The organism is Pararhizobium gei, from assembly GCF_029223885.1.
Lineage (GTDB): Bacteria > Pseudomonadota > Alphaproteobacteria > Rhizobiales > Rhizobiaceae > Pararhizobium > Pararhizobium gei.
Window position 1 is genome coordinate 2,199,142 of record NZ_CP119409.1, and the last position, 112,378, is coordinate 2,311,519.

Annotated in this window: 116 protein-coding genes and 9 tRNA genes (2 of these 125 running past the window's edge); 57 read left to right on the forward strand and 68 right to left on the reverse strand. The window is 58.4% G+C overall.

Annotated elements, in window-relative coordinates; genetic code table 11:
• The 3 genes from PY308_RS10820 to exoR all read left to right on the forward strand — a co-directional run.
• Positions 1–203, forward strand: partial view of a valine--tRNA ligase gene (locus PY308_RS10820; protein WP_275782324.1) — the final stretch only. It extends 2,638 nt beyond the left edge of the window; the window shows 203 of its 2,841 coding nt (coding positions 2,639–2,841); the start codon falls outside the window, past its left edge; it ends in the stop codon at positions 201–203.
• Between the two features lie 404 nt (positions 204–607).
• Entirely contained in the window at positions 608–1,885 is a 1,278-nt protein-coding gene (locus PY308_RS10825; RefSeq protein ID WP_275782325.1) for an OmpP1/FadL family transporter, read from the forward strand.
• Between the two features lie 519 nt (positions 1,886–2,404).
• Positions 2,405–3,205 carry an exopolysaccharide production regulator ExoR gene (gene exoR / locus PY308_RS10830; RefSeq protein WP_275782327.1) on the forward strand — a complete coding sequence of 267 codons (801 nt, stop codon included), beginning with the start codon at positions 2,405–2,407 and terminating at the stop codon, positions 3,203–3,205.
• A gap of 24 nt (positions 3,206–3,229) precedes the next feature.
• On the opposite strand, the gene xth is transcribed toward exoR, so the two are convergent.
• On the reverse strand, positions 3,230–4,018 hold the full coding sequence (gene xth / locus PY308_RS10835) for an exodeoxyribonuclease III (protein WP_275782328.1): 789 nt from the start codon (positions 4,016–4,018) through the stop codon (positions 3,230–3,232).
• Positions 4,019–4,143: 125 nt separating this feature from the next.
• Here xth and PY308_RS10840 point away from each other — a divergent pair, with 125 nt between their 5' ends.
• Positions 4,144–5,613 carry a phospholipase D-like domain-containing protein gene (locus PY308_RS10840; RefSeq protein WP_275782329.1) on the forward strand — a complete coding sequence of 490 codons (1,470 nt, stop codon included), beginning with the start codon at positions 4,144–4,146 and terminating at the stop codon, positions 5,611–5,613.
• Between the two features lie 17 nt (positions 5,614–5,630).
• On the opposite strand, the gene erpA is transcribed toward PY308_RS10840, so the two are convergent.
• Entirely contained in the window at positions 5,631–5,963 is a 333-nt protein-coding gene (gene erpA, locus PY308_RS10845) for an iron-sulfur cluster insertion protein ErpA (RefSeq protein ID WP_275782330.1), read from the reverse strand.
• Between the two features lie 208 nt (positions 5,964–6,171).
• Between erpA and PY308_RS10850 the strand changes: the two genes are divergently transcribed.
• The 14 genes from PY308_RS10850 to PY308_RS10915 all read left to right on the forward strand — a co-directional run bounded on the left by PY308_RS10850 (position 6,172) and on the right by PY308_RS10915 (position 22,246).
• Positions 6,172–7,389 (forward strand): deoxyguanosinetriphosphate triphosphohydrolase, encoded by a 1,218-nt coding sequence (locus PY308_RS10850; protein ID WP_275782331.1) that lies wholly within the window; start codon positions 6,172–6,174, stop codon positions 7,387–7,389.
• Positions 7,390–7,476: 87 nt separating this feature from the next.
• A complete protein-coding gene (gene argS / locus PY308_RS10855) occupies positions 7,477–9,237 on the forward strand; it encodes an arginine--tRNA ligase (RefSeq protein WP_275782332.1) in 1,761 nt (586 codons plus the stop codon).
• A gap of 60 nt (positions 9,238–9,297) precedes the next feature.
• Positions 9,298–12,159: an SPOR domain-containing protein gene (locus PY308_RS10860; RefSeq protein ID WP_275782333.1), complete on the forward strand. Its 2,862-nt coding sequence runs from the start codon at positions 9,298–9,300 to the stop codon at positions 12,157–12,159.
• 131 nt (positions 12,160–12,290) lie between these two features.
• Positions 12,291–13,307 (forward strand): beta-N-acetylhexosaminidase, encoded by a 1,017-nt coding sequence (gene nagZ / locus PY308_RS10865; protein ID WP_275782334.1) that lies wholly within the window; start codon positions 12,291–12,293, stop codon positions 13,305–13,307.
• 40 nt (positions 13,308–13,347) lie between these two features.
• Positions 13,348–14,196 (forward strand): segregation and condensation protein A, encoded by an 849-nt coding sequence (locus PY308_RS10870; RefSeq protein WP_434064252.1) that lies wholly within the window; start codon positions 13,348–13,350, stop codon positions 14,194–14,196.
• 13 nt (positions 14,197–14,209) lie between these two features.
• Entirely contained in the window at positions 14,210–14,917 is a 708-nt protein-coding gene (gene scpB, locus PY308_RS10875) for an SMC-Scp complex subunit ScpB (protein ID WP_434064253.1), read from the forward strand.
• Between the two features lie 137 nt (positions 14,918–15,054).
• Positions 15,055–15,258, forward strand: coding sequence for a twin-arginine translocase TatA/TatE family subunit (locus PY308_RS10880; RefSeq protein WP_275782337.1), 204 nt, complete (start codon positions 15,055–15,057; stop codon positions 15,256–15,258).
• A gap of 72 nt (positions 15,259–15,330) precedes the next feature.
• The gene (gene tatB / locus PY308_RS10885; protein WP_275782339.1) at positions 15,331–15,975 is read left to right on the forward strand and encodes a Sec-independent protein translocase protein TatB; all 645 of its coding nucleotides are present in this window, start codon (positions 15,331–15,333) and stop codon (positions 15,973–15,975) included.
• The gene (tatC, locus tag PY308_RS10890; protein ID WP_275782341.1) at positions 15,972–16,790 is read left to right on the forward strand and encodes a twin-arginine translocase subunit TatC; all 819 of its coding nucleotides are present in this window, start codon (positions 15,972–15,974) and stop codon (positions 16,788–16,790) included. Before tatB ends, tatC begins: the two co-directional genes overlap by 4 nt.
• Positions 16,791–16,857: 67 nt before the next feature.
• Positions 16,858–18,138 (forward strand): serine--tRNA ligase, encoded by a 1,281-nt coding sequence (gene serS / locus PY308_RS10895; RefSeq protein ID WP_275782343.1) that lies wholly within the window; start codon positions 16,858–16,860, stop codon positions 18,136–18,138.
• Positions 18,139–18,167: 29 nt separating this feature from the next.
• Positions 18,168–18,938: a 5'/3'-nucleotidase SurE gene (gene surE / locus PY308_RS10900; protein WP_275782345.1), complete on the forward strand. Its 771-nt coding sequence runs from the start codon at positions 18,168–18,170 to the stop codon at positions 18,936–18,938.
• Positions 18,935–19,588 (forward strand): protein-L-isoaspartate(D-aspartate) O-methyltransferase, encoded by a 654-nt coding sequence (locus PY308_RS10905; protein ID WP_275782347.1) that lies wholly within the window; start codon positions 18,935–18,937, stop codon positions 19,586–19,588. Before surE ends, PY308_RS10905 begins: the two co-directional genes overlap by 4 nt.
• Before the next feature lie 246 nt (positions 19,589–19,834).
• Positions 19,835–20,491, forward strand: a complete 657-nt coding sequence (locus PY308_RS10910; RefSeq protein WP_275782348.1) for a biotin biosynthesis protein BioC — start codon at positions 19,835–19,837, stop codon at positions 20,489–20,491.
• A gap of 216 nt (positions 20,492–20,707) precedes the next feature.
• Entirely contained in the window at positions 20,708–22,246 is a 1,539-nt protein-coding gene (locus tag PY308_RS10915; protein WP_275782349.1) for a LysM peptidoglycan-binding domain-containing M23 family metallopeptidase, read from the forward strand.
• 58 nt (positions 22,247–22,304) lie between these two features.
• Here the strand turns inward: PY308_RS10915 and PY308_RS10920 are convergent, their stop codons facing one another.
• Positions 22,305–23,177, reverse strand: coding sequence for an ATP-binding protein (locus PY308_RS10920; protein ID WP_275782351.1), 873 nt, complete (start codon positions 23,175–23,177; stop codon positions 22,305–22,307).
• Between the two features lie 254 nt (positions 23,178–23,431).
• Between PY308_RS10920 and yajC the strand changes: the two genes are divergently transcribed.
• The 5 genes from yajC to PY308_RS10945 all read left to right on the forward strand — a co-directional run bounded on the left by yajC (position 23,432) and on the right by PY308_RS10945 (position 28,186).
• Positions 23,432–23,767, forward strand: coding sequence for a preprotein translocase subunit YajC (gene yajC, locus PY308_RS10925; protein ID WP_275782353.1), 336 nt, complete (start codon positions 23,432–23,434; stop codon positions 23,765–23,767).
• 61 nt (positions 23,768–23,828) lie between these two features.
• Positions 23,829–26,387 carry a protein translocase subunit SecDF gene (gene secDF / locus PY308_RS10930; protein ID WP_275782355.1) on the forward strand — a complete coding sequence of 853 codons (2,559 nt, stop codon included), beginning with the start codon at positions 23,829–23,831 and terminating at the stop codon, positions 26,385–26,387.
• Between the two features lie 2 nt (positions 26,388–26,389).
• Positions 26,390–26,776: an Mth938-like domain-containing protein gene (locus PY308_RS10935; RefSeq protein ID WP_275782357.1), complete on the forward strand. Its 387-nt coding sequence runs from the start codon at positions 26,390–26,392 to the stop codon at positions 26,774–26,776.
• Position 26,777: 1 nt separating this feature from the next.
• Positions 26,778–27,650, forward strand: a complete 873-nt coding sequence (locus PY308_RS10940; RefSeq protein WP_275782359.1) for a phytoene/squalene synthase family protein — start codon at positions 26,778–26,780, stop codon at positions 27,648–27,650.
• Positions 27,651–27,745: 95 nt separating this feature from the next.
• Entirely contained in the window at positions 27,746–28,186 is a 441-nt protein-coding gene (locus tag PY308_RS10945; protein WP_275782362.1) for a hypothetical protein, read from the forward strand.
• Here PY308_RS10945 and trmFO read toward each other — a convergent pair.
• The 3 genes from trmFO to PY308_RS10960 form a co-directional block, all read right to left on the reverse strand.
• Positions 28,147–29,592: a methylenetetrahydrofolate--tRNA-(uracil(54)-C(5))-methyltransferase (FADH(2)-oxidizing) TrmFO gene (gene trmFO, locus PY308_RS10950; protein ID WP_275782364.1), complete on the reverse strand. Its 1,446-nt coding sequence runs from the start codon at positions 29,590–29,592 to the stop codon at positions 28,147–28,149. The two genes, PY308_RS10945 and trmFO, sit on opposite strands and share 40 nt — an antisense overlap.
• Before the next feature lie 123 nt (positions 29,593–29,715).
• Entirely contained in the window at positions 29,716–29,859 is a 144-nt protein-coding gene (locus tag PY308_RS10955; RefSeq protein WP_350339832.1) for a DUF1127 domain-containing protein, read from the reverse strand.
• Between the two features lie 403 nt (positions 29,860–30,262).
• Positions 30,263–30,406: a DUF1127 domain-containing protein gene (locus PY308_RS10960; RefSeq protein ID WP_275782365.1), complete on the reverse strand. Its 144-nt coding sequence runs from the start codon at positions 30,404–30,406 to the stop codon at positions 30,263–30,265.
• A 659-nt stretch (positions 30,407–31,065) separates the two neighbouring features.
• Here PY308_RS10960 and PY308_RS10965 point away from each other — a divergent pair.
• The 4 genes from PY308_RS10965 (at position 31,066) to tig (ending at position 34,673) form a co-directional block, all read left to right on the forward strand.
• On the forward strand, positions 31,066–32,175 hold the full coding sequence (locus PY308_RS10965) for a DUF2157 domain-containing protein (RefSeq protein ID WP_275782367.1): 1,110 nt from the start codon (positions 31,066–31,068) through the stop codon (positions 32,173–32,175).
• Entirely contained in the window at positions 32,172–32,753 is a 582-nt protein-coding gene (locus PY308_RS10970; protein WP_275782369.1) for a GDYXXLXY domain-containing protein, read from the forward strand. The genes PY308_RS10965 and PY308_RS10970 overlap by 4 nt, the downstream gene beginning before the upstream one ends.
• A 189-nt stretch (positions 32,754–32,942) precedes the next feature.
• Positions 32,943–33,027, forward strand: a tRNA-Leu gene (locus tag PY308_RS10975).
• Between the two features lie 164 nt (positions 33,028–33,191).
• Positions 33,192–34,673 (forward strand): trigger factor, encoded by a 1,482-nt coding sequence (tig, locus tag PY308_RS10980; protein ID WP_275782371.1) that lies wholly within the window; start codon positions 33,192–33,194, stop codon positions 34,671–34,673.
• Positions 34,674–34,834: 161 nt separating this feature from the next.
• On the opposite strand, the gene sthA is transcribed toward tig, so the two are convergent.
• Positions 34,835–36,241: a Si-specific NAD(P)(+) transhydrogenase gene (gene sthA / locus PY308_RS10985; RefSeq protein ID WP_275782372.1), complete on the reverse strand. Its 1,407-nt coding sequence runs from the start codon at positions 36,239–36,241 to the stop codon at positions 34,835–34,837.
• Positions 36,242–36,468: 227 nt separating this feature from the next.
• Here sthA and PY308_RS10990 point away from each other — a divergent pair, with 227 nt between their 5' ends.
• A complete protein-coding gene (locus PY308_RS10990; RefSeq protein ID WP_275791092.1) occupies positions 36,469–37,506 on the forward strand; it encodes a magnesium and cobalt transport protein CorA in 1,038 nt (345 codons plus the stop codon).
• Between the two features lie 10 nt (positions 37,507–37,516).
• Here PY308_RS10990 and radC read toward each other — a convergent pair whose 3' ends face one another.
• The 4 genes from radC to phaC are packed head-to-tail and all read right to left on the reverse strand — an operon-like array spanning position 37,517 to position 41,762.
• A complete protein-coding gene (gene radC / locus PY308_RS10995; RefSeq protein WP_275782374.1) occupies positions 37,517–38,305 on the reverse strand; it encodes a RadC family protein in 789 nt (262 codons plus the stop codon).
• 8 nt (positions 38,306–38,313) lie between these two features.
• Positions 38,314–39,141 (reverse strand): type I methionyl aminopeptidase, encoded by an 828-nt coding sequence (gene map / locus PY308_RS11000; protein WP_275782376.1) that lies wholly within the window; start codon positions 39,139–39,141, stop codon positions 38,314–38,316.
• A gap of 28 nt (positions 39,142–39,169) precedes the next feature.
• Positions 39,170–39,889, reverse strand: a complete 720-nt coding sequence (gene sfsA / locus PY308_RS11005; RefSeq protein ID WP_275782378.1) for a DNA/RNA nuclease SfsA — start codon at positions 39,887–39,889, stop codon at positions 39,170–39,172.
• Positions 39,890–39,908: 19 nt separating this feature from the next.
• Entirely contained in the window at positions 39,909–41,762 is a 1,854-nt protein-coding gene (gene phaC, locus PY308_RS11010) for a poly(3-hydroxyalkanoate) polymerase subunit PhaC (RefSeq protein WP_275782379.1), read from the reverse strand.
• A gap of 151 nt (positions 41,763–41,913) precedes the next feature.
• Between phaC and PY308_RS11015 the strand changes: the two genes are divergently transcribed.
• The 4 genes from PY308_RS11015 (at position 41,914) to recJ (ending at position 46,917) form a co-directional block, all read left to right on the forward strand.
• On the forward strand, positions 41,914–42,258 hold the full coding sequence (locus tag PY308_RS11015) for an SHOCT domain-containing protein (RefSeq protein WP_434064254.1): 345 nt from the start codon (positions 41,914–41,916) through the stop codon (positions 42,256–42,258).
• A 122-nt stretch (positions 42,259–42,380) separates the two neighbouring features.
• The gene (locus PY308_RS11020; RefSeq protein ID WP_275782383.1) at positions 42,381–43,598 is read left to right on the forward strand and encodes an LL-diaminopimelate aminotransferase; all 1,218 of its coding nucleotides are present in this window, start codon (positions 42,381–42,383) and stop codon (positions 43,596–43,598) included.
• 78 nt (positions 43,599–43,676) lie between these two features.
• Positions 43,677–44,999, forward strand: a complete 1,323-nt coding sequence (locus tag PY308_RS11025; RefSeq protein ID WP_275782385.1) for a homoserine dehydrogenase — start codon at positions 43,677–43,679, stop codon at positions 44,997–44,999.
• A gap of 115 nt (positions 45,000–45,114) precedes the next feature.
• The gene (gene recJ, locus PY308_RS11030; RefSeq protein WP_275782387.1) at positions 45,115–46,917 is read left to right on the forward strand and encodes a single-stranded-DNA-specific exonuclease RecJ; all 1,803 of its coding nucleotides are present in this window, start codon (positions 45,115–45,117) and stop codon (positions 46,915–46,917) included.
• Between the two features lie 44 nt (positions 46,918–46,961).
• Here the strand turns inward: recJ and PY308_RS11035 are convergent.
• From PY308_RS11035 to PY308_RS11050, 4 genes are all read right to left on the reverse strand, one after another.
• A tRNA-Glu gene (locus tag PY308_RS11035) sits at positions 46,962–47,036 on the reverse strand.
• A 183-nt stretch (positions 47,037–47,219) separates the two neighbouring features.
• Positions 47,220–47,294 (reverse strand) — tRNA-Glu (locus tag PY308_RS11040).
• 131 nt (positions 47,295–47,425) lie between these two features.
• On the reverse strand, positions 47,426–48,751 hold the full coding sequence (locus PY308_RS11045; protein WP_275782389.1) for a D-Ala-D-Ala carboxypeptidase family metallohydrolase: 1,326 nt from the start codon (positions 48,749–48,751) through the stop codon (positions 47,426–47,428).
• Between the two features lie 348 nt (positions 48,752–49,099).
• A complete protein-coding gene (locus PY308_RS11050) occupies positions 49,100–49,540 on the reverse strand; it encodes a VOC family protein (RefSeq protein ID WP_275782391.1) in 441 nt (146 codons plus the stop codon).
• 196 nt (positions 49,541–49,736) lie between these two features.
• Here PY308_RS11050 and PY308_RS11055 point away from each other — a divergent pair, with 196 nt between their 5' ends.
• From PY308_RS11055 to PY308_RS11075, 5 genes are all read left to right on the forward strand, one after another.
• Positions 49,737–50,315, forward strand: coding sequence for a cold-shock protein (locus tag PY308_RS11055; protein ID WP_275782393.1), 579 nt, complete (start codon positions 49,737–49,739; stop codon positions 50,313–50,315).
• Positions 50,315–50,806, forward strand: coding sequence for a DUF192 domain-containing protein (locus PY308_RS11060; RefSeq protein ID WP_275782395.1), 492 nt, complete (start codon positions 50,315–50,317; stop codon positions 50,804–50,806). Before PY308_RS11055 ends, PY308_RS11060 begins: the two co-directional genes overlap by 1 nt.
• Before the next feature lie 82 nt (positions 50,807–50,888).
• Positions 50,889–50,965, forward strand: a tRNA-Pro gene (locus PY308_RS11065).
• A gap of 193 nt (positions 50,966–51,158) precedes the next feature.
• Positions 51,159–51,464: an ETC complex I subunit gene (locus tag PY308_RS11070; protein ID WP_275782397.1), complete on the forward strand. Its 306-nt coding sequence runs from the start codon at positions 51,159–51,161 to the stop codon at positions 51,462–51,464.
• A gap of 34 nt (positions 51,465–51,498) precedes the next feature.
• Positions 51,499–51,575 (forward strand) — tRNA-Arg (locus PY308_RS11075).
• Between the two features lie 244 nt (positions 51,576–51,819).
• Here the strand turns inward: PY308_RS11075 and PY308_RS11080 are convergent.
• Positions 51,820–51,969 carry a hypothetical protein gene (locus PY308_RS11080; RefSeq protein WP_275782399.1) on the reverse strand — a complete coding sequence of 50 codons (150 nt, stop codon included), beginning with the start codon at positions 51,967–51,969 and terminating at the stop codon, positions 51,820–51,822.
• 478 nt (positions 51,970–52,447) lie between these two features.
• Between PY308_RS11080 and PY308_RS11085 the strand changes: the two genes are divergently transcribed.
• Positions 52,448–53,392: a phosphoribosylaminoimidazolesuccinocarboxamide synthase gene (locus PY308_RS11085; RefSeq protein WP_275791093.1), complete on the forward strand. Its 945-nt coding sequence runs from the start codon at positions 52,448–52,450 to the stop codon at positions 53,390–53,392.
• Here the strand turns inward: PY308_RS11085 and PY308_RS11090 are convergent.
• From PY308_RS11090 to PY308_RS11140, 11 genes are all read right to left on the reverse strand, one after another.
• Positions 53,385–54,218, reverse strand: a complete 834-nt coding sequence (locus tag PY308_RS11090; protein ID WP_275782401.1) for an MBL fold metallo-hydrolase — start codon at positions 54,216–54,218, stop codon at positions 53,385–53,387. The genes PY308_RS11085 and PY308_RS11090 overlap by 8 nt on opposite strands.
• 1 nt (position 54,219) lies before the next feature.
• Complete coding sequence (locus PY308_RS11095) at positions 54,220–54,999, reverse strand: TatD family hydrolase (protein WP_275782402.1); 780 nt, start codon at positions 54,997–54,999, stop codon at positions 54,220–54,222.
• A 10-nt stretch (positions 55,000–55,009) separates the two neighbouring features.
• A complete protein-coding gene (metG, locus tag PY308_RS11100; protein ID WP_275782403.1) occupies positions 55,010–56,560 on the reverse strand; it encodes a methionine--tRNA ligase in 1,551 nt (516 codons plus the stop codon).
• Between the two features lie 143 nt (positions 56,561–56,703).
• Complete coding sequence (locus tag PY308_RS11105) at positions 56,704–57,747, reverse strand: DNA polymerase III subunit delta' (protein ID WP_275782404.1); 1,044 nt, start codon at positions 57,745–57,747, stop codon at positions 56,704–56,706.
• The gene (gene tmk / locus PY308_RS11110; protein ID WP_275782406.1) at positions 57,744–58,439 is read right to left on the reverse strand and encodes a dTMP kinase; all 696 of its coding nucleotides are present in this window, start codon (positions 58,437–58,439) and stop codon (positions 57,744–57,746) included. Before tmk ends, PY308_RS11105 begins: the two co-directional genes overlap by 4 nt.
• 226 nt (positions 58,440–58,665) lie before the next feature.
• Complete coding sequence (locus PY308_RS11115; protein WP_275782407.1) at positions 58,666–59,817, reverse strand: D-alanyl-D-alanine carboxypeptidase family protein; 1,152 nt, start codon at positions 59,815–59,817, stop codon at positions 58,666–58,668.
• A 65-nt stretch (positions 59,818–59,882) separates the two neighbouring features.
• Positions 59,883–60,920, reverse strand: coding sequence for a septal ring lytic transglycosylase RlpA family protein (locus tag PY308_RS11120; RefSeq protein ID WP_275782409.1), 1,038 nt, complete (start codon positions 60,918–60,920; stop codon positions 59,883–59,885).
• Between the two features lie 293 nt (positions 60,921–61,213).
• On the reverse strand, positions 61,214–61,555 hold the full coding sequence (locus PY308_RS11125; RefSeq protein ID WP_275782411.1) for a hypothetical protein: 342 nt from the start codon (positions 61,553–61,555) through the stop codon (positions 61,214–61,216).
• A 562-nt stretch (positions 61,556–62,117) separates the two neighbouring features.
• Positions 62,118–62,191 (reverse strand) — tRNA-Cys (locus PY308_RS11130).
• 191 nt (positions 62,192–62,382) lie between these two features.
• Positions 62,383–63,102, reverse strand: a complete 720-nt coding sequence (gene lexA / locus PY308_RS11135; RefSeq protein WP_275782413.1) for a transcriptional repressor LexA — start codon at positions 63,100–63,102, stop codon at positions 62,383–62,385.
• Between the two features lie 130 nt (positions 63,103–63,232).
• Positions 63,233–63,508, reverse strand: a complete 276-nt coding sequence (locus PY308_RS11140) for a hypothetical protein (protein ID WP_275782415.1) — start codon at positions 63,506–63,508, stop codon at positions 63,233–63,235.
• A gap of 180 nt (positions 63,509–63,688) precedes the next feature.
• Here PY308_RS11140 and PY308_RS11145 point away from each other — a divergent pair.
• Together PY308_RS11145 and PY308_RS11150 are read left to right on the forward strand one after the other, a co-directional pair.
• A tRNA-Asn gene (locus PY308_RS11145) sits at positions 63,689–63,763 on the forward strand.
• 164 nt (positions 63,764–63,927) lie between these two features.
• A complete protein-coding gene (locus PY308_RS11150) occupies positions 63,928–65,250 on the forward strand; it encodes a site-specific integrase (protein WP_275782417.1) in 1,323 nt (440 codons plus the stop codon).
• A gap of 93 nt (positions 65,251–65,343) precedes the next feature.
• On the opposite strand, the gene PY308_RS11155 is transcribed toward PY308_RS11150, so the two are convergent.
• Positions 65,344–65,532 (reverse strand): hypothetical protein, encoded by a 189-nt coding sequence (locus PY308_RS11155; protein WP_275782419.1) that lies wholly within the window; start codon positions 65,530–65,532, stop codon positions 65,344–65,346.
• 107 nt (positions 65,533–65,639) lie between these two features.
• On the opposite strand from PY308_RS11155, the gene PY308_RS11160 reads away from it, so the two are divergent.
• Positions 65,640–65,876 carry a helix-turn-helix domain-containing protein gene (locus PY308_RS11160; RefSeq protein ID WP_275782421.1) on the forward strand — a complete coding sequence of 79 codons (237 nt, stop codon included), beginning with the start codon at positions 65,640–65,642 and terminating at the stop codon, positions 65,874–65,876.
• Positions 65,877–65,884: 8 nt separating this feature from the next.
• Here the strand turns inward: PY308_RS11160 and PY308_RS11165 are convergent, their stop codons facing one another.
• The 20 genes from PY308_RS11165 to PY308_RS22960 form a co-directional block, all read right to left on the reverse strand.
• Positions 65,885–66,088 carry a hypothetical protein gene (locus tag PY308_RS11165; protein ID WP_275782423.1) on the reverse strand — a complete coding sequence of 68 codons (204 nt, stop codon included), beginning with the start codon at positions 66,086–66,088 and terminating at the stop codon, positions 65,885–65,887.
• Positions 66,085–66,288, reverse strand: coding sequence for a hypothetical protein (locus tag PY308_RS11170; protein ID WP_275782425.1), 204 nt, complete (start codon positions 66,286–66,288; stop codon positions 66,085–66,087). The genes PY308_RS11165 and PY308_RS11170 overlap by 4 nt, the downstream gene beginning before the upstream one ends.
• A 252-nt stretch (positions 66,289–66,540) precedes the next feature.
• A complete protein-coding gene (locus PY308_RS11175) occupies positions 66,541–67,359 on the reverse strand; it encodes a hypothetical protein (RefSeq protein WP_275782427.1) in 819 nt (272 codons plus the stop codon).
• 957 nt (positions 67,360–68,316) lie between these two features.
• The gene (locus tag PY308_RS11180; protein WP_275782430.1) at positions 68,317–68,637 is read right to left on the reverse strand and encodes a phage head closure protein; all 321 of its coding nucleotides are present in this window, start codon (positions 68,635–68,637) and stop codon (positions 68,317–68,319) included.
• A gap of 1 nt (position 68,638) precedes the next feature.
• Entirely contained in the window at positions 68,639–69,016 is a 378-nt protein-coding gene (locus PY308_RS11185) for a hypothetical protein (RefSeq protein ID WP_275782432.1), read from the reverse strand.
• Positions 69,013–69,456: an HK97-gp10 family putative phage morphogenesis protein gene (locus PY308_RS11190; protein ID WP_275782433.1), complete on the reverse strand. Its 444-nt coding sequence runs from the start codon at positions 69,454–69,456 to the stop codon at positions 69,013–69,015. The genes PY308_RS11185 and PY308_RS11190 overlap by 4 nt, the downstream gene beginning before the upstream one ends.
• A gap of 14 nt (positions 69,457–69,470) precedes the next feature.
• Positions 69,471–70,076 carry a head-tail connector protein gene (locus PY308_RS11195; RefSeq protein ID WP_275782435.1) on the reverse strand — a complete coding sequence of 202 codons (606 nt, stop codon included), beginning with the start codon at positions 70,074–70,076 and terminating at the stop codon, positions 69,471–69,473.
• Between the two features lie 53 nt (positions 70,077–70,129).
• Positions 70,130–71,353 carry a phage major capsid protein gene (locus PY308_RS11200; protein ID WP_275782437.1) on the reverse strand — a complete coding sequence of 408 codons (1,224 nt, stop codon included), beginning with the start codon at positions 71,351–71,353 and terminating at the stop codon, positions 70,130–70,132.
• A 12-nt stretch (positions 71,354–71,365) separates the two neighbouring features.
• Positions 71,366–72,010 carry an HK97 family phage prohead protease gene (locus tag PY308_RS11205; RefSeq protein WP_275782439.1) on the reverse strand — a complete coding sequence of 215 codons (645 nt, stop codon included), beginning with the start codon at positions 72,008–72,010 and terminating at the stop codon, positions 71,366–71,368.
• Entirely contained in the window at positions 71,994–73,208 is a 1,215-nt protein-coding gene (locus PY308_RS11210; RefSeq protein ID WP_275782441.1) for a phage portal protein, read from the reverse strand. Before PY308_RS11210 ends, PY308_RS11205 begins: the two co-directional genes overlap by 17 nt.
• A 9-nt stretch (positions 73,209–73,217) precedes the next feature.
• Complete coding sequence (locus PY308_RS11215; RefSeq protein ID WP_338051065.1) at positions 73,218–74,894, reverse strand: terminase TerL endonuclease subunit; 1,677 nt, start codon at positions 74,892–74,894, stop codon at positions 73,218–73,220.
• Positions 74,895–75,135: 241 nt separating this feature from the next.
• Entirely contained in the window at positions 75,136–75,447 is a 312-nt protein-coding gene (locus PY308_RS11220) for an HNH endonuclease (protein WP_275782443.1), read from the reverse strand.
• Between the two features lie 160 nt (positions 75,448–75,607).
• Positions 75,608–75,970, reverse strand: a complete 363-nt coding sequence (locus tag PY308_RS11225; protein WP_275782445.1) for a hypothetical protein — start codon at positions 75,968–75,970, stop codon at positions 75,608–75,610.
• Positions 75,971–78,583 (reverse strand): hypothetical protein, encoded by a 2,613-nt coding sequence (locus PY308_RS11230; protein WP_275782447.1) that lies wholly within the window; start codon positions 78,581–78,583, stop codon positions 75,971–75,973.
• A gap of 330 nt (positions 78,584–78,913) precedes the next feature.
• Complete coding sequence (locus PY308_RS11235; protein ID WP_275782449.1) at positions 78,914–79,120, reverse strand: hypothetical protein; 207 nt, start codon at positions 79,118–79,120, stop codon at positions 78,914–78,916.
• 793 nt (positions 79,121–79,913) lie between these two features.
• On the reverse strand, positions 79,914–80,252 hold the full coding sequence (locus PY308_RS11240) for a DUF6074 family protein (RefSeq protein ID WP_275782451.1): 339 nt from the start codon (positions 80,250–80,252) through the stop codon (positions 79,914–79,916).
• The gene (locus tag PY308_RS11245) at positions 80,249–80,845 is read right to left on the reverse strand and encodes a helix-turn-helix domain-containing protein (RefSeq protein ID WP_275782454.1); all 597 of its coding nucleotides are present in this window, start codon (positions 80,843–80,845) and stop codon (positions 80,249–80,251) included. Before PY308_RS11245 ends, PY308_RS11240 begins: the two co-directional genes overlap by 4 nt.
• Before the next feature lie 49 nt (positions 80,846–80,894).
• Positions 80,895–81,128 carry a hypothetical protein gene (locus tag PY308_RS11250; RefSeq protein ID WP_275782456.1) on the reverse strand — a complete coding sequence of 78 codons (234 nt, stop codon included), beginning with the start codon at positions 81,126–81,128 and terminating at the stop codon, positions 80,895–80,897.
• Entirely contained in the window at positions 81,125–81,472 is a 348-nt protein-coding gene (locus PY308_RS11255; protein WP_275782458.1) for a hypothetical protein, read from the reverse strand. Before PY308_RS11255 ends, PY308_RS11250 begins: the two co-directional genes overlap by 4 nt.
• Positions 81,469–81,645, reverse strand: coding sequence for a helix-turn-helix transcriptional regulator (locus PY308_RS22960; protein ID WP_350339833.1), 177 nt, complete (start codon positions 81,643–81,645; stop codon positions 81,469–81,471). Before PY308_RS22960 ends, PY308_RS11255 begins: the two co-directional genes overlap by 4 nt.
• Positions 81,646–82,298: 653 nt before the next feature.
• Between PY308_RS22960 and PY308_RS11260 the strand changes: the two genes are divergently transcribed.
• The 7 genes from PY308_RS11260 to PY308_RS11290 all read left to right on the forward strand — a co-directional run bounded on the left by PY308_RS11260 (position 82,299) and on the right by PY308_RS11290 (position 89,330).
• A complete protein-coding gene (locus tag PY308_RS11260; RefSeq protein ID WP_275782460.1) occupies positions 82,299–83,753 on the forward strand; it encodes a cryptochrome/photolyase family protein in 1,455 nt (484 codons plus the stop codon).
• The gene (locus PY308_RS11265; protein WP_275782461.1) at positions 83,750–85,093 is read left to right on the forward strand and encodes an NAD(P)/FAD-dependent oxidoreductase; all 1,344 of its coding nucleotides are present in this window, start codon (positions 83,750–83,752) and stop codon (positions 85,091–85,093) included. Before PY308_RS11260 ends, PY308_RS11265 begins: the two co-directional genes overlap by 4 nt.
• Positions 85,093–85,971 (forward strand): DUF1365 domain-containing protein, encoded by an 879-nt coding sequence (locus tag PY308_RS11270; RefSeq protein ID WP_275782463.1) that lies wholly within the window; start codon positions 85,093–85,095, stop codon positions 85,969–85,971. Before PY308_RS11265 ends, PY308_RS11270 begins: the two co-directional genes overlap by 1 nt.
• Before the next feature lie 42 nt (positions 85,972–86,013).
• Complete coding sequence (locus tag PY308_RS11275) at positions 86,014–87,261, forward strand: SAM-dependent methyltransferase (protein ID WP_275782464.1); 1,248 nt, start codon at positions 86,014–86,016, stop codon at positions 87,259–87,261.
• Positions 87,254–88,591 carry an MFS transporter gene (locus PY308_RS11280; protein WP_275782466.1) on the forward strand — a complete coding sequence of 446 codons (1,338 nt, stop codon included), beginning with the start codon at positions 87,254–87,256 and terminating at the stop codon, positions 88,589–88,591. Before PY308_RS11275 ends, PY308_RS11280 begins: the two co-directional genes overlap by 8 nt.
• A gap of 72 nt (positions 88,592–88,663) precedes the next feature.
• Positions 88,664–89,017: an SMR family transporter gene (locus PY308_RS11285; protein ID WP_275782467.1), complete on the forward strand. Its 354-nt coding sequence runs from the start codon at positions 88,664–88,666 to the stop codon at positions 89,015–89,017.
• Positions 89,004–89,330, forward strand: coding sequence for an SMR family transporter (locus tag PY308_RS11290; RefSeq protein ID WP_275782468.1), 327 nt, complete (start codon positions 89,004–89,006; stop codon positions 89,328–89,330). Before PY308_RS11285 ends, PY308_RS11290 begins: the two co-directional genes overlap by 14 nt.
• Here the strand turns inward: PY308_RS11290 and PY308_RS11295 are convergent.
• On the reverse strand, positions 89,318–90,166 hold the full coding sequence (locus tag PY308_RS11295) for an SDR family NAD(P)-dependent oxidoreductase (protein ID WP_275782469.1): 849 nt from the start codon (positions 90,164–90,166) through the stop codon (positions 89,318–89,320). The genes PY308_RS11290 and PY308_RS11295 overlap by 13 nt on opposite strands.
• A 374-nt stretch (positions 90,167–90,540) precedes the next feature.
• Between PY308_RS11295 and PY308_RS11300 the strand changes: the two genes are divergently transcribed.
• The 3 genes from PY308_RS11300 (at position 90,541) to PY308_RS11310 (ending at position 92,994) form a co-directional block, all read left to right on the forward strand.
• Entirely contained in the window at positions 90,541–91,581 is a 1,041-nt protein-coding gene (locus PY308_RS11300) for a cysteine synthase A (protein WP_275782470.1), read from the forward strand.
• Between the two features lie 7 nt (positions 91,582–91,588).
• Positions 91,589–92,329, forward strand: a complete 741-nt coding sequence (locus PY308_RS11305; protein ID WP_275782471.1) for an alanyl-tRNA editing protein — start codon at positions 91,589–91,591, stop codon at positions 92,327–92,329.
• A 110-nt stretch (positions 92,330–92,439) separates the two neighbouring features.
• On the forward strand, positions 92,440–92,994 hold the full coding sequence (locus tag PY308_RS11310) for a GNAT family N-acetyltransferase (protein ID WP_275782473.1): 555 nt from the start codon (positions 92,440–92,442) through the stop codon (positions 92,992–92,994).
• Positions 92,995–93,169: 175 nt separating this feature from the next.
• Here PY308_RS11310 and PY308_RS11315 read toward each other — a convergent pair whose 3' ends face one another.
• From PY308_RS11315 to ilvA, 3 genes are all read right to left on the reverse strand, one after another.
• On the reverse strand, positions 93,170–94,414 hold the full coding sequence (locus PY308_RS11315; RefSeq protein WP_275782474.1) for a GGDEF domain-containing protein: 1,245 nt from the start codon (positions 94,412–94,414) through the stop codon (positions 93,170–93,172).
• Between the two features lie 116 nt (positions 94,415–94,530).
• Complete coding sequence (locus PY308_RS11320; RefSeq protein WP_275782476.1) at positions 94,531–94,848, reverse strand: HlyU family transcriptional regulator; 318 nt, start codon at positions 94,846–94,848, stop codon at positions 94,531–94,533.
• A gap of 144 nt (positions 94,849–94,992) precedes the next feature.
• Positions 94,993–96,240: a threonine ammonia-lyase gene (ilvA, locus tag PY308_RS11325; protein ID WP_275791095.1), complete on the reverse strand. Its 1,248-nt coding sequence runs from the start codon at positions 96,238–96,240 to the stop codon at positions 94,993–94,995.
• 176 nt (positions 96,241–96,416) lie between these two features.
• Between ilvA and PY308_RS11330 the strand changes: the two genes are divergently transcribed.
• Positions 96,417–97,013 (forward strand): hypothetical protein, encoded by a 597-nt coding sequence (locus PY308_RS11330; RefSeq protein ID WP_275791096.1) that lies wholly within the window; start codon positions 96,417–96,419, stop codon positions 97,011–97,013.
• Positions 97,014–97,022: 9 nt separating this feature from the next.
• Here the strand turns inward: PY308_RS11330 and PY308_RS11335 are convergent, their stop codons facing one another.
• Entirely contained in the window at positions 97,023–97,778 is a 756-nt protein-coding gene (locus tag PY308_RS11335) for a competence/damage-inducible protein A (protein ID WP_275791097.1), read from the reverse strand.
• Positions 97,779–97,935: 157 nt separating this feature from the next.
• On the opposite strand from PY308_RS11335, the gene wrbA reads away from it, so the two are divergent.
• Positions 97,936–98,535, forward strand: a complete 600-nt coding sequence (gene wrbA, locus PY308_RS11340) for an NAD(P)H:quinone oxidoreductase (RefSeq protein ID WP_275782478.1) — start codon at positions 97,936–97,938, stop codon at positions 98,533–98,535.
• Positions 98,536–98,743: 208 nt separating this feature from the next.
• Entirely contained in the window at positions 98,744–98,986 is a 243-nt protein-coding gene (locus PY308_RS11345) for a DUF2188 domain-containing protein (RefSeq protein ID WP_275782480.1), read from the forward strand.
• 257 nt (positions 98,987–99,243) lie between these two features.
• Here the strand turns inward: PY308_RS11345 and PY308_RS11350 are convergent, their stop codons facing one another.
• Positions 99,244–100,473, reverse strand: a complete 1,230-nt coding sequence (locus tag PY308_RS11350; protein WP_275782481.1) for a BNR repeat-containing protein — start codon at positions 100,471–100,473, stop codon at positions 99,244–99,246.
• Positions 100,474–100,810: 337 nt separating this feature from the next.
• On the opposite strand from PY308_RS11350, the gene PY308_RS11355 reads away from it, so the two are divergent.
• The 3 genes from PY308_RS11355 to PY308_RS11365 all read left to right on the forward strand — a co-directional run bounded on the left by PY308_RS11355 (position 100,811) and on the right by PY308_RS11365 (position 101,232).
• Positions 100,811–100,896 (forward strand) — tRNA-Leu (locus PY308_RS11355).
• Positions 100,897–100,964: 68 nt separating this feature from the next.
• On the forward strand, positions 100,965–101,087 hold the full coding sequence (locus tag PY308_RS11360; protein WP_275782483.1) for a hypothetical protein: 123 nt from the start codon (positions 100,965–100,967) through the stop codon (positions 101,085–101,087).
• A gap of 55 nt (positions 101,088–101,142) precedes the next feature.
• Positions 101,143–101,232, forward strand: a tRNA-Ser gene (locus tag PY308_RS11365).
• Between the two features lie 177 nt (positions 101,233–101,409).
• On the opposite strand, the gene PY308_RS11370 is transcribed toward PY308_RS11365, so the two are convergent.
• The 14 genes from PY308_RS11370 to PY308_RS11435 all read right to left on the reverse strand — a co-directional run.
• Complete coding sequence (locus PY308_RS11370; RefSeq protein ID WP_275782485.1) at positions 101,410–101,784, reverse strand: hypothetical protein; 375 nt, start codon at positions 101,782–101,784, stop codon at positions 101,410–101,412.
• The gene (locus tag PY308_RS11375; RefSeq protein WP_275782487.1) at positions 101,784–102,293 is read right to left on the reverse strand and encodes a hypothetical protein; all 510 of its coding nucleotides are present in this window, start codon (positions 102,291–102,293) and stop codon (positions 101,784–101,786) included. Before PY308_RS11375 ends, PY308_RS11370 begins: the two co-directional genes overlap by 1 nt.
• A 215-nt stretch (positions 102,294–102,508) precedes the next feature.
• Positions 102,509–103,327: a hypothetical protein gene (locus PY308_RS11380; protein WP_275782427.1), complete on the reverse strand. Its 819-nt coding sequence runs from the start codon at positions 103,325–103,327 to the stop codon at positions 102,509–102,511.
• Between the two features lie 957 nt (positions 103,328–104,284).
• A complete protein-coding gene (locus tag PY308_RS11385) occupies positions 104,285–104,605 on the reverse strand; it encodes a phage head closure protein (RefSeq protein WP_275782430.1) in 321 nt (106 codons plus the stop codon).
• Between the two features lies 1 nt (position 104,606).
• Entirely contained in the window at positions 104,607–104,984 is a 378-nt protein-coding gene (locus tag PY308_RS11390; RefSeq protein WP_275782432.1) for a hypothetical protein, read from the reverse strand.
• Complete coding sequence (locus PY308_RS11395; RefSeq protein ID WP_275782433.1) at positions 104,981–105,424, reverse strand: HK97-gp10 family putative phage morphogenesis protein; 444 nt, start codon at positions 105,422–105,424, stop codon at positions 104,981–104,983. The genes PY308_RS11390 and PY308_RS11395 overlap by 4 nt, the downstream gene beginning before the upstream one ends.
• A gap of 14 nt (positions 105,425–105,438) precedes the next feature.
• On the reverse strand, positions 105,439–106,044 hold the full coding sequence (locus tag PY308_RS11400; RefSeq protein WP_275782435.1) for a head-tail connector protein: 606 nt from the start codon (positions 106,042–106,044) through the stop codon (positions 105,439–105,441).
• A 53-nt stretch (positions 106,045–106,097) separates the two neighbouring features.
• Positions 106,098–107,321, reverse strand: coding sequence for a phage major capsid protein (locus PY308_RS11405; protein WP_275782437.1), 1,224 nt, complete (start codon positions 107,319–107,321; stop codon positions 106,098–106,100).
• 12 nt (positions 107,322–107,333) lie between these two features.
• The gene (locus PY308_RS11410; RefSeq protein WP_275782439.1) at positions 107,334–107,978 is read right to left on the reverse strand and encodes an HK97 family phage prohead protease; all 645 of its coding nucleotides are present in this window, start codon (positions 107,976–107,978) and stop codon (positions 107,334–107,336) included.
• Positions 107,962–109,176 carry a phage portal protein gene (locus PY308_RS11415; RefSeq protein ID WP_275782441.1) on the reverse strand — a complete coding sequence of 405 codons (1,215 nt, stop codon included), beginning with the start codon at positions 109,174–109,176 and terminating at the stop codon, positions 107,962–107,964. Before PY308_RS11415 ends, PY308_RS11410 begins: the two co-directional genes overlap by 17 nt.
• Positions 109,177–109,185: 9 nt before the next feature.
• Positions 109,186–110,862, reverse strand: coding sequence for a terminase TerL endonuclease subunit (locus tag PY308_RS11420; protein WP_338051065.1), 1,677 nt, complete (start codon positions 110,860–110,862; stop codon positions 109,186–109,188).
• Between the two features lie 241 nt (positions 110,863–111,103).
• Complete coding sequence (locus tag PY308_RS11425) at positions 111,104–111,415, reverse strand: HNH endonuclease (RefSeq protein ID WP_275782443.1); 312 nt, start codon at positions 111,413–111,415, stop codon at positions 111,104–111,106.
• A gap of 160 nt (positions 111,416–111,575) precedes the next feature.
• Positions 111,576–111,938, reverse strand: a complete 363-nt coding sequence (locus tag PY308_RS11430) for a hypothetical protein (protein ID WP_275782445.1) — start codon at positions 111,936–111,938, stop codon at positions 111,576–111,578.
• On the reverse strand, positions 111,939–112,378 hold the end of the coding sequence (locus PY308_RS11435) for a hypothetical protein (RefSeq protein ID WP_275782489.1). 2,173 nt of this gene lie beyond the right edge of the window; the window shows 440 of its 2,613 coding nt (coding positions 2,174–2,613); the start codon falls outside the window, past its right edge; its stop codon occupies positions 111,939–111,941.

The window sequence follows — 112,378 nt, forward strand, 5'->3', positions numbered from 1 at the left end:
CGGCAGAGAAAATGCGTGTTGAAAAGGCGCTGGCCAAGACCGATCAGGCGCGCGAGCGCATCCTCGGCAAGCTCTCCAACGAGAAATTCGTCGCTAACGCCCGGCCTGATATTGTCGAGGCGGAGCGGGAACGGCTTGCAGAACTCGACGGCCAGAAAGCCTCTCTCATCGTGGCGCTTGCGCGTGTGTCGGAAGCCGGCTGAGAGAAAATAGTCCCTTGGTTCCGAATCGAAACGCGGCCTCCAGCCGCTTTTCGATTGCCATGACGTCGCCGGAAAAAATCGTTTGCGTTGCGTTGCCAGCAGAAATGCGACTTACGGCACGCTTCTGCAAATGGTTGAGTAAAAACTGGCATTGTTGTGGCGAAGATACAGGTTCTCGTTTCGAAGCTAATTTTTTCTAAAAAAGACGGAAATATGTTTAAACTTAAGAAAAAATTACCAGAATTGTCGAAAAATTAGACGAATATGATATTCTTACGTAAATTTTTTGTGATCCCAGGTTTGGCATCGCTGGACTTGGCTATTTGCCATTAACCCTTCGCTATCGATAATCGCCAAGGATGTTGGTGCTTGCGCCAACGCCACTGCATTTTGGGGAGGACTGAATGGCTCACAAGAAAATCAAAACTGCGCTAACGGCGGCGCTGGCCGCTTTGCTCGGCACGACAACGGCGCATGCAGGCGGTCTCGAGCGCGGCGGTTATAATATCGATCTGCTTTTTGATCCGTCTGACTATGCTGCGGAAGCGGCAGCGACTTACGTCAATCCCCAGCGCGAACTCAAGAATGTTCGCGATACGGATACGACAACCCTCTATCCGCCGCCGGGTACGCCTGGCTATGTGCCGGGTGCCGGTGGGGGGGATTTGAACAATCGCGCCAGCAACGCTGATGATTCCGAGGGCTACTGGGTGCCACGCGTCGGTATCAAGGCCGGTATCGGCGATAGCGTCGATTGTATGGCTGACTATTCACAGCCTTGGGGTGCTCATCTGAAGCCTGGCTTAAACTGGGCCGGCGCCAACAGCAATATCGAGACCAAGGTCGAAAGCGACAATTACGCTGCCACCTGTTCCTATAAATGGGATGCAGGTCGGGGGCAGTTGCGGTTGATCGGCGGTGCATTCTACCAGGAAGTCAGCGGGTTCAAGGAAAGACTGGTTCAGGACTTTACCCAGCCGGTTCCATTTCCGCTCTCTGGTATCGGGCGGCTCGATCTGGAAGGCACGGGTTGGGGCTGGCGGACAGGCGTCGCCTACGAGATCCCGGAATATGCCCTGCGAGCAAGCCTCGTCTACAATAGCGCGGTCGATCTTGACGATCTTGCGGGTACTATCGACCTGCGCGATGTGCGTGGTCCGGCACCGGTCAACTACTACGATGTGACAGGCTTTGCTTCGATGCCGGATTCGCTCGAGTTGAAAGTGCAGAGCGGTATCGCGCCGGACTGGCTTGCTTTCGGCTCCGTCAAATGGACGGACTGGAGCCAGCTCCAGGTCTTGAACTTCTGCCCATCGGGTGGCGGTACTATGGCCCAGCCCTGCACCAGTCTTGATCTGGTCTACCGAGATGGTTGGACGGTTTCGGGTGGTATTGGTCATAAATTCAATGATCAGTGGAGTGGCGCGGTGAGCGTGACATGGGATCGCGGCACCAGCCAGGGATACGGTACCCAGACGGACACATGGACCGTCGGCACCGGCGTATCCTATACGCCGACGGAAAGTGTCGAGTTTCGGCTGGCCGGTGCCATCGGCCTGCTGACCGGCGGCAGTTCCGGTGAAGTGACTTACGATGGCGAAACGGTCGGAGACGATGTTTCCTACGATTTCGGAGACGATCTGGTCACGGCGATCTCTACATCCGTGCGGGTCAAGTTCTGATCTGTTCGCATAAACCACATGACGGCCCGGTGCATGCATCGGGCCGTTTTCCATTCGAAATGACCGCATCGGATCTCTTTTCAGCAATGAAATTTGTGACGATTCAGCAACAGATATTTTCTATGCTTTGGTGGAGAGGGATGAGGGGCAATCATGTCTATTTCCCGCCACAAACTGGGAGCACCGATCTTCTTGACAAACCTGCAAAGAAGTTCTGACCGTGCGGCGTTTGAGGTGAAATGAGTTCTCGCGTTTTCGAAAAAATCAGGGTTTCCGGCACTTTACAACGGTTTTACAGCAGCGGCTCGCTGCTTGAGGCTTCATGTCATGCAGGTATCCTGAGGTCGGCCGGGGCGGGCCGTACTCTTGCCGGAAACGCGCTTTACGCTTGGTCTGGAAGTCGATGAGAGACAACCTTGGGGCATTTGCCTTACCCTGTTGTTCTTCGGCGATGACGGCTCGATCGTTATGGACTGGTTTCGACCGGCTTTTGGGGTTGAACGGAAGATATAGACTATCATGCTGATACGTGGTTACCGGTCGTCGATATTCGTTGCGTTGAGTGTTGTGCTTGCACTGGCGGCGCAGGGGCAAGATGCCCGTGCTTTCGACCCCAATGCCGGCGTCAACAAGGAATCGGGGCCTTTTGCCCTCTTCAAATTCGGGTTCTCCGCATACAAGGACGGCCGCAAGGATGAGGCTGTCGAGGCCTATCGCTATGCTGCCGAAAAGGGTCATACCGGTTCCCGCTGGGCGCTCGCCAATATGTACGCCTATGGCGATGGCGTGGCTGAGAATGATCTGGAAGCCTTCAAGATCTATAGCGACATTGCCGAGAAGGGTGTCGAGCCCGGCTCGGAAGATACCGGCTATTTCGTCAATGCCTTGATTTCGCTTGCCGGCTACTATCGCCGGGGCATTCCGGGAAGCCCGGTGAAAAGCGATTTGAGCCAGGCACGCCAGCTCTATTTTCAGGCTGCTTCGACCTTTGGTGTCGCCGAGGCGCAGTTCCAGCTAGCGAAGATGCTGCTGTCAGGCGATGGCGGTAGCGTCAACGTCCAGCAGGCCAAGAAATGGCTCAACCGGGCCCGCAAGAACGGTCACGCCGGCGCTATGGGCGTCTTCGGCAATGTCATCTTTCAGGAGGGGCAAAGCGCCCGTGGCCTTGCCTATATGACCGCCGCTCTGGACCAGTGTTCGCCAAAAGATCGTCCCTGGTTGCAATCACTGCAGGAGCAGGCCTTCTCGATAGCGAATGAGGAGGATCGCCGCACGGCTGTCGCCATGGCGAGCAATATCCACCTCGACAGCGACGACTGAACCTTACCAGGACACTCTCTGCAATCAGACCGGAAAGGCGAACTCTGCCGCCACCGGCACGTGATCCGACGGCTTTTCCCATGCCCGGACGTGTTTTTCGATTGATGTCGAGACAAGCCGGTCCGATGCCTCTGGCGACAGCATCAGATGGTCGATGCGAATGCCGAAATTTTTAGGCCAGCACCCTCCCTGATAGTCCCAGAACGTATAGAGCGGTGCCGCATCCGAGCTTGCCCGAACGGCATCCGTGAAGCCGAGGTTTTCAAGACGCCGGAACGCCTGTCGCGATTGCGGCTGATACAGCGCATCGTTCTGCCAGACTTTTACATCCCAGCAGTCGTACGGCTCGGAAATGATATTATAGTCTCCGGCAAGGATCAGCGGCTCCTCAAGGGCAAGGCGGCTTTGGGCGAAGGCGTTGAGGCGCTCCATCCAGGAAAGCTTGTAGGGAAATTTGCCGGTTTCGACCGGGTTTCCATTCGGGAGATAGATCGAGCAGACGCGGATTGCTCCGCCCTTGATCGAGAAAACGGCTTCCATGAAGCGCGACTGCTCGTCCGTATCGTCGCCGGGCAGGCCGCGATTGACCTCGTCCGGTTTGATCTTCGACAGGATGGCGACGCCGTTGAAGCCTTTTTGGCCATGCGTCTCCACCGTATAGCCAAGCGATTCGATCTCCGCGCGGGGAAAGCCTTCGTCCACGGTCTTGATTTCCTGCAGGCAGACGATGTCGGGTTGGGACTCGCGAAGCCAGGCGGTCAGGACATCGATGCGAGCTCTGACGCCATTAATGTTCCAGGTGACGATTTTCATGGAGCATGCGCCTTTCTGCCCATCTCATTGCGGTTCAATCGGTTTGTACCTCGCATGGATTTTTTTGACAAACCCGACATGTTCAACGAATTGCTTCGGACCGGTTGCCCGCTATAGTCCGGCTCATGTTCGAAATTTTCAGCAACTACTGGCCCCATGTTCTCGCTGTCCTTTCGGTGGTGCTCGGCGTTCCCGCTGCCGTTCATGCCGCCATGACAAAACAGGAGGTCCGCTCCGCTCTTGGCTGGGTCGGTATCATCCTGTTGTCGCCGGTGCTTGGCGCGATGCTGTATGCCGTGGCTGGCATCAACCGCATCAGGCGGTCTTCGATCGAGCAGCAGCGCTCGCAGTTCCGGGATCGGCGACCGGATGATCTTGCCAAATACGACGTTTCCGCTGCCTCGGTCGCGGGCCAGTTCGGCCAGCGTTTTGCCGGAATGAAATTGCTGGGCGACCGGGTCAGCCGGCACCGGATCTGCAGCGGCAACACGGCGGCAATGCTCACAGGCGGCGATAGGGCCTATGCCGCCATGCTGCAGGAGATCGCGGACGCCCGTCGCTCCATTCTTCTCGAGAGCTATATTTTCGATCGTGATCCGATCGGCCTGCGCTTCGCCGATGCCCTGATCGCTGCCGTCAAACGCGGCGTGCAGGTCAGGGTCCTGATTGACGCCGTCGGCGCCCGCTATTCCGTGCCGAGCATTGTCGGCTATCTGACGGAGGGCGGCGTCACCGTCAGGGTGTTCAACGGCAACATCATCATGGGCCTGCGGCTGCCTTACGCCAATCTGCGCACGCACCGAAAGATTCTGGTCATCGACGGTGCGGTTGGCTTTACAGGCGGGATGAACATCAGAGCGGGCTTCACCTTCGAATTTGCAGGCGAAACCCAGGCGCATGACACGCATTTCCGTGTCACCGGACCGGTGGTCGCCGATCTGTTTCAGGTGGCCGCGGAGGATTGGCGGTTCACGACACGAGAAATGCTTGATGGAGACGCGTGGCGCATCACACCCGCCTTAACGGATTCCAAACCACGACAACCACTCATGCTCATGCGCGCCGTGCCGTCCGGTCCTGACCGGGCCAACGAATCCAATCATAAAATGCTGATGGGCGCATTCTCGGTCGCAAGACGCAGCATTCGCATCATGTCTCCCTATTTCCTGCCGGACCGGGAGTTGATCAGCGCGCTGGTGACCGCTTCCCTGCGGGGAGTCGAGGTTGATATCATTGTGCCGGCGGTCAACAATCTTCTGCTGGTCGATCGCGCCATGACCTCACAGTTCGACCAGGTCTTGAAAGGCGGCTGCCGCATCTGGCGTGCCGACGGTCCTTTCAATCACTCAAAGCTGATGACCATCGACAACAGATGGTCTTATGTCGGCTCGTCCAATCTGGATCCACGGTCGCTCAGGCTTAATTTCGAGATTGATCTCGAGATTCTCGATACTTCTTTTGCCGCCGCCATTGGCGAGACGATTAAGGAGGTGGTCAGAGGCGCATCGCCGGTAACGCTTGAGGAACTCCAGTCGAAGCCCTTTCTGAAACGGCTGGTGAACCGGATTTTCTGGCTCGGCTCACCCTATCTGTAAACCGCGCCAAACGTCGATCAGATGGAAAAACTCGTGCCACATCCGCAACTTGCGACGGCATTCGGATTCTTTATCTGAAAAGACTGGCCAAGCAGGTTATCGACGAAGTCGATCTCCGAACCGCTCATATAGACGAGAGAAAGGCTGTCGATCAGCACTTTCGCCTCGCCCTTTTCCAGAACCAGATCATCCGCTTCGGAATTGTCGACAAGGTCGAACTTGTATGAAAAACCGGAACATCCGCCGCCTTCGACGGAGACCCTCATTGCCGTCTTTTCGAGATCCGACTTTAAAATTGCGCCGATGCGTTTCGCCGCGGAGTCCGAGAGCGTCACGGTGTCTGTCGTCATTTCTACCTCCTGCCGGGGTCAAGAACCGGAGAGATTCGCGATTGAGATCAAGCTAATGGTGGAAGGATCTTCCGACATGCCATAAGCTTGTATGGGTAAGGCATTGAATTTCTTGCGATGAACAAAGTCCGCCACTCAGTGCTTTCCTGCCTTGCGCACTATAGGTATGAAGGCGCTGAGACCGCGTCAATGGGATGCAGGGTGGGAAATGACATTGGACAGACATGCTCTTGGTTTCGGCGCCGGTGAACGGGCGATTTTTGCCTCCGATCCCTGGGCAAGCAGGGGGCGCCTCTACCCGGAGACCGGCAGCCCGACGCGGTCGGATTTTCAGCGCGACCGGGACCGCATCGTCCACACGACGGCGTTCCGCCGTCTGAAGCACAAGACCCAGGTTTTCATTGCCGCGGATGGCGACCACTATCGCACCCGGCTGACCCATACGATCGAGGTGGCGCAGATCGCCCGTGCGCTGGCGCGGGCGCTGCGGTTGGACGAGGATTTGGCGGAGGGCGTCGCCCTCGTGCATGATTTCGGCCATACGCCATTCGGCCATACGGGCGAGGATGCGCTTCACGAAATGTTGGAGCCCTATGGCGGCTTCGATCACAATGCGCAGTCCCTGCGCATCGTTACCAAACTGGAGCGGCGCTACGCCGAGTTCGATGGCCTGAACCTGACCTGGGAAAGCCTGGAAGGCCTCGTAAAGCACAACGGGCCGCTGATCGATGCCGAGGGGCAGGGAATTCGGGGACCCGTGCCTCAGCCTATCCTCGACTATTGTGCGCTTCACGATCTGGAACTGGCGACCTTCGCCAGCCTTGAGGCGCAGGTGGCGGCAATTGCCGATGATATCGCCTATAATACCCATGATATAGATGATGGTCTGCGGTCGGGCTATCTGACCTTCGACATGCTGGAAGACATTCCGTTCCTCGCCGGATTGATGCGCGAAGTTGGTGATCGATATCCGGGTCTTGAGCCCAGCCGCTTCACGCATGAGATCATGCGGCGCCAGATCACAGCCATGGTCGAGGACGTGATTACGGTGGCGCAGGATCACCTGAAGACGTTGCGTCCGCAATGTGCCGCGGATATTCGCAACGCCGCACGGGTGACGGTGACGTTCTCCGACTCAATGTCGATGACCGACCGGCAGATCAAGAACATGCTGATGACGCGCATTTACCGGCACCCCGATGTCATGCGCGTGCGGGCGAACGCGGCCAGGATCCTCACGGACCTCTATCAGGCCTATATGGCGGATCCGAAGCAGATGCAGAAACATTACTGGATCGATCAGATTGCCGGCATGTCAGAACCGGTGAAAGCCCGCCACGTCGGCGATTACCTGGCCGGGATGACGGACACCTATGCGGTTACGGTCCACAAGCGTTTGTTTGACCAGACTCCGGAATTGCGATAGTCACCGCCCCGGTTGACAGCGGACGACTTCACGCGCGACCGACAACGACGCGATCTCGCGCCTTTGGCTGCAGAGCGGATGGATGACATGAATCTTTTCAATGACTTCGATATAAGAATTAAAAATGTTTTGGAATCTATTGATATAATTCGTGAAAAACGATCTGAAATCGATTTTTCCCGCGTATCGGTAGAATCACCGCGCGACCCCAGTCACGGCGATGTCGCGACCAATGCGGCCATGGTCCTTTCCAAGCCGCTCGGTGTCAACCCGCGCGCGCTTGCCGAACTGATCGTGACGAAATTGAAAGAGGATCCCGAAGTCATTGACGTCTCCGTCGCCGGTCCCGGTTTCATCAATGTCAAGCTTTCCATCGCATACTGGCAGAAGCTGCTGGCGGTGGTCATCGCCGACGGAATAAACTACGGCAGGAGCGCTGTCGGCGCCGGTCGCAAGGTGAACGTCGAATACGTTTCGGCCAATCCGACCGGTCCCATGCATGTAGGCCATTGCCGCGGCGCCGTGGTTGGCGACACCCTGGCCAATCTGCTGAAATTTGCCGGTTACGACGTCATCAAGGAATATTACATCAACGATGCCGGCTCCCAGATCGACACGCTGGCCCGGTCCGCATTCCTGCGGTACCGCGAGGCGCTCGGCGAAAAGATCGGCGAGATTCCATCCGGTCTTTATCCCGGCGATTATCTCGTCCCGGTCGGCGAGGCGCTTGTTGCCGAATTCGGCAGCAGCTTGCGGATCATGCCGGAAAGCAAATGGATGTCCCTGGTCAAGGACCGCACCATCGATGCGATGATGGTAATGATCCGCGAGGATCTTGCGGCCCTCAATGTCCACCACGACGTGTTTTTCTCGGAGCGCACGCTGCACGCCGATGGAGCCGCGCGCATCCGCAATGCCATCAACGATCTCACCTACAAAGGCCATGTTTACAAAGGAGCCCTGCCGCCGCCGAAGGGACAGGTTCCGGAGGACTGGGAAGACCGGGAGCAGACTTTGTTCCGCTCGACCGAGGTCGGAGACGATATCGACCGTCCCCTGATCAAATCCGATGGGTCCTATACATACTTTGCCGCCGACGTTGCCTATTTCAAGGACAAGTTCGACCGCGGCTTCGATGAAATGATCTATGTGCTCGGCGCGGACCACGGCGGTTATGTAAAACGCCTGGAAGCTCTGGCGCGGGCCGTCTCAGGCGGCACGGCCAAGCTGACGGTTTTGCTGTGCCAGTTGGTCAAGCTCTACCGCGATGGCGAACCGGTGAAAATGTCGAAACGCTCCGGCGATTTCGTCACGCTTCGCGATGTGGTCGAGGAAGTCGGCCGTGATTCGGTGCGCTTCATGATGATCTATCGCAAGAGCTCCGAGCCGCTCGATTTCGATTTTGCCAAGGTGACGGAGCAGTCGAAGGACAATCCGGTCTTCTACGTCCAATATGCCCATGCGCGTTGCATGTCGGTTTTCCGGCAAGCTGCGGAGGCATTTCCAGGCGTCGATTTCGAAACGATCGACCTTGCGGGCGCCATTGCCGGGAATATCGTCGATTCGAACGAGATCCAGCTTGTCGCCAAGCTTGCAGAATATCCGCGGGTGATAGAAGCTGCAGCACTGTCGCAGGAGCCGCACAGGATCGCGTTTTACCTCTACGATCTTGCCGGCGCCTTCCACGGACACTGGAATAAAGGTAAAGAGTCTCCCGAATTACGTTTTGTTAACGATAAAAATAGAGAATTGACCATCGCCAGACTTGGGCTGGTGCGTGCCGTCGCCTCCGTTTTGAAATCGGGCCTGTCTATTACAGGCACCGCTGCTCCGGACGAGATGCGATAGTCACGTCACCATTTCCCCACAAAGCACTGGCAGGAACCGGCTAAGTTGCGAGTGGAGAGCATGGCAGACAAACAATTGGCACGAAGCGAGACTGCGGATTTCAACGTTCTGGCGGATGATGATCCTTTGGCAGAGCTTGCCCGCATTGTCGGCTATGACAACCGGCCCGCAGTTCAGCAGTTGCAGGAACTCGAGAGGCACCGCGAACTTGTTCGCAAGGAGCCGGAGATCAATCTCGAAGACGAACTGCTGCGCGAGTTCCACGTATACGATGCGCCAAACGAAGCCGTCCGCGCGCCTCAGCTGGTCGATGCCGTTGCCCAAGCAGCGCCGGTCGTCGAGCAGGCCCCTCTTGCCGTGGTTGCCGAGCCCGTTCGCGTCGAACCTGAATTGTCGTCTGTAAAGGCAGATCAGGAGACCGATGCTGCGCTTTCAACCGGTCAGCCGCTCGTTAAGCCGGCTGGCGTACCCGCGTCCGAATTGTCCTACGAGGCGATCGATCTCGAGCGGGAGCTTGAGATGTCGATCAGTTATGATGATTACTACGGTCAGAGCGAACCGGCAGCGGAGCCGGCTGCTGCCACACCGGTAGAGCATCGGATCGTTGACGCGCCGGCGGTCGAGCCGGAAAACAAGCTCGCCATCCCTGTTGAAACTACGCCTGTTGAAACTACGCCTGTTGAAACTGCGCCTGTTGAAACTGCGCCGGTCGAGAATGTGCTTGTCGAAACTGCATCTGCCGAGATTGCTCCTGTGGATGCTGTCCCGGTCGCCGGGGCGAAGGATCAGGATGCGGTGGCGCGGCAGGCCGATCCGGTGACGGTCGATGGTTCTGACCCGGGCAAGCATGCCGTGTCCCCATCGAATTCCGGCGATGTCACGATCGCTGCGGGTGATGCGCAAGGGATAGACGATCTCCTGGCCGATATCGAGCGTTTCCCGGTTCCGCCTTTGCCGGCTGCGAGAGTCGCCGCGGTTGCCGAACCTGTGCGCAAGGTCAATTATCCCTTCACGCCGACATTCAGCCGTGCGACACCGGTGGCCTCTGCGGGTGGTTCGCAAAAAGCATTTGCCACACCGCTTGCGGCAGTCCCGGTATCGCTGCCGGTCACCCCCGTTGTCGCCGAAACAGCCTCTGTCCCGGCCGAAATCATGGTATCGCCTGTCGTTACCGAAGCTGCGCCTCAGTTGAAGGCCGCCATCGACCAGGATCCCGACTTCGATCTCGATTCGTTCGAGCTTGACCTTTCCGAGATTGATCTGGCGATTGAGCCCGTGGAGTCGGCGCCGGTACAGCCGATGACCGCCACGCCTGCGCCCCTTGCTGTGGAAACCGTCGAAACGCAGGTTTTCGATGCACCGGTTGCTGATGATGACGATGCAGACATCGAGCCGGAGAGCATGCTCCCCTTTGATCCCGCAATGATCGCTGATTCGGAGGAGAACCCGGTGGCGATCACTGATCTCCATGTGCCGCAGCTTCCTGTCGTCGAGCAGGAGCGCCCGGTCGCGCATCACCCTGATTACGATCTCGATCTCGATGCCGAGATGGCCCAGCTCTTCGGCGCGCCGAATGCAAGTGTAGCGTCGAGCGGGAAAAACGGCCGGGATATCGGTGCCGCCGCCCTGCCGCATTCCTCTCAGGCGCAGCCTTCGGGACGGGCTTCCCCCGTAGAAGAAGATTTCGAAGAATTCGAAAAGGCAATGGAAGCCGATTTCAGGCTGTCGCTCAGCCAGCGCCATGAAACGGATCCGTCGCAGGATCGTCTCGCGGTTGGATCGGGCTATGTGGCCGACACACAGTATGACGACGAACGCCAGGGCCGCGGCAAGCGGCGTCTGGTGCTGATGGCCGCTACTGTGGCGGGTTTGGCGATCTTCGGCGGGGCAGGCGTCTACGCCTTTATGAACCATGACAGCTCAGCTCTCTCAGCCGGGGAGCCCAAGATCATTCTCGCGGACAAGACGCCGGTAAAAATGGTGCCGTTGGAAAAAGGCGGCAAAACCGTTCCCAACCAGGACAAGGCTGTCTATGACCGCGTCGCAGGTGCACAGGATCCTGGTCCCTCCCAGGACACGCTCGTTTCCTCCACAGAGGAGCCGATGGATGTGGTTCAGCGGACACTGACCCCGGAGAATCTCCCGTTGGAAGGCGCTGGCGAGGAGTTGCCGGGTCTGGCAGACGAAGACCAGTCCGAGCGTCTGTTGCCGGACGGGCAGTCGGCGGAAAACATGGCCAGCGATGACGCCGTCACGCCGGCGGTGGCGCCGCGCAAGGTGCGGACCATGATCGTCAAGCCGGACGGAACGCTGGTTGCCCGCGAAGAAACCGCGGTTGTACCATCGACAGAAACGGCTGCTGTTTCGGGGCGAGGCGACCCACAGGTCAAAACCGTAAAGACGACATCCATCACGGCCCCGGTGGAAACCGGCTCAACGCCGAAAGCGCTGTCTGAAGGCCAAGCCATCGAGCCGGCCCAGAAAACTGCACTTGAGGAGGCCGCGGCAGCCACTGTCGAGGAAGTCGCTCCCGTTCGCTCGGTCAAGACTTCGGCCGTTGCCGACCCGATCCCGCAGGCGCGCCCCGTCGAAGAGGCGAAGGTCGTGGATACCTTCAAAACCGAGCCCGCGCAAAAGCCGGTAGAAACCAAGCCGGTGGAGACCGCCGCTGTTGCTCCCGGCACCTACGTCATCCAGATCGCCTCGCTGCCCTCGGAGGCTGAAGCCCAGCGGTCCTTCAAGTCTCTGTCGGGAAAGTTCGGCGGCGTCATTAAGGGCAAGGGCGTGGATATCAAGAAAGCTGAAATCGCCGGAAAGGGAACCTATTTCCGGGTCCGCATTCCGGCCGGTACGCGGCAAGAGGCCAACGCACTCTGCTCGCGCTACAAGAGCGCTGGCGGCAGCTGCCTCGTCACGAAGTAAATCGCTCGAGCCAATTAAGAAGGCGCGGCACGACCGCGCCTTCTTCCGTTTTCGCAGCGATGGCTGTGAAGGATGTTTCCCTGCGCGAAAGGGCATTCGCCTTTGACCGCCGCAATCATTATTGTCCTGTCATGACCGAATCAAAAGCATTTATCTCCGGCTGCAAGGGCCTTGTTCTCACCGACGAAGAAAAGGCCTTCTTCGCGGGAGAGCGCCCCTGGGGTTTCATTCTCTTCGGGCGCAACATCGGCGAGCCGCAGCAGATTTCCGATCTCGTCGCCTCGCTTCGCGACAGCATCGGCAACCCCGATGCACCTGTCCTGATCGATCAGGAGGGCGGCCGTGTCCAGCGCATCAAGCCGCCGCTCGTTGCGCAATATCCGAATGGCGCGGCAATCGGCGAGATGTATTTGCGCGATCGCGACGCCGGGCTGAGGGCCGCCTGGCTGATGTCGCGTCTCCACGCTTTCGATCTCCTGCGTCTCGGCATCACGGTCGATTGCCTGCCGGTCCTCGACGTGCCGATCGAAGGTTCAAGCGATGTGATCGGCAACCGGGCCTACGGCTACGACCCGCGCGCGGTCGCGGAGATTGGCGCCGCAGCCGCGGCAGGCCTCAAGGCGGGCGGCATGCTGCCGGTCATGAAACATATGCCGGGACACGGCCGCGCCTTTGTCGATTCCCACCATAAGCTCCCGGTCGTCGAGGCTTCGTTGGCCGAGCTTGCCGGCAGCGATTTCCTGCCCTTCGTCGCGATGAAAGATGAACTCATGGCCATGTCGGCCCATATCGTCTTTACCGCGATTGACGCCGACAATCCGGCAACGACGTCGCCGAAGATCGTACGCGAAATCATCCGCGGCCATATCGGCTTCGACGGCCTGTTGATGTCGGACGATGTGTCGATGAATGCGCTTGCCGGTGATATCGAGACGCGCGCAAGGGGCATTGTTGCAGCCGGGCTCGATCTCGTCTTGCATTGCCACGGCATTATGGATGAAATGCTTCAGGTTGCCCGTGTCGTCCCGGAAATCGCCGGCGACACGCTGCGGCGCGTCAAGGCGGTGGAAGCCGGCTTCTCGAAGCCGGATCTGTCCGATGAGGCGGCGTTACGTGAAGAGTTTAACGGCATGATGGCCATCGTGTAGAGGCATCGGAGGCAAAGCGATCGTGAGCAACGCCGGCGACATGCAGAACAGACCGGCGGCAAGATCCACGATGGAGAGTTTGTGGCAGGAGGAGGGCGCCGACCGCGGCCTTCACGAGGAAGAACTCCTCGTTGATATCGCCGGTTTCGAAGGTCCCCTTGACCTTCTGCTGCATCTTGCCCGTCATCAGCGCGTCGATCTTTCCCGCATATCCGTGCTGGCGCTTGCCGAGCAATATATCGGCTTCATCGAGAAGGCGCGCAATATTCGCCTCGAACTCGCTGCTGATTACCTCGTCATGGCGGCCTGGCTGGCGTTCCTGAAATCGCGCCTGCTCATTCCGCGGCAGACGAAGGACGAGGGGCCGTCGGGTGAGGAGATGGCGTCTGCGCTGGCGTTCCGGCTGAAGCGTCTGGAAGCCATGCGCGATGCGGCGACCCGCCTCGTCAATAGAAACCGTCTCGGCCGCGACGTGTTTGCGCGTGGTGCTCCCGAGCATATTCCCGTGGAAAAGACCTCTGCCTTCGAGGCGTCCCTTTATGATCTCTTGAATGCCTATGCATCGCTTCGTCAGCGCGAGGCCGTCATGCAGGTGACGATCGAGCGGCGGCAGGTCTGGTCGCTGGCCGATGCACGGCTCGTGCTGGCAAGATTGATCGGCGATATGGTCGATTGGACGGCGCTGGACCATTTTCTGTTGCGCTACATGACGAGCCCGAAAGAGAGGGCGACGGCGATTGCCAGCTCCTTTGCCGCATCGCTCGAAATGGTGCGGGAAGGGCGGCTTGAGATCCGGCAGGATGGCGCGTTTTCGCCGATCTATGTTCGCCAGGGGCCGAACAAGCTGACACCCGAAGCGCTGGCCGAAGTGGAGGCCGGGCGTGATTGATCTGCAGAAGCACCTGCCGGGCCTTGCAGGTGAGGAGGCAGGTGATTCTGTGGCTTTGCCCGATCCGACCTTGGAAACGGAAGCGGAGCGAATAGCCGAAGCCTTGGTGTTCGCATCGGCGCAGCCCGTCGCCGAAGCTTATGTCGCAGCCCGTTTGCCCCGCGGCGCCGACGTTCACCGCATCATGCTCAGGCTGAAATCCATCTATGCCGGACGCGGCGTCAACCTTGTGCAAGTCGGCGATCACTGGGCCTTCCGAACAGCCGCCGACCTCTCATTCGTTGTTCAGACGAATGAGAACGAGGTGAGAAAGTTGTCGCGGGCAGCATTGGAGGTGCTGTCTATCATTGCTTATCACCAACCCGTCACGCGCGCTGAAATCGAGGACATCCGTGGAGTTCAGACCTCGAAAGGCACCCTTGACGTCCTTATGGAGGCTGGCTGGATTCGATTTCGCGGTCGCCGCCGGACCCCTGGCCGCCCGGTGACCTTTGGGACGACACGCGACTTTCTCGATCATTTCGGTCTGGAGGACCTCAGGGACCTTCCGGGGCTGGAGGAACTGAGGGGCGCCGGTCTTCTCTCCGGCCGCGTCCCTTCCAACTTTCGGATTCCCGTTCCGCTCAGCGAGGATGGGTTGAGTGATGATGAGGACCCGATCACGCAGCTCGATCTGGAAGAACTGGGCTTGCTGACGCCAGGTGGCGGCGATGGAGAGTAGCCGTCCCGGTTCCGCCGAAGTCTTCGGGTAACCATTGCGTGATGCACGGCTTTCCGTTAACGAGCGAGATGGATTGCCGTTTGAAAAAGATGCACGGTCATCTTAAACCGGACTACGGATTATACGGGAGTAAGAATATGGGTTCCTTTAGTATCTGGCACTGGCTGATCGTTCTGGTCGTCGTCCTGCTTCTGTTCGGGCGCGGCAAGATCCCGGAACTGATGGGCGATGTCGCCAAGGGCATCAAGAGCTTCAAGAAGGGCATGACCGAAGAGGATACGACCGCCGAAAAAGGCGTCGATGCAAAGACGGTCGAGCACAAATCCGACGAAGTGCGCTGATCGTGCATCATGGTCGAGGTCCGGTCGAAATGACCGGCCTTGCTGCGTTCCAGTGTCGTGGAGTTCCAATTCATGCTTGATGTCGGCTGGACAGAGCTCGTCGTTATTGCTGTCGTTCTGATTATTGTCGTCGGTCCAAAAGACCTGCCACCCATGTTGCGAACCTTCGGCAAGATGATGACGAAGATGCGCGGAATGGCGAGCGATTTTCGGCAGCAATTCGACGAAGCCCTGAAAGAGGCGGATCTCGACGATGTTCGCAAAACGCTGAGCGATGCGCAGAAACTCAACCCCGCGCACAGCCTGCGCGAGGCCATGAACCCGTTGCGGCAAATGGGCAATGAGATCAAGGCGGACTTGCAGAAGGCGACCGCTGTTGACGCAAAACCTGTCGAGCCGAAAGCTGGCGAACAGAAACCTGTCGAATCAAAACCGGCCGAGCCGTCGGTTCCGCTGGAAAGCAATACGAGTTCCGGTGCTCTTCCGAATGAGATAGCCGCCGCTGCCGTTGTGCCGCAGGAGCAGCCGGTCAGCAGTCCGGCGGTTGCACGGGCAATCGACGTACCGTCGATCCAGACGGAGACCGCCGTGCCAATCGCGGCGGAGCCGAAGGCCAAGCGCGCCAAGCCGAAGGTGGGCGATGCGGCGGCGGTCAAAAAGGCGGTGAAATCTGCTGAAAAGCCGGCAAAGCCGACCAAGAAAAAGGATGACGCATGAGCGGCGAGATCGAAGACAAGCCCCAGCCGCTGATCGAGCATCTGATCGAGCTTCGGTCACGGTTGATTTGGGCGGTTGGCGCGTTTTTCATTGCTTTTCTGGTATGCTTCTATTTTGCCAAGGCGCTGTTCGACTTTCTTGTCCAGCCGTTCAAATGGGCCGTCCAATGGGCTGGCCTCGATCACCGTGCGGTTGAGCTGATCTATACGGCACCCCAGGAATTCTTCTTCACGCAGATCAAGGTGGCGATGTTCAGCGCCATGGTGCTGGCCTTCCCGGTGATTGCCTCTCAGGTCTATAAATTCGTGGCGCCCGGGCTCTACAAGAACGAACGGGCAGCCTTTCTGCCGTTCCTTGTCGCATCGCCGCTTCTGTTTCTTCTCGGTGCGGCGCTGGTCTACTTCTTTTTCACGCCGATGGTGATGTGGTTCTTTCTTGCCATGGAGCAGAGCGGCGGCGAAGGCGAGGTTTCCATCCAGCTGCTGCCCAAGGTTTCGGAGTATCTGAGCCTGATCATGTCGCTGATCTTTGCTTTCGGCCTCGTGTTTCAGCTGCCGGTCGTCACCACCCTTCTGGCTCGGGTCGGCTTCGTGACGTCGCAGGGGCTAAAGGAAAAGCGCAAATATGCGATCGTTATCGCTTTCGTCGCGGCGGCGATCCTCACTCCGCCCGATCCCGTATCCCAGATCGGTCTTGCCCTTCCTGCCATCCTTCTCTACGAGATTTCCATCTATACCGCCCGACTCGTGGAACGGCAGCGGGCTCGCAACGCAGCGGCTCGCGAGGTCGCCGAGGCGGGCAAGGACGCCGGCTGACGCGACATTGCGCGTTCCTCCGTGCGTCCGGGCCTCCCATGTCTCGACAAGCAGGATCTGAACGAACATGCTCGATATCAAATGGATAAGAGACAATGCAGCAGCGCTGGATGCGGCGCTTGAAAAGCGCGGCGGGGAGCCCCTGTCGGCGGCGTTGATTTCCCTCGATGAAAAGCGCCGCTCCCTTGTCCAGTCGCTGCAGGAGATGCAGTCGCGCCGCAACGCCGCTTCAAAGGAAATCGGCGCTGCCATGGCGCAGAAAAACGGCGAGCTCGCCGAAAGGCTGAAGACGGAAGTCGCCGAACTGAAGACGACCATGCCGGCTCTCGAGGAAGAAAGCCGGGCCTGCGATGCGGAACTGGCCGATGCCCTGTCGCGTCTTCCGAACATTCCGTTCGACGATGTGCCTGTTGGCCGCGACGAAAGCGGCAATGTGGTCAAGCATCTGAATGGCCAGAAGCCGGGCTGGAACCACCGTCCGAAGGAGCATTTCGAAATCGGCGAGGCGCTGGGCTGGCTGGACTTCGAAGGTGCTGCAAAGATTGCCGGCGCGCGTTTCACCATCGTCAAGGGCCAGCTGGCGCGCCTCGAGCGTGCGCTTGGCCAGTTCATGCTCGATCTGCACACAGGCGAGCACGGCTATCTGGAAGTCCAGCCACCGCTGATGACCCGGGACGAGGCGATGTATGGCACCGGCCAGTTGCCGAAATTCGCAGAAGATCTGTTCAAGACAACCGACGGCCGGTGGCTGATCCCGACGGCTGAGGTACCGCTGACCAATATGGTGCGCGAGCAGATCCTGGACATGGACGCGCTGCCGCTACGCTTCACCGCGCTCACTCCCTGTTTCCGTTCGGAAGCCGGTTCTGCAGGCCGCGATACGCGCGGTATGCTGCGCCAGCACCAGTTCAACAAGGTAGAGCTGGTTTCGATCACCGACGCGGACAGCTCGGTGGATGAGCATGAACGGATGACGGCCTGTGCCGAGGCGGTGTTGCAGCGTCTCGGCCTGCACTACCGGGTCATGACGCTCTGCACAGGCGACATGGGTTTCGGCGCACGCAAAACCTATGATCTCGAAGTCTGGCTGCCGGGGCAGGATACCTACCGGGAAATCTCCTCCTGCTCGGTCTGCGGCGATTTCCAGGCACGGCGCATGAACGCGCGCTATCGGACCAAAGACGAGGGGCTTAAATTCGTTCACACGCTGAACGGTTCGGGCACTGCCGTCGGGCGGGCGCTGATCGCGGTCATCGAAAACTATCTGAACGAGGATGGATCGATCACCGTCCCGGACGTATTGCTGCCATATATGGGTGGCCTGACGAAGATCGAAAAAGCTGGCTGAGCCTTGGCCTGCTGGGGTAGGGGTTGGAGATGCGCATTTTACTGACGAACGACGACGGCATCCATGCCGAAGGCCTCGCCGTTCTCGAACGGATCGCCCGAACGATCTCGGATGACGTCTGGGTCGTGGCGCCTGAAACAGACCAGAGCGGTCTTGCGCATTCGCTTACACTGTCCGAACCGTTGCGCCTGCGCCAGATTTCCGAAAAACACTTCGCATTGCGCGGCACGCCAACCGATTGCGTCATTATGGCGGTACGCAAGGTGCTGGACGTCAAGCCGGATCTCATCCTCTCCGGCGTCAATGTCGGCGCCAACATGGCCGATGACGTTACCTATTCCGGGACGATCGCAGGAGCCATCGAGGGCACGCTCCAGGGGATCCGGTCCTTTGCCCTGAGCCAGGCCTACCGCCATGCCGATGGCCCTTATGTGCCCTGGGACGTTGTCGAAACCCACGCGGCAAGACTGTTGCGCAAACTTATGACGGTCGATCTGCCCGACGGGACGTTCCTCAATCTCAATTTTCCCAATTGCGCTGCAGATGAGGTTGCTGGAACCGAAGTGACCTCACAGGGCAAGCTTGATTTCGGGTTGACGATCGATGAGCGGTCCGATGGGCGAGGACACCCCTATTTCTGGCTGCGTTTCGGCGAGAGATTTGGCGATTTCCGGGCCGGCACGGATATTCATGCGGTCCGCGAAAATAAGATTTCGGTCACGCCGCTGAAGCTCGACCTGACGGACTATGCCGTTCAGGACCGCGTGGCGCAGGCTCTGCTGGATGGAGATGCGGTTTGAATTCCCGCATCGCCGATCGGGAGGGCTATGCCGCACTGTTCCTGCGTCTTCGTGGCGAGGGAATCTCGAATGCGGAATTGCTGAATGCCGTCGAGCAGACGCCCCGCGCGCTCTTCGTCCCGCCGCAATTTCAGGACGATTCCCATTCCTCACGCTTGCTTCCGTTGGACTGCGGCGCCTTCATGGAGGGATTTGATTTCGCCGTGCGTCTGCTGCACAGTCTGAACGTCCGGCCTGGGCAGCGCGTACTCGAAGTTGGCACTGGCAGCGGTTTCACCGCTGGCGTGATGGGACGCATTGCCGAGCGGGTTCTGACAATCGACCGGTACAGGACGCTGGTCACCGGCGCGCAGAAGAACCTGGAAAAAGCAAGCATCCGAAATGTCGTGGTCCGGCAGGCCGACGGCAGCATCGGTCCGGCCGGCGAGGGGACGTTCGACCGCATCCTTATCACGGCGGCATTTTCCAGTCTGCCCCGGGTGTTTTCCGACCATCTCGTCTCGGGCGGAACAATGGTGGTGCCGATCATGATGAGCGAAACCCAATGCCGCATCGTCCGTCTGAGCCGCACCGGCAGCAGGTTCGACCGCGAAGACCTGTTCGAGGCCCCTTACCTTCCGATCGTGCCGCAGGTCGCATCTTTTCTCTGACCTGACACCGGTCGATGCGGATAAAACGCTGGGGAATGGTGATTCCGCCGTCGCTGGATATCGAGCTTGTGATGCCTTGCTCAAGGTGTCGCAGACAAGATGCGGCAAACCCGTCTGTTAACAAATACTTAACAAAGGTCAGCCTCACGCAAGCTTTGGAGCCTAACGCAAATTACGTTCGCACTCGGGGGCATTCCAACTTCAGATCGGTGCGAGGTCCGGGCGTAACGGCGCAGGAGACGGCAGATGCAGATTGTAAACAGACTGGCATCCGGGGCAGCAGGGGATGGCTTGGCCCGTCTTCCCGGTCGTACCGAAACCCAAATCACGACAAGCGATCTGGAAAACGCCGTTTCACCGGCAAGTTTCGGCAGCGGCTACGATCCTTCGTCGAGAGTGGCGCTGTCCGCTGAAGCCTTGCTTTTCCTGGGGCGAACCAGACGCGTCCAGGAAAAATATCCGCCCTTGACGAAAGAGGAATGGAGCAATCGCCTGTCGCCGCAACTCGCCGCGCGAGAATATCAGGAATTCGGCAAATACAGCGAAACGGGCGATCATAAGGCCTATTACCGGGCCTTCATAGAATATTTCGACAACCTGCGCGTCGAGGATCAAAACAGCCTGCGCTATTTCGGCACCCGCGATGCGGCGATTGCCGGCGCGCGGTCGCTGGAATATGATGAGGAAAGCGGCCTCGACAGCGGTGGCGGTTTCCAGACGCTCGTCAGTGTAATTCTCGACACGGACAAGCTTCAGTCGGAATTCACGGCGGCGCAGCGTACGGGTGAGCTTCCGGCTGGCGACAGTTTCGGATGGGATAGGGGCACGATCACGTATGAAGACGTGTCCCAGAGCCGAGGCGCTTTGTCGGAAATCGAAAAGTTCTATCAGGAAAATTTCTAGAGCCTTCCCCGCCTTATACTGATTGCTATCGACGCCGATGCCGCTGAGCGTCGTCCTGACGTGAAGCTGGCTCTGCTTCGTTCCCCGCCGTGGCGGCGGCGATCATGGTTATCAATTCATCAAAAAAAGCGAGACACAGCCCGGTTTTAACTGCGCGGTAACTCTAATGCGTTTTAATCGACCTACACAAAGTTGCGTCCCAAGTAGGTAAGCGTCATGCGTATCAGAGTTTCGTCAAGTGCAGGGAAATCCGCAGTCCGCCTTTTTGCGGCAGTGTTGCTGGCGAGTGTCGCGACAGGGTGCAGTTCCGATGCGAGCCGCTTTGGCGGGCTCTTCTCCCGGTCCGATAATGTCACAACCAACTCAATTTCCAGCGGTGGCGGGGTTTCCCTTCCGCGTGGCGATATCCAGGGTTCCGGCATGGCGCAGATGCCTGTGGATCAATCCGGCCGCGGTGCGATCGTTGATCAACCTTTCCCCGATCCGGTCAATACGGCGTCGACGCCGGTCTCCCGGGCACGCGAGGCGACGACCCCGATCGATGTTCAGCGCAATGTTCTCGTAGAACCACGGTCCCGCGAAAGGTCGCTTGACCAGCCCATCCCCGTTTCCGGCGATAGCGCAAGAGCCGTGCAGACGCCCAGAACCGAAAAGACGTCATCCGACACTGGCAAGGGTGGCTGGTCGACGGCAAATGCCCCTGCGGTCCTCCTGCGCCAGGGCGATACCATCGCCGGTCTGTCGAAGCGCTTTGGAGTTCCGGAAAAGGAAATCCTGAAAGCCAATGGTTTGAAAACGGGCGCTCAGGCTGAGCCCGGCCAGCGGATTATCATACCGACATTCGGTGTTGCCGGCAGCGCCGCCAAGGCATCGGCTTCCAACCAGGCGGCAAGCCTTGATGTGGACAAGCAGAAAAACGCGCCGATGAAGCCAAGCGACCGCGACGTCGCGATCTTGCCGGGTCAAAGCCAGTCCCGCGAAAAAGGAACCAATCGCACGGACATGACCGCCGGAAAGCAGCCTGTTGCCGGCGAGGGCGACAAGCCGGGCAGCTACACGGTCAAATCAGGTGATTCGCTGAACCGGATTGCGAAGGCGAACGGCGTCGCGGTGGAGGATCTGCGCAAGGCAAATGGTCTGACATCAGCGGCAATCCGCGTCGGCCAGACGCTGAAGATTCCGAGCGGCTCGTCGTCTTCTCCGGATCAGGTGGTCACCGCATCGGTGCCGGCCAAGAAGATGGCTGTAAAGCCTGAAACGAAGATGACCAAGGTCGAGGAGGCAAAACCTGCCGAATACAAGGCGCCGGTTGCCAAGGAATCGGTCACGGAAGTCGCGTCCAAGGACGATGGTTCGGAAGAATCGCCAAAGGCCACCGGCATCAGCAAATATCGCTGGCCCGTGCGCGGCCAGGTGATTGCGGGATACGGCGCCAATGTCGAGGGAAGCCGCAATGACGGCATCAACATCTCCGTTCCGGAGGGTACTCCGATCAAGGCTGCCGAAAACGGGGTGGTCATCTATTCCGGATCGAGCCTGAAGGAGCTTGGCAACGCGGTTCTGGTCCGTCACGACGACGGCACGGTAACGGTCTACGGCAACGCCTCCGAGCTTAAAGTACAGCGCGGCCAGAAGATCCAGCGTGGCCAGACGCTGGCGGCGTCCGGCATGAGCGGCACGGCGGTGCAGCCGCAGGTGCATTTCGAAGTGCGCAAGAATGCAAGCGCCGTCAATCCAGCGACTTTTCTCGAATAGGACGCAGTGTCTTTGACAAGAACCCAGACCGAGAAGCTTCGCCGCTCTCCCGATTTTTCTACGTCAGCTCTATTTTCGTCCTCAGCCGTCCGGCAAGGTCCTGTATGAACTGCCAGGCGACGCGTCCGGACCGCGCACCGCGGGTCGTACTCCATTCCAGCGCCTCGGCATGCAGACTGGCACGGTCATAGCTCAGCCCGAAATGGGTGGCGTAGCTGTCGATCATTTCCAGATAATCGTCCTGGCTGCATTTGTAGAAGCCGAGCCACAGTCCGAAGCGATCGGAGAGCGAGACCTTTTCTTCGACCGCTTCGGACGGATTGATCGCCGTTGATTGCTCATTTTCCATCATGTGGCGGGGAAGAAGATGGCGGCGGTTGGAGGTCGCGTAGAGCAGCACGTTTGCGGGCCGCCCCTCGATGCCGCCATCGAGCACGGCTTTAAGCGACTTGTAGGACGTATCGTCGTGGTCGAAGGACAGGTCATCGCAAAAAACGATGACCGGCGCCGGCGCTGATTTCAGGATCTCCATAAGGAGAGGCAAGGTTGCAATGTCCTCGCGGTGGACCTCGACAAGTTTCACCGGCACCCCCGTTTCCCGGGCAATGCTGGCCTGCACCGCCTTGACGAGGGACGATTTTCCCATGCCGCGTGCGCCCCAGAGCAGCACGTTATTTGCCGGAAATCCTTCGGCAAAACGGCGTGTGTTGTCAGCGAGGATATCGCGGACATGATCGACGCCGCGGATCAGCGCCAGATCGACCCGGTTCGGTCGCGTCACCGGCTGGAGGTGGAGCCGCTGTGGCGTCCAGACGAAGCACTCTGCCGCCGCCCAGTCGTTGGAGGCGGGCGCCGGGCCGGCGATGCGTTCGACGGCGGCCGTCAGCCGGCGCAACTCGGCGATCAGAATGTCGATTTTCGTATCCGGCATGCAGCAACCTCATGGAACGCGACGATCGTGGCGTCTGGCGGTTCATGGCTAGCATGACGACCGTTACGGTAAAAGCCGTGAAACCTTTGAGAAAGAGCTTCTCCCATGGCCGATTTCCTGTAAGACGCACTTGGAAAAATCCGGATTTGCAGAGTGTTGCGCAGACCCCAGCAATTCTTATATTCCGGCAAGCTGAACATGGCCTTTCGGACGCAGATCCAAACGCCTACCCAAACGCATACAAGGAGTGACTGATGTTCATTACCGAGGCTTTCGCACAGACGGCACCCGGAGCAACCGCCGGCGGCGCCGATATCCTGATGTCGATCCTGCCGTTTCTTCTGATTTTCGTCGTCATGTACTTCCTGATCATCCGGCCGCAGCGGGCTAACATGAAGCGTCGCGAGGAGTTGTTGAAGAATATTCGTCGCGGAGACCAGGTGGTGACCAGTGGCGGCATCGTCGGCAAGGTCACAAAGGTCGTCGATGATAGCGAACTGGAAGTCGAAATTGCTGACGGCGTGAAGATTCGTGTGGTACGCAGTGGTGTATCCGAAGTCCGCGTGAAGGGTGAACCCGTCAAGGAGTGAGCCAGCCAGGGAGGCCGGATACAAGACCGGCCACCTGAAACGACAGACCTTCGAGAGCCATATGCCCTATTTGTCCCGCTGGAAGACCATTACCGTCTGGCTCGTCGTGCTTTTGAGCATCTTGGTGGCTCTGCCGAATGCGCTTCCGAACGGGGCTCTGGACAGTCTGCCGGGCATGCCGAAAAAGCGGCTTATGCTCGGTCTCGATCTTCAGGGCGGATCGCAGATCACGCTGAAGGTCGAGCGGGAAAACGTCATCGCAACGCGCCTTGCAGAGGTTGTTGCGGATATCGGCAACCGGCTTCGCTCTGCCAACATCGCCTATTCGGGTCTTTCGGGAACCGGACAGGATATTCAACTGAACCTCGGCGACCCCGGGCGCGTGCAGGCGGCCCAAGCGGCGCTCAAGCCGCTGACGAACCCTGTCGAGACCGGGGGGCTGACAAAGAAGACGGTGACCGAGCTGACGCTGACGGGTTCTGCCGATGGGACCGTGAGCGCCGACCTCACCGATGAAGGTATTGATTATCGCGTGGCTATGACTGCCGCCGCCGCGGTTGACGTTCTGGGCCGCCGCTTGACCGATCTTGGTGCGGAGCAGCCGCGGATCAGGCGACAGGGAAGCGAGCGCGTTGCGATCCAAATTCCCGGCCGTTACGATCCAGAGCAACTAAAATATATCCTCAGTCAGGCGGGAACGCTGTCGTTCCGGACGATCGACATGTCGATGCCAGTCCAGCAGGCCGTCGATGGACAGCCGCCCGTCACTTCGGAAGTTCTCTATTCCGCCGACGATCCGCCTGTTGCCTATCTTGTGCACAAGCAGCCCGTCATTTCCAATGTGGATATTACCGACGCCATCGCAGCGATCAATGCGCAATCCGGCAATTCCGTCATTAATCTAACGCTCGGCGCCGAGGGAAGTCAGCGCCTCGCCGAAGCCACTGCGGCTGCAACGGGGATGACCCTTGCGGTCGTGCTTGATGGAGCCGTTATCGCGACCCCGCTCGTGCGCAAGGCGATCACCGAAGGAACCGTACAACTGGCTGCCGAAATGACGCCGGAAGGTGCCGGCGACCTGGCGCTCCTTCTGCGCGCCGGGGCCTTGCCGAGTCCGTTGACGATTGTCGAGGAGCGCTCGATCGGCGCAGGGCTTGGCAGCGATTCGATCCATTCCATTCTTATCGCCGGCGCCTTCGGCGCTGGTCTCGTCATGGTTTTTATGGTTGGCTTCTATGGTCTGTTCGGCGTTGTCGCCAGCCTAGCCGTCGCCTTCAACGTGATCATGATCGTTGCTGTGCTGTCCGCGACCGGCCTGGCACTGACCTTGCCCGGTATTGCCGGCATTGTGTTGACGATCGGCATGGCTGTCGATTCGAACGTTCTGATTTATGAGCGCATCCGGGAAGAGGTTCGTCATGGTAGGCCTCTGAGGGAAGCGTTCGATTTCGGGTTCGCCCGGGCCTTCGCCGCCATCGTCGACGCGAATATCACCACGCTGATCGCCGGCGTCATCCTGCTTTTTCTCGGAACCGGTTCGGTGCGCGGTTTCGCAGTCACGCTTGCGATCGGTATTGTGACGACGCTTTTCACCGCTTTCACCCTGACACGCGTCATGCTCGACGTCTGGCTTGAGCGGAAACGACCGAAATATCTTCCGGACGGCATTCGCACCGGTGTCTTCGATGGCGCGGCCTTCCGCTTCATGGCGGTGCGCAATTATGTCTTTTCCCTGACGGCCGCGCTTTCGGTGGTCAGCATGCTTTTGTTCGGCGCTCTGGGGATCAATCTCGGTATCGATTTTTCCGGCGGCTCGGTCATCGAGATGAAAGCCCGGGAGGGCAATGCCGACATCGCGGATATTCGCGGCAGGCTTGAGGAACTGAATATCGGCGATGTCACGGTTCGTCCCTTCGGCTCGCCACAGGACGTGGTGGTACGAATTCATTCCCGCGAGGGTGGCGAAAATGCCGAACAGACATCGGTTCTTCTGGTTCGCGGCGAACTGGAGGATGCTTATGACATCCGCCGGGTCGAGGTGGTTGGCCCGTCCGTTTCCGGCGACCTGACTACGGCTGCGACGCTTGGCGTTCTGGTGTCCCTTCTGGCGATCCTCATCTATATCTGGGTTCGGTTCGAATGGCAGTTCGCCGCAGGTGCCATCGTTGCGACATTGCATGACGTGCTGCTGACGATTGGCCTGTTCGTCGTCACCGGAATGGAATTCAACCTGACAAGCATTGCAGCCTTGCTCACCATCGTCGGTTATTCGCTGAACGATACGGTTGTCGTCTATGACCGTATACGCGAGAATCTGAGACGGTTTCCCAAGATGCCTTTGCCGATCCTGATCGATACGTCGATCAATCAGACGCTGTCGCGAACGATTTTGACTGGCGCAACGACAATGCTGGCGCTGGCGGCACTGTCGCTCCTGGGCGGCGAGGCGATCCAGTCTTTCGCCGTCGTCATGCTGTTCGGCGTCGCTATCGGCACGTTTTCGTCCATTTACGTCGCCGGCCCCGTGCTTATCCTTTTCAGGTTGCGGCACGGCACGAGAGGCGGGGACACCGCAAAGGCCGCCGACCGTGAAACGCATGCCGCGGAAGGGACACAGTAACCGTGCGCAAGCCGAGAGAACGCCTGAGCGCACATTTTCCTGGCCGTGCGCCGATCGACAGTTACGGAAATGGCGGGTTTCGTTTCGCCGATATGTCCCATCGGGGATCGCTGCTCATGCTTCCCTCCGGGATCTACGGCTGGGATATGGCGGAAGGCGATCCTTTAACACCGGATGATTTTCACCGCGTCATCGAGGAAGCCGCCGACATCGAAGTGCTGCTTGTGGGAACGGGCAAGGATATCCGTCCTTTGCCGAAGGATATCAAAGCCATGTTCCGCAATGGCAGCATATCATCGGATCCGATGAGCACGGGGGCGGCGGTCAGAACCTATAATATCATGCTTGCCGAATCGCGTGCGGTGGCCGCCGCCTTGATTGCCGTCTGACATGGTGACGTCGTCCGACGCAGCGGCCCCGCAGACCGCGTACGATTTCAGCCTGGCAGCGCTCCGCGCCAGCGACCGCGACCGCTATCTTGCCTGTCTGCTCGCGCCGCCGGACAAGCGCGGGCCTCTCGCCGCCCTCTACGCCTTTTACGCCGAGATCGCCCGCGTCAGGGATGCGGTGCGCGAACCGCTACCCGGCGAGATCCGCCTTCAATGGTGGCGCGATCTGCTGGACCAGCCGGATGGCAAGGGCGGCGAAGGCAATCCGCTCGCCCAGGCCCTGCTCGTCTGCATCAAAGACCATAAGCTGCCCGCCGCCGTCCTTCAGGATATGATCGACGCCCGGATCTTCGATCTGTACGACGATCCGATGGAAGACCGTTCATCGCTTGAAGGATATGCGGGGGAAACTGCATCCGCCCTGATCCAGCTCGCCAGTCTTATCCTCGATCCGGGCCAGGCACAGCAATCGGCGATGGCAGCCGGTCATGCGGGGGTGGCCCACACCATCGCCGGACTGCTGATGCTTTTGCCGCTGCATCGGGACCGCGGGCAGCTGTATCTGCCGCTCGATCTTCTGGCCGCCACCGGGCTGGATCGCGATTCTTTTCTGGCTGGTGAGAATGATGCGGCAATCACCCGCGCGATTGGCGCCTTCGCCGGGCTTGGCCGCGACCATCTCTCAAAAGCGCGGCTGGCCGCGACGCACGTGTCCAGGCTCAATCGGTTTGCCTATCTCGGCCTTTCCATTGCCGAGCCGGTTTTTGAGCGGGCCGAACGCGCCGGATCGAAGCTCCTTGCAAGGTCCATCGTGCCGCCGCAATGGCGCAGACAGTGGTGGATGTGGAAAGCTGCGCGCAGCGGCCGATGGTAAGCATCCGGCAACACGCTGTCAGCCACGGACATTGGCGCGAGTGTCTTAGTCTGCGATAGTGACCGTTCAAACGATCGAGAAAGGGATCTGGTACAATGATTTGGCCGATCATCATCGTCTGCATCCTGCTTGTCGCTATCTTCTACATGAAAATGAAACAGCGGGCCGAAAGCGAGAGTTCAGGGCCGGACGCCGGATTGGCGATCCTGGATTTCGGCCGGGCTTTCCCTGATGAAGCGATCCGGGCCATTCATTCGACCATTGATCAGAACGCCTATTTCGTGCGCCTGCACGACGGCAAGGCTGGGTTCATGCTGTCCCACGGAAAGCATTATATCTGTCATCTCATCGAAGCCGGGAAGGTGAATGTTTCCCAGGCGCCCAGCGGTCGCGGCGTGACCGTCCGCTTCACCGATGTTCCCAATCTGGACGGAACCTACGAATTTGCGACTTCCGAAATCGCCGCGGAAGTATCGCTTTGGCTGCTCGGAAGTTTTCAGCCCAGGCTCGGCTCTCCTGCCGGCAGTTCCCCATAGCTTGCTTTCAGCCATGCGGCACAATCGTCGAGCGCCCTGGCGGCGACGAGCTGTTTCTTCATCACCGTCTTGTCCTTGCCGCGAAAGCGCTTGACGCCGTCAGGCTTGGTGATGGCGCCCGGCTCCAGCAATGGGAAGAGGCCGAAATTGATGTTCATCGGTTGAAAGGAGCGCTTTCCCGGTTCGTCATCCGAGACGATGTGGCCCCCCGTGATGTGGTTGAGAAGGGATCCGAACGCCGTTGTGGCAGGCGGCAACGGCAATGCGTCGCCTTTCCGTTCGGCTGCCGCAAACCTGCCGGCCAGGAGACCGATGCTGGCGCTCTCGACATAACCCTCGCAGCCGGTGATCTGACCCGCGAACCTCAAGCCTGGTCTGGATTTCAGAGTGAGGGAGCGGTCCAGCAAAGTCGGTGAGTTGATGTACGTGTTGCGGTGCAGGCCGCCGAGGCGCGCGAATTCGGCCTTTTCCAGTCCCGGGATCATCCGGATCACATCCATTTGCGCGCCGTATTTCAGTTTGGTCTGGAAACCGACCATATTATAGAGCGTGCCCAACGCGTTGTCCTGGCGTAGCTGCACCACGGCATAGGCCTTGACCGTCGGATTATGGGCATTGGTCAAGCCCATCGGCTTCATCGGGCCATGGCGGAGCGTTTCGCGGCCGCGCTCGGCCATCACCTCAATCGGCAGGCAACCGTCGAAATAGGGCGTGCCTTCCCATTCCTTGAAGCCTGTCTTGTCGCCCGCGATCAAAGCGTCCACAAAGGCGTTATATTGCTCCTCGGTCATCGGGCAGTTGATATAGTCCTTGCCCGTGCCGCCTGGGCCAACCTTGTCGTAACGCGACTGGAACCAGCAAATATCCATGTTGATACTGTCGGTATGGATGATGGGTGCGATCGCGTCGAAAAATGCGAGAGCGTCGGCTCCTGTCTCAGCTTGGATGGCGCCTGCCAGCGAGGGTGCTGTGAGCGGACCGGTGGCGACGATCGCCTGGTCCCATTCTTTCGGAGGCAGACCCGACACTTCTTCGCGGATGACGGTGATCAGCGGGTGACCCGTTATTGCCGCGGTCACGGCCTCTGAAAACCCTTCGCGGTCCACGGCGAGCGCGCCGCCGGCCGGAACCTGATTTCGGTCGGCTGCGGCCATGATCAGCGAGCCCGCCAGACGCATCTCGGCATGCAGCACGCCGACCGCGTTGCTTGTGGCGTCGTCCGACCTGAAGGAGTTGGAGCAGACCAGTTCGGCAAGGCTGTCGCTCTTGTGAGCTTCCGTGCCGCGGACGCCGCGCATTTCATGAAGAACGACCGGAATACCGGCATTGGCGATCTGCCAGGCAGCTTCAGAGCCGGCAAGACCGCCGCCGATAACGTGAATGGGGGAAAAAGATCTGTCTGTCATGTGCCGTCTTTAGAGCAAGGCGCGCACGAAGGAAACCGGCTCGCGTGGTCGCCGAATCAAAAACGGCGCTCAAGGCGCCGTTTTTCCATGTTCGATGGTCGCGGGCCTGCCGGCCCGATCCGATTAACGGAAGTTACGCGAAGCGATGTTGCGGATCTCGAAACGGGTGATCCCGATATCCGAAAGGGCGTGGTTCGAGAGGTTGCCGAGTTCGGCAACGGTGCGGCGGTAGTTGATCCAGCTTTTAGCGATACGAATCGGGTTCATAATAGGTTCCTCGGACAAATCAAAGCGCGTGGCAGAAATTGCCTGCGTTGTTGAAAACCTTATACGCTCCGCCACGTAAAAAATGGAGTGCAAAGAAGATGCATCTGCCATGCATTTGTGCAATGCGTTGCTCTTATTGTAAGCATGTCGGACTTATGACTAAAAGCGCATCATCGGTTAACAGATCCCTTCCACACGCCGGGCTCAGGTTGAAGCACTGAGGAATCCAAACCCACGGGTGAAATTCCGGGGGATGAGCAACATTTGTGGCTTACCGCAGGAAAGAACCGATCTGGCACAACGACACCACGACATCGACAGGCCAAAAAAAACGCCCGCCGACGGAGCCGGAGAGCGTTTTGGGTTACAAAGCTGGCCGGAGTCGGCCAAGCCTGTTTTTGAATTACTTGACTGCCTGGCGAGCAACGTAACGGATATCGCCACGGCCGATGCCGAGGTCGTTCAATTCGCGGTCGCTCATGCGGCCAAGTTCGTTGCAGGTCTGACGGTATTTGCGCCAATTGTTGAACGAGCGGGTGATGTTCATGATGTCGAGCCTTTCTGGTTTGTGCGCCGGCTTTCCGGCTTCAATCTGATGGGCTGACTATACGCCTTCCATCACGGGGGCGACAGAGATAATGGTGCATCGCACCCATGCGCCTTCTGCAACCCTTGATCAGAAAACGGCGGTACTGATGAAATTTTGTGCATCAATCCAGTGGGCAGATCTATTCTGCCGCAATGACAACGATACCCGCCAAGGGAGCAGATCCGGCGCGTGTCGCTTGTCATGATCGACAACCGGGAGGGAGGGATGTTGCCAATGCCATCGGGAACGCTGGAGTAGGAGTGTGCGCTGCTTCGAAGCTGAGGCCGCTATAGGCCGTCGCCAGCCTCGAGGAACAGTTCGAAGAAGGAATGGCACCTATGTGCGTCCCGCATGGCTTCCTAAGCGAATCCCTTGGCTCGCGATGCGAAAAAACGCCTGCCGGGGGGAGGGGTCCGGCAGGCGTTAGAAACAGACAAGCTGTGAGGGCAGTGTTGCCTGTCGAAACGGATGGTCGTCCATGCGAGTTCAAGGCTGCCTTGAAGCAGTTTATTTAAACAACGATGCAGGCACCTTGCCCGCTCTATCAAAAGTGCCGTCGATAGCAATCTCGTACGGTCGTGATATGACTGCAGAGATATTGAATGGGGCTATAAATCATGTACCGGGGACGGATAGAGCGCGATTTTAATCTATGGATTTCCAAAGGCCTGCTCGAGCCGGCAGCAGCGCGGTCAATGCTGGCGGAATATGATGGCCGGGAGAGCGTTTTCAGTGTCGGCAAGGTGTTGTTGAGTCTGGCAGCCGTTCTGCTCTCCGCCGCAATCCTCCTTCTCGTGGCCGCCAATTGGGAGGCCATACCGCGGCTGGTGCGGGTCTGCGGCATCATCGCGCTTCTCTGGACGTTCCATATGTTGGCCGCCCTGTGCCTGAGCCGCGGAATGCGCGGTCTCGGCGCGGCCCTGCTGGTGCTGGGCACGCTGACATTCGGCGGCGCTATCGCGCTGGTTGGACAGATGTATCACCTATCCGGCGACGCGGCCGATGCCTTGCTCGTCTGGTTCGCGGGCGCCTGCCTGTCGGCTGTAACCTTCCGCTCGGCCTCCGCGACGGTGATTGCCGGATTTCTGGCCTGGGCGGTTTTCGGGCAGCTCGTTTCCGATAACGACGCAACGCTCAGCGGCAACGGCTATATCTACGTCGTGCCGTTTCTTATCGTGATGGTCATAGCACTGGTGCGCTATACGCACGCAGGCGCTGCCCGCCATCTGGCCTATATGCTGGCGCTTGCCTGGCTTGGATGGTTTTACGTTGAATTGCCCGAGCCTTGGTTGGCGGCTCTCCTGTTCGGATTGGGCTTGATCGTTTTCCTGGGTGTCAGCCTGCCGGCGTCGCCGCTATATCGGTTCGCGACCGAAGCTGGCGCCGGACCCGGATTTTACAGCTTCGCGCTGGCGGTGCTGGGGCTTGTGGCGCTGCATGCCGAGGCCGATGGCATGGGAGAGGAGACACCGCTGGCGGCGCTGACGCTTGCCGTTGCCCTGGGCGGTATCGTATTGGCGGGACGCATGAACGGCGCTGTCCGCTTTCTCGGCTACACCGTTTTTGCCGTGGAAATACTCTATCTGGCATCGGTGACATTGGGCACGATGCTTGGAACATCAGGGTTCTTCCTGGTTTCCGGTTTCGTCGTGGCCGCCGTCGCATGGGTGGTGATCCGGCTGGAGCGGCGGCTTGCCGCAAAGACCGTTGAGGAGGCGCACGCATGATGAACAGACCTGCCCGCCGCTTCGTCATTGCCGGCATCGTTGTCGCGCTGCTGCAGACCGCCTTCATCGGCTACATGATCGAAAGCCGCGCTTCCATCCTGCGCAGCGGCATCGATGTCGTGCTGAAGACGATACCGGTCGATCCCCGCGATTTTTTGCGCGGCGATTACGTTATCCTGGCCTATGACGTCTCGGTCGTTCCAACGGACAAGATCAGCGGCGGTCTGCCGGCGGAAGCCACCGACGCACAGCTCGCGGTGCGGCTTGAAAAGCGGCAGGACGGCTTCTGGACTGTTTCTGAAGCATCCTTCGGTTCCCTCGCGCCCAAGGAAGGCAGCGTGATTGTCCGCACGGCACCTTTCTACTACTACCCGGCGACGGAACCTACCCGGTCGACGCTCAATGTCGAATACGGCATCGAGCGCTACTATGTTCCGGAGGGGCAGGGCAGGGTGCTTGAGGAAGCCCGCAATGCTGAAGCACTCTCGGTGACGGCGGGCGTCGACGACGCGGGCCGCATGCAGATCCGCTCGATCGCCATCGACGGAAAGCCGGTATACGAAGAACCGCTTTACTGAGATGTTGGACCGGCTGGGCGGATCACGACAGGAACGTGACGGCAAGCGCATTTTTCCTTTGATCCGTTGGAAACGGATGATATAGAGACGCCGCGCTCGGGAACGACCTGAACCCGGCGCAGGATGTGCCATGGCTGAAACGCTTGGCGTTTTCTGTGCCGATGCGAGCAGGTGCTGCGGACTCTGAACGCGGGTATGGTGAAATTGGTAGACACGCCAGATTTAGGTTCTGGTGCCGCAAGGCGTGGGAGTTCAAGTCTCTCTACCCGCACCAGAATGAAGCGACGCCCAAGGCCGGCCTTGGCGTCGATCGATACGACAGCGCCATTTTGCTTGCAAAGCGGTGACTGATTTGCGTAAAGCCACTCCCGGCAAATGGATCGGCTCGCTTGTGGAAACACCGACAGAGCCCCGTCAACGTGAAATGAAGGTTTGAACATGCAGGTTATCGAAACGCTCGCTGAAGGGCTGAAGCGCGAACTCAAGGTCGTCATTCCGGCCAAGGATATGGAAGCTCGGATGAACGAGCGTCTTGAAGATGCCAAGGGCAAAGTCAAGATCAACGGCTTTCGCCCGGGCAAGGTGCCCTTCGCGCATCTGAAGAAGATGTACGGCAAGTCGATCATGGCGGAGCTCGTCAACGAGCTGGTTCGCGAAAAGCCGACCGAGATCCTGTCGGAGCGCGGCGAAAAGTCGGCGACCCAGCCGGAAATCGCCATGACCGAGAATGAGGCCGAAGCCGACAAGATTCTCAACGCCGAAGCGGATTTCGAATTCACGCTCGCCTACGAGATCATCCCGACCATCGAGCTGAAAGATACCAGCGGCATCAAGGTGACCCGCGAAGTCGTCGATATCGACGAAAGCGAAGTGACCGAGCAGATCCTCAAGATCGCTGAAAATGCCCGCACCTACGAAGCAAAGACCGGCAAGGCTGCCAATGGCGATCGTGTGACGATCGACTATCTCGGCAAGGTCGATGGCGAAGCCTTCGACGGCGGCAAGGACGAAGACGCCGAGCTGGTGATTGGCTCCAATCGTTTCATCCCTGGTTTCGAAGAGCAGCTCGTCGGCCTTGAGGCTGGCGATGAGAAAGTCATCACTGTGACCTTCCCTTCTGAATATCCGGCGGCGAATCTCGCCGGCAAGGAAGCCACCTTCGATATTACCGTCAAGGAGGTTGCCGCTGCTGCCGAAGTCGAAATCAACGACGATCTCGCGACCAAGCTCGGCCTCGAATCGGCTGACAAGCTGAAGGAAGTCGTCCGCGGCCAGATCGAAAGCCAGTACGGCTCGATGACCCGTCAGAAGGTCAAGCGTCAGATCCTCGACCAGCTGGACGAGCTCTATCAATTCGACACGCCGCAGCGCCTCGTCGATGCCGAGTTCGACAATATCTGGCGGCAGATCAACACGGATCTCGAGCAGGCCGGCAAGACCTTTGCCGACGAAGACACGACGGAAGACGAAGCCCGCGTCGAATACCGGAAGCTGGCAGAGCGCCGCGTGCGCCTCGGCCTCGTTCTCTCCGAAATCGGCGAAAAGGCCGGTGTTCAGGTGACGGACGAGGAAATGCAGCGGTCCTTGTTCGAACAACTGCGCCAGTTTCCGGGTCAGGAAAAGCAGATCATCGACTATTTCCAGAAGACCCCCGGTGCAGCCGCCTCGCTGCGCGCGCCGCTCTTCGAAGAAAAGGTCGTCGATCACCTGCTCTCCGAAGTAAACGTCACCGACAAGACCGTCAGCAAGGAAGAACTGCTGGCCGACGACGAGGACGAGAGCGCCGAATCGAAGAAGGCAGTGCCTGAGAAGAACGCTGCTGCAAAGGCTGAAGGCGCGGAAGTCACTGAAGTGGCGGAAGCCGCTCCGAAGAAGAAGGCGCCCGCCAAGAAAAAGGTCGCCGACGACAGCGCCGAGTAAACTTACCACCACACAAGTACAGAGAAGGCCGTCCTTTTGGGGCGGCCTTCTCTGTTTATGACGTTAAAGATTTAACGAATGGAATGTTGCCACTATTGCTCCTTGACCAAGACCAGAGAAAGCAGAACACGCATCTCTTGGGAACGGTCTTGCCGTCGTACTTACACTTTAGCGGTGACCTCACCCATGCGGTTGCCGGCGTCGAGGCCGGCGATCTTGTAGGCTTCGGCGAGAGTCGGGTAGTTGAAGGTGTTCTCGACGAAATACTCGACGGTGCCCTTCAGGTTGAGCACCGCCTGGCCGATGTGGACCAGTTCGGTCGCGCCTTCGCCGACGATGTGGACGCCCAGCAGGCGGCGGGTCTTGAGCGAGAAGATGAGCTTCAGCAGCCCCGATTCCAGACCCATGATATGGCCGCGGGAGGTTTCGCGAAAACGGGCGATGCCGCATTCATAGGGAATGCCGCGCTCCTTGACCTCTTCTTCGGTGAGGCCGCAGGTCGAAATTTCCGGAACCGCGTAGATGCCGTAGGGAAAGAATTTCGGAGGTTCCTTGGCAATGGCGCCGACGGCGACGCGGGCCGCGATCCGGCCCTGTTCCATCGAGGTGGATGCCAGGCTTGGAAAGCCCACCACGTCACCCGCGGCATAGATGTTCGGAACGGCTGTCTGGAAGGTTTCGGGATTAACGCTCAGCCGGCCGCGGTTATCGGCTTCGAGGCCGGCTGCGGCAAGGTTGAGGCTGTCCGTGGCACCCATGCGGCCGGCAGCGAACAGCACCATCTCGCAAAGGATGATGCGGCCGCTGTCGAGCGTGATCGAGCATCGGCCATCGGGTGTCCGTTCCACCTTTTCAGCCTTTTGGCCGAGATGAAGTTTCATGTTTCGATCGCGGAGCTGATAGGTGAAATCCTCGACGATTTCCTTGTCGATGAAATCGAGCATGGTCGATTTCGGATCGATAAGCGTGACCTGCGTATCCAGCGCGCTGAAAATCGTCGCATATTCGATGCCGATAACGCCGGCGCCGATGACGGCCATGGAGCGGGGCAGGTCCTGGATCTCCAGAAGCTCGTCGCTGTCGAGAATGGTTTTCCCGTCGAAGGGAATATAATCCGGGCGAAATGGTTTGGTGCCGACGGCGAGCAGGATGCTGGTCGCGGAAACATGGATGACCTCCCCGTCCTCCTTGACAATCTGCATCGTCTTCGGATCCACGAAGCTGGCCTTGCCGCGAATGTGCTGGACCCGGTTGCGGGCGAACTGGTGCTCGAGAACCTCGACCTCGTGATCGAGCGTGATCAGCAGGCGGCGGCGCAGATCCTCCGCGCTGATTTCCTGCTTGACGCGGTAGGCGCGCCCGTAAAAGCCGCGCTCGCGCCAGCCGGTCAGGTTGAGGGCCGTTTCTCGCAGGGTTTTCGAGGGAATGGTGCCCGTGTGCACGGAGACGCCGCCGACGCGTTTCCCTTGCTCGATCACGAGAACCTTCTTGCCCAACTTTGCAGCCTGAATGGCGGCCCGGCGCCCCGCAGGCCCGCTGCCGACAACCACGAGATCATATTGGTTCATGAGGGTTTCCGATGATGGAGGGAATCATTGTGCATCGCAGCGAATTTCACCCGCCCGGGCAGCAAACGTCAACGGCAGAGCTTAACAAAGGTTTGGCGGCGGAGGAAACCATCAGGATGTCTATTTCGATAAACGAGTTATATTACGGAAAAATAATGCCGGCTATCGCATGATGGCTCTATCGGCCAGCCACGGGAGGGACGACGATGTCTTACGCTAAGGAGACGATGGGGCCGGGGCGTCAGGATGGCCCGTTATTCGGCAAAGAGGCCCCGCCCGTGCAGCCCGGCAGGCGCCCCGGGGTCGTCGCGGCAGCCGTATACGAAAACGGCCAGCGCACCCGCGACATAGATATATCCGAAGCACGGGCCTGGAAGGGCCGTGACAAGGCTGTGGTCTGGATCGGCTTGCATGAGCCGGACGAGGTGCTGTTGAGCGAGGTTCAGGCGCAGTTCGATCTGCACGACCTGGCAATCGAGGATGCGCGCCATGCGCACCAGCGCCCAAAGCTGGAAATCTACGGTGACGGAATGTTCATCGTCGCACGCACCGCGCATATGGGCGGTGGTGAAATCGTCTTTGGAGAGACGCATCTTTTCGTCGGCCGCGGCTATGTGGTCTCCGTTCGCCATGGCCCCTCGACGTCATACAATCAGGTCCGCCAGCGGTGCGAAGCGTCTCCGGCCGCCCTGGCCCACGGTGAGAATTACATTCTCTATTCCATTCTCGATTTCATCGTCGACAATTACATGCCCGTGGTCGAGGGCATCCATGCCGAGGTCGAGGAGCTTGAGGAGCGGGTGCTGCGCGACCGGTTGGACAAGAAGGACATAGAGCGGCTCTATTTCCTGCGCCGCAGTCTTTTGCGATTGCGCAATGCCGTCGTGCCTCTGGTCGATGTCTGCCGGCGGCACGAACATCTCGATCTGCCGGGCATGGACGCCACCATGCACGCGCTGTTTCGTGACGTTACCGACCATGTCAGGCGCGTCCAGGAGGACATCGATACGTTGCGTGAGGTTCTGGCTTTTACCTTCGAGGCAAGCCTGATGATCGGCCAGTCCGAACAGACGGAAATTTCCCGCAAGCTGGCCTCCTGGGCCGCCATTCTCGCGGTGCCGACGGCGATCGCCGGCATTTACGGCATGAACTTCGACGAGATGCCCGAATTGAAATTCAGATACGGCTATTTCGTCGTTCTGTTCTTCATCCTGGCGGTCTGCAGTATGCTCTACCGCATGTTCCGTCGTGCCAAGTGGCTTTGACGAGGCGCGCTCATATCAGTCTCAGCCCTTTGAGGCTGGCATGTCCGTCCTTGCCGATGATGATGTGATCGTGAACCGTAATGCCGAGCGGCTTTGCCGTCTCGACAATCATCTTGGTCATCTCGATATCCGCCCGCGATGGCGTCGGGTCGCCCGAAGGGTGGTTGTGCACGAGAATGAGGGCGGTCGCGGACAGTTCCAGCGCCCGTTTCACGACTTCGCGGGGATAGACCGGCGTGTGATCGACGGTGCCGGTCTGCTGCACCTCGTCAGCGATCAGGGCATTGCGCTTGTCGAGAAAGAGAATGCGGAATTGCTCCCTTGTCTCGTGCGCCATGGCGGCGTGGCAATAATCGATGACGGACGACCAGGAGGCGAGGACCTGCTTGCCTTTCAGTTCGCTCTTCAGCGCCCGGTGGGCGACCGTCGAAATCAGCTTGAGATCGAAGGCGACTGCCTCGCCAATCCCCTTCACCTCCTGCAGAAGCGCGGGCGAGGCACCGAAGACGCCGCCCAGCGTGCCAAACCGATCGAGCAGGGCTTTGGCAATGGGCTTGGTGTCGCGCCGTGGAATGAGCCGGAAAAGTAGGAGTTCGAGGATTTCATAATCGGCAAGCGCCGTATCCCCATGATCCCGATAGCGCGTTCTCAGCCGGTCACGATGGCCATGATAATGCGCGTCGTCCGATTGCGGGGAGGCAAGCGCAAGATTGGCGCGCTTGGCCGGTTGCTCGGCAAAGAAGCCTCTCTCGTCTGCCGGTTGCGATGGATCGCTGTCGGAGAATGGAGGCTTTGTCATTGCAAACCTTAAGCTGGGAGACCGGGACGATCAAGGCCGCCTGGAGAAAGCGTGAAGATTTCGCAGCCGTCCGCCGTGACGCCGACGGCATGTTCATATTGGGCGGAGAGGGATCGGTCACGGGTCACCGCCGTCCAGCCGTCGGCCAGCACCTTTACATGCGGGCGGCCGAGATTGATCATCGGCTCTATGGTGAAGATCATGCCTTCGCGCATCTCCGGACCTTCGTTGGCGCGGCCATAGTGAAGGATGTTGGGCGCGTCATGGAACAGCCGTCCGACGCCGTGGCCGCAGAAATCCCGCACGACGGAGCAGCGCTCGGCCTCGGCGAAGCTCTGGATGGCCTCGCCGATGGCGCCGGTGCGTACGCCCGGTTTTACGGCGGCAATGCCGCGCATCAGGCATTCATGGGTGACTTCGAGCAGACGCTCGGCAGCACGCTTGATCTCGCCGACCGGATACATGCGGCTTGAATCGCCGTGCCAGCCATCGAGGATATAGGTGACGTCGATATTGACGACATCGCCCTCGCGAAGCGGCTTCTCGTTGGGGATGCCATGACAGACGACATGGTTGATCGACGTGCAGGAGGATTTGGTATAACCGCGATAGTTCAGCGTGGCGGGCAGGGCATTGTTGTCCATGCCGAATTCGAAAACGAAACGGTCGATCTCGTCGGTGGTTACACCCGGCTGGACGCGGCTTGCCAGCTCATCGAGACACCGCGCGGTGACCTGGCAAGCGCGTTTGATGCCGGCAAAATCCTCGGGCGTATAGAGGCGGATGGCGCCGGTATTCTTGTAGGGCGCAGACGCAGCCTCGATATAGGTAACCATTTCGGAACTTTCAGTTGTCTTTCTGTTTTCATAGATCAGCGAAGGCGGGTTCGTCTATCGCGATCAGGCCCTCCGGGGCAATTTGCTGCGGCGATACCCGGCATTTGACTGCATAGGCTTCAACTCCACGCCGGCGCGCCGTTATAAAGGCCTTGGAATAGACAGGGTCGAGGTCGTCGCAAATCCGGAAACGGACACAATCGTCGCGCTGCACCAGATAAATCATAATGCCGCGATGGCCGTCCTCGACCATGTCTCCCAGTTCCTCCAGATGCTTGGCGCCACGCTTCGTGGGACTGTCGGGAAACTCCGCAAGCCCGGGCATGCGAGAGAAATGGACGTTCTTGACTTCGACATAGGCGCGGGGCATGCCACTATCGCTGAGCATGATGTCGATGCGGGAACTTTTTCCGTAGCGTTGTTCGCGCTGCAATGTGGCGTACCGATCAAGATCGCTTATCTGCCCCTGCCGGATCGCCTCTTCCGCCAGCCGATTCGGCAGAGCGGTATTGACGCCGTCCATGGTGCCGCCAACCTCGATCATCTCCAGCATGTGCTGGTATTTGCGCGTCGCGCTGTCGTGTTCGGAAAGCCAGATGGTGGAGTCTGGCGTCGTCAGCCCACGCATCGATCCGGTATTGGGGCAAAATCCGGTGATCGGCCGCCCGTCTTCCAGAATTGCATCGAAAAGGAAGCGCTTGTAGCGCCGAACCAGAATAGCCGGCACTAACGGCCTGCCAAAGATCATTCGCCTCTGTCCACCGCGCTCAGGCTCGCGCCCTGACATAGGAACCTGGCGCCTCTTCCAGCGAGTTCAGCGTTCCGCCGGTCTTGCGCGCGGGCACGCGATCGCCGTCGAGCGCTTCTACCCAGGCCTGCCAGTGCGGCCACCAGGACCCCGGCGTTTCCTTCGCCGCCTTCACCCAATCGTCGAAATCGCCGGTGGCGGAACCTCCGGTCCAGAACTGGTATTTGCCCTTGTCAGGCGGATTGACAACGCCGGCGATATGGCCGGACCCGGCCATGACATAGGTTACGTCGCCGCCAAAAAGTCCGCTGCCGACAAAGACCGATTTGGCCGGCGCGATATGGTCTTCCTTGGTGGCGAGATTGTAGACGGGGATGGTGATGTCGGCGAGCGACACGTTTTTCCCTGCAAGTAGCATTTTTCCCTTGGCAAGATTGTTTTCAAGATAGCAGTTGCGCAGGTAGAAGGAGTGATTGGCCGCCGGCATCCGCGTCGAATCGGAGTTCCAGTACAGCAGGTCAAAGGCGCTTGGTTCCTGACCTTTTAGATAGTTGTTGACGAAATAGGGCCAGATCAGGTCCGAGGCGCGCAGCATGTTGAAGGCCATGGCCATCTTCGATCCGTCGAGATAACCTGTCGCCTTCATCCGCTCCTCGATCTGCGCGATCTGCTCCTCATCTGCGAAGACCTTGAGATCGCCGGCATAGGTGAAGTCCACCTGCGTGGTGAACAGCGTTGCCGAACGGATTCGCGTGTCGCCTTCGGTCGCATGAAGTGCAAGCGTCGCTGCGAGCAATGTGCCGCCGACGCAATAGCCGATCGCATTGACCTCTTCTTCACCTGTGGATTGCCGGATCGTGTCCAGCGCAAAGCCGATGCCTTCGCGCGCGTAGGCTTCCCAATCCTTGGAGGCATGACGCTCGTCCGGGTTGACCCAGGAGATTACGAAGACTGTGTGGCCCTGATCGACAGCCCATTTGATAAAGGATTTTTGCGGATTCAGATCAAGGACGTAGAACTTGTTGATCCAGGGCGGGCAAATGAGCAGCGGCCTTTTCAGAACCGTTTCCGTCGAAGCGTCATACTGCAGCACCTGGCAGACATCGCTTTGGGTAATGACTTTGCCGGGGGTGACAGCAATATTTTCCCCGACGGTGAATTTACTGGTATCCGTCTGGCGCAGCTTCAGGTCGCCTTTGCCGGCAACGATGTCCTCGGCCAGCATCTGCATGCCTTTGACGAGGTTTGCACCGCTGGACGCGACAGTCTCCCGGTAAAGCTGCGGATTGGTTGTGACGAAATTAGCGGGCGACAGCGCACTTGAGATCTGACGGACGTAGAAGGCTGCCTTCAGTTTCGTGTGTTCGTCCAGATCGGCGGCATCGCGTACCATCCGGTCGGCCCAATCGGATGTGATAAAATAACTCTGGCGCAGGAAATCGAAGAAGGGATTGGCTATCCAGTCGGCATCGGCGAAGCGCTTGTCGTTGCGCGGCACCACATCGGGATCGCTGACGGCTTCGCCGCCCATTTTTTGCAGCGTCCGCGTCCACATCGAAAAGAAGCTGCCCATCAGGGCCGTCTGCGCTTCCAGCGTGCGCCGCGGATCGGACAGCCAGTATTCGGAAACTTTGGACAGGGTCTTGACCATCTCGACCACAGGATCCGTGCCGAGATCTGTCTTTTCTCCGCTCTCGCGCGGCGCCAGCCAGGCGGACGCCGCCTTGCCGAGGTGTTCGACAGTCCGCGCCAGATTGATCGCCAAGGCCTCGGGATCTCTAACGATGTAGGGTTCCACGGATTTCGGGTCAAAACCGGCAAAGCCATCGCCGCCTGGACCGGAATCAGTCCCGGTCTTCCTGTCCTCTGCCAACCGTTTCCTCCAAAAATGTTTGTTTGTTTTGTCTTTTTACATTCTGCCCGAAAATGATAACAAGTGCCAGCGCATGTTCGTTGCCTCTCTTGGTCAGCGGCACGGATACGAGGGGCTACAGGCAGGGGCGATGATGAAGCGGTCGGAAAAAATGCTGGTGAAGCGGGCGGCGGTCTTCCTTGGCGGAGCGGCTTTTACACTTGTTCTGGCGGGCTGCAATTCGACACGGACAGAACCGCAGCCGTCTGCCTATTCCGCGACAATGGCAAGACCCATTGCCGCTGATGTCTATCCGGTTATCGAGGGTAAAAAGCTGGCTGCCACCACACAGATGAGCAATGAAGAGGCCGCGGCCCAATCGTCCCGGCTGACGGCTCTCGGGTCGGCCCGTTCGTCCGGAAAAATCTCGGAGGCCGAATATCAGCGCCGCCTGAGGGAACTGCAGGCGCTTGCGGCTGACCATGGGGCCGATACGTTGAAGCAGATACAGAATTAGCACTTGCGTTTCGGCTGATTTGGCCGCAAAGCCTTCTATGGCCGCGTGGGCCAGATTGCACCGCGCGCGTCTCCTTGCACGCATTTTTCCCGCACCGGAGACCGCGCAAGACGAGGTTTGAGATGGAAGAGTTTCACAAAGTCCGGCGTCTGCCGCCTTATGTTTTCGAACAGGTCAACCGTTTGAAAGCCAGCGCGCGAGCGAGTGGAGCCGACATCATCGACCTTGGCATGGGCAACCCGGATCTGCCGACACCGAAAGCCATCGTCGACAAGCTTTGTGAAGCCGTTCAGGACCCGCGCACCCATCGCTATTCGTCCTCCAAGGGCATTCCCGGTCTGCGTCGCGCGCAGGCCGCCTATTATGCCCGCCGCTTCGGCGTCAAGCTGAATCCCGATACACAGGTTGTGGCGACGCTGGGTTCGAAGGAAGGCTTTGCCAATATGGCGCAGGCGATCACAGCGCCCGGCGACGTTATTCTTTGCCCGAACCCGACCTATCCGATCCATGCCTTCGGCTTCCTGATGACCGGCGGCGTGATCCGGTCGATTTCCGTCGAGCCGGACGACACGTTTTTTCCGCCGCTGGAGCGAGCGATCCGTCATTCGATCCCAAAACCGATCGCGCTGGTCATCAACTACCCGTCCAACCCGACGGCACACGTCGCGACGCTCGATTTCTACAAGGAAGTCGTCGCCTTCGCCAAGAAGCACGACATCGTCATCTTGTCTGACCTGGCCTACTCGGAAATCTATTTCGATGGCGTGCTGCCACCGTCGGTTCTCGAAGTCCCCGGCGCAATGGACAACACCGTCGAGTTCACGTCGATGTCGAAGACATTTTCCATGCCCGGCTGGCGCATGGGCTTTGCCGTGGGCAATGAAAGGCTGATCGCCGCGCTGACCCGCGTGAAATCCTATCTTGATTATGGAGCCTTCACGCCGATCCAGGTCGCGGCCACGCATGCCTTGAACGGCGATGGCTCGGATATTGCCGAGGTGCGCAATATCTATCGCCGCCGCCGCGACGTTCTGGTCGAAAGCTTCGGCAAGGCGGGATGGGATATTCCGCCGCCGGCTGCGACCATGTTTGCCTGGGCGAAGATTCCGGAAAAATTCCGCCATTTGGGCTCGCTCGAATTTTCCAAGCTCCTGGTGGAAAAGGCGGATATCGCCGTTGCACCGGGCATAGGATTCGGGGAACAGGGCGACGATTACATCCGCATCGCATTGGTTGAAAACGAACATCGCATCCGGCAGGCTGCCCGCAGCCTGAAAAAGTTTCTGTCGACCGCCGACGATACGCTGCACAATGTGATTTCGCTGAACGCCCATCGCTGAGACGGCGGACAATCCGCTGATCTCAAATCCGCTCCGCTGTTCAAGCGTGGCGCCTTCGATATGTTAGGAAAACTGTGAATGTCAGATGCCCTTAAAATCGGCATTGCGGGCTTGGGCACCGTTGGTGCCTCGCTTGTTCGTATTCTTTTGGAACGCGGAGAAATGCTGGCGACGACCTGCGGCCGCGCAATCGAAATCACAGCGGTTACTGCACGCGACCGGAATCGCGACCGTGGCGTCGATCTGTCCGCGATGCGCTGGCACGACGACGCGCTCTCGCTGGCGCAAACCGCCGAAATCGACGTTTTTGTCGAGCTGATGGGCGGAGCCGGGGAGCCGGCCTACTCTGCCGTCAAGGCGGCGCTCGGCCGCGGCATCCACGTCGTGACAGCCAACAAGGCATTGCTGGCCGCCCATGGCACCGAGCTGGCGGGCCTTGCCGAAGACCATGGTGCATTGCTGAACTACGAGGCTGCCGTGGCCGGCGGCATTCCGGTCATCAAGGCGTTGCGCGAATCCCTGACGGGCAACACGATTTCGCGCGTCTACGGCATCATGAACGGGACCTGCAACTACATCCTGACCAAGATGGAGAAGGAGGGGCTGTCCTTCGAGGCCTGCCTTAAGGAAGCGCAACGTCTGGGCTATGCCGAAGCCGATCCAGCCTTCGACATAGAAGGAAACGACACGGCACACAAGCTTGCCATTCTCACGAGCCTCGCCTTTGGCACGGCGATCGCGGCCGACGATATTTATCTCGAAGGCATCACCAACATCTCCATCGACGACATCCATGCTGCTGCCGATCTCGGATACAGGATCAAGCTGCTCGGTGTCGCCCAGCGGACCGATAGCGGCATCGAGCAGCGCGTTCACCCGACCATGGTGCCGCTCAATTCTGTTATCGCCCAGGTCGATGGCGTGACCAACGCGGTGGCGATCGAATCGGACATTCTGGGCGAGCTTCTGATGGTCGGCCCCGGTGCCGGCGGCAATGCGACAGCTTCGGCCGTGCTCGGAGATATCGCCGATATCGCGAAAAGCCGGCCGGGCGCCCAGCATGTGCCGGCCTTTGGGCGGCCGGTGAAGGCGCTCGCCGGCTACAAGCGGGCCGAGATGCAGAGCCATGAAGGCGGCTATTTCATACGGCTCAAGGTTCTGGACAAGACAGGCGTGTTCGCCGGCATTGCCAAGCATATGGCTGAAAACGATATTTCGCTGGAATCGATTGTCCAGCACTCCAAGCAGCAGGTCGAGACGGGCGAACCGCAGACGATCATTCTGGTAACCCATGCGACCACCGAACAGTCTGTTCGCAGGGCCGTCCTGTCGATCAAGGGGGAGGGCTTCCTCGTCGGCGACCCGCAGGTGATCCGGATCGAGCGACCGAAGGCCGGCTGAACCAAGCGGTAACCGAATGCGCGGCCCCATCCGGACTTTTCCGGGCTGGGGCCGTTGTCGTTTGCGGAGATGAAGAATTCTTCGTACGAACGGCAGAATTCAATGGGAATGGACGATGAACGAACTGCCAGATCCAGTCCAGCGGGCCTTTCTAGGCGTCGAGCGCTCGGTCAGCGGCCAGCGCTGGGTGTCGCGCCTCGACCAGGCGGGGCAGAACCGCGCGCTCGCCATCGCCCAGGTCCATGGCTTTTCGGACCTGATCGCCCGTGTCCTGGCCGGCCGCAGTGTCACAATGGACGATGCAGTTGCCTTCATGGATCCGACCATCCGTTCGCTGATGCCGGATCCCGACACGCTGACGGATTGCACCAAGGCGGCTGATCGACTGGTCCTAGCTATCCGCAGACGGGAAAAGGTGGCGATCTTCGGCGATTATGACGTCGATGGTGCCGCATCCTCGGCTCTCCTGTACCGGTTTTTGCATCATTTCGGAATTGAAGCGGAAATCTACATTCCGGACAGGATCTTCGAAGGTTACGGGCCTAACCCGGCTGCCATCAACCAGTTGATAGACAATGGCGCGCAATTGCTCGTGACCGTCGATTGCGGTTCCACCAGCCACGAATCGCTTGCTGTTGCTGCGGCGCGGGGAGTGGAGGTGATCGTTGTCGACCACCACCAGGTGAGTGCCGAACTGCCGCCTTGCCTTGCACTGGTCAATCCCAACCGGGAGGACGATCTGTCGGGGCAGGGGCATCTCTGCGCAGCCGGCGTGGTTTTTCTTGTTCTGGTCAATACCATGCGTCGCCTGCGGGAAAGCGGAGACGCACGCGTCGCCTCCTTCGATCTTCTTGCTCTTCTCGATCTCGTGGCGCTTGCGACCGTCTGCGACGTCGTCGCCTTGAAGGGCTTGAACAGGGCCTATGTCGTCAAGGGACTGGTTGCAGCGCGGCACATGCAGAATCCCGGTCTGGCAGCACTGTTTCGCAAAGCCGGTCTGGGCGGACCCGTAACACCCTATCATTTCGGCTTCCTGATCGGGCCGCGCATCAATGCAGGGGGCCGGATCGGCGACGCAGCGCTCGGGAGCAGATTGCTGACGCTGGACGACGCAAATGCGGCCGATGCAATAGCGGCACGGCTCGATGAACTCAATCGCGAGCGGCAGGTGATGGAAACCGCCATGCTTGCCGAGGCGGAAGCCGAAGCGCTTGCGGAATATGGCACCGGCGAGGCCGCCTCGATCATCGTCACGGCGCACGAAAACTGGCATCCCGGAATTGTCGGCCTGCTTGCAGCGCGCCTGAAGGAGAAGTTTCGCCGGCCGGCCTTTGCGATCGCTTTCGATCCCAATGGCAAAGGGACGGGCTCGGGCCGGTCGATCAGCGGTTTCGACATCGGCCGCGTCGTCCGTGCCGCCGTGGAAAATGGCCTGCTTCTCAAGGGCGGCGGCCACGCGATGGCGGCAGGTCTGACCGTCGAGCGCGCCAATCTTGGCCGCCTGAGACATTTCTTCGAAGAGCGGGCTCAAACCGCAATCAAGGATCTTGTCTCCACCGAAACATTGAAGATCGACGCCGCGCTTGGAGCGTCCGCCGCCAATCTGGCGCTCGTTGATCAATTGGAGCAGGCTGGACCCTACGGCGCCGGCCATCCACAGCCGATCTTCGCGCTGCCGGCGCACCGCATCCGCGACACGCGCCAGGTCGGCACCAGTCATATCAAAGTAACCCTTGAGGGACAGGATGGATCACGAATAGACGGAATGGCCTTCCGCGCGTTTGAAACGCCTCTTGGCGACCTCCTGCTTTCGGCGCGTGGCATGACCATCCATGTGGCCGCCTCGATCTCAGCGGATATGTGGCAGGGAACCAGACGTGTCCAGCTTCGCATCATCGATGCTGCAAAGGCTTTTTAAAAGAGTGCAGGGCCGTCTTTTGAGAAATGTTGAGAGGCTGAACCTGGTACGCCCTAGGGGAGTCGAACCCCTCTTCCCAGAATGAAAATCTGGTGTCCTAACCGATAGACGAAGGGCGCATCAGGTGGCTGTCTTATAGTCAGGGGCCTTGCAGGCCGCAAGCGCCAATCTGCATTTTTTTGAAGTTTTCTGTAATAAAATCAGTATTGAAAAACACCGATTTGCTTACCCGGATAAGGCAGTGACGCCCGCGTCATTCACGCCGACAGCAACGGTCTTCAATTTCAAAGGGAGGTTCACAATGGTACGCCCTAGGGGAGTCGAACCCCTCTTCCCAGAATGAAAATCTGGTGTCCTAACCGATAGACGAAGGGCGCAGCAGTTGTGTGGGCGTCTTATAGTCAGGGGTTCTGAATACCGCAAGCGACAAAATTCATTTTCCTGCAAAAAAATCACACACCGGGGAGATGAATCGATTCGCCCGGAAATATTAATATAAAACAGATGCTTATGAATTTTGGCGACGGCGGCAGCGCCAGTTCCAGTCCCGTTGTGCGCCAGTGTCGATATGAACCGATTCCGTATGGCAATACGTTCCCACGCCACCACGGCCGGGAATGGTTCTGAGATATTCCGACAGCTCCCATTTGCTGACGCCCTGCACCTGGATATCGGCCGCCTTGCATGCCGTATGAAGAGAAGCGCGCCGGCCGCCGGCCGCTATATTGTGCTTAAGGTCGCGCAAGCCGGAGGTCACCATGACCTTGCGTCCGTAATGGGTTTCCACAACCTTGAGAAGCTGCAGCAATTCAGGCTGAAAGCACCCTGTCTCGACCTTTTCGGTCTGCAGCAGGAGGCCACTCGGGGCCAGCCTTGCGAGGCCTGACAGGGAGGCCAATCGTACCTGATCCGTCTCGTCGTCATGGCTGGTGGGTGCATCATCCATCGTCGCGAACATGGATGTGGTCTGGACACCGGGCAATTGCGTAAAGCCAAGCGCTGCAATTTTCTGAGGCTTCTGCGACGCTTTTGCAATGATTGTGCTTTTTGAGGCCTTTGCGAATCGGTCACCGTCGAACGGGCTGTCGTCGTTACGCTTGGCTGCAAACAGCGCCGCAAGCGACTTCGGCTGCTCGCCCACATCGCGATTATTGTCTTGCCGAGCTTTGGCCGCACCCCTGGACAGGCCCGCCGTCTCAACGACGTCGACGCCGGTTGGTCCCGCTGCAGCGCGCTGCGCCGGTTGCTTGGCTTCCGAAGAACCGGGCGGCACGGCTACGACTTTGGAGGCTGCAATACTATCCGATACCCCGCCACTCTCTGCGGTCTGCTGCACCGGGTTTTCCGCATTCGTCTCATTGTTGGCGCCATCGACAGGGAGGGGTAGGGGCTGCTGCCCGGTCTGGCCGCTGTTGAAGAGGCTGTTCGTCACGGGATTGACGCCGGTTTGTTGGTGCACGGGCAGGGGATCCGTACTCCCGCCGGTCGCGGATTGTTGCGGTTGAACGCCGCCGCTGGCCGGCCGCGCAGCAAAGATGCTGCCGGCCGTCGCGTTAAGGCCATTGGTTTCGAGAGGCAGTGATCCCGTCCGATTCTGTCCGGCCGGCGCCATCGCCTGGCCGACGTCCGCGCCCTGCGGCTGGGGATCGTTGCCGGTCGCCGCCACCTGCTGGTCCTGATAGTTCCCGGGAGCCGACTGTTCGCCATCGCCAGAGGCCACGGCGGGAACCGTCTCCTCCGTCACCGCCGCAGCGTCCTTCGCGGTGGAAACGCAGCCGGGTAAAATAAGGGTTGAGAGCGTGAGGGCCGCCGCACAGCCGAAACTGCGGATCATTCCTGTGTTTCGCAGAGCATGGTGCAACGTCTTCCCCCAATCAATTGCAGCCCGCGACATGGCTATCGTTACGGCCAATAGCCCGAAACAGCAGAGACTGACCTCAGCACAACGCCGCGACGACGTCAGAAAGCTTCTTCCTGGCTGACCCTGCGCAGATGCAGGACAGTTGCCTCTGTATCGGAGCCACGTTTCCACGCCCGCCGACACTCTAATATCAGGTACGGCTTTTGTAAATCTTTGCTAACGCTGCCAAAGAGGGCGCTCGTCAGAACGCCCCTTCTTGCAACGCCGCCGGCCTCGGCATTCTCTCGCCGATGTTTATCGCGCCTGGGAATTGTGCGGGGCTTACCAGGAGCCGGTGTTCGGCATCGAGAGCCAGGGCTCCTGCGGCGAAAGGCTTTCGCCTTTTTGAAGAATTTCGATCGAAATGCCGTCGGGAGAACGTACGAAAGCCATATGGCCGTCACGTGGGGGACGGTTGATCGTCACGCCGCTGTCCATGAGCTTTTGGCAGGTCGCGTAGATGTCATCGACCTCGTAGGCGAGGTGTCCAAAATTGCGCCCGCCGGCATAATCTTCGGTATCCCAGTTGTACGTGAGTTCGAGGCAGGGCGAGAGCTCCGATCTGGCACGGTCGAGATCGCCGGTTGCCGCCAGGAAAACCAGAGTGAAACGGCCCTTCTCATTTTCAATACGGCGGATTTCCACAAGCCCGAAGATCGTGCTCCAGAAATGCAACGCGGCGTCGAGATCTTTGACGCGAACCATCGTGTGCAGATAACGCATTGTAATGTCCCTGTTTTGCAAAATACCGGGCTATATGTAGCCGACAGCCAGCCTGAGGCAAGGCTCGAATGCCAGTTTGACATCGTGGCAAAATACATCCGGGGGCTTGCACAATCGTGGCGGTCCGATGTTATTCTGGCCAGCAAGAATCAGTTAACCGTAATAGTGTGACGCGTAATCGAGGGGCTGGCGGATAATGGCGGACAGAATTTTACCCAAGGGCGTCACGCCGGACGACGACTTTATCAATGATGCGCTTGATCTGATCGAGATTACCGGCGTCATTAAATGGTTCGATGTCGCCAAGGGCTTCGGTTTCATCGTGCCCGACAACGGCATGCAGGATATTCTGGTTCACGTCACCTGCCTGCGCCGCGACGGTTATCAGACCGTTCTTGAAGGCGCCCGCGTTGTCGCGCTCATCCAGAAACGCGACCGGGGCTACCAGGCCTTCCGGATTCTGTCGATGGATCAATCGACCGCGGTCCACCCGTCCCAGTTGCCGCCCGTCAAGACCCATGTTCAGGTCACGCCCACAAGCGGACTGGAGCGGGTCCTGGTGAAGTGGTTCAACCGAACGAAGGGGTTTGGTTTCCTTACACGCGGGGACGGTACAGAAGATATCTTCATCCATATGGAAACGCTTCGTCGATTTGGTCTGACAGAGTTGCGTCCGGGCCAGACGGTGCTCGTTCGCTTCGGCGACGGGGACAAGGGGCTGATGGCAGCCGAAATTCATCCCGATATTCCTTCGCCGGCGGGCAGGGCTCATTGATGATGGCCTTGCGCCACGTCTGTCGTCTGCAGATATCAAGCGCCCTTGCGGCGCTTTTTTTCTATCTGTTCGCCCCCGGGGTCTTTGCCGCAGAGGTCACCTTTGAAAAGGCTCCTCTGGAGATCGTCACGGCCAGCGGCGAGATCCATCGCTTTACAGTCGAACTGGCGCTCGACAATGAACAGCGTGCGCAGGGATTGATGAACCGCCGCCATATGCCACGCGACGGCGGCATGTTCTTCGATTTCGGTATGACGCGCCGGGTCATGATGTGGATGAAGAACACCTATCTGCCCTTGGACATGCTGTTCATCGCGCGTGACGGCAAGGTTGAGACGATTCGTGAAAATGCCGTCCCGCTATCAGAAGCGATCATCGATTCCAAAGTGCCGGTGGCCTATGTGCTGGAACTCAACGCCGGCACCGTCAGCCGGCTTGGCCTGGCCCCTGGCGACATCATGGATACGGCTGCGATCTCCAAGGCGAGATGAAGGCACGGACGTATGCCGATTATTGTAATTAGCTGTTGCAGGGGCCGGCCCAAGCGTGTATCTCCGCGGCATCGGCAGGTCACGGAGTGTAGCGCAGCCTGGTAGCGCATCTGGTTTGGGACCAGAGGGTCGGGAGTTCGAATCTCTCCACTCCGACCATTCTTCTTGAATGGACAGCACCTTGACTGTCGATGTATTCCGCTCACAGTGATGGCGCTTCTCGCTTTAGACTTTATCAAAAATCATCGGTGATGTGCGAAAGCCATTTCGTTTTCGTCGGTTCTGCGCTATGGCATGCGCATGCGTGGCGAAACAGATCGTTGCGCCGGAACAATGGGAGATCGCTGCAAAAATGTCCGCAAAAATCTATCGGCCTGCAAAAACGGCGATGCAATCCGGCAAGGCCAAGACGCAGTTCTGGATTCTTGAGTTCGATGCGGAGCATGCGCGCACGATCGATCCGATGATGGGTTACACCAGCTCAGCCGATACCCGCCAGCAGGTTAGGCTGACTTTCGATACTGCGGAGCAGGCGGTCGCCTACGCGCAAACGAACGGCATAGAATACCGTGTCATCGCTCCCAAAGAGCCGACACGCAAAAATGTGTCCTATAGCGATAATTTTCGCTTCACCCGCTCGCAGCCCTGGACGCATTGACGATAAAAAGACCGGAAAGGACGCTTTCCGGCATGGCCCCTTAGCTCAGCTGGATAGAGCACCTGCCTTCTAAGCAGGTTGTCGCTGGTTCGAATCCAGCAGGGGTCACCAATCGCCATGCAACGGTTGATATTCACCAAGAATTCCAGGTTCCAGCCTGACCGTATGGTGATCCACGGTAGACGAAATCCATTATGTCTGGCACAAGCGCTGCGGACGCGACTGCCGTTAAAGTTAGAACGGGGTCGGGCAACCGATTGACGTCACGTTGCTGCCACGAGATTACGTCGGCCGTCCTTTTACTCAATTTGAAAGCTGACCGCTGCCGCAATACATGCGGCCCTCTGAAGATCTGTTATAGAACGAAAAGGCCAATCAGCGCCGCGATCGGGACGGGAACGCCGACCAGCCAGATGAGCAATTCGCGCATCATGAATTGGCGATAGTCGCTCTCTTCTGCCTGGCGGCGAGCGATCATTTCTGTCTCGATGCTTCGCGTTGACATAACGCCTCCTGCACGGGCGACACACCGGCGCAGATGAACTGGGCGGTGGACGCTTGGTGGAACCGTCCGTCAACGCACGTTCTTCGGTTTCGTTCCGTCATGTCCGATATCACGTCCGAAACGCCGTTTGGGCCGGCTAACATTCACGCTCAAGCCAGATAAACTGGGGTTTGCAACATCTTCGAGATAGCGGGTGTGTTCCATAATCCATCTTATCTGATCTCTGGATGTAGCCGGATGGGCTTAGGGATTAAGGAAGATGCAGATGCAATGGAACTTACCTGCTTCCATCTCGATCTGGCCGAAGGTGCAAGGTGAAGGCCGTTTCGCCTTTCGGCACCGTCCGGTAACGTCATCCCAACAGCGGTCCTGCGCGATCGCACTCTATCGCGGATCAATGCCGGCTTGACCTCCTTCAGACTGAGCCCTAATCGGTCACAGTGTCCAACTGTCACCGAAGGCCTGCCCCATGAGCGATCTGCGCATTCTCCCCGATGCTTTCATTCCCGAGTTGCCGGGACGCTACAAGGGCAAGGTTCGCGAGAACTACGACCTTGCGGACGGACGGCGCATCATCATCTCAACGGACCGGCTGAGCGCTTTCGATGTGATCCTCACCTCGGTCCCGTTCAAGGGACAGGTTCTGACGCAGACGGCGCGCTACTGGTTCGAGGAAACTGCCGATATCTGCCCCAACCATGTGCTTGAATATCCCGACCCGAACGTCGTTATTGGCACGCGGCTGGACATCCTGCCGGTCGAAATCGTCGTGCGGGGCTATCTCGCGGGAACGACCGGCACATCGGTGCTGACCAAATACAGAAATGGCGAGCGCGACATGTACGGCATCCGTTTGCCGGATGGTCTGAAGGACAACGAAAAGCTCCCGCAATCGATCATCACGCCGACGAGCAAGGCCTTTGACGGCGGTCATGACGAACCGCTCTCGACGGATGAGATCCTGTCACAGAAACTTTTGACAGCCGATCAATGTGATACGGTATCGCATTATGCACTGGCACTCTTTGCGCGTGGCCAAGCGCGCGCTGCGGAGAACGGCCTTATTCTCGTCGATACCAAATATGAATTCGGCACGGACAAGGACGGCCGGATCGTGCTTGCGGATGAAATCCATACGCCCGACAGTAGCCGTTACTGGATTGCCGACAGCTACGAGGAGAGCTTTGCCGCAGGTACACGTCCGAAAAGCTTCGACAAGGATTTCGTCCGCGCCTGGGTGACCGAACGCTGCGACCCTTACAAGGAGCCGATCCCTGAAATTCCCCTCGCACTGATCGAGCAGACATCGAAAGTCTATATCGAGGCTTTCGAACGAATTACCGGTCAGCACTTCCTCGCCGATCTCTCCGGCGAGACGGTGCTGGATCGCATCCGGAACAATCTAAAGCCTTATTTCAGCTAATTCCGCCGGTCTCGCCGGTCACATCGAATTCCAGCCGCATGCCGTCGAAAGCCGGCTCAACGTGATCCGGTGTCTCACGCATGACGGTGTCATAGTCGAGCGGTATGTGCATATGGGTGAGAACGGCGCGCTTGGGCGCGAACCGTTCGATCCAGCCGAGCGATTGCTCGACGGACAGGTGGCTGGGGTGGAACCTGTATTGCAGCGTGTCGATCACCAGCGCATCAAGGCCCGAAAGCATGCCCACGGTTTTCTCGGGAAAGTCGCTGACATCGCTGCAGTAGGCAAAATCACCGATGCGGAAACCCAGTGAGACAATATCGCCATGCCGCTGGAGCAACGGCTGGAACGGGATCGCGCCACCCTCGCCCACGACAGCGAACGGCGCAAGGGACGGATTGATCAACCGGGCTTCCACGATTGGCGGATAGCTGCTGCCGGGCGGCGTTTCGAGGCAGTAGCGAAAGCCATCGCGAATACGCTCCATCGTTGCCGTATCGGCCCAGATTGGCATCCGCCTGCCGGAATACTGAACATAACCCCTGAGATCGTCGATGCCGTGAATATGATCGGCATGGGCATGGGTATACACGGCAGCATCGAGATGCCGAACGCCCGCGGCAATCATGTGGGTGCGAAAATCCGGTCCGGTGTCGATAACCACGCAGGTTGTGCCATCCGGCCCCGTCTGCTCTACGAGCAAAGACGCCCGTGTGCGGCGGTTCCTGGGGTTTGTTGGGTCACAGGCACCCCAGTCGCCGTTGATGCGGGGAACACCCGGTGAAGACCCGCAGCCGAGAATGGTGAAGACCCGCCTCACCGTCACCTCAGAGCCTCGGCATTTTGGAAAAAACGCGGAATGCGTTGTCCGTTGTGATCGCCGCAATCTCGTCCGTCGAGACGCCGATCGTCTGCGCAAGAACCTCGGCCGTGTGGGCGACATAGGCCGGTTCGTTGCGCTTGCCGCGGAACGGTTTGGGTGCCAGATAGGGCGCGTCCGTCTCGACGATCATGCGCTCGTGCGGCACGGTCTTGGCAATCTCGCGCAATTCCTCCGATTTTGGAAATGTCAGGATTCCGGAAAAGGATATGTAGCCGCCAAGTTCGACGCCGACCCGCGCGAGTTCTGGGCCGGAGGAAAAGCAGTGCAGCAGGAAGGGAAAAGCGCCCTTCCCGGTTTCTTCCGTCAGGATTGCCGCCATGTCCTCATCCGCCGAGCGACTGTGGATCACCAGCGGCAACCCGGTTTCGCGTGCCGCTGCAATGTGGCACCGCAGCCCGATCGCCTGTGCGTCGCGCGGCGCATTGTCATAGAAATAGTCGAGCCCGGCCTCGCCGATCGCCACGACTTTCGGATGCGCCGAAAGACGGACCAGATCCGCGGTTTCGACATCGAGTTCCTCGTCGGCATTGTGCGGATGGGTGCCGACCGAGCAGAAGACGTTGGCATAGGTTTCGGCTATGCCGAGGATGGCGTCGAATTTCTTCACCCGCGTCGAGATGGTGATCATCTGCGCGACGCCAGCACACCGCGCACGCTCGACGATCGCGTCGCGCTCAGCCTCGAAGTCCGGAAAATCCAGATGGCAATGGGTGTCGATCAGCATTCCCTGTCCTTCAAGCTTCCGGCGCGACATAGCGCGGGAAGACAGGCTTCGGCGCTTCCAGGGCCGTCCCTGAAACAAGCCGTCCAGCCTCCCCGAGCGCCGCGAAATCGCGTTTCTCGACAGGAAGGGCGACAAGATCGAGAAGCTTTGCCGCCGAGCCCGGCATAAACGGCTGCAGGAGGATGCCGATCTGGCGGACAACGTCCGCGGTGACATAAAGCACAGTCGCCATGCGTGCCGGGTCGGTCTTTTTCAGGGCCCACGGCTCCTGACCGGCGAAATAGCGGTCCGCCTCCGATACCACGGCAATGATCGAGGCCAGAGCCTTGTGGATCATCAGCGCATTCATGTCTTCACGGGTCGACGCCTTTAGCGCATCCACGGACGCCAGCATCGCCTTGTCCTCGTCTTTCAGCGGCCCGCATTGCGGTATCTGCCCGTCGCAATTCTTGACGATCATCGAGAGCGAGCGGCTCGCGAGATTGCCGATGCCATTTGCCAGGTCGGAATTGATGCGGGTCGCGATCGCCTCTTCGCTGTAGCTGCCGTCCTGCCCGAAGGACACTTCCCTGAGAAAGAAGTAGCGGATGGGGTCGAGGCCGAAATGCGCGACCAGATTGACGGGATCAACGACATTGCCAAGGGATTTCGACATTTTCTCGCCCTTGTTGAGCAGAAAGCCGTGCGCAAACACCTTTTTGGGCAGCGGCAGCCCGGCCGACATGAGGAAGGCCGGCCAGTAGACGGCATGAAAGCGGATGATATCCTTGCCGATCATGTGAATATCGGCTGGCCAGTATTTGGCGCGCGGGCCTTCCGGATCGGTCAGGTAGCCGGTCGCTGTAATGTAATTCGTGAGGGCATCCACCCAGACATACATGACATGGCCGGGATCGTTGGGCACGGGAATGCCCCAGTCGAATGTCGTGCGCGACATCGAAAGATCTTTCAAGCCGGATTTGACGAAGGATACAACTTCGTTACGTCGCTCCGCCGGACCGATGAAATCCGGATTTTCCGCGTAGTGCTTCAGCAGCCTGTCTTCGTAAGCCGAAAGCTTGAAGAAATAGCTTGCTTCCTCCACCCATTCCACAGGCGTTCCCTGCGGACCGTAGCGTACGCCGTCGGCGCGCAGTTCGGTTTCGTTTTCCTGATAATAGGCTTCGTCGCGCACCGAGTACCAGCCGGAATAGCTGTCCTTGTAGAGATCTCCGGCTTTGCTCATGCGGGTCCAGATTTCCGTCGCCGCCGCGTAATGCCGTTTTTCCGTCGTGCGGATGAAATCATCGTTCGATGCATTCAAAAGCACGGCCATATTCTTGAATTCAGAAGAATTCCTGTCCGCGAGTTCCTGCGCCGTTATCCCTTCCCTGCGGGCCGTCTGCTGCATTTTCTGACCATGCTCGTCAGTGCCGGTCAGGAAGAAGACGTCGCGCCCGTCCAGCCGCTGGTAGCGCGCCATCGCATCGGTCGCAATCAACTCGTAGGCGTGGCCGATATGCGGCTTGCCGTTCGGATAGGAGATCGCGGTGGTGATGTAGAAGGGGGATGGTTCGGTCATTGTCGGATTTCGGCCTGTATCTTGTCCTGCAGTGTCCCGCTCTTAACCTATCAACAGCCGCGATGAAACAGGGCATCGGAGAAAAGCTGCCAACCGACAGCGAGCCTTCGCAGCACGAAAGATGACGGCCGCGCGCCGCGCAATCAGGCTGCTTGAGGAGATTCCGTTCGGATGTCATCGAGAATCGACAGGACGGTCTGCTTGCGATCGAGATTGTAGGCCTGCGCCACCGCCAGCCGGTCAACGATGGTGGCGGACAGCCGTGCGAAGCGTTCGGCCGGTGCAATGTCTCCAGCGACGGCCGCCTCGCGCGCCGTACGCATGATGTGGCCACTGACCAGCGACGAGAAGAAATCGAAGATGGTTTCGCTGTCCTTTGCCGCAAGCACCTCCGCAAGCTTGTGCATGTCCTTGCGGATGCCCGGCCCCTGCCCGGCAAGAATGCTCTCGAAGGTGGCCATAATCTCGAGGCCGCCATAATTAAGCAATTTCAACGCTTCCGACACACTGCCATTGGCCGCGGCCAACACCTTCGTTGCGTTCTCACCCGAGAGATCGATGCCGAGATGGCGCAAAGCGTGCAGCAAGGGCTCCGGCGCCAGCGGTTTCAGGGTAAGCGGCAGGCAGCGCGAGCGGATGGTCGGCAACAGCTTGCCGGGAGCGTGGGTCAGCACGAGAAACAGCGACCGCTTCGGCGGTTCCTCAAGGATTTTCAAGATGGCGTTGGCCGCGTTGCGGTTGAGGTCGTCGGCGGGATCGACAATGACGATGCGCCAGTTGCCGGTTCCGGATGTCTGGGAAAAGAACTTGCCGGCGCGACGGACTTCATCCACCGTGATCGCACTCTTGACCTTGCCCGTCTTTTCATCGGTCGGACGCGTCAGATGCAGCAGATTATGGGACGCGCCGGACGCGATCTGCCGGCTGACGATCGAGGCCGGATCCGGATCGGCCAGCCGCTCCGGCGCCAATGCCGGTTCCGGATGGGAAAGCACATGATTGGCAAAGCGAAAGGCCAGCGTCGCCTTGCCGATTCCTTCCGGCCCCTCGACGAGAATGGCATGATGCCCCTTGCCCGAACGGTAGCTCTGCGCCAGAAAAATCTCCGCATCGGGGTGACCGAAAAACTTCGTATTTTCCCCGGGTGGCACTGCCCCGTCCAAAACATCGAACCGGTTCCCGCTCATGGTTCCAAACCCCTTCCCAGCTCATCGCCGGCCGGCAGCAGGGGCTCCACGATCGACAGGACAGTCGCGGCAATGTCACTTGCGCTCAGCGATGCATCGATGACACGGCAGCGGCCGGGATCGTTTCGAGCAATGTCGAGAAAGGCTTCGCGGCGCTTTTCGTGGGTTTCCATTTCCTCTTTTTCGAAACGATCCAGTTCGATCGTCTCCCCCTTCGGACTCGTGGCTCCGGAGGCACGCTGACGGGCGCGCTCCAGCCCGATGGCGGCGGGAAGATCGAAGATGATCGTGCAATGGGGGACAATGCCGTTGACGGCCACGCGCTCCAGCGCTTCCACAAAGCCTGGCTCCAGATTGCCCGTCACTCCCTGATAGACCCGCGAGGAATCCATGAACCGGTCGCAAAGCACAATCGTGTCCTGTGCCAGGGAGGGGCGAATGATTTCCTCGACATGGTCGCTGCGGGCCGCGGCGAAAAGAATAGCCTCCATCCGCACACCAAAATCCTGTGCCGCGCCTGACAAGAGCACATGCCGCACCGCTTCGGCGCCTGCCGACCCGCCAGGTTCGCGTGTCATCAAAACCCGAAATCCCCGCTCGCGCAAGGCATCGGCCAGCAGGCGAATCTGGGTTGATTTGCCCGCGCCCTCGCCGCCTTCGAATGTCACGAATAAGCCCTGTCCGACTGTCACGCTACTGTTCCCGCCTGCCGCTTCGAGTGTGCGTGGTGCATTCAATACCAAGACACTCCGGCTCTCTTTGCTCTCGTCTGTCCTTTCGGGATATCCGGTTCCCGCATAGTTCCTGACAGATTTTAGCAAGTCAAAATTTCTTCCAGGGCGCCGGAAGATCACGGACGGCGCTGCCGGCGCGAAGCCTGTTTAACGGATTGTCCCGGAGGGGGAAACAGCCGATCCGTCATAACCAGAAGAACAGCAGTTCCTGCAGGGCATCCATCGCCCGGCTGGACAAGGAGCCTTCGTCCACGGCGGATGCTGTTTCGACCGGAACCTCGCGCAACAGCCGCTCGCCGCTCCAGATTCTGAGCATGCCTGCCTGTCTGCCCGCGGCAAGCGGTCCGTTGAGCGGCCAGCGATACACGACCTTGGCGGAGAGACGCTCCTGGTTGTCAACAGGCACGAGCACATCGACAGCGTCCCGGGACAGCAAGCCCACATGGGACTGACTGCCGCCATAGACCGCGGCCTCCCCCACAGGCTCCCCGGCCTCGAACAGACGCTTCCGCTCGAACGCCGTCATTGACCATTCAAGAATACGACGGCTTTCCTCGAGCCGCTCCTTCTCGCTGCCGAGCCCGGCCAAGCCCAGAAACACCCGCCGGCCACCTCTCTGCAGCGTGGCCACGATGGAGAAGCCCGCCCCTTCGGCAAATCCCGTGACGAAGCCATCGACTCCGATATTGGAGGCAAGCAGCGGATTGCGGTTTCGCTGGGTGATCTTGTTCCAGGCGAATTCCGGGCGTGAATAAAAGGGGAAGAATTCCGGGTAGCTGCCGTGGATATGGCGCGCGAGCGAGACCATGTCGCGCATTGTGACGCTGTTTCCGGGATCGGGAAGCCCTGTCGGGTTGGCAAAAATCGACGAGGTCAGCCCGAGTTCCCCGGCGCGGTCCGTCATCCGTTTTGCGAAGGCTGCCTCGCCGCCGCTGATCCCCTCGGCCAGAATGATGCAAGCGTCGTTGGCAAATTGGATGGTGACGCCCTGGATGAGGTCGGCAACCTTGATCCGCGATTTCAATGCCGCAAACATGGTAGAGGTGCCGGACGGTGCGCCACCGGTTCGCCAGGCATGTTCCGACACCGGAAATTCGGTGTCGAGGGTCACCTCCCCGGCTTGAAGGGCGGAAAACACCAGTTCGGCGGTCATCAGCTTTGCCAGCGACGCTGCCGGCACCTGTTCGTTTTCATTCTTTGCGTAGAGGACGGTGCCGGTTTCATCATCGAGAAGATAAGCCTGTCTGGCTTTCGTTTCGAAGACCTGCGCATGCGCGGCGAAAGGCTCAATTGCGCAAGCCAGCAAGATCATGACCGAGAAAAGCCGTCTGCGCATTCCGAGCTCCGCTTTCTGAGCGGCCATAGCAGCCGGTGCACCGGGGATCAATCGCCCGTTCCGATTCAGCGGGCTATAATCCGGCGTTTCGCGTGGTTGACGATCGACTGAGGCGTCAGCGGATTGTCATCGACCAGAATGGCATCGAATGCCGTCTCGGACGTGCTCACTCGAGCCTCGACATAGGCTGCGGCATAAGCGAGGTTTCCGTCGTGCATGGGAACGAAATCCGGCCGTTCCTGCGGCACGGGGCCGATCTCCGGCAACATGACGAAAGCGTCGAGGGCGTTGGATGAAAGCGGTGCCGGTGCTTCGGCAAGAGCCGTCACAGGCACACCCGTTTCCATGTTGGATTTCGACGGTATGACCAGATTTCCCAGGCTCTGGGCCTGCTTGCGCAAGGGCTCGTTTGAGGCAACCATCACACCGCTGGCAATCTGCCCTTCCGGGAAGGCGTTCGGCGTGCGATCGCCCTTCTTTACATAGGACGCCATGAGAAAAGGCATGTCGTTGCCCTCCAGCGGCGCCTTGCCGATATACTGAACGCGGACATTGGCACTGCCCTTGCGCTTCATGTCCAGGAAATCGGCAGTCTTCGACGAGACGTCGATGATACGCCCGAACTCATAGGGTCCACGATCGTTGACGCGAACGACGACGGACGTGCCGTTCTCCAAATTTGTGACGCGGGCATAGCTTGGAAGCGGAAATGTCGGATGGGCTGCCGACAGATGATATTTGTCGTAGACTTCACCATTGGCCGTCAACCGTCCGTGGAAAGCGGAGCCATACCAGGACGACATGCCGGTTTTGTTGTATCCGAAATCTTCCTTGGGCTCATACCACCTGCCCTTGACCTGATAAGGCTTGCCGACCTGATAGCGGCCGCCGCCCTTTGGAACATGCTTGCCTTCCTCGACGACCCGCGGACTGGCTTTGACGCCATAGATGGATTCGGCAAAATATTCCTTGCTGCGCGGCTTGGCTTTTTTGACGCTCGCCGTCTTTGTCGTGCCGCAAGCGGTCAGCGCGACGCAGACCATCGGAATGGCAGCAATCCGCAATCCTTTGAGAAGAAAAGCTGTTGTCTGACTGGATGTCATGTGTCCCACAATCGCATTCGCAAAAGCCGTACTCGGACCTTTGGCGCGAGCCCTCCGCACCAATGAACCGGCGTCACGAAACGTAACAGATGTCAATCATGACAACATCGTGGCCAAAATGCGAATGATTGACCGTGCCAGAATGAAACAATTTCAGTTATGGTTTATGGATCCTTAACATCGGCGATGGCGGCACTTGTCTCGCAATGGCTGCGCCCGCCGCCAGAACCCTGCTCCACTACCCCGACCTCGCCGGTCAGGCAGGGTTGCAGGGGGGACCCGCGTATGCAAATTTACTTAATTATTTTATTTTCAGCCAATTGACTTACAAAATAAACGAAAACTAATGTTACAGTATAAATCGAGGCAAAAACAATTACAGTCTCGCCTGCTGAACCCCTGACGACATTTAGCATCCCAATATGGATTCCGCTAGCATAGACAAAAACAGAGATAATAAAAATTTCACAAATTATACTGAATATTATAGAAAATAACGCACCTAAGTAATCGTCTAAAAATTTTGGAATAAATGCCAGTGCTACAAAGAGAGATGCAAGCGTAATCCCAAATGGCAAAATATATACTCTTCGATAATCGTCTTCAAAAAACAGCCCTAACGCTGATGCTGCCATTGCCAATGCATTTGTGACGAGTATTCCAGTTATTTTACCTCCGACCCAAATATTTTTATCTAAAATATAATCCTGGACTATTCGGAAAATTAGTCAGATGTCTGCAATCGCCTTATAAGTCTCAGATGCTTTTATTCTATCGAAAATTGGCCCGTGTTCGGCCCTGCAATATCCACCCAACCAGAGACTATGCGTTCTTGAGTCAAGACGACAAAAGAGCCTCATCGGAACCAGTCGCACGCGCTCCGTCTATGTTTCTGAAAATCCATCAACCTGCTTCGCCATTGTGCTCCGTCGACTCACGAATCCCAATAGGCGCTGGCATCGTTTTTCCTGTGCTGTTTCATGGCTCACGCCATCATCGTGCGCCAAAGATATCCAGTTGTGTTGATGATTTCCCCACTCAATGTTCGAAAGCGCCCCCCTCATGTCGCGTGGACGAGCCGAGTGTGGCAGAAAACTGTTCGAAATCAATGGAAATGGGTGCAACACGAATGCGACATGGAACCCTGACTGCAAAGGGTTCCGTCGCATAAGTGTTTGATAACTATGGTGAGTTCAATGGAGGCCTCGCCCGGAATTGAACCGGGGTACGAGGATTTGCAGTCCTCTGCGTCACCACTCCGCCACGAGGCCTCGAACGATCATACTTGACCGTGACGGGCGTTTAGAACGATTTCAGATCGAGCGCAAGCAGCCGAAACGGAAATCGTCCATTTTCCAAAGAGAATGCTGCCTCCAAAGAGAATGCTGCCATTGTCATCTGCATTCGATGGCCCCTCGTCACCCGACGCCTCGTGCCCGCCTAAACCCGTTGCCGTTGCAGGTCAGTGATACCGGCGGATGAGTCCGACAAGCTTGCCTTGTATCTTGACCCTGTCCGGCCCGAAAATTCGGGTTTCATAAGCAGGATTGGCAGCTTCAAGGGCAATAGACGCCCCTTTTCGGCGAAAGCGTTTCAACGTCGCCTCCTCGTCGTCCACCAGCGCAACCACGATCTCGCCAGGGCTGGCGCTGGTCGTGTTGCGGATAATCACCGTATCGCCGTCAAGAATGCCGGCCTCGATCATCGAGTCGCCGCGCACTTCAAGCGCATAATGCTCGCCCGAACCCACCATCTCCATGGGAACCGATATGTCATGGGTGTTGTTCTGAATAGCGGAAATCGGGACGCCAGCGGCAATCCGGCCCATGACAGGCACCAAAACCGACGTGTTCTCGTTGTTCGCCGCTGGCGGTTTTGCCGCAGCGAGCGGTGCGGACGGTGAGCCGAGGCTTCCCTGGATGACACTCGGTGAAAAGCCGCGTTTTGGCTGGAGGCTGGCAGAATAGGCCTCCGGCAGCTTTATGACTTCAAGCGCCCTCGCCCTGTTCGGCAGACGACGAATGAACCCTCGCTCCTCCAGCGCGGTAATCAACCGGTGAATGCCGGATTTTGATGCAAGATCGAGCGCGTCCTTCATTTCGTCGAAGGACGGGGGCACACCCGATTCCTTCATCCTTTCGTGGATGAACAACAACAGTTCCTGTTGCTTGCGAGTCAGCATGAACGATCACTCCGGAATCGAGAAACAAATCAAGAACGGACATTATCTGTTCCACATGTGTTCCGCAAGTCCCTCTGTCCTGCAACCTCACGGTGCGTCTTCGGGGCAATCAAATATTGGATCAAGGCTGTCAGGACGTCTGGCGGCGGCGAGCCCACCATACGGCAATCCGGCGGCGCCAGCGCCGCACCATGGCGAGATCATGCGACAGAACGAGCAGCCCGAGCGGCACCATCCAGAAGCCGAGAATAGGCAGAAAGCCAAGGCAACCAAAGAAAATCAGCACGCACCCGACCAGGATCCGAAGCCATTTCGATTGTGGCAAGGGAAGTCGCCACGAGCCAATCACCAGCTTATGCGTCCTCGCGTCGATACCGAATTTCATCGTTTTTTCCGTGGATGCCATAATCTGCCCGTCAACTCCTGTGGTGTCTTGTGCTGCAACGGACATTTTGCATGCCGCTCCGCCGTTCATAGGTAGGAGTTCTCCACAGTCTGGCAAGATTGTGCGCTTTTTTTGAAAAACCGCTTGGCAAATCGAAAAAGCATTTGTATTAGCAGCCTCACTTCTGCAGCGCGCAGATGATCCCTGGTAGCTCAGCGGTAGAGCATTCGACTGTTAATCGACAGGTCGCCGGTTCGAATCCGGCCCGGGGAGCCAGTTTCATAGGGGCCTGATGAGAAATCTTAGGCCCCTTTTAAACAAATAGATCAAGCAGTTAGCTTGGAACTTGGGCCACGAAGTCTGGTCCTTATGCAGCACCACAGTTGCCAATCAGCATACAAAATCAGATACATTTCCGGGTCTGCAATGGAATCAATGCCATGACCTTCGATGACGTTTCACGCTACGTCGTCCGTGATCCGCAATCAGGACGCTGGAGATATTACAGGCGGGTGCCGCGCGAGTTGGCCGAGCTCGACTCACGCATTCACGTCAAACAGTCCCTCAAGACGAGAAACCACCGGGAGGCCCTGCAGCGAGCAGAGGAGGTCCACCGGGCGACGGAAGCCCTGTGGCGGGCTTTAGCGGCCGGCGCAGACAAGGGTGCCTCTCTGGCGCGCTACGATGCGGCTGTGAAGCTGGCGCAGTCGTACGGGTTCACATACTCGCCTGTTGAGCAGGTCGCTCGCCTTGATCTCGACGAAATAGAACGGCGGCTTGAGATCGCCGCGGCAAATCTTGATAAGCCCATAGTTGTTGAGGCGATGACAGGAACCGCCCCTGCCCCTCGGCCGACGCTGTCCATGCTTTGGGAACTTTACGAGGAGCACAACGCGGCATCCTTCCGAGGGATGTCCAAAGACCAGAAGCGGAAGCACAAAATATCTCGTGAGCGGGCGATCACCTATGCGGTCGCTTCGATCGGAGACAAGGCCTTGGCTGACATCACAAGGGCCGACGTGTTGTCGTTCCGGCGTTGGTGGGTTTCAAAGATGGAAGCGGAGTCACTCAGGGCTTACAGCGTCAACCGCTCGTTCTCTGACATCAAAGGCATGCTGACAATCGTCGATGACGCGCTGCAGACCAAATTCGGCGAGGCGTGGGAGAAAATACGGATCAAGGAAACAAACGCCACCAGGCTCGGCAAGAGGCCGATGTTTCCAATTGAGTGGGTGCAAGACAGGATCCTGGCCACCGGTGCGATGGACGCGATGAACGAGGATGCTCGTTTGATCGTGTATGCGATGGCAGAAACCGGCTGCAGGCCGGGTGAAATCTGCAATCTCAGGCCGGAAGATATTCGCCTCGGCGCCGATGTGCCGCACATCGAGATTGCCGAGCGCGATGATAGAAGACAAAAGACCGCTTACTCAGTTCGGCGAATACCGCTCGTTGGCGTGTCTTTGTGGGCAATGAGACAAAGACCGAAAGGTTTCGCCCGGTATGCGGACAAGGGAGACTCGGCGTCAGCGTTGATAAACAAGGTGCTAAAGAGTCAGGGGCTTTTGCCTTCGGACAAGCACGTTCTCTACTCTATGCGGCACACTTTTCAGTTTCGGCTTGAAAAGGCCAACGCGTCGGACCGTATGCAAGCCGACTTGATGGGGCATGAACTTGGTCGTCCGACCTATGGTGACGGGCCCGAAATGGTGCGACGAAAGGAAATGCTCGAGGGGATAGCGTTCCGGTGGCCCTCACGGTGAGGAAGCAAAAGGGGCCGTGACACTGCCACGACCCGCTAATTCTCCCGCTTCGCCCGCGCTTGGGCTGCACCACCACCATCTCACTCAACTGGATTATGAGACAGCAGAAACCGCCTCGCGGAGTTCGTTAATTGCTTTTGCCAAAATCGTCTCCGCCATATCGACAGGGTTGCGTGCATCACCGGTGACTATTCCTGAGAGGATATAAGCTGCCGCAGTGACAAGGCGATGTGCATCATTCACGGCTGACTCCAGGGCGTCACGATTCTCCATGTTGGGCATTTCACTTCCTCCGATTGATATTTTATCAACTGGACTTGTGTTAACCTTAATCACAGAAAGCGTCAAGCGCGCTTGATAAAAAAACAATTGCGCGATAGAAATTGCCCATGATCACGCTAGAACAATTGCGCGGCGCCCGCGCCATGCTGGGATTGACCCAGGCCGAACTTGCCAGTCGAGCGAACATCAGCACGACGGGGCTAAACAACATCGAGCGCGGCGCAAGCGATCCGAAGGCCTCGACCCTGCGAGCGCTTCAGGAGGCGCTGGAGGCTGCCGGCATCATCTTCGAAGCGGCAGGGCAGATGATCGACGGCGGGGTGGGTATCCGACTAAAACGCTAATGTACGCCTTACTTCTTAATCAGTTGCGCGGCCCTGTGGCGAGCCCGGTCGAGGGTGGCGTCTCGCTTCTGTCTCGCCTCAATCTGCGCTTCCAGCCACTCGTACCAAAGGACAAGGCCGGCGTGTGGCGGTCCTGCCGCGATCTCTTCTGCTATCCTATCCAGGCATCGCTCCATATCGCTGAGCGAATATTTGTCCGAGACAAGTTTCACCCTGCCCTCTTCTTGGCAAGTCTCGCCGTCACCGAATCGATCGTGCGTTGCCTCCGGCGCCGCGCTTCGAGTTGAGCCTCCAGCCATTCATAGATAAGAATGATGCCGCCCGGGTCGTCGCGCGCGGCGATCGCTTCCGCGACCCTGTCCAAGCATCGCTCAATATCATCTATCGAGTATTTGTCAGATATGACCTTCATCGGGACGCCCGTTCTCAGTGACTGCGGTTGCAACCATGGAAGTCAAAACCCGCGTAGTCAATCAAATTCATAATTTAAATTCAATGCGTTAACCGTATATTCTATGCGGGGAACGCATAGATCAAAACCATGAAAAACATGGACTAGAACGCGAAAAGCCGCCGCCACCCGTTAGGGCAGCGGCGGCTGATGCGGATTGCTGTTACAGCAACGCAGGTCGTGACGGCGACTGGTTCCGAAATTCAGAAATAGTCAGGCGGGAAGAGCCTTCATCGTGTCGGCAATCTCGTCGTGTACGACGGTCATGGCATCCCTTAGGCCGGAAACAGGGGTGCCATCAAACTCCCCTATGAAGCGTGGGGGGGGTACCCATTCGGCGACCGGCGCGGCGTTTTGGAAGTGACGAGCCATGGCCGTGTAATGCGGGCGAGGGTCAATTGTGTCGCCGGCCCTGCTTGGCTTCCCGGCCTCCTTCAGCCAGACAACCTTGGAAACGTGGAGGATCTGGTCGAGGCGAACCGCGAACAGGGAATCCGGTCGAGGGCACCAAAACAGCGCGGCGTCGCCACATATACCGAAGAAGAACTTGACCACCACCATAGGCATTCCGCGTCCCGCGATCGCGACAAGATCCCCGCGGTTGATTGGCGAGTCGTCAGCGGTCCACAACACGGATTCCGGTGATACGATTGGAGTAAGGCAGTTTCCGAAAGCTGCGAGCGGAAGTGCGCCGCGTTCCCGCAGCTGATCCATCAGGTCTGGTTCATCTGCGTCAAGTTCATCGAAAATCGGCTGCGCTTTTTTGCCGCCCTCATACATGAAGTCTAACCGTCCGGCGCTGAGGCAGTCTAAGACTGATGCAACGTATTTCTTCAAGTCGGCGCTGACGTGCGGATTAGGACAGATGGCCTGGACGAATTCTGCGCGGTTTTTCGCGGCGACGGGCCATTGATGTAAGGGCACAAGACCGGCCCTTCCAAGGTTGTAAAAGTTCGAACGGTTCGGAAGGGAGATTGTTGGTTCGTCGAGCGACGGAGGAGCCAGAGCGGCGAGGCCTAGAAGGTTTGGCATCACGATTTCCTTCGGGGTTCAAGAGAAGCGGGCGGCCTTGGCGGCAGCGCGTGACGAGCGGTAGCAGTTGGCTCCGCAGAACATGCGGCCTGGCATTCCGACGAAAGCTGAACCGCACTGCTGACACGTCAAATCGACGGCTCTTGTCTTGGCTTTGCCTGAGCATGTTTTCGAGCAAAAGATAGAGGCCTTGCCGCTGCGGACCTGAGGCCGAAAAATCGTGTCACAATGTGCGCAAGGGACGTCCGGCCTTTTGTCATGGGTGAGACTGCAAAGCTTGGTGCAGAACCGTTGCCCTCGGAAGTTGGGGCGGAATAGCTTCTGGCATCCATCGCAGGAGCGCTCGCCAAGTCTATCGCGGAAAGCCTCTCTGCCGACAACCTGCCCCTCTTTTGTCATCCAAGCTCGGAAGGCGTCTTCCCTATAAAGATTATACCGAGCCTCGCATGAGACCCTCGGCGGAAGCGGTTCGCAGAAGAACGCGGATGCCGGGACGCCATTGCGCGATTTGATGTCGCCGCCGCACTGGAGGCAGAGGCCGGCGATCCTTGTGATTTCCGCCTGTCCCTCATCCCAGCTTGGCCTCACCGCGTGGCCGTTCTTCTTCAGCGCTGCTTGCACGATGGTGTCGGCTTCGAGGTCTGACAATGCCCAGGCATGGCCTTGCTTGATGAAATAATCCCGGAGGATCTTCCGGGCCGGCGCCTCGAATTGCCAAGGGCTGGATTGCCATTGCTGGAGATATCGGGCGATGAACTCGACCAGGTTGCCCCGCTGCTTATCTCCGACAAGTTTTTCATATCGCGGCAGCGCCGGTTCGGGGATGGTCGAAAGTTTTGCGCCACGCCAAACACCCGATAGAACAGTGCCATGCCGCTGTGCCCGCCTGATCGCCTTTGGCGTCGCCGCAACCGATATGTCTTTGATGCATTCCGGGAGAGCGAGCATTTCGTTACCTCACGATTGCCATTCAGCCGAGATTTCGAGCGCTTCGCGGAAACCGATTTCCCGGATACCTTTGACCGCATACAGGACGCCATCGACCTCAATTCGGTCTGTCTCGGTGACGTCGGATCGGAAGTGGCAACCGAAAGTCACGGTCCGGCGGGCGTACCGTTGCGAGGCGGCGAAGGCCTCATCTTCCGATTTATGGGTCTTCGAAACCCAGAAGGACGCGATGACTGTCCAAGCCTTGATGGGCTGGTCTAGGGCGTCGAGCTCGCCCGTCTCGCTATTGCGTTGAAGCCGCGCCAAGCGATCATAAGAGCCAATCCGCATGTCAAATCCACCACTGCACTGTGAAGTCCATGAGGCGGCGGTAAACGGTTCGATCGTCGCTGAAGTCGGTGATGTCGGTGGTTGCCTTGAAGCAATTCACAAGCACATTGCCGTTGTCGAGCTTTGCCTGAACGGTCTGCAAGAGGACCGTCTTGACCTCTTCTCCGAGATCCATCACGGCGGCCGGCGAGGCCGCGTGACAGCCGATCCGCACCAACGCTTCATATTGTCCTGCCAGATCGTCCAGGCGGCTGTTGGCGCGCTCAGAGATCATTGAGGTCACGATACACGGGAGGCCGGCCGATTCTGGGATGACGATCGGGTAAACCGGGACATCAAGGTTAGAGAGGACCGTCTGCAGGATCTTGAGAGCGTTCATCGTTTCGTAGCCTTTGCAGCCGCCTTCAATGCGGCTTTCTCAATTGCGGTACCAATTTCACGGCCGAAGATCTGAAGCACCTCGTCGGCGGTCTCTTCGAAGGCCGGTGTCAAGAATGGTTTCGCCGCGGCGCCCGGGTGCATGCGGCCTAGTTCGGGCTGCATATGCGGCGCTGTACCGAATTCTACGAGATGCGCTTCGCGGTATGCCGGGTCAGTGTTCGCTGGCCCGACATGGTGAGCGGCTTTGTTTTTGGGGTCACGTTTGACGGTGATGAGCTTTTTGAGCTTTCCGCTTTCCACTGAGCCGTTGGCGTCAAGGTTGCGTTTTGCGGCCTCAACGGTCGGCTTGAAGGCTTTCTTGCTGGCCTGAGCGATCGGCGTGGCGAGGTTGAGCGAGATAGCGCGGAAGGCCTTGGCGATGCCGTTGGCGCCGGACATTCGGGATTTAGCCATCACCGGAAAACCTTGAAGGGAGCGAGCAGCGCGGCGGCCGTCATTGGGATTTCGGTCGGGGTCGCGAAGCTGAATATTTGCCGTTCCGCAAACCAATGAGCGACGATATACCTGACTGCCAAGAGGATCGGCGCCGGAATGTCTGCGATCTCGCCGTACCCCGCTGTGAAGGTGATTTCGACGGTCTCGCGGTCGCTAAGCGACACAGGCCATTCTGTTCCATAGGCAGGGCAAAGTTCCGGCTTCCATGAGGATCGGCCGATAAGGCGATAGGCGGAAGGGGCCAGAGTCTGCCACGTCCCAGCCGTGTCCTTGTACCTGATCAAATCGACCGACATGGCCGGGCCAACCAGGCAGATGTCGCAGCGAAAACCGTCGAGCGTGATCATCCATGTCTGTTCACCCAGACAGCGGCCAAGCGTGCCGTGCGGTCCGTCGATTCGAGCGACGGCAGTGTCAATCAGTGTCTTGATTAGGTCGAGGTCGGCCGGCGCAACCGGGGTTCCCGCGTCGAGATCAGCGAAGATTCGAAGATGGTCGAGAACAGACTGTACGAATGTGGTGTGACCAGAGAATTCCTCCGGCGCTGTAATTTGAGTGAGCATGGGAGGTCTCCAGGTCGAAATGAAAAGGGGCGGCCGAAGCCGCCCCCTTATGATCACGCGGCGAATTCGCCATAAATGAAAGCCTCTGGCCGATAGACGGCCAGCGCGAGGCGTTCATAGTTCTTGATGGCGACGAGGTTCTTTGCGAAGTAATCGCTGTGCTCTGTGCTGATCTCGATCGAAGCCTGTTCGCGGTCGAAAACCTGTGCGCCAGTGCCGGCGCCCACCAGGAACTCGCCGGCCGTTACAGCGCTGGTCTCGATGACATTCAGGCGCCAAAGGATCATCGTCCCGCCTGTCTGTAAGTTAACCCACAGATACTGGCCGTTCGCGTCCTTCAGAAGCTCGATCTCGGCCCAATCGGTCGGATTGAGCGCGACAAAATTCGGAACCAGTTCGGCGAGTCGGCACTGGAGGATGGCCTTCCGGATGACGTCCACCTTGGTCACGCCGGTTCCAACCTGAGCGCCGGTGTAGGCTGTCGCCTGATTCAGAATGCCGTTGAGGTTCTGACCTGTTCCGTCGCCGGCGAGGATTTGGTTTTCCTCGACTAGTTTCAAGCCGAAGTTTGCCCGGGTGTCGATGTAACTGGCCAACATCGGCGCATCGTTCAGGATCTGGCGCGAAGCCGTCACCATGTGGCCAATCGCCTTGACGTTCGTCGTCACTACATCGAAAGTCAAATCCGAAGCGGCTACAGCGGCGCCTTCGGCAACCGGTGCGGCACCATTGGTGAAACCAGTCTCCTTCACGTATTCGACCGCATTCGACGAGGTGGAGCCGGGAAGCAGAAGCTGGCGAATGGTCAGCGAACGGACCGCCGGGGCGAGAATCTCCGGGCGGCGATCCGGTACGATAAGATCACCCGCACCGCCTGTGCCGGTGGTGGCGGAGGTGATCGTCGCTTTCGTAGACAGGGTGATCTTGCCGGCGTCAGAACGCGATGCGAACGATTTGTATTGTTCGGATTCGATCATCAGTTGACCGGCCGACTTCTGGCCGGTCGCCGCACCGATAGCGCCGCGCGTGGCCAGTCGCTGTTCGACCTCGGCAAGACGCGCCGCCGTATCGGTGCCCTTCTGACTCAGCGCGTCAAGGGCGGCCTTGGTTTCGCTCGAGACCTGGCCAAGGTTCTTCAGTTCTTCGCCGGCCTTGGTGGCGAACTGTTTGATTTCGGCGTCGCGCGTGGCAAGAGCCTCGGTCAGAGACTTGATTTCGGCGTGCGCGTCGACGCGCTCGGCGGCCTTTCGGCCCCGTTCTGCAATGTGCATGTTCATGATGGTGCCTATTTATAGCTTGAAGGAAGAGACCTGTGCGATCAACGCGGATAGGTCTAGGTTGCTCGCCTCGTCTGCATCCCGCAGACCCTTGTGACCGTGCGAGGCGACCGCGACGGCTTGCGACTTGGAAAACCCTAAATCCCTTAGGACGTTCTCCATGTCGCGAATTGTTGGAACCCCGCCCTTAGCGAGCAGAGATTTCACTGTGTCGATACGCGCCTCATCGTTGGCGGGGAATGAGACAACGGAGACCTCCTCCACCTGCAACTCGTTCAGGTAGTTGACGCCCGTAACCGGATCGACCCATGAATTTTTGATGAAGTAACCGATCGAAAGTCCGGTGACCGCTTTAGCGCGCATCAACGCGTAGGCTTCTTTCGCGCGCGCAACCTCATCGACAAGTAGTACCCCTTCTACGTACAGGCCCTTATCGTCTTCTTCGGCTCTGGTGAAAACGCCTATGGGTTCATCTTTGCGATGCATCCAGAGAATCGGGATGGGGTTGGTCCGGGCCGCAAGAGACTTGGAAAACGCACCTCTGACAACGACGTCGTTCACTCGGTCGATGTTGCCGAAGACACTGCCATGCCCGCTAAACGTGCCATCTTCGGCGACCGACTTAATTGACCAATCAAAGTCACTGATTTTGAACATTTCGGCCTCCTGTGATCTGACCGAGAATTTGGAGCGGGCTCAACGCGGTTTGAACCGTCAGATCGTCGCCGCCTGGCTTCGGCGGAAGGTTGAGTTCCGCCCTGCCCTCGTTTCGCGTCATCAGACCGTTCTGGGTCAATGTGGATAGGTACGCCGCGCGCGCCGCACTGTCGGTGCGGATCAGCTGGCCACGGCCGAAATCAGCGATGTATCGGCCGCGCTCGCCGGGCTTGAGCAGTTGCTTCACCACCCGCTTTTCAATGCGGGACATGAGCGGGTCGAGACCGACGGCGAGCCATTGCAGATAGGTGGATTCGATGCCACTCCCCCAGGCCGTCGTGCCCTCAGCGGCGTGGCCAACAACGATTGGCGGGACACCAAAGAGCCGGCAAATCTGCTCTACGCTGAATCTGCGACTCTGAAGCATTTGCATGGCCTCGGGGTCGAGGCTGATGGTTTCCCACTTGACGCCGGCCTCCAGAAGCATCGCCTTCCCAGCGTTTGAACTGGAGCGATATCGCTCGAGGAGTTCCTGCATCTGCACGCGCTGTTCGTCTGTGAGTTCGCCCTCTGTTGTGAATATGCCGCTCGGCATCATGCCGTTAGACAGCACCTTGCCGGCTGTTTCGTCGGCGGCCATGGCGGCGCCAAGGAATTGCGCGCCGTAGGCGATGGGAGAAAGCCCCATATCGCCGCCGAATCCGAAACCACGGATATGAAGGATGTCGTCCGGCCCGACGTCGAACGCCTGATTTCGATGGGTGAAGCGATATCGCAGATTCCAATTTGCATCCCGGACCACTGTCACGATATCGGCGGGGACGAGGTTGAGCGCGACTATGCGATCACCAAAGCGGTCGATGAGCGCGAACGCATTGCCCCTTGCCAACAGCCATGCGGCGACAGCAGACCAGAATTCCGCCGCTGTTTGGTCGGCGTTCGGGCTTTCCAGCAGGCCGGCGACGGCATGATCCGTCGGTTTCCGCGATCCATCCGGCGCCGTTTCATAGAGCCTAAAAGGCAGGTTTCCGATTGCTTCGGCAGAGGCACGGATGCAGGCCCATGCCGCGTCGAGTTGCAGTGTTGATACATCCGTGACGGACTTGCCGGCAGCACTGGGGGCGCCGTAGAATCCTTGCCAAGGCGTGGCGTCGGTCAAGCCGAACTTGCGGCCCAACCATTGTTTCCATGTGGCCATAGGGCCTCCCTAGAGTAGCATGACGGGCTTGCGTAGCATCCCGGCGAGAGATGGTTTTTTCGGCGGCGGCTCATAGGATTTCGCGGCACCCATCGCCATCACGAGGGCAACGGCGCCGTCGATGCGCACCGGGCCAAGGCGGTTGCTTTTTTCTTTGTCGAGCATTGGATTGTCGGACTTGTCACGCGAGACAATCGCGCCGGCCACGGATGCCGTTAGAACCGGATTTGAAGGCTGAAGGAGGCGCGCGGTCATTGCTGTCTCGGCAACGAACTCAATTGCGGGGGCCATCACTTTCGAATGGCCCTGCCCAAACGGGTCCATGGGCAAGGAAATGCCGATTTCTGCTAAGTCCTTTTTGAGGAACTCAATGTGCCACTTGTCGAAATTGATTGTGCGGACTTCGAATTCTTGGCAGATCGCGACCAGATCGCGGGCAATGATGGCGGTTGTGACGACATCGCCCGCGACCATTGTCATATGCCCCTGCCCGATCCACTCCCGAAACCGTGCCTGTTCGGCCGGCGTTCGCTGTGCCATCCTTCCCTCCGGTGTCCAAAAGAAGGGCAGAATTTCGTAGCGAGATGGGATATCGTCGGACGGGAATGCCAGAACAAGCGCCGTGAGGTCGTTCTTCCCTGCGAGGTCGAGGCCAGCAAATGCCACCCGCCCCTTCAGCGCAGCGCGATCTATCAGGGCCGCGCAATCCTTCCAGACCGAAGCGGTTACCAGGCGGGCGTCGGACCGGGTATCGATGCGCTGATTGAGACGGAGGCGACGGTATGATGCCTCAAAGGCCGGCATGCGGCGGGCGCGGTCACGGGCGTTCCGTAGCGCTTCCAGGTCAAGATAAGTTCCCCATGCGGGATTGGCGAGCTTGATAGTCTCGTCATCCCAAGGGTCAGCATCGCGGGGCGCCTCGTGGATCATGAGGAAGGTACGTGGATCGTCGGTCGCCTTGGCGTCATCAATTAATTTGGAAAGAGGATGGTCGTCAGACTCCGCCTGCGTTGAAAGGATCACTCCGAACGTATGAGTTCGCTTGCCATCGGACTCGAGAAGCACCTCCAGCAGCTTGCCGTCTTTGGCCTCTCCCAACTCGTCGTATGCCCAGAAGGTCGGGGCCAAGCCCTGAGCACCGGAAGCGTCGGCGCTGAGTGCCTCGAATGTGGAATCCTTTCCGTCGCCATCGAGCACAAGCATCTTTTTGTGAAAGTCTGTGACGTTGATGCGCTCATCAAAGTCAGGGACGCGGCGAACGATCGCCTTCATTTCTTCGAAGACGACACCGGCTTTCCCGCGGTCAATCGATGCAGAAAAGACGGCGCCGCGCTCTTCCGCAAGCGGCCCTATCAGGGCGGCTAGGCATAGACCGGCGACCAAGCCGGACTTTCCATTGCCTTTTGCCTGGCTGATGATTGCAGTCTTGACGATGAAGCGTCCCTTTTTGTCGGTTGCAAACACCCCCTCGACGAACTCACGCTGCGCCGGGATCAACCGCATTTTCTTTCCGGCAAGGCGGCCCTTGGTGACCGGAAGGTTTTCGAGAAAGGCAATGACCTGTTCGGCTTTGGAGAGACCTTTCCGCTTCCACGGTGGCCGCCGTTTGCGTTTCGGCTTCTCCACCTGGCCGGGTGGGGTCAGAACGCGCTTACGAGGGCGCGCACCTGGTCCGCGTGCGCCCATTTGCACCTCCAAAAACTCAGCGATTTCAGTGATTTGGAGTTTAAGAATCGAAACTAATTCTACGGAAGAGACACCGAACCGGTCTTGTCGCCTCAGCGTCTTTGACTTTTGCCCCACCCCTCCCTCTCCGGGAAGGTCTCGTTCAACCTAAGGGTGGTCCAAAGGTGGCAAAACCGAAGACTCTATAGGCTCTATACAACCCTTAGGACTTGTCTGATGTCGTCCCGACAAGGACGAGCCCCTATTTGTAGAATGGATGGTTGGTGTCGATGGGCAGACCGTCCGAGCCGATGCGGGTGTCATATCCCCGCGCTTCGACGCCCTGCTTGATTTTATCGTGACAGGGTTTGCAAAGCGACTGCAGGTTTCCTCGATCAAAGAAGAGCCGACGGTCACCCCTATGTGGGCGGATGTGGTCCGCGATCGTCGCGGCACTCATCACCCCCGCCTGTCTGCAGAAGCGACACCACGGCTCAGCCTTTAGGCGCTGCGACCGCAGCTTCCACCATGCGCGCTCGCTATACCATCGGCGGTACTCAGCACGATCTGTCATTGTATTTCCTTGAAGGTGCCCCGGCCTCGACGGAAGGACCGGAGGCCGGGGCGGGACCGGGGCGCTTGGCACAGCGTTCACCGGCAAGGCCTGCTCACCCTTGCCACCGGGTTTGCGGGCCAGCATGATCGCGGGAACCTGGCAGAAACCGCGATCAATTCTATCGTTTCAAGCGCAACAGAAGCGCGGCAGCAATCAGTTCGGACAGCCTGTCGAGGCCGACGGCTTCCAGCACCTCATCCGGCGCTGCGCCTCGTGCGCCGATTTCGATCATAGATCGGATGACGGTCACATTCTTCTGGTCCAAACCCGCGAAGATGGTAGCCAACCATTCCGATCCGGCCTTGTTGTTCAACCGCTCAATGTCTCGAAAGGAGTAGCCGATGGCGGCGCCGGGGAGTTCGTCGATTGGAACGGCGAAGCGAGCCTGAAGACACCCAATTGACGCGGCGACGGCGACACGATCGCGAATCGACTCACCGGGCGGCATGTCTTCGAGAGATTTGAAAGAAAAGTTCAACATTCAGCCTGTCCTGTCCATCGTGTCGGAGATTTTCCCGGGAAGAGATCGATCATATTCAGACAGGCCAGCGCGCGTGACTGATACGGCCTGCTTGTGAGAGATCTCTTCGATGAAAGGCTTGATCTGGCCGTCAGCGTTTTTCGACCATCCCAACGTGATGTGCATGTCACGCGGCTGCGACATCGCTTGACGCCCACCGGCCGCCGCCCACGCGCCAGAGTCCTGCTCTCTCGGAGATGGCAGCGATGGGAGGCTTGCGGTCCCGACGTAACCGCCAGTCTCATAGCCTGGTTTGGTAGTCGCAAGGAACGAACCCAAACTGCCCGTTTCGAGGTAGTCCATAAGGGCGTAAAGGTTGCCAACACCCGCACGTTCCGTCGCCTTTTTTGTTAAGACGAACTCGCCTGCATGAACAACACCCTTCGGCTCGCTCTTCGCACCGTCTCCCGTGTAACCGCCTTCGTCAAAGCCCAGAAACTTTCCGAGCAAACCCGTTCCGCCGACACTACCACCGCCAAAAATTGAATCCAAAGCCCCGTCAAGCAGGGTGTCGGCGATGCGTGAGAGGGCATTTTTCAATGCGTCTGCCGCACTCGTGCCGCGTACCAGGTCGGTAATGAACCCCTTGGTGACGCCCTTCGCTATCTGCGCGAACTCCTGTGCTGCGCGCCGCAATTCTTGCTGAGATGTCGTCAGCGAGCGCGTTTGCTGTTCGGCCGCTGCCATCTGCGCAGCAAGCGCCTTCAGATTGGCGAGTTGTTCAGGCGATAGCTCAAGCCCGGCTTGCCGCGCCTCGTTTAGAAGATCCTGCTCATGTTTTAGACGAGATGCTGCCTCCGACGTCATGCCCAAGGCTGATTGTTCGACACCTTGACTGGCAACGAACGCATTCGCTTTGGCAATCATCTCGTCGTAGATTTTGACCCTGTCGGCCGCTTTTTCGCGAGCGTCCACTATGCCGCTGTCAAGGCCCGGCATCGCAACGGATGTTTGGTCGAAGGCGCCTCGGATGGTCTCGTCGCCAACGTTGCGCAGACCCTCCCATTCGTTCCGCAGGCCGGCCGGATCGTTGCCACGCTGGCGCAAAAGTTGCTCTGCAAGACGATCCTGTGTCGCCGCGTCAAAGGTATCGGAACCGGACAGTCCTAGCCGATCGCGCAGGCCGCGCAACGTCGTGCGCGTGATCTGGTATCGGCCGAGGGCGGATGAGTTGAAGGTGTTCGAAGGATCCGCGAGCATCTTCGTCTGAAGTGCATCGATGTCGTCGAGGCTCATAAGAACGAGGTTTTTATCGCCGCCTGTGAACTTGCCGTAGCCCAGCGTTTCGTTGTAGCCCCGGCCCCGGTCCGTCCCTTCGGCCGCGCCAATCAGGTCGAGCATGCCTCCCTGTGCCGCGACAGTGTAATCGCGGGAATCGGCGCGGTCGCCCTGGTCGGCGGGCCGGTACAATGTACGGCGTCTGCCGTCATCATTATCCGGCCCAGGCGCGGGGCTCGCATCATTGAGCGCGCGCAGACGGCGGTTCTGTTCCTCGATGATCTTCCGCTCTTCGTCGGCGATCTTCGCCAGTTCGAGCTCAATTTCATGAATGCGGCCCATCGCCAGAGGGCCATCCTCGTTCCAGTAGAACGGGTTCGAACTGTCGCCGTTGGCGATCTGTGCTTTTTTGTTTTCCAGATCGACGCGGCGCAGACCGAGTTTCGCCTGTTGATCATCGAGCGTTCGGGTCTGCTGTTCTGGCAGTTTCTTGTAGGTATCCAGAAAGTCGTTCCATGCCGCCATGGCATCGACAATTGCAGCTTTGATGTTCGTGCTGATTGTCGTGGCGACGATGGCGAATTTCCGATTCACCTCTTCGGCCTTTCGAACCATCTCTTCGTCGAGGACGATGCCGAGATCGTTCGCCGCTTTGATTTGGTCGCGGATGCCCTTTTCGCCCAGGCTGATCAATTTCACGAATTGTTCGCCACCGGAACCGCCGAACACCTCGTCTGCTATACGGATCTGCGCCGCCTCATCGAGTTTTTGCAACTTGCCGATGATTTCGAGAAAAAGCTGATCCGGTTCCTTAAGCTTCTCGGCAAGGCTCACTGCGTTGTAGCCGAGCCGCTGGAACGATTCCCCCGACGATCCGGCGCCGGTCTTGATGAACTCGTCTGCGCGTAGCGAAAGTTCTTTCAGTCCGTCCGTCAAGGCATCGATGCCAATGCGATTTTGCTCCGCGACGAACTTTAACTGCTGAAATGCCCCGAACTTGACGCCGGCAATCTTGGCCTGGTCGCCCATTTCAAGGATGGACCTGGTGCTGTCGATCGCTGCCTCTCGTATGCCTTCGAGCGCGCCGACTCCCGCACCGACGGCGAGGCCGCCAACGATGGCCTTACCGAAACCGCCAAGACGGGCGGAGTTCGCCGCCATCGCGGAAGCGAAGCGCTGACCCGAATTGCCCATCTTGTCGAACGATCTCGTGGCTTGTGCTTCTGCCTGACGAAATGACCTGTTCGACCTTCGTTCAAAGCCGACGACGGCGACACCGGACTCGTTGAGCGCCTTTGTGAAGCGCTGCGGATCTGCGGTGATTTCGGCATGTATCGAGCCGACTCTTGCAGCCATTAAAACCTCCGAAATGTGATGGAGACAACAAAAAACCCGCCACTTTTCAGCGACGGGTTTTGATTCGGTGGATGCGGGTCCACGATTATTCGGCGTCAGAACTGACTCGGTTTTTCGAATGCGTCAACAGGGAAAATTAGCCGAGAAAACGCAACAACCTTATGAAATCGCGGGTATTTTAAAGCAGCGTTGACATTTTCCCGCGCCGAAGGAGGCTGAAACTTTTTGGTTCAGATTCTTTTTATCGTGGGAATTTCGCACAATAACAGGACCACTTTGCGGGGCTTAGTGTGCCTGTGAGGCACAATAAGCGTCACCATGGTGACGAAGTTACCAGCTGTGTTTAGCGAGCGCCTTTAAGAAATCCACACGTACCTCAACCGGCAACGTTCCGATATTCTTTCGCCAATATGCATCGGCCTCATCTGTGCTCGGATACCAGGGATTGAGCAATACAGTATCCCCTTTGTCTATCGCCCCGAAGGCGCCGCCAAGTTGCTTGTACTCACGAGCAAGTCTTTCGTGATCGTACTCCATTCCTTCCTCCCCTAAAATCAACGGATGTATTCTGCATGCAAAATCCCACCAAAGGTAGCAAATTACAAGATATAAATGTTTCCATCCGCAACCATTGTCACGGATGGAAACGTTTAAAGCAGGGCGGCGATATGTGCGGGTGTGTCATCCAGGAATTTGTGCTCCCCTAAGAACGCCCTTTGCTCCCTGAAGAGAGCGAGCGATCCCTGCGACGTATCGCCATCTCGTTCCGCTATCCTCATCTGTGTGTGCTTCCACCAGACACCACGCGGCGCGACGATGTTCTTGTATTCTTTGCCCCCAGGGGAAAGCATCGCGCGGACATATGAATCGGTTCTCACCCAATGCTTTGGCGTTCTTGGATCTGAACTTCTGTACCGCGTGGATCCGTCTGTTTTGACTCGTGCCGCACCATAGCTGGTCGGGTCGTAGAGATTAAAGAAAACCCTCGTGCCGCCAACGGACTCGGATTGAAACCAACTCCAATCCGTCATTCTCGTCAGCACTTTGTGCGCGGCCCGCAACACGGAAACTCGATGCTTTTTCTCAATCCTGTTGAGGCCCGGATATACCCGGTCTATGAGATCATCGACCGAATATGCCCATTCGGGGGCCTCATTAAATACCGCTTCGATTGCACGTTCGATCTTTCCGGGCCCTCGACTCACTTTCCGTTCTCCTTCCGTTCCTATCTTTTTCTGATTTCATGCTTCACAGACTGCGATTTGGCCCCTCCGATGATGGATGTGCACCGGAGAGACCGAGAACCGCGTCAGCGGGCCGCTATGGCTGTTTAAGCTCTTCGCGGGCCGTCATCCCATTCGGTCGGCCGCGGCGACTGGTTCGCGCGCGCGGCGTTCTTTTGCATCTCGGCTTGCACTGCGTCATGGAGGGCCTGTACCTCTGCCGCTATTTCCTCCTGGCTCAGTCCCCGCTTGGTGAGTTCGTCTATCAAGTTCTTCTGAACAAGTTTCCAGTAGGATTGCCGCTGATCGTACGTCTTTCGACTCTCCAACTTCTCGGCGATGTGGCGAGCCTTTCCGATTCGTGCTGCGATGGGAAAGACAATCACCTGACATGGGGGTGGCCGGAAGTCGAAGCGAAGCAGCGGGGTGTCATCTTCTTTTTTCATGCCAATCTCCTTTCCCTTGCTATTTCTCGTGGAACTTCGGAACCCTGAGGTCCGGTAGGACCGAAGGAGAGGTCTTTCGCAGAAAGATCTCGCGCCGCAGGCGCCTTACCTCTCGCCACAGCCGCAACAGGTTTAAATTCGCAGGTTCCTTTCTCAGGTTCTGGGGTTGAATTCTCGACCCCCCACCCGTCGAGATTTCGCCCCCCCGCCCCGTCGGTATTTCGACCCCCTGTCTCCAGTGCAAGAACCAGAGCCTTGTCGATTTCAAACGTGTATTCGTTCGTCTTCCCAGGGCCTCTGGATTCTGTTGACAAAAGGCCCGCTTTGATGAGCGCGCGGATTCCGTCCTTGACCGTCGACTCGGGCTTTCCCAGCGCCTTCATCATCTTCGGAACGGACGGGTAGCACCGCCCGCTTCGTCTATTGAGGAACTTTGCCGCCAGGAGCACACCGACGCTGATCGCGCTGGCAGGCAGGTTCGATACTGCCAAGCCAATGAGCCACGCGGTGACGTCCGAATTTGGGTAAGCAAAGTCTGCATCCGGCGCCTTCCGCTTTTCGAAGTTTTTGGTTATTGTCATGAAGACTTCCATGGATAGCCGGCCGATCCTGCTAGATCGCGCCGGCCGTTTTCTTGCCCGGTCAGGCGGAGGGGTTGAGCTTCGCCAAGACTCCGTCGAGCTTGTTCGCCAACACTTCTGCTAGTGCCGCTCGTTTCTCGCTCGGGATGTAAAGGGCTGCTTCCATCAGCGCCTCAGTAAAGGCTATAGCCCCCAGCGCCTCCCCCATTTTCTCGGTGTCGATCGGGCGATTGCCCTCAATCGTGTCGCGCACGATAGCTTCGAGGTTACCAACATTCTTTGCCGCGGCCATCATGCTGCGCACTCCTCCTCTTCATCGAGGTATGGCACGCGCTCAAAATGGCTGTATCGTCTGATAGGGCTCGATGCCCGGACCGTGGTGTCCGCGCCGAAAGTAAACCCGTTGCCGTCGGGTGTGCTGATTTCAACAGCGCCCGCCCAGCCAAGAGCCGAGATCGAGTGCATCACCTCAAGGGTGATCACGTCCTCACCGACGCCGAACTGGTCAGCAATTTCGTGCTCCAGGAAGCAGTAGTTCACCTCGGTCGTGCGGGCGGCGATGTACCCGAGAACGGCGGCCAGAATATCGGCCTTGTGTTGTCGGTCGGAAACGGTGGAAGGTGTGGGGGTTTGGGTCATGCTGCCTCCTCCTTTCGGGAAAAAAGTGCTTCGATCTCTTCGGCGCGCCAACGGGAGGTGCGGCCGTTCTTTAGGGGTTCGGGTAATTCGCCGCGTCGCACTTTGAGATACACAGACCGGCGTGTTAGCTGAAGCATCTCGGCGATGTCATCAGCGGTCAAAAGTTTTGTCATGCGAGTTCACTCAGTAGGGATTCCACGCGGGAGCGAGCCGAAGGGCGGATCGCCTCGCGGAATTCATTTTCTAAACGGGTGAGGAGCGGCTCAGCTGCGGGGCAGACGTCAACGACGTCCGCGGCAAGCAGCAGCAACCGTTCAAGACGCTTTCGCGTCTCTGCAGTGTTAGGGATGGATGGCAATCATATGCCGAAAGCAAGGAGACCGGCGCAGCGCCTAGTCGTAATGGTGAATGCAAGGCCCAAAAGAGCCTCGGAATTGCTTTGATGAATCACCTATTTCACAAGAATGATGAGAAGTCAAAGGAATGTTAAGCATTATGCGAGAAATTTGAGTAGCCCACATATCGGCATACATTTTCAGGTACATGGATAGCGGGTCAGATCCAAAATTCCATAGTAACTATTTGAACTTCATGTGTATTTTTTAAAACGCAGGTTCGATATGCAGTCCGGCCCGGGGAGCCAGATTTTGAAAGGGTTGTGCCTTTGGGTGCGGCCCTTTTTTCTGTCATGCTGAAGCTGGCCTTCGCTCCGCTCCCAGTCTATCGCGCTTCCCGTAAAAGCGCGATTTATAATCTTTTTCTGCGAAACTTTTGAAGTCGCCGTTCCGTTCATGTGGCATATTTCAAAGGGCATAGACGGCTTCATATGAGTGTTGAGCATGCTTCTTCCGATGGTCCGGTGATCGTCTGGTTCCGCAAGGACCTGCGTCTTGATGACAATCATGCACTTCATGCCGCGGCAGGCTCGGGTCGTCCCGTGGTTCCTGTTTACATCAGGGAGCCGTTCGAAAGCGGCAACGGTCCGCTGGGACCCGCCCAGGCGTGGTGGCTTCATCATTCTCTCACAGAACTGAGCGAGCGCCTTGCGGAGCGCGGCAGCCGCCTGTTGCTCCTTTCGGGCTCGCCTCAGGCACTCCTGGTGGATCTCGCACGCAGGACGAACGCCTCGGCGGTGTTCTGGAATCGCAGATATGACCCAAAAGGCATAGCCGTCGACGAACCGATAAAAAAAACCATGGCCGCGGTGGAGACAAAAAGCTTCTCCGGGCAGTTGCTGCACGAGCCGTCTCGTCTGAAGACTGGCTCGGGAACGCCCTTTAGGGTCTACACGCCCTTCTGGCGCGCGCTCGAAGCGGCGGGCGAGCCGGATGAGCCTCTCGGCGCTCCATCCACCTTGAGGGCGCCGTCCGCGTGGCCGCGAGGGGAGAATCTGGCTGACTGGGATCTGCTTCCTATGAAGCCGAACTGGGCAAGCCAGTTCGGGGAGATATGGCGTCCGGGCGAAACAGCGGCGCTCGAGCGGCTGCAGAGTTTCATCGAAGACGGTCTGTCGGGCTATGCGACCGACCGCAACCGCCCGGACAGGGACGGCACATCGCGGCTTTCGCCGCATCTGGCGATGGGCGAAATTTCCCCGGCCCGGATCTGGCATGCAACCCGAAATCTGCAGGGCGTGGGTGCCGACGATCTCGTGACCTTTCGCAAGGAACTTGCCTGGCGCGATTTTTCCTACCACCTCCTGTTTCACAACCCGGACCTGCCGGACAGAAACCTGAACCGGAAATATGACGGTCTGGAATGGCGACAGGACGGCGATGAACAGTTCCGGCTCTGGACCAAAGGGCGGACCGGTTATCCGATTGTCGATGCCGGCATGCGTCAGCTCTGGCGCCATGGCACGATGCATAACCGTGTGCGGATGATCGTCGCCTCCTTTTTGATCAAGGACCTCCTGATCGACTGGCGGCGCGGAGAAGCCTGGTTCAGGGAAACGCTTGTCGATGCCGATCCGGCATCCAATGCAGCGAGCTGGCAGTGGGTGGCGGGCACAGGCGCCGACGCCTCGCCGTTTTTCCGTGTCTTCAACCCGGTTCTGCAGGGCGAAAAATTCGATCCGGCAGGCGACTACGTCAAAACCTTTGTGCCGGAACTGCGTGCCATGCCGGCCAAATTCGTTCATCGCCCTTTCGACGCGCCGCAAGATGCTTTGGCGAAGGCGGGCATCACGCTCGGCAAAGACTATCCGAACCCTCTTGTCGACCACGCCGATGCGCGGCAGCGCGCGCTCAGCGCCTTTGGTGAAATCAAGGATATCGCATGAACGCCCATTTCACGAACAACCCGAAAGATCTGCCCGGAAGACGGCTGTCAGTCGCCATCATCGGCTCCGGCGTTTCGGGAAGCTCTGCCGCATGGGCGCTCAACTCTCTCCATGATGTGACGCTTTATGAAAAGGCAGATCGGCCCGGCGGTCATACGGCAACGGTCGATATCGATTACGACGGTGTCCCGGTTTCCGTCGACACCGGCTTTATCGTTTACAACGAGCCGAATTATCCCAACCTGACGTCATTGCTCGCCGAACTCGATGTTGCCACGCATCCAAGCGACATGAGCTTTTCCGTCTCGCTGGATCACGGACGGCTTGAATGGAGCGGCGACAATCTGGCGACCGTCTTTGCACAGAAGCGAAACCTCTTGCGCCCTTCCTTCCTGTTGATGCTGAAGGAAATACTACGCTTTAACCGGCTCTGCCTGGCAGATCGCAGTGCCGGCCGGCTGGCCGACATGTCGATCGGCGACTATCTCGACTGGCGCGGCTTTTCACCCGGGTTCACCAATAATTATCTGACGCCTATGGCGGCGGCCATCTGGTCTTCGCCGACGGCGAAAATGCTCGATTTTCCGGCCGAGCGCTTCATCCAGTTCTTCGAAAATCACCGTCTGGTTCACAGGACGCCGCATCCATGGCGCACGGTGACCGGCGGCAGCCGCAATTATCTGGAAAAACTGCTGGCGCCGCTGGGCGATCGTCTGAAGCTCGGATGCGGCGTGCATTCCGTTATCAGGCAGGACGGAAAGGTTCTGATCACCGATGAACACCGCGTCGTCCGCAGATACGACAAGGTCATCATCGCCACCCACAGCGACCAGTCTCTGGCCGTGCTGACCGATGCGTCACCGCAGGAAAAATCCGTACTTGCCAGTGTGCCCTACCACCCCAATCGCGTCATTCTGCATCGTGACGAATCCCTGATGCCCCAACGCCGGAAGTGCTGGGCGTCCTGGAATTATCTGCGGTCGGCGAAGCCGTGCGGGGCGACTGGTGTAGCCGTGACCTACTGGATGAACCGGCTGCAGGGAATTCCCGCCCGGATGCCTCTGTTCGTGACCCTCAACCCTGAGCGGGAGCCGCATCCCTCCAAAGTCTTTGCCGAGTTCTCGTATGATCATCCGATGTTTGATACGGCCTCGCTCGCGGCCCAACACCGCTTGCAATCCCTGCAGGGGCTGAATGGTACTTATTTTGCAGGTGCCTGGACAGGCTACGGATTCCACGAGGATGGCCTTTCCTCTGGCCTTGCCGCAGCGGAGGCGCTGGGTGGTATCGTTCCGTGGCGCTCCCCGGCAACTGTGCCTTTCAAGGAGGCGGCCGAGTAATGGCTGCAAAATCTGGCAGTGATATGAAGAAAAACGGGCCGCCGCCGGCGGATGCTGCGGCGATTTATGCCGGTAAAGTCATGCATCAACGGATGAAGCCGGTGGGACACAGGTTCAGCTATGAGGTTTTCTCGCTGTTGATCGACCTTGATCGTCTCGCTGACGCAGACTCCCAGTCGCGGCTGTTTTCAGTCAACCGCCGTAACCTCCTGTCCTTCTACGAAGCTGACCATACGGGCGCTGTAAACGTTTCGTTGCGCGGCTACGCGAACGAACTGCTTGAGGGGGCGGGGCTGGCCACGACTGCTTCGCGTATTCTCCTGGTTTGCTACCCTCGCATCCTCGGATTCGTCTTCAACCCGCTGGCGGTCTATTACGCCTATGACGACCGCGGGCAACTGCTGGCATTGATATACGAGGTTCGCAACACATTCGGCGAGCGCCACACCTATGTCTGCCCGATCGAGGACGGAGAGCTGTCGGACGCCGGCGTCCGTCAGGATTGCGACAAGGTTTTTCACGTCTCTCCCTTCATTCCGATGGCGATGCGCTACAATTTCCGGATGCTGCCTCCGGGCGAGGATATTCGATGGCGCATTCTTGAAACGGACGCCGAAGGGCCGCTTTTGGCTGCGGTCTTTTCCGGCAGGAAACTGCCTTTGACGACAGCCGGAATCCTGCGGCTTGTGGCCCGTATTCCGCACCTGACCATTAAAATTCTCGCAGGGATCCACTGGGAGGCGTTGAAGTTGTGGTTGAAGGGCGTTCGCTTTATCGCCAGACCGCCCGCCCCTCAGCCCGTCAGCATCTGGAGCGGAGGATCTCTTCGGGAAGGCGGAGTTTCTGGTCATTTCGGCATTGGCGGCCGGGCAGAATGAGGTTATTTTGCGTTTGAGCAATGATTGTCGAGGATCTGTTGCATGAGTACAGCGAACACCTGCGAACCGGGCGACGCCGAACGGCTGTCAATTGAAAATCTGTCGCGCATCGTAGAAGGCCTGCCGGCAAAGGCTCAACTGCTTCTGCGCGGACTGGTTCACATGCAGGCCGGCTGTCTGAAGCTGACCTTGCCGGACGGTCGCACCGTTGTCATCAACGGTAAATCGCCTGGACCCAAGGCGTCAGTGACGCTTCACAACTGGAACCTGCCACAACGCGCGCTGACCGGCGGCACTATCGCTGTCGCCGAAAGCTACATGGATGGCGACTGGGACAGTGCGGATGTCGGCGCCTTTCTCGAGCTTTTTCTGGTCAATGCCGAGATCGGCCGCAATTTCCCGAATGGCGCGCGCGGCTTGCTGAGGCTTGTCGAAAAATTTCGCCATTGGATGAATACGAATACGAAGAGCGGGTCCAAGCGCAATATTTCCGCCCATTACGATCTCGGCAATGCCTTCTATAAGGAATGGCTCGACCCGACGATGACCTATTCTTCCGCTTTGTTTTCGACGGGCGCGAACGACCTTCAGTCGGCGCAGCGCGCCAAGTACAAGGCGCTTGCCGAGGCTGTCGGAATAAGGCCGGACCATCACGTGCTCGAAATCGGCTGCGGTTGGGGCGGTTTCGCCGAATATGCGGCAGGCGAGATCGGTTGCAAGGTAACCGGTCTGACCATCAGCAAGGAGCAACTGGCTTTCGCGACGGAGCGGATGGCGAAAGCCGGTCTGTCCGACAAAGTGGATCTCAAGTTTCAGGACTACCGCGATGAAACCGGGCGCTATGACCGGATCGTCTCCATCGAGATGTTCGAGGCCGTCGGCGAAAAATATTGGTCGGCCTATTTTTCCCAGCTTCAACGCTGCTTGAAACCCGGCGGCAAGGCAGGCCTTCAGATCATCACCATCAAGCCGGAAGCCTACCGGGAATATCGGGCGAACCCTGATTTCATTCAAAAATACGTCTTTCCCGGCGGAATGCTGCCGACCCGCGAGCATCTTGTGGAACTCGGACGCAAGGTGGGCTTCAGCATGAGCGGCGATTTCGGCTTCGGCCTCGACTATGCCCGCACATTGGCGGAGTGGCGCCAGCGCTTCCTCAGCGTCTGGGACAGGGTCGAGCCGCTCGGTTTCGATATCCGCTTCAAGCGTCTCTGGGAATTCTACCTGCATTACTGCGAAGCCGGTTTCCGGGCCCGGAATATCGACGTCAGACAGATCGTCTATGAATGACGCTGCCGCCCGCAGCGGCGCGCAACAGATCGAAAGCCGGCTCCTTTTCGCTTACGCGCTTCCGGCTATTCCTTTGGCGGCGCTCGGTCTGCCTCTTTACTCGCTGGTTCCCACCTACTACACCGAAACATTGGGTGTATCGATCGCATCGGCCGGCTGGGCAATTCTGATCGTTCGCCTGTTCGATGCAGTCACAGATCCGTTCGTCGGCTATGCAGCGGACAGGATCCGTCCGAAACTCGGCCGGCGACGGTTACTTTTCCTGCTTTCGATGCCATTGGCTGCCCTCTCTTCCTTGATGCTCTACTGGCCGGCCGATGGCGCCGGCGTCTGGTGGCTGGCGATCTGGGGTATGCTCACCTCGCTCGGTTTCACATTGGCTATTGTGCCCTACTCCGCCTGGGGCGCCGAACTCGTGCCCGACTATCACGGACGCACGCGGCTGACATCGTTGCGCGAGGGCCTGACGCTCGTCGGCACCTTGATCGCCATCGTTCTGCCCTTCGCCATCGGTTTCGAGCAGAAGGGATTTTCCGGGCTCGCTGTGTTGGGAGTTGTCGTGGCCGTGTTGCTTCTGGTGTTCGGCACTCTTGCCGTGCGCCTGGTCCCAGAACCTGTCGATCATACGAAAACCACCTTGCCGTTGAGGGACGCGCTTGCGGCCCTTGCCGGAAACCGACCCTTCCTGAGGCTCATCGCAGCGTTTTTCCTGAACGGCCTTGCCAACGGTATTCCGGCGACGCTGTTTCTCTATTTTGTCTCGGCGAGACTGGAACTGCCGGATATGCGTGGCCCTCTGCTGTTTTTGTATTTTCTCAGCGCCATCGCAGGCATTCCGGCCGCTGCTTTCTGTGCGCGCCGCCTGGGCAAGCACAGGGCCTGGTGTCTTGCGATGATTGCCGCCTGCGCCGTCTTTGCTTTTGCGCCGCTTCTGCCACCCGGTGGACTTCTACCCTTCGCCGCCATCTGCGTCATAACCGGCGTTCTTCTTGGCTTCGATCTCTCCATTCCGCCGTCGATCCAGGCGGATGTTATCGATGCCGACACCGCCGTCTCGGGCGATCAGCGCAGCGGATTTTATTTTGCAGCCTGGGGACTTGCCACGAAGCTTTCCCTGGCAGCCGGCGTCGGTTTGGTTTTCCCCTTGCTTGGCCTGCTGGGCTTCGATCCCACTGCGGGAAGCGACAACGGCGAAGCCTCGCTTTTCGCGTTAGCGGTGCTCTACGCCTGGATACCGGTTTGTCTCAAATTCACGGCCATCGTCTTGATGTGGAACTTCCCGCTAGATGAGGATGCCGTAGGCGCATTGACGAAACAAATCGGCAATTGAACCGCAGTGCGCTTTACCGCCTGGACCTCTGCCCGTATGGAAACGGTGAATTATTTAAGAAAAGGGGAAGACATGCGCCCTGCATGGCTGTTTCTGGCGCTTGCCATTGCCACTGAGGTTGTCGGCCTGACCGTGATGAAAGTTGCGGCAACCGGTGGCGGTCTGTGGGGCTATGCCGTCATGTATGCCTCTATCGCGCTGTCCTATGTCTTCCTTGCAAAGGCCGTGAAAACGATCTCGGTCGGCGTTGCCTATGCGATCTGGGAGGGATCGGGGATCGCGCTGATCACGATCGTCTCGGTCTTTGTCTTCGGTCATGTGCTGAGCATCCAGGAAATGATCGGCCTGTTGATGGCCGTAACGGGCATCATTCTCGTGAACGCCGGCGAGGTGCACGGCGAGGAGGCGTCCGATGATGGGGTCTGAAACTTATTTCGCCTTCGCCGTCGTCGCAGGTCTTCTCGATGTTGCGGCCAACCTCGCATCCACCAAGTCGAACGGCTTTTCCCGGCGCGGCTGGGGCGTCCTGTCCATCCTGCTCGTCCTGGCGGCCTTTGCCTGCCTGGTTGAAGCCGTCAAAGGCATGGAACTGGCGATCGCCTATGCTATTCTCGGCGCGACTGGCATATTCGGTACGGCCATCTCCGCCCGCCTTCTCTTTGGCCAGAAATTGAAGCCCGTGGGTTGGGCCGGCTTGCTTTTGGTCTTTGGCGCCGTCGTCGTCCTTCACACAGCCTGAGGATCGCGCGCAAGCGGTTCCGCCTTGTGCGGCTCGAACGTCGTTGCCAGGGGCCGCGTCTTCCACCCGGTCGATCGGTTCATCAGCCAGAAATAGAGCGGATAGGGAAGAAGATTGAGCAGTTTCAGTGCATAGGTGAAACGGCGCGGAAAGGTGACTTCGAAACGTTTCGATTTCAAGCCGGACACAATGCGGTCGGCGGCCTCTTCGGCGCTCACCAAGGCAGGCATTGGAAAATCGTTCTTCTCGGTTGCCGCCGTCGCAACGAAACCGGGATTGATGATCTGGACGCGGATGCCGACCTTGTCGAGATCGAATTTCAGGCTTTCGGCCATATTGATGAGAGCGGCCTTGCTGGCGCCATAGGCAGCACTTGTCGGCATGCCGCCATAGCCCGTAACCGAGGAGACAAGAGCAATTTGCCCTTTTCCCTGCGCCCGCATATGCCGAACCGTAGGCAGCAGACAGTTGACCGTGCCATGCAGATTGACCGCAAAAGTCTTCTCGAAATCGTCCCGATGCATGTCCTCGCCGTGCACCGGAATATAAACGCCTGCATTGAGAACGGCGAGCGCGAGTACGCCGTGTTCGTATTCGATCGCCGAGATGATCCGCTCCATATCTCGAGGATCGGTGACATCGCCATCAAGAACAATGATCTTTCCCGGCCCCGCAGCTGACTGCTGGAGAGCCACGAGCTTTTCGTGGTCTCGTGCGGTCACGACAACGTTGAAGCCCTCTCTGGTGAGCTGCAGTGACAATGCGCGCCCGATCCCCGAGCTTGCTCCCGTCACCCATGCCACCCCGTGTTCCGGCTGCGCTACGAATTCGGTCATGAACTGTCCTTTTCTTGCATGTTGAGCACGGCACGGCAGCAAGCGATACTTGACACTGAAATGTTCCTCGAATGCAAAGTAACAAGGGCAGCGCCGATCAAATCTAAGGGGATGCCGCCAAAGCACCGGCCGCTCGGCGCCTATTATTTTTCCGGTTGAGGGGTAGCGATCCCGCTGCGGGTCATTTTTTGCCCAACTCGATGCTGCTGCGAAACAACATTTCTTGAATGTCCATGGTAAGAGTTGGAAAAGACATTCATTTCCGGCATGCGTGGCGGATACTCTTGTTCTCCCCGTGCTATCGTCATAGCGCTTAAATGTGCGGCGCTCTGCCGGCGCCGTCTACTGTCCAGCCGCATTTGCGAGGTTCGCCCATGACCGTTCTGCCTTCCATTCTCGACGCTATCGGCAATACGCCGCTAATCCGCCTGAAAGGGGCATCGGAAGCAACGGGCTGCACCATCCTCGGAAAGGCGGAATTCCTTAATCCCGGCCAATCCGTGAAGGATCGCGCCGCGCTTTCGATTATCCGCCATGCGGAAAAATCAGGCGAACTCAGGCCGGGCGGAGTGATTGTCGAGGGCACAGCCGGGAATACCGGCATAGGCCTTGCGCTCGTTGCCCAGGCGCTCGGCTATCGCACCGTCATCGTCATTCCCGAAACCCAGAGCCAGGAAAAGAAGGATGCGCTGAGGCTGCTTGGTGCGGAGCTGGTCGAGGTCCCCGCCGTCCCCTACAGAAATCCGAACAATTACGTAAAACTGTCGGGCCGCCTTGCGGCGGAACTTGCGAAAACCGAGCCGAACGGGGCAATCTGGGCCAACCAGTTCGACAATGTCGCCAATCGCGACGCACATGTCGAGACCACGGCGCCAGAGATCTGGCGGGATACCGATGGCAAAGTCGACGGCTTCATTTGCGCCGTCGGTTCCGGCGGAACACTGGCCGGGGTTGCGGAGGGTCTACGGGCAAGGAACCCCGACATCAAGATCGGCCTCGCCGACCCTGAGGGTGCTGCTCTCTATAATTTTTATGCCAATGGCGTGCTGTCCTCAGCCGGCAGTTCGATTACAGAAGGTATTGGCCAGGGCCGCATTACAGCCAATCTCGAAGGGTTCGCGCCGGATTTTGCCTATCTCATCCCAGATCACGAAGCCGTGCCGCTGGTTTTCGATCTCGTCGATAAGGAAGGAATTTGCGTCGGCGGCTCCTCCGGTATCAATATCGCCGGCGCCGTTCGCCTTGCGAAAGATCTCGGCCCCGGGCATACCATCGTGACGATCCTTTGCGATTATGGTAACCGCTACCAATCGAAGCTGTTCAATCCGGCGTTTCTGAAATCCAAAGGCCTTCCCGTGCCGGCCTGGCTGACAAGAAACTCCGGACTAACGGTGCCCTACGAATCTGTCGGATAATGATTTCATGACAACTGCCCTGTTCCGCGACGACTTCTACCTGACCACGACGGAAGCGATCGTCACGGCAATCCGGGAAGACGGCGGGATAGAAGTCGACAGAACCTGCTTTTATGCGACATCCGGCGGGCAACCCGGAGACAGCGGTTTCTTCGAGCGCGCCGATGGCACCCGGATCGACATCGCCACGACGCGCAACGGCGAGACGAAGGACATCATCATCCATGTCCCGGCTGCCAATCAAACGGTGCCCTTGGTTGGCGAAAAGCTGGTCCTTCATATCGACTGGCAACGCCGCTACCGGCTGATGCGAATGCATACGGCATGTCATCTCCTGTCTGTCGTCTGTTCCTTTCCGATAACCGGCGCGGCCGTTGGTGAAGAGGAGAGCCGCGTCGACTTCGACATGGTGGAAACCATCGACAAGGACGCGGTGACCGAAGCGCTGATGAAGCTCGTCGCCGAGAACCACCCGGTCTATCTGCGGTGGATCACCGACGCGGAGCTCTCGGCCAATCCCGATATCGTCAAGTCGAAAAATGTCCGTCCGCCCTCGGGTCTCGGGCGTGTCAGCCTTGTCTGCATCGGCCAAGACTCCGCGATAGACAGCCAGCCCTGCGGCGGAACCCATGTCTCCGAAACGCAGGAGGTTGGCGCGATCCACATTGCCCGGATCGAAAAAAAGGGTAAGGAAAACCGCCGCTTCCGCATTCGCTTCGGCATGCCGGATTCCACACCCGTCCTTTGAGCGGCTTTCCACCCAGCTCGGCCATTGGGACAACAGGTTCCATGATGGATCCTTATCCGAATGGGCAGCCGGGCGGATACGCCGATCGCAACAGGGAAAGAATGAACTGAATGGCCAATGAACCGCTTGTCGTGCGCGTAACCGAACTCGAAATGACGGCAGCGCCGAAACAGAGCCTGCCTATGCCCGTCAATATCCAGACGGCCATCATGCGCGTGCCGGAAATACCCCTGCCCTTCTACCGTTTCCTTTACCTGCAGGTCGGACGCCGCTGGACCTGGGTCGACCGGCTGCGGATGAGCGACGAGGCCCTCACCGGCGTGCTCCACGACAAGCGCAACTGCGTCACCGTTCTCTCCGTCAACGGCGCCCCGGCCGGCTTCTTCGAGCTGTTGCAGATTGACGAGGATACTGTCGAATTGTCGCATTTCGGCATGTTCGAACATGCGCTCGGCCTCGGCCTTGGCAAATGGTTCCTCCTGCAGGCCCTCTACGCCGCCTGGGCGATGAACCCGCAACGCGTGAAGGTCACCACCAATACGCTCGACCATCCCCGCGCCCTGCAACTCTACCAGATGTTCGGCTTCTCGCCGGTCGCCACCAGCGAAGCCTCCGTTCTGCCGCTCAGTGACGAGGAACGAGCAGCGCTTTCCGAAGCTTTTTGAGGATGTCTGGACAGGGCTGGCGCGGCGCAATCTCATTCCGGCCATTTCTGAAAAATTTCAGAAGTCCGGGCTTACCTGAAACACGGCCGCGGTCCGGGAAATTGATGAGGATCACGGCAGCTTTCGCGGCGAAAGTCATCGACCGGCCGAATGTCGGCACACGAAAATATCATTTTTAGAGATTGCCGACGATGCAGTTGCGCCCGCGGCGCTTGGCTTCATAAAGCCGCTTGTCAGCCTGGGACAGGAGGTCGATCGTCGTCGCGCCGTCCGCGGGCGTGGAAGCGACGCCGATGCTGACGGTCACCGTCGAGTGATCGGCGGTCATAACGGTCGTCAACACCCCAAGGCGCAGATCCTCGGCCCGCATCATGGCATCCCCATGCGTAAGGCCCTCGCAGAGCACGACGAACTCCTCGCCGCCATATCGGAACAAGTGGTCGCCCTCACGCAGGGCCGATTGTATGGCGTGCGAGATTGATTTGAGCACATGATCGCCTTCGATGTGGCCGAAGCGGTCGTTGATGCTCTTGAAATGGTCGGCGTCGATCATCAGTAGGCTGACGACAGTGCCTTTCGCTACCGCATTGCGAATGACACGCGGTGCCTCGAACTCGAAGCGGCTGCGGTCATGCGCGCCTGTCAGCATGTCGCGACCCGACTTGGACAGGAGATCCTCGTACCGTTCCCGGAAGGTGAGCGTGTTGAAGATGTCGGCGATCGGCGGCCGCGGGCCGGAACGAACAGGATGGCTCAGATATTTCAAGTAAAGACCGATCGCTGTCGCGTAGAAAAGAGCCGCGCCCATCTTGGCAATCCAGCCGCCCCAGAACACGCTCGCCGGGGCGCCGTTTATGGCGTGGAGCGCAATATAGAACCCGGCCTGATCGAATGTCAGAACCACGACCCCGCAAATGAGAATACGCAGGATCACGTGATCGCGCAGCCATCGGCCGAGCTTCTCGTAAAGAAGAATGATCAGCAGCGAATCGATATAGAGCAAAAGAGTGCCCCAGAGCATCAGCCAGCCCATCTCATCGATAAAGGCAAGATCGGCATTGCGGCCCGGAACCGCCGAGACCGTCTGGTGCATCTGCAGGATGAGGCCAAGACCGACCGTCAGGAAATTACCGGCCAGCAAGCCGTAGATCGGCTGACGGACGGTTGCCGCGTCTTCCTTTACGTAGAGCAAAAGGATCATCATCAGCTTGCCGGCAAAAAGAACAGCCGACCCGGGAGAAATCACGCCGAACGGCAACTGAACGTAAAACACGGCCGCGAGATAGGTTTCGATGAAATGGAGTACGCCGAGAGCGGCAACGAAAACGCCCAGCCCGAGCACATGGCGCAGATGCAAAAGCCCCACCATGACGACGACGTAGACAAGACCTTCACATAGAAAAAGCAACAGATTTGGCATTGGAAGCAGTCGCCCGACGGTTCGTCTTTACCCTATAGGGGCGAAATTTAAAGAAATCTTTACCACCAGGACGGGGACGGTGAACAGTTGGAACCGAAATGATACGCCCGATGATGTCAAACCTGACGAGTAGCGGCATCGTCGGAAAACAGCGATGCTCCATGCTGGTCAATGATCTGGTGGGCCTTGCGCAACGTGGCGTCGACCACGTCCTGACGCGAACTGAAGAGATCGGCGCGAATGAAAGTCCGTACCCGCAGCATCCCATCCACGTCCTTCTCGATGGAACCGGCGAGCCGGAACTGCGCGCCTTCCTTCATCGGGGTCACGCGGATCAGGCAGTCGCCGTAGGTCTCCGTTTCCCCGGATGAGGCATCAGGTTCGGCGGGCGCGTTGTTTGAAAAACCGAATAGTTTCGACAGAAATGAAGCCATGGCTCAAGATTTAGCATGCAAGGAATGTCTGTCAAAGCCAAACTTGCATTCGCCCGCCGGATCCGTCAGCGGCCGCCTCAGATCGCACACGAGCATCATCAAGTTTAACATCAACTCTGTTTCACAAGGATTTGAAAATATGTATCATATCACGAGATTGGCCAGTATTTCATTGTCCGTTATGTCCTGATAGCGAAGGCCCGCCTGGTCGAAGGCGGCCTTGAGACGCGGAAAATTGTCCGGGTGCTTGGTCTCGATCCCGATCAGTATCGAGCCAAAATTCCGCGCGGATTTTTTCAGATATTCAAACCGGGCGATATCGTCTTCCTCTCCGAGAAGCCCGAGAAAATCCTTGAGCGCCCCGGGACGCTGGGCCATGCGCAGGATGAAATATTTCTTCAGGCAGGCATGTCGCATCGCCCGCTCCTTCACATCCGGCAGCCGCTCGAAGTCGAAATTGCCCCCGGAGACCACAGCAACCACGGTTTTACCCTCCAGTCCTTCCCGGCCGATCGCTTCCAGCGCCGTGATTGACAAGGCACCTGCCGGCTCCAGCACGACACCTTCGACATTGAGCATTTCGGTAATGGTCACGCAGATGGCATTCTCGGCCAGCAACAGCACCTGGTCCGTCGAGAACCCCTTGAGGGCAGCAAAGTTGAGATCGCCGATCCGGCCGACGGCTGCACCGTCGACGAAATTGTCGACCTGCTCCAGCGTGATGACCGCCCCCGTTTCCAGACTGCGCTTGAGACTGGGAGCGCCCTCAGGCTCACAGAACCGGAAAGATTGCGGAGCAACGACGCTTTTGAGGTACCCTGTCATTCCCGCCGAAAGGCCGCCGCCACCGACGGGCAGGATCACCAGATCCGGGATGATCCCGGCAGGCAACTGCGCCTGCATCTCCGCCGCCACGGTTGCCTGGCCCTCGATGATGTCGAGGTGGTCGAATGGCGGCACCATGACGCCTCCGGTATGGTTCACATGATCGCGCGCCGCCTGATAGCATTGGTCGAAGAAATCCCCGACGAGCCGAATGCTGATGAACTCGCCGCCGAACATGCGGGTCTTGTCGATCTTCTGCTGCGGCGTCGTCACCGGCATGAAGACGACGCCCGGCACCTCGAAATGCCGGCAGACGAAGGCAAAGCCTTGGGCATGATTGCCGGCCGACGCGCAGACGAACGTCCGGTCGCGTGCGCCCGTTTCGATCGCCTTGCGAAAGAAGTTGAAGGCTCCCCTGATCTTGTAGGAACGGACCGGAGAGAGGTCCTCCCGCTTGAGATAGATCGTCGCGCCATAGCGCGCGCTCAGATGCTCGTTGATCTGCAACGGGGTCGCCGGGAATAATGTGCGCAAAGCCTCAAGAGCGTGATCGACAGCCTGCTTCATGGTCAATGGTCTTTCGTTTTCCAGCACTGCTGCGCCCTATGCCATACGGGCGGTCATACACCAATATTATTCGTGTCCGAATCGTCCCGGCGGTCCTGCTCAGCGGCACGTCGGCTTGACTCCGTTGTAAAATGCGGAAAATCCTTGCATGGGACAGGAGAGGAAAGCTGATGCCGATGTTTGGACGAACCAGAACCCGAGCTATCGCATGTTGCGCAACATTGTTGCTTTTTGCGGGACCGGCTCTGGCCGGCCAACTCGCCGATGCCGCGGCAAAAGCCGAGGCGCTGGCATCGTCGGGCGATACGGTTGCAGCCCATGAGGTGCTGCGCACGGCGATCGGGGATTTCTCGGCGACGCTCCCCTTCTCCGTTGGCAAGGCCGTGTTTGTTGCGGCCGATCCCACAGGTTACGCCATGTACGAGCCCAAACCCGGCATCTCCTTCAAGCCCGGCGAGGCGCTTGTTTCCTACATCGAACCCGTTGGCCTCAGCTGGAAACCTGCGGCCGACGGCAAGTTGCAGTCCCATTTCACAGTTGATCTCGACATTCTCAGTTCGACCGGCGAAGTGCTGGCAAGCCAGAAGGCGTTCGGGGACTTCACCTTCACGGGCTTTGTCCGCAACCAGGAAATATACGCTACCCTGACGACGGACGTCACCGGCGCGGCGCCTGGCGATTATCTTCTTCGCTTCCGGTTCAACGACATCAACAACGGGAAATCGGCAATCGTCGATCAGAAGTTCACCATCGCTCCCGCTGCAGCACCGTGATTTGCGCGTTCAGACGCTTGTTCGGGAGGCTGCAATCTGGTCGATCATCGCCTGAACCGCAGCCGCGGCCGCTTCGAGCAAAGCTTCGTCGCGGGCGCGAATGACCAGTTCGGTGGAGAAGGCTTTTCCATCGAATTTCGGATAGGAGCCGATGCTGGTGCCGGGATAGGCCTTCTGCACCGCACCCAGCGGGCCGCCGATATCACCTTCGCCGAAAGGCGAGACGACGGAGCGCGACATGACCTGCGCTCCCTTGTCGAGTTGCGGCAGCAACGCGTCGAGCATGGCTTGAAACACCTGCGGCACGCCGGCCATCACATGGACATTGCCGATGATGAAACCGGGAGCCGTCGAAACCGGATTGGGAATATGCCGTGCACCGTTCGGCATGCGCGCCATGCGGCGCCGGGCTTCTGTGAACTCCATTCCACGCTTCTCGTACATCGCACCCAGCAGGCTCATCGCTTCGGGATCATGAACGCATTCGACGCCGAAAGCGCGCGAGATTGCATCTGCAGTGATGTCGTCGTGGGTCGGGCCGATGCCACCGGAGGTGAAGACATAATCATAGGTCCCCCGCAAGGCATTTACGGCGGCGACGATGGCCGGTTCATCGTCGGCAACGATGCGCACTTCCTTGAGATCGATGCCGGCAACGGTCAGCAAATCGGCGAGATGGCCGATATTCTTGTCCTTCGTCCTGCCGGAGAGCAACTCGTCGCCGATGGCGAGCATGGCGGCCGTCACGATCCTGTCATTGGTCATTTGCAAAGTCCCATCGGCATTGTTCAAATCGCGATCGCGACTGTCAATCATTCTGAAACACTCTGTCGTGTGCGGCAACCCTGTCCAAGCAATTGCAAACTGCTAGATGTGGTACACGACGACAATCGAACGTAACAACAATCCAAGGAGCGAGATGATGGCTAAGGTACTGGTACTCTATTATTCGGCCTACGGGCATATTGAAACCATGGCCTATGCGGTTGCGGAAGGGGCGAAATCGGCAGGCGCTGACGTGACCGTAAAGCGGGTTCCAGAACTTGTTCCCGAGGATGTCGCCAAGGCTTCCCATTTCAAGGTCGATCAGGCTGCTGAAATTGCAAAGCCGGATGAACTCGCTGACTATGACGCCGTGATTTTCGGGGCCGGCACCCGTTTCGGCACCGTCGCCTCCCAGATGCGCAATTTCATGGATCAAACTGGCGGTCTTTGGATGAAAGGTGCGTTGGTCGGCAAAGTGGGATCGGTCTTCACCTCGTCGGCGACCCAGCACGGCGGTCAGGAATCGACCATTCTCGGCTTTATCCCTACCCTCCTTCACCAGGGCATGGTCGTCGTTGGCCTCCCCTATGCCTTCCAGGGCCAGATGGGTCTTGAAGCGGTCAAAGGTGGCTCACCCTACGGCGCCTCGACGATCACCGATGGCGACGGCTCGCGCCAGCCATCGGACATCGAACTTGAGGCTGCCCGTTTCCAAGGCGCCCATGTCGCCGGGATCGCAGCCAAGCTTTCGGCCTGAGCCAGTGCCGAACCATTTGAGGGCGGTAAGCCGCCCTCTTTCGTTCTGGGCAGGCAACCAGCAGGGACAGCGCATTCGCATGCGCCGCCCCTGCGTGCTATCCTGATCCGTCAGACGCAACCGGTCCGGGGAACGATTGATGGCATCAGCCGTTTTTCACCTCGACGGCAAGGGTGCTGCCGCAGAACCAAACGTCTAGGGAGTGACCATGACCAAAATCGTCTACGAGATTGTCGAACATGACGGCGGCTGGGCTTATAAGCTTGTCGACGTATTTTCAGAGTCTTTCCCCACGCGCGAATCTGCAGTCGCCGCGGCAAAAGCGGCCGCAGCCGAGCAGCAGGTGGGCGGTGAGGACGAAGAAATCAGTTTTCAGGACAGGAACGGTCTTTGGCACAACGAACATGCCGACGGTGGCGACCGGCCCGAGGCCGTGGTCGAAGACAAGTAGTCTGTGGCGGGCCAAAGTGCCCCTCCCCGGCGCCGAAGAGGGGCATATGGATTTGGTGCTGAAAATACCGAGTTTCCCTCCCTCGGCAAGGTTATCTAGGGCTTTATTTGCGTTGCGATCAAGGTGAACCGTTTGTTAACCTTGAGGCTTAGCCTTAACACGTTCGCTTACCTGAAGTGCTGGATACCGCGACGGAGGTGCCTGCGCCTCGGGCCAGGCATGGCTGCCGGCTCGATTATTCCGACGACTTGGGAAAATCAGATCTCAAGAATATTCAGCGTCGACGGTGGCGGTATGGTTTGCCCAGGCTGATCGCGGTTGTAGGCCCGCGTTGACCAGCACAACAGGAACGTCTGGTCATTGGCCGTGGTCGCGGCGACAATTTGCCCGAACGAATCCGGCGGACACATTTTCTCTATGACGACGTCGCCCAGGCGGGCCACTGTTTCCATTTTCTTGTATCTTAGGCTTTCCGGGTCGATATAGATATCGATCGATTCATCACCCCGGCGCAGCGGCACGACCAAATGCTGGTCATCGGGCTGATACGGCTGAAAAAGCTCGATCTCGAATATGATTGTTCCCCCGCCCTGAATATTCCATCGATAGTCTTTCCACTCGGTTATTTGCCTTTTGACCCAGACGCCCGTTCGCTTTGACGCGATCCAGATCTGCGTATTCCCGTGTTTGTCGTATTTGTGATAGGTCACGACGATGCGCGCTCTCGCATCAAAGCCGATGACCGTGTTGCCGTTGATGATGCCGCCGTTTACGGGAACCGGATCGACGATCTCGCCGGACGCGAATCGGATGGGTTTTTCGATTTCGATGTCATTGGAATTATACCAATTTATAAGATCCCTGCTTTTTGCGTAGCAGAGATCGTGGTTCGTTTCCGCATGCTGGCTGTCGCGCCAAACCCAGGCCAGATGATACCAGCCGCGTCTGTCGAGGACCGGCCCCTGGAAGTAGGCGTTTCTGAGGTTCTCTCCGTCGATGATGGGTTCCCCGGTCTGCGATACCCAACAAGCACTGGCCTCATCGAAAACGTTGATATAGTCGCTTCCCCGCCCGCTTGAGCCGTCCCTGTAGGTGAAGGCCAATCGCTTGTCGGCCAACCGCAAAAATTTTGGATAGGTGACAAATCCCTCCCGGGCCGGATCGGTCATATGCAGTTGTCGCTGCAGTTGTCTGACATCCCCGGATCTGGACTGGTAATAAACAAGCGGATCGCTGTGCATATTGGCAGCGACGTGAAGAGAGCCGTCCTGCGCGCAGGCGAGCACGATCGAATTGTGGCTGTCCCAGCCAAGCCAGCTGTCCAGTTTGTGATATGTCCAGGACGCGCGGCTGCGAAGCGGTCTTCGTGCAATCGTCAATTGCCTATTGGCGTCGTAATACCCGACATAGAGCCACTTTCCGAAAATGGTAATCCCGAAATCGACCGAATGCCCCGCCCAAATGAGATCGATTGCGTCGTGTTCCAATTCACCCAAATCGTCCGGTGCGGGCTTCAGCAATTTTATCGGCCACGAACTTACCAAAACATGCTCCCCGGCAATGCCACCAATCGACTTTCCTGATTTCGCACAACGAACCCTATGGTGCAATTCCAGGATATGGATAAGCCGCCGACTCCGCATGTTTTCTGGATGCCGGTTTCCGCGCAATCAGCAGATGCCAGCAGGCAACAAGGTAATTCTTCAAACAGTCTCTTGACCTGAAAGCTTGAGTGCCTGAAAGAAAACGCAGGCGGATATAGGCCCGATACGCACGTGACTCGTCTGAGTCGCGTTCATTGGTTATAGGGTAAAACTGTGTCGCCGGGGCTTGGCGAAATTGGTAGACGCAAGGCACTTAAAATGCCTCGGGCTTGGCCCATACCGGTTCGATTCCGGTAGCCCCGACCATTCCATCAGAAGATCCGAGAAGCGGGTGCGCGCTACCGGACGATGGAAAGGAGAGAGGAGTCAATGCCGTGGAAATCGCAGATGGCTATGAAGCCCAGCTACACCACCCCATGGGACACGATCAGGTTGACGCGGCAATCAAAGCTGCTAAAAAGCAGGCCATTGAGCGATTGGGTCGAGAAGCGGTTTAAAAGCCGGTTTTCCCTATTCAACTGAATGTTGATTAGACAACCAAATCAATCCGATGGAAGAGTGTCCGAGTGGTTTAAGGAACCGGTCTTGAAAACCGGCGTGCGGGAGACCGTACCGTGGGTTCGAATCCCACCTCTTCCGCCAGATCATTACGCAAGCATCTGATTTTCTTGCGTAAAATTGATATGGAATTCCCCAGTCACACTTTCAGTCCCAATTCGAGCATAATGCGCTCCACCATAGTGCGCGTTAGAATCAAAAGGGGCCGTGATGTCGCCACGACCCCTTACCCTGCGACTAGCCTCGATTGGGGGCGGGTGATTATTCTGCCGGACGAACCTTGAACTTTGTTGTTCCATCGTCTTTTAGCCCGATCCCATTGAACGGGCTCGATTTCGGGGGCTCTATCCGCTGAATGATCAACCTCAGAACTTCATCGACGTTCTTAGGTTTGGACCGGAAGCCAATGTCAGTAAGCTCATCGGAAACTGCCTCGTTGAATTCTTCGAGGCCGATGGCTTCAGCTTCGCTTAGCGCTTCGAAGCGGGCCGACAGATCCGCGTCGGCGGATTGATCAGCAAGATCCCTGAGCAGTTTTGCCGCCTGAGCGTTGCGAGCATCCTCCGAATGCTTTTCCGCCTTCTGGTCGCGCCATTCCGCCTTCTTGTTCAATTCGAATGCAAGAACGTTCGCCATCAGATTTTCTCCTTCACTTCGTTCCACGCCTGTTGAGCGCCCTCGACCCACCAAACCAGCGTTCTGGTGGAAGCCTTTCTGGAGTCAAAATCGTCTCCTGTAATCAGCAGAAAAGCTTCATTGATTTCGAAGTCATCGCACTCGCCATAGAGAGCGAAAGCGATCGACCCTAAGAAGTGGCGAGCGTCATTGTCGTCAGCCGCTCGCGGATCGTGTTCCAGGCCGTCGAGGTCGATTTTCGCGATTGCCGACAGTTGCTCATATTCAGCGTCTTCCACTGCCCACCGCCGACCGGTGGCTACCCATTCCGGGCGTTCCTGCATTTCCTTACGAACCTTGCCGGCCCGCATCCGTTCAACCATTCCTGACATATCGTCTCCTTTCGTTTGTGCCTTCACCTCGACTTCTATTTCGTATGCTCGTTTAGCAACTGCGGACCAATTCACACCCTCAAGAGCGTCCATACGGTTCTTCAGTTCATCCGGTATTGAGATTGTCATTCTTGCCATGCGAACCTCCTTTCTTGATGCACACAATACACGAAAGGTGTGCATTGTCAATATTAGAGTGCATTACAGTTTGTCCATGTGCATTACGGAATTGTAATGTCGGGGCCGTAAACGCGAAAAGCCGCCGCCACCCGTTAGGGCAGCGGCGGCTGATGCGGATTGCTGTTACAGCAACGCAGGTCGTGACGGCGACTGGTTCCGAAATTCAGAAATAGTCAGGCGGGAAGAGCCTTCATCGTGTCGGCAATCTCGTCGTGTACGACGGTCATGGCATCCCTTAGGCCGGAAACAGGGGTGCCATCAAACTCCCCTATGAAGCGTGGGGGGGGTACCCATTCGGCGACCGGCGCGGCGTTTTGGAAGTGACGAGCCATGGCCGTGTAATGCGGGCGAGGGTCAATTGTGTCGCCGGCCCTGCTTGGCTTCCCGGCCTCCTTCAGCCAGACAACCTTGGAAACGTGGAGGATCTGGTCGAGGCGAACCGCGAACAGGGAATCCGGTCGAGGGCACCAAAACAGCGCGGCGTCGCCACATATACCGAAGAAGAACTTGACCACCACCATAGGCATTCCGCGTCCCGCGATCGCGACAAGATCCCCGCGGTTGATTGGCGAGTCGTCAGCGGTCCACAACACGGATTCCGGTGATACGATTGGAGTAAGGCAGTTTCCGAAAGCTGCGAGCGGAAGTGCGCCGCGTTCCCGCAGCTGATCCATCAGGTCTGGTTCATCTGCGTCAAGTTCATCGAAAATCGGCTGCGCTTTTTTGCCGCCCTCATACATGAAGTCTAACCGTCCGGCGCTGAGGCAGTCTAAGACTGATGCAACGTATTTCTTCAAGTCGGCGCTGACGTGCGGATTAGGACAGATGGCCTGGACGAATTCTGCGCGGTTTTTCGCGGCGACGGGCCATTGATGTAAGGGCACAAGACCGGCCCTTCCAAGGTTGTAAAAGTTCGAACGGTTCGGAAGGGAGATTGTTGGTTCGTCGAGCGACGGAGGAGCCAGAGCGGCGAGGCCTAGAAGGTTTGGCATCACGATTTCCTTCGGGGTTCAAGAGAAGCGGGCGGCCTTGGCGGCAGCGCGTGACGAGCGGTAGCAGTTGGCTCCGCAGAACATGCGGCCTGGCATTCCGACGAAAGCTGAACCGCACTGCTGACACGTCAAATCGACGGCTCTTGTCTTGGCTTTGCCTGAGCATGTTTTCGAGCAAAAGATAGAGGCCTTGCCGCTGCGGACCTGAGGCCGAAAAATCGTGTCACAATGTGCGCAAGGGACGTCCGGCCTTTTGTCATGGGTGAGACTGCAAAGCTTGGTGCAGAACCGTTGCCCTCGGAAGTTGGGGCGGAATAGCTTCTGGCATCCATCGCAGGAGCGCTCGCCAAGTCTATCGCGGAAAGCCTCTCTGCCGACAACCTGCCCCTCTTTTGTCATCCAAGCTCGGAAGGCGTCTTCCCTATAAAGATTATACCGAGCCTCGCATGAGACCCTCGGCGGAAGCGGTTCGCAGAAGAACGCGGATGCCGGGACGCCATTGCGCGATTTGATGTCGCCGCCGCACTGGAGGCAGAGGCCGGCGATCCTTGTGATTTCCGCCTGTCCCTCATCCCAGCTTGGCCTCACCGCGTGGCCGTTCTTCTTCAGCGCTGCTTGCACGATGGTGTCGGCTTCGAGGTCTGACAATGCCCAGGCATGGCCTTGCTTGATGAAATAATCCCGGAGGATCTTCCGGGCCGGCGCCTCGAATTGCCAAGGGCTGGATTGCCATTGCTGGAGATATCGGGCGATGAACTCGACCAGGTTGCCCCGCTGCTTATCTCCGACAAGTTTTTCATATCGCGGCAGCGCCGGTTCGGGGATGGTCGAAAGTTTTGCGCCACGCCAAACACCCGATAGAACAGTGCCATGCCGCTGTGCCCGCCTGATCGCCTTTGGCGTCGCCGCAACCGATATGTCTTTGATGCATTCCGGGAGAGCGAGCATTTCGTTACCTCACGATTGCCATTCAGCCGAGATTTCGAGCGCTTCGCGGAAACCGATTTCCCGGATACCTTTGACCGCATACAGGACGCCATCGACCTCAATTCGGTCTGTCTCGGTGACGTCGGATCGGAAGTGGCAACCGAAAGTCACGGTCCGGCGGGCGTACCGTTGCGAGGCGGCGAAGGCCTCATCTTCCGATTTATGGGTCTTCGAAACCCAGAAGGACGCGATGACTGTCCAAGCCTTGATGGGCTGGTCTAGGGCGTCGAGCTCGCCCGTCTCGCTATTGCGTTGAAGCCGCGCCAAGCGATCATAAGAGCCAATCCGCATGTCAAATCCACCACTGCACTGTGAAGTCCATGAGGCGGCGGTAAACGGTTCGATCGTCGCTGAAGTCGGTGATGTCGGTGGTTGCCTTGAAGCAATTCACAAGCACATTGCCGTTGTCGAGCTTTGCCTGAACGGTCTGCAAGAGGACCGTCTTGACCTCTTCTCCGAGATCCATCACGGCGGCCGGCGAGGCCGCGTGACAGCCGATCCGCACCAACGCTTCATATTGTCCTGCCAGATCGTCCAGGCGGCTGTTGGCGCGCTCAGAGATCATTGAGGTCACGATACACGGGAGGCCGGCCGATTCTGGGATGACGATCGGGTAAACCGGGACATCAAGGTTAGAGAGGACCGTCTGCAGGATCTTGAGAGCGTTCATCGTTTCGTAGCCTTTGCAGCCGCCTTCAATGCGGCTTTCTCAATTGCGGTACCAATTTCACGGCCGAAGATCTGAAGCACCTCGTCGGCGGTCTCTTCGAAGGCCGGTGTCAAGAATGGTTTCGCCGCGGCGCCCGGGTGCATGCGGCCTAGTTCGGGCTGCATATGCGGCGCTGTACCGAATTCTACGAGATGCGCTTCGCGGTATGCCGGGTCAGTGTTCGCTGGCCCGACATGGTGAGCGGCTTTGTTTTTGGGGTCACGTTTGACGGTGATGAGCTTTTTGAGCTTTCCGCTTTCCACTGAGCCGTTGGCGTCAAGGTTGCGTTTTGCGGCCTCAACGGTCGGCTTGAAGGCTTTCTTGCTGGCCTGAGCGATCGGCGTGGCGAGGTTGAGCGAGATAGCGCGGAAGGCCTTGGCGATGCCGTTGGCGCCGGACATTCGGGATTTAGCCATCACCGGAAAACCTTGAAGGGAGCGAGCAGCGCGGCGGCCGTCATTGGGATTTCGGTCGGGGTCGCGAAGCTGAATATTTGCCGTTCCGCAAACCAATGAGCGACGATATACCTGACTGCCAAGAGGATCGGCGCCGGAATGTCTGCGATCTCGCCGTACCCCGCTGTGAAGGTGATTTCGACGGTCTCGCGGTCGCTAAGCGACACAGGCCATTCTGTTCCATAGGCAGGGCAAAGTTCCGGCTTCCATGAGGATCGGCCGATAAGGCGATAGGCGGAAGGGGCCAGAGTCTGCCACGTCCCAGCCGTGTCCTTGTACCTGATCAAATCGACCGACATGGCCGGGCCAACCAGGCAGATGTCGCAGCGAAAACCGTCGAGCGTGATCATCCATGTCTGTTCACCCAGACAGCGGCCAAGCGTGCCGTGCGGTCCGTCGATTCGAGCGACGGCAGTGTCAATCAGTGTCTTGATTAGGTCGAGGTCGGCCGGCGCAACCGGGGTTCCCGCGTCGAGATCAGCGAAGATTCGAAGATGGTCGAGAACAGACTGTACGAATGTGGTGTGACCAGAGAATTCCTCCGGCGCTGTAATTTGAGTGAGCATGGGAGGTCTCCAGGTCGAAATGAAAAGGGGCGGCCGAAGCCGCCCCCTTATGATCACGCGGCGAATTCGCCATAAATGAAAGCCTCTGGCCGATAGACGGCCAGCGCGAGGCGTTCATAGTTCTTGATGGCGACGAGGTTCTTTGCGAAGTAATCGCTGTGCTCTGTGCTGATCTCGATCGAAGCCTGTTCGCGGTCGAAAACCTGTGCGCCAGTGCCGGCGCCCACCAGGAACTCGCCGGCCGTTACAGCGCTGGTCTCGATGACATTCAGGCGCCAAAGGATCATCGTCCCGCCTGTCTGTAAGTTAACCCACAGATACTGGCCGTTCGCGTCCTTCAGAAGCTCGATCTCGGCCCAATCGGTCGGATTGAGCGCGACAAAATTCGGAACCAGTTCGGCGAGTCGGCACTGGAGGATGGCCTTCCGGATGACGTCCACCTTGGTCACGCCGGTTCCAACCTGAGCGCCGGTGTAGGCTGTCGCCTGATTCAGAATGCCGTTGAGGTTCTGACCTGTTCCGTCGCCGGCGAGGATTTGGTTTTCCTCGACTAGTTTCAAGCCGAAGTTTGCCCGGGTGTCGATGTAACTGGCCAACATCGGCGCATCGTTCAGGATCTGGCGCGAAGCCGTCACCATGTGGCCAATCGCCTTGACGTTCGTCGTCACTACATCGAAAGTCAAATCCGAAGCGGCTACAGCGGCGCCTTCGGCAACCGGTGCGGCACCATTGGTGAAACCAGTCTCCTTCACGTATTCGACCGCATTCGACGAGGTGGAGCCGGGAAGCAGAAGCTGGCGAATGGTCAGCGAACGGACCGCCGGGGCGAGAATCTCCGGGCGGCGATCCGGTACGATAAGATCACCCGCACCGCCTGTGCCGGTGGTGGCGGAGGTGATCGTCGCTTTCGTAGACAGGGTGATCTTGCCGGCGTCAGAACGCGATGCGAACGATTTGTATTGTTCGGATTCGATCATCAGTTGACCGGCCGACTTCTGGCCGGTCGCCGCACCGATAGCGCCGCGCGTGGCCAGTCGCTGTTCGACCTCGGCAAGACGCGCCGCCGTATCGGTGCCCTTCTGACTCAGCGCGTCAAGGGCGGCCTTGGTTTCGCTCGAGACCTGGCCAAGGTTCTTCAGTTCTTCGCCGGCCTTGGTGGCGAACTGTTTGATTTCGGCGTCGCGCGTGGCAAGAGCCTCGGTCAGAGACTTGATTTCGGCGTGCGCGTCGACGCGCTCGGCGGCCTTTCGGCCCCGTTCTGCAATGTGCATGTTCATGATGGTGCCTATTTATAGCTTGAAGGAAGAGACCTGTGCGATCAACGCGGATAGGTCTAGGTTGCTCGCCTCGTCTGCATCCCGCAGACCCTTGTGACCGTGCGAGGCGACCGCGACGGCTTGCGACTTGGAAAACCCTAAATCCCTTAGGACGTTCTCCATGTCGCGAATTGTTGGAACCCCGCCCTTAGCGAGCAGAGATTTCACTGTGTCGATACGCGCCTCATCGTTGGCGGGGAATGAGACAACGGAGACCTCCTCCACCTGCAACTCGTTCAGGTAGTTGACGCCCGTAACCGGATCGACCCATGAATTTTTGATGAAGTAACCGATCGAAAGTCCGGTGACCGCTTTAGCGCGCATCAACGCGTAGGCTTCTTTCGCGCGCGCAACCTCATCGACAAGTAGTACCCCTTCTACGTACAGGCCCTTATCGTCTTCTTCGGCTCTGGTGAAAACGCCTATGGGTTCATCTTTGCGATGCATCCAGAGAATCGGGATGGGGTTGGTCCGGGCCGCAAGAGACTTGGAAAACGCACCTCTGACAACGACGTCGTTCACTCGGTCGATGTTGCCGAAGACACTGCCATGCCCGCTAAACGTGCCATCTTCGGCGACCGACTTAATTGACCAATCAAAGTCACTGATTTTGAACATTTCGGCCTCCTGTGATCTGACCGAGAATTTGGAGCGGGCTCAACGCGGTTTGAACCGTCAGATCGTCGCCGCCTGGCTTCGGCGGAAGGTTGAGTTCCGCCCTGCCCTCGTTTCGCGTCATCAGACCGTTCTGGGTCAATGTGGATAGGTACGCCGCGCGCGCCGCACTGTCGGTGCGGATCAGCTGGCCACGGCCGAAATCAGCGATGTATCGGCCGCGCTCGCCGGGCTTGAGCAGTTGCTTCACCACCCGCTTTTCAATGCGGGACATGAGCGGGTCGAGACCGACGGCGAGCCATTGCAGATAGGTGGATTCGATGCCACTCCCCCAGGCCGTCGTGCCCTCAGCGGCGTGGCCAACAACGATTGGCGGGACACCAAAGAGCCGGCAAATCTGCTCTACGCTGAATCTGCGACTCTGAAGCATTTGCATGGCCTCGGGGTCGAGGCTGATGGTTTCCCACTTGACGCCGGCCTCCAGAAGCATCGCCTTCCCAGCGTTTGAACTGGAGCGATATCGCTCGAGGAGTTCCTGCATCTGCACGCGCTGTTCGTCTGTGAGTTCGCCCTCTGTTGTGAATATGCCGCTCGGCATCATGCCGTTAGACAGCACCTTGCCGGCTGTTTCGTCGGCGGCCATGGCGGCGCCAAGGAATTGCGCGCCGTAGGCGATGGGAGAAAGCCCCATATCGCCGCCGAATCCGAAACCACGGATATGAAGGATGTCGTCCGGCCCGACGTCGAACGCCTGATTTCGATGGGTGAAGCGATATCGCAGATTCCAATTTGCATCCCGGACCACTGTCACGATATCGGCGGGGACGAGGTTGAGCGCGACTATGCGATCACCAAAGCGGTCGATGAGCGCGAACGCATTGCCCCTTGCCAACAGCCATGCGGCGACAGCAGACCAGAATTCCGCCGCTGTTTGGTCGGCGTTCGGGCTTTCCAGCAGGCCGGCGACGGCATGATCCGTCGGTTTCCGCGATCCATCCGGCGCCGTTTCATAGAGCCTAAAAGGCAGGTTTCCGATTGCTTCGGCAGAGGCACGGATGCAGGCCCATGCCGCGTCGAGTTGCAGTGTTGATACATCCGTGACGGACTTGCCGGCAGCACTGGGGGCGCCGTAGAATCCTTGCCAAGGCGTGGCGTCGGTCAAGCCGAACTTGCGGCCCAACCATTGTTTCCATGTGGCCATAGGGCCTCCCTAGAGTAGCATGACGGGCTTGCGTAGCATCCCGGCGAGAGATGGTTTTTTCGGCGGCGGCTCATAGGATTTCGCGGCACCCATCGCCATCACGAGGGCAACGGCGCCGTCGATGCGCACCGGGCCAAGGCGGTTGCTTTTTTCTTTGTCGAGCATTGGATTGTCGGACTTGTCACGCGAGACAATCGCGCCGGCCACGGATGCCGTTAGAACCGGATTTGAAGGCTGAAGGAGGCGCGCGGTCATTGCTGTCTCGGCAACGAACTCAATTGCGGGGGCCATCACTTTCGAATGGCCCTGCCCAAACGGGTCCATGGGCAAGGAAATGCCGATTTCTGCTAAGTCCTTTTTGAGGAACTCAATGTGCCACTTGTCGAAATTGATTGTGCGGACTTCGAATTCTTGGCAGATCGCGACCAGATCGCGGGCAATGATGGCGGTTGTGACGACATCGCCCGCGACCATTGTCATATGCCCCTGCCCGATCCACTCCCGAAACCGTGCCTGTTCGGCCGGCGTTCGCTGTGCCATCCTTCCCTCCGGTGTCCAAAAGAAGGGCAGAATTTCGTAGCGAGATGGGATATCGTCGGACGGGAATGCCAGAACAAGCGCCGTGAGGTCGTTCTTCCCTGCGAGGTCGAGGCCAGCAAATGCCACCCGCCCCTTCAGCGCAGCGCGATCTATCAGGGCCGCGCAATCCTTCCAGACCGAAGCGGTTACCAGGCGGGCGTCGGACCGGGTATCGATGCGCTGATTGAGACGGAGGCGACGGTATGATGCCTCAAAGGCCGGCATGCGGCGGGCGCGGTCACGGGCGTTCCGTAGCGCTTCCAGGTCAAGATAAGTTCCCCATGCGGGATTGGCGAGCTTGATAGTCTCGTCATCCCAAGGGTCAGCATCGCGGGGCGCCTCGTGGATCATGAGGAAGGTACGTGGATCGTCGGTCGCCTTGGCGTCATCAATTAATTTGGAAAGAGGATGGTCGTCAGACTCCGCCTGCGTTGAAAGGATCACTCCGAACGTATGAGTTCGCTTGCCATCGGACTCGAGAAGCACCTCCAGCAGCTTGCCGTCTTTGGCCTCTCCCAACTCGTCGTATGCCCAGAAGGTCGGGGCCAAGCCCTGAGCACCGGAAGCGTCGGCGCTGAGTGCCTCGAATGTGGAATCCTTTCCGTCGCCATCGAGCACAAGCATCTTTTTGTGAAAGTCTGTGACGTTGATGCGCTCATCAAAGTCAGGGACGCGGCGAACGATCGCCTTCATTTCTTCGAAGACGACACCGGCTTTCCCGCGGTCAATCGATGCAGAAAAGACGGCGCCGCGCTCTTCCGCAAGCGGCCCTATCAGGGCGGCTAGGCATAGACCGGCGACCAAGCCGGACTTTCCATTGCCTTTTGCCTGGCTGATGATTGCAGTCTTGACGATGAAGCGTCCCTTTTTGTCGGTTGCAAACACCCCCTCGACGAACTCACGCTGCGCCGGGATCAACCGCATTTTCTTTCCGGCAAGGCGGCCCTTGGTGACCGGAAGGTTTTCGAGAAAGGCAATGACCTGTTCGGCTTTGGAGAGACCTTTCCGCTTCCACGGTGGCCGCCGTTTGCGTTTCGGCTTCTCCACCTGGCCGGGTGGGGTCAGAACGCGCTTACGAGGGCGCGCACCTGGTCCGCGTGCGCCCATTTGCACCTCCAAAAACTCAGCGATTTCAGTGATTTGGAGTTTAAGAATCGAAACTAATTCTACGGAAGAGACACCGAACCGGTCTTGTCGCCTCAGCGTCTTTGACTTTTGCCCCACCCCTCCCTCTCCGGGAAGGTCTCGTTCAACCTAAGGGTGGTCCAAAGGTGGCAAAACCGAAGACTCTATAGGCTCTATACAACCCTTAGGACTTGTCTGATGTCGTCCCGACAAGGACGAGCCCCTATTTGTAGAATGGATGGTTGGTGTCGATGGGCAGACCGTCCGAGCCGATGCGGGTGTCATATCCCCGCGCTTCGACGCCCTGCTTGATTTTATCGTGACAGGGTTTGCAAAGCGACTGCAGGTTTCCTCGATCAAAGAAGAGCCGACGGTCACCCCTATGTGGGCGGATGTGGTCCGCGATCGTCGCGGCACTCATCACCCCCGCCTGTCTGCAGAAGCGACACCACGGCTCAGCCTTTAGGCGCTGCGACCGCAGCTTCCACCATGCGCGCTCGCTATACCATCGGCGGTACTCAGCACGATCTGTCATTGTATTTCCTTGAAGGTGCCCCGGCCTCGACGGAAGGACCGGAGGCCGGGGCGGGACCGGGGCGCTTGGCACAGCGTTCACCGGCAAGGCCTGCTCACCCTTGCCACCGGGTTTGCGGGCCAGCATGATCGCGGGAACCTGGCAGAAACCGCGATCAATTCTATCGTTTCAAGCGCAACAGAAGCGCGGCAGCAATCAGTTCGGACAGCCTGTCGAGGCCGACGGCTTCCAGCACCTCATCCGGCGCTGCGCCTCGTGCGCCGATTTCGATCATAGATCGGATGACGGTCACATTCTTCTGGTCCAAACCCGCGAAGATGGTAGCCAACCATTCCGATCCGGCCTTGTTGTTCAACCGCTCAATGTCTCGAAAGGAGTAGCCGATGGCGGCGCCGGGGAGTTCGTCGATTGGAACGGCGAAGCGAGCCTGAAGACACCCAATTGACGCGGCGACGGCGACACGATCGCGAATCGACTCACCGGGCGGCATGTCTTCGAGAGATTTGAAAGAAAAGTTCAACATTCAGCCTGTCCTGTCCATCGTGTCGGAGATTTTCCCGGGAAGAGATCGATCATATTCAGACAGGCCAGCGCGCGTGACTGATACGGCCTGCTTGTGAGAGATCTCTTCGATGAAAGGCTTGATCTGGCCGTCAGCGTTTTTCGACCATCCCAACGTGATGTGCATGTCACGCGGCTGCGACATCGCTTGACGCCCACCGGCCGCCGCCCACGCGCCAGAGTCCTGCTCTCTCGGAGATGGCAGCGATGGGAGGCTTGCGGTCCCGACGTAACCGCCAGTCTCATAGCCTGGTTTGGTAGTCGCAAGGAACGAACCCAAACTGCCCGTTTCGAGGTAGTCCATAAGGGCGTAAAGGTTGCCAACACCCGCACGTTCCGTCGCCTTTTTTGTTAAGACGAACTCGCCTGCATGAACAACACCCTTCGGCTCGCTCTTCGCAC

Excerpts from the sequence above, each read along its gene's own strand:
- PY308_RS10970 (WP_275782369.1), top strand. The coding sequence starts at position 32,172 with ATGATGAACAGACCTGCCCGCCGCTTCGTCATTGCCGGCATCGTTGTC.
- PY308_RS11230 (WP_275782447.1), bottom strand. The coding sequence starts at position 78,583 with ATGGCTGCAAGAGTCGGCTCGATACATGCCGAAATCACCGCAGATCCG.
- PY308_RS11335 (WP_275791097.1), bottom strand. The coding sequence starts at position 97,778 with ATGACCAATGACAGGATCGTGACGGCCGCCATGCTCGCCATCGGCGAC.
- PY308_RS11270 (WP_275782463.1), top strand. The coding sequence starts at position 85,093 with ATGGCTGCAAAATCTGGCAGTGATATGAAGAAAAACGGGCCGCCGCCG.
- PY308_RS11200 (WP_275782437.1), bottom strand. The coding sequence starts at position 71,353 with ATGAACATGCACATTGCAGAACGGGGCCGAAAGGCCGCCGAGCGCGTC.
- PY308_RS11225 (WP_275782445.1), bottom strand. The coding sequence starts at position 75,970 with ATGTTGAACTTTTCTTTCAAATCTCTCGAAGACATGCCGCCCGGTGAG.
- PY308_RS11020 (WP_275782383.1), top strand. The coding sequence starts at position 42,381 with ATGGAAGAGTTTCACAAAGTCCGGCGTCTGCCGCCTTATGTTTTCGAA.
- PY308_RS11185 (WP_275782432.1), bottom strand. The coding sequence starts at position 69,016 with ATGAACGCTCTCAAGATCCTGCAGACGGTCCTCTCTAACCTTGATGTC.
- PY308_RS10860 (WP_275782333.1), top strand. The coding sequence starts at position 9,298 with ATGGCAGACAAACAATTGGCACGAAGCGAGACTGCGGATTTCAACGTT.
- PY308_RS11415 (WP_275782441.1), bottom strand. The coding sequence starts at position 109,176 with ATGGCCACATGGAAACAATGGTTGGGCCGCAAGTTCGGCTTGACCGAC.
- PY308_RS11250 (WP_275782456.1), bottom strand. The coding sequence starts at position 81,128 with ATGATGGCCGCGGCAAAGAATGTTGGTAACCTCGAAGCTATCGTGCGC.
- nagZ (WP_275782334.1), top strand. The coding sequence starts at position 12,291 with ATGACCGAATCAAAAGCATTTATCTCCGGCTGCAAGGGCCTTGTTCTC.
- surE (WP_275782345.1), top strand. The coding sequence starts at position 18,168 with ATGCGCATTTTACTGACGAACGACGACGGCATCCATGCCGAAGGCCTC.
- PY308_RS11235 (WP_275782449.1), bottom strand. The coding sequence starts at position 79,120 with ATGGAGTACGATCACGAAAGACTTGCTCGTGAGTACAAGCAACTTGGC.
- PY308_RS11070 (WP_275782397.1), top strand. The coding sequence starts at position 51,159 with ATGTCCGCAAAAATCTATCGGCCTGCAAAAACGGCGATGCAATCCGGC.
- ilvA (WP_275791095.1), bottom strand. The coding sequence starts at position 96,240 with ATGAAGCAGGCTGTCGATCACGCTCTTGAGGCTTTGCGCACATTATTC.
- PY308_RS11125 (WP_275782411.1), bottom strand. The coding sequence starts at position 61,555 with ATGGCAGCATCAGCGTTAGGGCTGTTTTTTGAAGACGATTATCGAAGA.
- PY308_RS10880 (WP_275782337.1), top strand. The coding sequence starts at position 15,055 with ATGGGTTCCTTTAGTATCTGGCACTGGCTGATCGTTCTGGTCGTCGTC.
- PY308_RS11265 (WP_275782461.1), top strand. The coding sequence starts at position 83,750 with ATGAACGCCCATTTCACGAACAACCCGAAAGATCTGCCCGGAAGACGG.
- tatC (WP_275782341.1), top strand. The coding sequence starts at position 15,972 with ATGAGCGGCGAGATCGAAGACAAGCCCCAGCCGCTGATCGAGCATCTG.
- PY308_RS10945 (WP_275782362.1), top strand. The coding sequence starts at position 27,746 with ATGATTTGGCCGATCATCATCGTCTGCATCCTGCTTGTCGCTATCTTC.
- PY308_RS11195 (WP_275782435.1), bottom strand. The coding sequence starts at position 70,076 with ATGCTCACTCAAATTACAGCGCCGGAGGAATTCTCTGGTCACACCACA.
- map (WP_275782376.1), bottom strand. The coding sequence starts at position 39,141 with ATGGTTACCTATATCGAGGCTGCGTCTGCGCCCTACAAGAATACCGGC.
- PY308_RS11160 (WP_275782421.1), top strand. The coding sequence starts at position 65,640 with ATGATCACGCTAGAACAATTGCGCGGCGCCCGCGCCATGCTGGGATTG.
- metG (WP_275782403.1), bottom strand. The coding sequence starts at position 56,560 with ATGACCGAACCATCCCCCTTCTACATCACCACCGCGATCTCCTATCCG.
- PY308_RS11170 (WP_275782425.1), bottom strand. The coding sequence starts at position 66,288 with ATGAAGGTCATATCTGACAAATACTCGATAGATGATATTGAGCGATGC.
- wrbA (WP_275782478.1), top strand. The coding sequence starts at position 97,936 with ATGGCTAAGGTACTGGTACTCTATTATTCGGCCTACGGGCATATTGAA.
- PY308_RS11425 (WP_275782443.1), bottom strand. The coding sequence starts at position 111,415 with ATGACAGATCGTGCTGAGTACCGCCGATGGTATAGCGAGCGCGCATGG.
- PY308_RS11115 (WP_275782407.1), bottom strand. The coding sequence starts at position 59,817 with ATGCGCAGACGGCTTTTCTCGGTCATGATCTTGCTGGCTTGCGCAATT.
- PY308_RS11190 (WP_275782433.1), bottom strand. The coding sequence starts at position 69,456 with ATGTCCGGCGCCAACGGCATCGCCAAGGCCTTCCGCGCTATCTCGCTC.
- PY308_RS11255 (WP_275782458.1), bottom strand. The coding sequence starts at position 81,472 with ATGACCCAAACCCCCACACCTTCCACCGTTTCCGACCGACAACACAAG.
- PY308_RS11205 (WP_275782439.1), bottom strand. The coding sequence starts at position 72,010 with ATGTTCAAAATCAGTGACTTTGATTGGTCAATTAAGTCGGTCGCCGAA.
- trmFO (WP_275782364.1), bottom strand. The coding sequence starts at position 29,592 with ATGACAGACAGATCTTTTTCCCCCATTCACGTTATCGGCGGCGGTCTT.
- PY308_RS10960 (WP_275782365.1), bottom strand. The coding sequence starts at position 30,406 with ATGAACATCACCCGCTCGTTCAACAATTGGCGCAAATACCGTCAGACC.
- xth (WP_275782328.1), bottom strand. The coding sequence starts at position 4,018 with ATGAAAATCGTCACCTGGAACATTAATGGCGTCAGAGCTCGCATCGAT.
- PY308_RS11150 (WP_275782417.1), top strand. The coding sequence starts at position 63,928 with ATGACCTTCGATGACGTTTCACGCTACGTCGTCCGTGATCCGCAATCA.
- PY308_RS11240 (WP_275782451.1), bottom strand. The coding sequence starts at position 80,252 with ATGAAAAAAGAAGATGACACCCCGCTGCTTCGCTTCGACTTCCGGCCA.
- erpA (WP_275782330.1), bottom strand. The coding sequence starts at position 5,963 with ATGACGACAGACACCGTGACGCTCTCGGACTCCGCGGCGAAACGCATC.
- PY308_RS10965 (WP_275782367.1), top strand. The coding sequence starts at position 31,066 with ATGTACCGGGGACGGATAGAGCGCGATTTTAATCTATGGATTTCCAAA.
- PY308_RS11300 (WP_275782470.1), top strand. The coding sequence starts at position 90,541 with ATGACCGTTCTGCCTTCCATTCTCGACGCTATCGGCAATACGCCGCTA.
- PY308_RS11375 (WP_275782487.1), bottom strand. The coding sequence starts at position 102,293 with ATGGCAAGAATGACAATCTCAATACCGGATGAACTGAAGAACCGTATG.
- PY308_RS22960 (WP_350339833.1), bottom strand. The coding sequence starts at position 81,645 with ATGACAAAACTTTTGACCGCTGATGACATCGCCGAGATGCTTCAGCTA.
- PY308_RS10870 (WP_434064252.1), top strand. The coding sequence starts at position 13,348 with ATGCAGAACAGACCGGCGGCAAGATCCACGATGGAGAGTTTGTGGCAG.
- PY308_RS10840 (WP_275782329.1), top strand. The coding sequence starts at position 4,144 with ATGTTCGAAATTTTCAGCAACTACTGGCCCCATGTTCTCGCTGTCCTT.
- sfsA (WP_275782378.1), bottom strand. The coding sequence starts at position 39,889 with ATGATCTTTGGCAGGCCGTTAGTGCCGGCTATTCTGGTTCGGCGCTAC.
- sthA (WP_275782372.1), bottom strand. The coding sequence starts at position 36,241 with ATGAACCAATATGATCTCGTGGTTGTCGGCAGCGGGCCTGCGGGGCGC.
- PY308_RS11275 (WP_275782464.1), top strand. The coding sequence starts at position 86,014 with ATGAGTACAGCGAACACCTGCGAACCGGGCGACGCCGAACGGCTGTCA.
- PY308_RS11380 (WP_275782427.1), bottom strand. The coding sequence starts at position 103,327 with ATGCCAAACCTTCTAGGCCTCGCCGCTCTGGCTCCTCCGTCGCTCGAC.
- PY308_RS11305 (WP_275782471.1), top strand. The coding sequence starts at position 91,589 with ATGACAACTGCCCTGTTCCGCGACGACTTCTACCTGACCACGACGGAA.
- PY308_RS10955 (WP_350339832.1), bottom strand. The coding sequence starts at position 29,859 with ATGAACCCGATTCGTATCGCTAAAAGCTGGATCAACTACCGCCGCACC.
- PY308_RS10910 (WP_275782348.1), top strand. The coding sequence starts at position 19,835 with ATGCAGATTGTAAACAGACTGGCATCCGGGGCAGCAGGGGATGGCTTG.
- PY308_RS11370 (WP_275782485.1), bottom strand. The coding sequence starts at position 101,784 with ATGGCGAACGTTCTTGCATTCGAATTGAACAAGAAGGCGGAATGGCGC.
- recJ (WP_275782387.1), top strand. The coding sequence starts at position 45,115 with ATGAACGAACTGCCAGATCCAGTCCAGCGGGCCTTTCTAGGCGTCGAG.
- PY308_RS11410 (WP_275782439.1), bottom strand. The coding sequence starts at position 107,978 with ATGTTCAAAATCAGTGACTTTGATTGGTCAATTAAGTCGGTCGCCGAA.
- PY308_RS11345 (WP_275782480.1), top strand. The coding sequence starts at position 98,744 with ATGACCAAAATCGTCTACGAGATTGTCGAACATGACGGCGGCTGGGCT.
- tig (WP_275782371.1), top strand. The coding sequence starts at position 33,192 with ATGCAGGTTATCGAAACGCTCGCTGAAGGGCTGAAGCGCGAACTCAAG.
- PY308_RS11210 (WP_275782441.1), bottom strand. The coding sequence starts at position 73,208 with ATGGCCACATGGAAACAATGGTTGGGCCGCAAGTTCGGCTTGACCGAC.
- PY308_RS11310 (WP_275782473.1), top strand. The coding sequence starts at position 92,440 with ATGGCCAATGAACCGCTTGTCGTGCGCGTAACCGAACTCGAAATGACG.
- PY308_RS10990 (WP_275791092.1), top strand. The coding sequence starts at position 36,469 with ATGGGGCCGGGGCGTCAGGATGGCCCGTTATTCGGCAAAGAGGCCCCG.
- PY308_RS10915 (WP_275782349.1), top strand. The coding sequence starts at position 20,708 with ATGCGTATCAGAGTTTCGTCAAGTGCAGGGAAATCCGCAGTCCGCCTT.
- PY308_RS10825 (WP_275782325.1), top strand. The coding sequence starts at position 608 with ATGGCTCACAAGAAAATCAAAACTGCGCTAACGGCGGCGCTGGCCGCT.
- PY308_RS11385 (WP_275782430.1), bottom strand. The coding sequence starts at position 104,605 with ATGCGGATTGGCTCTTATGATCGCTTGGCGCGGCTTCAACGCAATAGC.
- PY308_RS11315 (WP_275782474.1), bottom strand. The coding sequence starts at position 94,414 with ATGCCAAATCTGTTGCTTTTTCTATGTGAAGGTCTTGTCTACGTCGTC.
- PY308_RS11050 (WP_275782391.1), bottom strand. The coding sequence starts at position 49,540 with ATGCGTTATCTGCACACGATGGTTCGCGTCAAAGATCTCGACGCCGCG.
- PY308_RS11280 (WP_275782466.1), top strand. The coding sequence starts at position 87,254 with ATGAATGACGCTGCCGCCCGCAGCGGCGCGCAACAGATCGAAAGCCGG.
- PY308_RS11260 (WP_275782460.1), top strand. The coding sequence starts at position 82,299 with ATGAGTGTTGAGCATGCTTCTTCCGATGGTCCGGTGATCGTCTGGTTC.
- PY308_RS11320 (WP_275782476.1), bottom strand. The coding sequence starts at position 94,848 with ATGGCTTCATTTCTGTCGAAACTATTCGGTTTTTCAAACAACGCGCCC.
- exoR (WP_275782327.1), top strand. The coding sequence starts at position 2,405 with ATGCTGATACGTGGTTACCGGTCGTCGATATTCGTTGCGTTGAGTGTT.
- PY308_RS11330 (WP_275791096.1), top strand. The coding sequence starts at position 96,417 with ATGTTTGGACGAACCAGAACCCGAGCTATCGCATGTTGCGCAACATTG.
- serS (WP_275782343.1), top strand. The coding sequence starts at position 16,858 with ATGCTCGATATCAAATGGATAAGAGACAATGCAGCAGCGCTGGATGCG.
- PY308_RS11245 (WP_275782454.1), bottom strand. The coding sequence starts at position 80,845 with ATGGAAGTCTTCATGACAATAACCAAAAACTTCGAAAAGCGGAAGGCG.
- PY308_RS11025 (WP_275782385.1), top strand. The coding sequence starts at position 43,677 with ATGTCAGATGCCCTTAAAATCGGCATTGCGGGCTTGGGCACCGTTGGT.
- PY308_RS11290 (WP_275782468.1), top strand. The coding sequence starts at position 89,004 with ATGATGGGGTCTGAAACTTATTTCGCCTTCGCCGTCGTCGCAGGTCTT.
- PY308_RS11405 (WP_275782437.1), bottom strand. The coding sequence starts at position 107,321 with ATGAACATGCACATTGCAGAACGGGGCCGAAAGGCCGCCGAGCGCGTC.
- PY308_RS11400 (WP_275782435.1), bottom strand. The coding sequence starts at position 106,044 with ATGCTCACTCAAATTACAGCGCCGGAGGAATTCTCTGGTCACACCACA.
- PY308_RS11055 (WP_275782393.1), top strand. The coding sequence starts at position 49,737 with ATGGCGGACAGAATTTTACCCAAGGGCGTCACGCCGGACGACGACTTT.
- lexA (WP_275782413.1), bottom strand. The coding sequence starts at position 63,102 with ATGCTGACTCGCAAGCAACAGGAACTGTTGTTGTTCATCCACGAAAGG.
- PY308_RS11420 (WP_338051065.1), bottom strand. The coding sequence starts at position 110,862 with ATGGGCGCACGCGGACCAGGTGCGCGCCCTCGTAAGCGCGTTCTGACC.
- PY308_RS11180 (WP_275782430.1), bottom strand. The coding sequence starts at position 68,637 with ATGCGGATTGGCTCTTATGATCGCTTGGCGCGGCTTCAACGCAATAGC.
- PY308_RS11155 (WP_275782419.1), bottom strand. The coding sequence starts at position 65,532 with ATGCCCAACATGGAGAATCGTGACGCCCTGGAGTCAGCCGTGAATGAT.
- tatB (WP_275782339.1), top strand. The coding sequence starts at position 15,331 with ATGCTTGATGTCGGCTGGACAGAGCTCGTCGTTATTGCTGTCGTTCTG.
- PY308_RS11285 (WP_275782467.1), top strand. The coding sequence starts at position 88,664 with ATGCGCCCTGCATGGCTGTTTCTGGCGCTTGCCATTGCCACTGAGGTT.
- PY308_RS11060 (WP_275782395.1), top strand. The coding sequence starts at position 50,315 with ATGATGGCCTTGCGCCACGTCTGTCGTCTGCAGATATCAAGCGCCCTT.
- PY308_RS11140 (WP_275782415.1), bottom strand. The coding sequence starts at position 63,508 with ATGGCATCCACGGAAAAAACGATGAAATTCGGTATCGACGCGAGGACG.
- PY308_RS11095 (WP_275782402.1), bottom strand. The coding sequence starts at position 54,999 with ATGCTGATCGACACCCATTGCCATCTGGATTTTCCGGACTTCGAGGCT.
- PY308_RS10850 (WP_275782331.1), top strand. The coding sequence starts at position 6,172 with ATGACATTGGACAGACATGCTCTTGGTTTCGGCGCCGGTGAACGGGCG.
- PY308_RS10920 (WP_275782351.1), bottom strand. The coding sequence starts at position 23,177 with ATGCCGGATACGAAAATCGACATTCTGATCGCCGAGTTGCGCCGGCTG.
- secDF (WP_275782355.1), top strand. The coding sequence starts at position 23,829 with ATGCCCTATTTGTCCCGCTGGAAGACCATTACCGTCTGGCTCGTCGTG.
- PY308_RS10940 (WP_275782359.1), top strand. The coding sequence starts at position 26,778 with ATGGTGACGTCGTCCGACGCAGCGGCCCCGCAGACCGCGTACGATTTC.
- argS (WP_275782332.1), top strand. The coding sequence starts at position 7,477 with ATGAATCTTTTCAATGACTTCGATATAAGAATTAAAAATGTTTTGGAA.
- PY308_RS11430 (WP_275782445.1), bottom strand. The coding sequence starts at position 111,938 with ATGTTGAACTTTTCTTTCAAATCTCTCGAAGACATGCCGCCCGGTGAG.
- PY308_RS11215 (WP_338051065.1), bottom strand. The coding sequence starts at position 74,894 with ATGGGCGCACGCGGACCAGGTGCGCGCCCTCGTAAGCGCGTTCTGACC.
- PY308_RS11105 (WP_275782404.1), bottom strand. The coding sequence starts at position 57,747 with ATGAGCGGGAACCGGTTCGATGTTTTGGACGGGGCAGTGCCACCCGGG.
- PY308_RS11390 (WP_275782432.1), bottom strand. The coding sequence starts at position 104,984 with ATGAACGCTCTCAAGATCCTGCAGACGGTCCTCTCTAACCTTGATGTC.
- yajC (WP_275782353.1), top strand. The coding sequence starts at position 23,432 with ATGTTCATTACCGAGGCTTTCGCACAGACGGCACCCGGAGCAACCGCC.
- PY308_RS11220 (WP_275782443.1), bottom strand. The coding sequence starts at position 75,447 with ATGACAGATCGTGCTGAGTACCGCCGATGGTATAGCGAGCGCGCATGG.
- radC (WP_275782374.1), bottom strand. The coding sequence starts at position 38,305 with ATGACAAAGCCTCCATTCTCCGACAGCGATCCATCGCAACCGGCAGAC.
- PY308_RS11175 (WP_275782427.1), bottom strand. The coding sequence starts at position 67,359 with ATGCCAAACCTTCTAGGCCTCGCCGCTCTGGCTCCTCCGTCGCTCGAC.
- PY308_RS11120 (WP_275782409.1), bottom strand. The coding sequence starts at position 60,920 with ATGACATCCAGTCAGACAACAGCTTTTCTTCTCAAAGGATTGCGGATT.
- PY308_RS11295 (WP_275782469.1), bottom strand. The coding sequence starts at position 90,166 with ATGACCGAATTCGTAGCGCAGCCGGAACACGGGGTGGCATGGGTGACG.
- PY308_RS11045 (WP_275782389.1), bottom strand. The coding sequence starts at position 48,751 with ATGATCCGCAGTTTCGGCTGTGCGGCGGCCCTCACGCTCTCAACCCTT.
- PY308_RS11080 (WP_275782399.1), bottom strand. The coding sequence starts at position 51,969 with ATGTCAACGCGAAGCATCGAGACAGAAATGATCGCTCGCCGCCAGGCA.
- PY308_RS11395 (WP_275782433.1), bottom strand. The coding sequence starts at position 105,424 with ATGTCCGGCGCCAACGGCATCGCCAAGGCCTTCCGCGCTATCTCGCTC.
- PY308_RS11015 (WP_434064254.1), top strand. The coding sequence starts at position 41,914 with ATGCTGGTGAAGCGGGCGGCGGTCTTCCTTGGCGGAGCGGCTTTTACA.